This is a genomic window from Azospirillum cavernae, from assembly GCF_003590795.1.
Classification (GTDB): domain Bacteria; phylum Pseudomonadota; class Alphaproteobacteria; order Azospirillales; family Azospirillaceae; genus Azospirillum; species Azospirillum cavernae.
The window spans coordinates 684404-767244 of sequence record NZ_QYUL01000003.1 but is presented as its reverse complement, the minus strand read 5'-3'; the positions used below and the strand labels follow the sequence as shown (position 1 = coordinate 767244).

73 protein-coding genes and 1 pseudogene (1 of these 74 cut by a window edge) are annotated in these 82841 nt (G+C 66.7%); 42 read left to right on the top strand and 32 right to left on the bottom strand.

Features of this window, described 5'->3' with window-relative positions:
* A partial coding sequence (locus D3877_RS23190) for a PhzF family phenazine biosynthesis protein (protein ID WP_147395261.1) occupies positions 1-687 on the top strand: 687 nt, incomplete at its 5' end.
* A gap of 72 nt (positions 688-759) precedes the next feature.
* Here the strand turns inward: D3877_RS23190 and D3877_RS23185 are convergent.
* Positions 760-2184, bottom strand: coding sequence for a S41 family peptidase (locus tag D3877_RS23185; protein WP_119833105.1), 1425 nt, complete (start codon positions 2182-2184; stop codon positions 760-762).
* Positions 2185-2690: 506 nt separating this feature from the next.
* Here D3877_RS23185 and D3877_RS23180 point away from each other — a divergent pair.
* On the top strand, positions 2691-2897 hold the full coding sequence (locus D3877_RS23180; protein ID WP_147395260.1) for a hypothetical protein: 207 nt from the start codon (positions 2691-2693) through the stop codon (positions 2895-2897).
* Between the two features lie 142 nt (positions 2898-3039).
* On the opposite strand, the gene D3877_RS23175 is transcribed toward D3877_RS23180, so the two are convergent.
* The 4 genes from D3877_RS23175 to D3877_RS23160 all read right to left on the bottom strand — a co-directional run bounded on the left by D3877_RS23175 (position 3040) and on the right by D3877_RS23160 (position 11146).
* Positions 3040-5097: a methyl-accepting chemotaxis protein gene (locus D3877_RS23175; RefSeq protein WP_147395259.1), complete on the bottom strand. Its 2058-nt coding sequence runs from the start codon at positions 5095-5097 to the stop codon at positions 3040-3042.
* A gap of 129 nt (positions 5098-5226) precedes the next feature.
* Complete coding sequence (locus D3877_RS23170) at positions 5227-8490, bottom strand: PAS domain S-box protein (RefSeq protein ID WP_119833103.1); 3264 nt, start codon at positions 8488-8490, stop codon at positions 5227-5229.
* The gene (locus D3877_RS23165) at positions 8487-10274 is read right to left on the bottom strand and encodes a response regulator (protein ID WP_119833102.1); all 1788 of its coding nucleotides are present in this window, start codon (positions 10272-10274) and stop codon (positions 8487-8489) included. The genes D3877_RS23170 and D3877_RS23165 overlap by 4 nt, the downstream gene beginning before the upstream one ends.
* 176 nt (positions 10275-10450) lie before the next feature.
* Positions 10451-11146, bottom strand: coding sequence for a response regulator transcription factor (locus D3877_RS23160; RefSeq protein ID WP_119833101.1), 696 nt, complete (start codon positions 11144-11146; stop codon positions 10451-10453).
* 207 nt (positions 11147-11353) lie between these two features.
* On the opposite strand from D3877_RS23160, the gene D3877_RS23155 reads away from it, so the two are divergent.
* A complete protein-coding gene (locus D3877_RS23155; RefSeq protein ID WP_238475039.1) occupies positions 11354-11929 on the top strand; it encodes a response regulator in 576 nt (191 codons plus the stop codon).
* On the top strand, positions 11926-12990 hold the full coding sequence (locus D3877_RS23150; protein ID WP_119833099.1) for an HD domain-containing phosphohydrolase: 1065 nt from the start codon (positions 11926-11928) through the stop codon (positions 12988-12990). The genes D3877_RS23155 and D3877_RS23150 overlap by 4 nt, the downstream gene beginning before the upstream one ends.
* Before the next feature lie 8 nt (positions 12991-12998).
* Here D3877_RS23150 and D3877_RS23145 read toward each other — a convergent pair whose 3' ends face one another.
* From D3877_RS23145 to D3877_RS23130, 4 genes are all read right to left on the bottom strand, one after another.
* A complete protein-coding gene (locus D3877_RS23145) occupies positions 12999-13400 on the bottom strand; it encodes a hypothetical protein (protein WP_119833098.1) in 402 nt (133 codons plus the stop codon).
* A 107-nt stretch (positions 13401-13507) separates the two neighbouring features.
* Positions 13508-13903: a hypothetical protein gene (locus D3877_RS23140; protein WP_119833097.1), complete on the bottom strand. Its 396-nt coding sequence runs from the start codon at positions 13901-13903 to the stop codon at positions 13508-13510.
* A gap of 269 nt (positions 13904-14172) precedes the next feature.
* Positions 14173-15939, bottom strand: a complete 1767-nt coding sequence (gene ggt, locus D3877_RS23135; protein ID WP_238475038.1) for a gamma-glutamyltransferase — start codon at positions 15937-15939, stop codon at positions 14173-14175.
* A gap of 137 nt (positions 15940-16076) precedes the next feature.
* Complete coding sequence (locus tag D3877_RS23130) at positions 16077-16730, bottom strand: TlpA family protein disulfide reductase (protein ID WP_119833096.1); 654 nt, start codon at positions 16728-16730, stop codon at positions 16077-16079.
* Positions 16731-16769: 39 nt separating this feature from the next.
* On the opposite strand from D3877_RS23130, the gene argH reads away from it, so the two are divergent.
* The 4 genes from argH (at position 16770) to D3877_RS23110 (ending at position 20752) form a co-directional block, all read left to right on the top strand.
* Positions 16770-18197 (top strand): argininosuccinate lyase, encoded by a 1428-nt coding sequence (argH, locus tag D3877_RS23125; RefSeq protein ID WP_119833095.1) that lies wholly within the window; start codon positions 16770-16772, stop codon positions 18195-18197.
* On the top strand, positions 18194-18385 hold the full coding sequence (locus D3877_RS23120) for a hypothetical protein (RefSeq protein WP_119833094.1): 192 nt from the start codon (positions 18194-18196) through the stop codon (positions 18383-18385). The genes argH and D3877_RS23120 overlap by 4 nt, the downstream gene beginning before the upstream one ends.
* 29 nt (positions 18386-18414) lie before the next feature.
* Positions 18415-19674 carry a diaminopimelate decarboxylase gene (gene lysA / locus D3877_RS23115; RefSeq protein ID WP_119833184.1) on the top strand — a complete coding sequence of 420 codons (1260 nt, stop codon included), beginning with the start codon at positions 18415-18417 and terminating at the stop codon, positions 19672-19674.
* Positions 19675-19783: 109 nt separating this feature from the next.
* Positions 19784-20752 carry a heparan-alpha-glucosaminide N-acetyltransferase gene (locus tag D3877_RS23110; protein ID WP_119833093.1) on the top strand — a complete coding sequence of 323 codons (969 nt, stop codon included), beginning with the start codon at positions 19784-19786 and terminating at the stop codon, positions 20750-20752.
* A 64-nt stretch (positions 20753-20816) separates the two neighbouring features.
* Here the strand turns inward: D3877_RS23110 and D3877_RS23105 are convergent, their stop codons facing one another.
* Positions 20817-21416, bottom strand: a complete 600-nt coding sequence (locus D3877_RS23105; RefSeq protein ID WP_119833183.1) for a TerC family protein — start codon at positions 21414-21416, stop codon at positions 20817-20819.
* 422 nt (positions 21417-21838) lie between these two features.
* Between D3877_RS23105 and D3877_RS23100 the strand changes: the two genes are divergently transcribed.
* The 6 genes from D3877_RS23100 to D3877_RS23075 all read left to right on the top strand — a co-directional run bounded on the left by D3877_RS23100 (position 21839) and on the right by D3877_RS23075 (position 29434).
* Complete coding sequence (locus D3877_RS23100; protein ID WP_119833092.1) at positions 21839-23011, top strand: hydrogenase small subunit; 1173 nt, start codon at positions 21839-21841, stop codon at positions 23009-23011.
* An 8-nt stretch (positions 23012-23019) separates the two neighbouring features.
* Positions 23020-24075, top strand: a complete 1056-nt coding sequence (hybA, locus tag D3877_RS23095) for a hydrogenase 2 operon protein HybA (RefSeq protein ID WP_119833091.1) — start codon at positions 23020-23022, stop codon at positions 24073-24075.
* 6 nt (positions 24076-24081) lie between these two features.
* A complete protein-coding gene (gene hybB / locus D3877_RS23090; RefSeq protein ID WP_238475036.1) occupies positions 24082-25284 on the top strand; it encodes a Ni/Fe-hydrogenase cytochrome b subunit in 1203 nt (400 codons plus the stop codon).
* A gap of 18 nt (positions 25285-25302) precedes the next feature.
* Positions 25303-27009: a nickel-dependent hydrogenase large subunit gene (locus tag D3877_RS23085; protein ID WP_119833181.1), complete on the top strand. Its 1707-nt coding sequence runs from the start codon at positions 25303-25305 to the stop codon at positions 27007-27009.
* A 126-nt stretch (positions 27010-27135) separates the two neighbouring features.
* Positions 27136-27618 (top strand): HyaD/HybD family hydrogenase maturation endopeptidase, encoded by a 483-nt coding sequence (locus D3877_RS23080; protein WP_119833090.1) that lies wholly within the window; start codon positions 27136-27138, stop codon positions 27616-27618.
* Positions 27619-27757: 139 nt separating this feature from the next.
* Positions 27758-29434, top strand: coding sequence for a methyl-accepting chemotaxis protein (locus D3877_RS23075; protein WP_119833089.1), 1677 nt, complete (start codon positions 27758-27760; stop codon positions 29432-29434).
* An 82-nt stretch (positions 29435-29516) separates the two neighbouring features.
* On the opposite strand, the gene D3877_RS23070 is transcribed toward D3877_RS23075, so the two are convergent.
* A complete protein-coding gene (locus D3877_RS23070; protein ID WP_119833088.1) occupies positions 29517-30116 on the bottom strand; it encodes a HupE/UreJ family protein in 600 nt (199 codons plus the stop codon).
* Positions 30117-30350: 234 nt separating this feature from the next.
* Between D3877_RS23070 and D3877_RS23065 the strand changes: the two genes are divergently transcribed.
* The 8 genes and pseudogenes from D3877_RS23065 (at position 30351) to D3877_RS23030 (ending at position 36629) form a co-directional block, all read left to right on the top strand.
* Positions 30351-30644, top strand: a complete 294-nt coding sequence (locus tag D3877_RS23065) for a HypC/HybG/HupF family hydrogenase formation chaperone (RefSeq protein WP_119833087.1) — start codon at positions 30351-30353, stop codon at positions 30642-30644.
* Positions 30641-31348 carry a [NiFe]-hydrogenase assembly chaperone HybE gene (gene hybE / locus D3877_RS23060; protein WP_119833086.1) on the top strand — a complete coding sequence of 236 codons (708 nt, stop codon included), beginning with the start codon at positions 30641-30643 and terminating at the stop codon, positions 31346-31348. Before D3877_RS23065 ends, hybE begins: the two co-directional genes overlap by 4 nt.
* Entirely contained in the window at positions 31345-32520 is a 1176-nt protein-coding gene (locus tag D3877_RS23055) for a nickel-dependent hydrogenase large subunit (RefSeq protein WP_119833085.1), read from the top strand. Before hybE ends, D3877_RS23055 begins: the two co-directional genes overlap by 4 nt.
* A 4-nt stretch (positions 32521-32524) precedes the next feature.
* A complete protein-coding gene (gene hypA / locus D3877_RS23050) occupies positions 32525-32866 on the top strand; it encodes a hydrogenase maturation nickel metallochaperone HypA (protein WP_119833084.1) in 342 nt (113 codons plus the stop codon).
* Positions 32866-33840, top strand: a complete 975-nt coding sequence (hypB, locus tag D3877_RS23045; protein ID WP_119833083.1) for a hydrogenase nickel incorporation protein HypB — start codon at positions 32866-32868, stop codon at positions 33838-33840. The genes hypA and hypB overlap by 1 nt, the downstream gene beginning before the upstream one ends.
* Positions 33841-33859: 19 nt before the next feature.
* Positions 33860-34078 (top strand): annotated as a pseudogene (locus D3877_RS23040) (HypC/HybG/HupF family hydrogenase formation chaperone); the annotation flags it as partial.
* 40 nt (positions 34079-34118) lie between these two features.
* Positions 34119-35174: a hydrogenase expression/formation protein HypE gene (gene hypE / locus D3877_RS23035; protein WP_119833082.1), complete on the top strand. Its 1056-nt coding sequence runs from the start codon at positions 34119-34121 to the stop codon at positions 35172-35174.
* Between the two features lie 246 nt (positions 35175-35420).
* Complete coding sequence (locus tag D3877_RS23030; RefSeq protein ID WP_119833081.1) at positions 35421-36629, top strand: ABC transporter substrate-binding protein; 1209 nt, start codon at positions 35421-35423, stop codon at positions 36627-36629.
* 30 nt (positions 36630-36659) lie between these two features.
* Here D3877_RS23030 and D3877_RS23025 read toward each other — a convergent pair whose 3' ends face one another.
* The 4 genes from D3877_RS23025 to zwf form a co-directional block, all read right to left on the bottom strand.
* The gene (locus D3877_RS23025) at positions 36660-37700 is read right to left on the bottom strand and encodes an oxidoreductase (protein ID WP_119833080.1); all 1041 of its coding nucleotides are present in this window, start codon (positions 37698-37700) and stop codon (positions 36660-36662) included.
* A 42-nt stretch (positions 37701-37742) separates the two neighbouring features.
* On the bottom strand, positions 37743-38744 hold the full coding sequence (gene glk, locus D3877_RS23020; protein ID WP_119833079.1) for a glucokinase: 1002 nt from the start codon (positions 38742-38744) through the stop codon (positions 37743-37745).
* Between the two features lie 192 nt (positions 38745-38936).
* Positions 38937-39629 carry a 6-phosphogluconolactonase gene (gene pgl, locus D3877_RS23015; protein WP_119833078.1) on the bottom strand — a complete coding sequence of 231 codons (693 nt, stop codon included), beginning with the start codon at positions 39627-39629 and terminating at the stop codon, positions 38937-38939.
* On the bottom strand, positions 39626-41143 hold the full coding sequence (gene zwf / locus D3877_RS23010; RefSeq protein WP_119833077.1) for a glucose-6-phosphate dehydrogenase: 1518 nt from the start codon (positions 41141-41143) through the stop codon (positions 39626-39628). The genes pgl and zwf overlap by 4 nt, the downstream gene beginning before the upstream one ends.
* A gap of 390 nt (positions 41144-41533) precedes the next feature.
* Here zwf and D3877_RS23005 point away from each other — a divergent pair, with 390 nt between their 5' ends.
* From D3877_RS23005 to D3877_RS22985, 5 genes are all read left to right on the top strand, one after another.
* On the top strand, positions 41534-42499 hold the full coding sequence (locus tag D3877_RS23005; protein ID WP_119833076.1) for a carbohydrate ABC transporter permease: 966 nt from the start codon (positions 41534-41536) through the stop codon (positions 42497-42499).
* A 31-nt stretch (positions 42500-42530) separates the two neighbouring features.
* Positions 42531-43382, top strand: coding sequence for a carbohydrate ABC transporter permease (locus D3877_RS23000; RefSeq protein WP_119833075.1), 852 nt, complete (start codon positions 42531-42533; stop codon positions 43380-43382).
* Between the two features lie 6 nt (positions 43383-43388).
* Entirely contained in the window at positions 43389-44519 is a 1131-nt protein-coding gene (locus D3877_RS22995; protein WP_119833074.1) for an ABC transporter ATP-binding protein, read from the top strand.
* Positions 44520-44725: 206 nt separating this feature from the next.
* Positions 44726-46414, top strand: coding sequence for a methyl-accepting chemotaxis protein (locus D3877_RS22990; RefSeq protein ID WP_119833073.1), 1689 nt, complete (start codon positions 44726-44728; stop codon positions 46412-46414).
* Between the two features lie 183 nt (positions 46415-46597).
* Positions 46598-47668, top strand: a complete 1071-nt coding sequence (locus D3877_RS22985; protein ID WP_119833072.1) for a saccharopine dehydrogenase family protein — start codon at positions 46598-46600, stop codon at positions 47666-47668.
* A 52-nt stretch (positions 47669-47720) separates the two neighbouring features.
* Here the strand turns inward: D3877_RS22985 and D3877_RS22980 are convergent, their stop codons facing one another.
* Positions 47721-48047, bottom strand: a complete 327-nt coding sequence (locus D3877_RS22980) for a hypothetical protein (RefSeq protein WP_119833071.1) — start codon at positions 48045-48047, stop codon at positions 47721-47723.
* Between the two features lie 290 nt (positions 48048-48337).
* On the opposite strand from D3877_RS22980, the gene D3877_RS22975 reads away from it, so the two are divergent.
* Positions 48338-49147, top strand: coding sequence for a DUF2076 domain-containing protein (locus D3877_RS22975; RefSeq protein WP_119833070.1), 810 nt, complete (start codon positions 48338-48340; stop codon positions 49145-49147).
* 79 nt (positions 49148-49226) lie between these two features.
* On the opposite strand, the gene D3877_RS22970 is transcribed toward D3877_RS22975, so the two are convergent.
* The 8 genes from D3877_RS22970 to D3877_RS22935 form a co-directional block, all read right to left on the bottom strand.
* On the bottom strand, positions 49227-49928 hold the full coding sequence (locus D3877_RS22970) for a Crp/Fnr family transcriptional regulator (protein WP_119833069.1): 702 nt from the start codon (positions 49926-49928) through the stop codon (positions 49227-49229).
* A 146-nt stretch (positions 49929-50074) separates the two neighbouring features.
* Complete coding sequence (locus tag D3877_RS22965) at positions 50075-50773, bottom strand: GntR family transcriptional regulator (protein ID WP_119833068.1); 699 nt, start codon at positions 50771-50773, stop codon at positions 50075-50077.
* 203 nt (positions 50774-50976) lie between these two features.
* On the bottom strand, positions 50977-51693 hold the full coding sequence (locus D3877_RS22960) for a ribonuclease activity regulator RraA (RefSeq protein WP_199720901.1): 717 nt from the start codon (positions 51691-51693) through the stop codon (positions 50977-50979).
* A 40-nt stretch (positions 51694-51733) separates the two neighbouring features.
* Entirely contained in the window at positions 51734-53473 is a 1740-nt protein-coding gene (araD, locus tag D3877_RS22955) for an L-arabinonate dehydratase (RefSeq protein WP_119833067.1), read from the bottom strand.
* Positions 53474-53513: 40 nt separating this feature from the next.
* Positions 53514-54392 carry an ABC transporter permease gene (locus tag D3877_RS22950; RefSeq protein ID WP_119833066.1) on the bottom strand — a complete coding sequence of 293 codons (879 nt, stop codon included), beginning with the start codon at positions 54390-54392 and terminating at the stop codon, positions 53514-53516.
* 5 nt (positions 54393-54397) lie between these two features.
* The gene (locus D3877_RS22945; protein WP_119833065.1) at positions 54398-55162 is read right to left on the bottom strand and encodes an ABC transporter ATP-binding protein; all 765 of its coding nucleotides are present in this window, start codon (positions 55160-55162) and stop codon (positions 54398-54400) included.
* Positions 55163-55222: 60 nt separating this feature from the next.
* Positions 55223-56242, bottom strand: a complete 1020-nt coding sequence (locus tag D3877_RS22940; RefSeq protein WP_119833064.1) for an ABC transporter substrate-binding protein — start codon at positions 56240-56242, stop codon at positions 55223-55225.
* A gap of 132 nt (positions 56243-56374) precedes the next feature.
* Positions 56375-57343, bottom strand: coding sequence for a LysR family transcriptional regulator (locus D3877_RS22935; protein ID WP_238475035.1), 969 nt, complete (start codon positions 57341-57343; stop codon positions 56375-56377).
* Positions 57344-57635: 292 nt separating this feature from the next.
* Here D3877_RS22935 and D3877_RS22930 point away from each other — a divergent pair, with 292 nt between their 5' ends.
* From D3877_RS22930 to acnB, 12 genes are all read left to right on the top strand, one after another.
* Positions 57636-58985, top strand: coding sequence for a M20 family metallopeptidase (locus tag D3877_RS22930; protein ID WP_119833063.1), 1350 nt, complete (start codon positions 57636-57638; stop codon positions 58983-58985).
* 48 nt (positions 58986-59033) lie between these two features.
* The gene (locus D3877_RS22925) at positions 59034-59810 is read left to right on the top strand and encodes a class II aldolase/adducin family protein (protein ID WP_119833062.1); all 777 of its coding nucleotides are present in this window, start codon (positions 59034-59036) and stop codon (positions 59808-59810) included.
* A gap of 115 nt (positions 59811-59925) precedes the next feature.
* A complete protein-coding gene (locus D3877_RS22920; RefSeq protein WP_119833061.1) occupies positions 59926-61560 on the top strand; it encodes an ABC transporter substrate-binding protein in 1635 nt (544 codons plus the stop codon).
* Positions 61561-61755: 195 nt separating this feature from the next.
* A complete protein-coding gene (locus D3877_RS22915; protein WP_119833060.1) occupies positions 61756-62736 on the top strand; it encodes an ABC transporter permease in 981 nt (326 codons plus the stop codon).
* Complete coding sequence (locus tag D3877_RS22910; RefSeq protein ID WP_119833059.1) at positions 62736-63587, top strand: ABC transporter permease; 852 nt, start codon at positions 62736-62738, stop codon at positions 63585-63587. The genes D3877_RS22915 and D3877_RS22910 overlap by 1 nt, the downstream gene beginning before the upstream one ends.
* Before the next feature lie 46 nt (positions 63588-63633).
* A complete protein-coding gene (locus tag D3877_RS22905; protein WP_119833058.1) occupies positions 63634-65298 on the top strand; it encodes an ABC transporter ATP-binding protein in 1665 nt (554 codons plus the stop codon).
* Positions 65295-66272 carry a ketopantoate reductase family protein gene (locus D3877_RS22900; protein WP_238475034.1) on the top strand — a complete coding sequence of 326 codons (978 nt, stop codon included), beginning with the start codon at positions 65295-65297 and terminating at the stop codon, positions 66270-66272. Before D3877_RS22905 ends, D3877_RS22900 begins: the two co-directional genes overlap by 4 nt.
* A gap of 370 nt (positions 66273-66642) precedes the next feature.
* Positions 66643-67893, top strand: a complete 1251-nt coding sequence (locus tag D3877_RS22895) for a Zn-dependent hydrolase (protein WP_119833057.1) — start codon at positions 66643-66645, stop codon at positions 67891-67893.
* 26 nt (positions 67894-67919) lie between these two features.
* Positions 67920-68969, top strand: a complete 1050-nt coding sequence (locus D3877_RS22890) for a histone deacetylase family protein (RefSeq protein ID WP_119833056.1) — start codon at positions 67920-67922, stop codon at positions 68967-68969.
* A complete protein-coding gene (locus tag D3877_RS22885) occupies positions 68966-69880 on the top strand; it encodes a DMT family transporter (RefSeq protein WP_119833055.1) in 915 nt (304 codons plus the stop codon). The genes D3877_RS22890 and D3877_RS22885 overlap by 4 nt, the downstream gene beginning before the upstream one ends.
* Positions 69881-70009: 129 nt before the next feature.
* The gene (rraA, locus tag D3877_RS22880) at positions 70010-70504 is read left to right on the top strand and encodes a ribonuclease E activity regulator RraA (RefSeq protein WP_119833054.1); all 495 of its coding nucleotides are present in this window, start codon (positions 70010-70012) and stop codon (positions 70502-70504) included.
* A 201-nt stretch (positions 70505-70705) separates the two neighbouring features.
* Positions 70706-73300, top strand: a complete 2595-nt coding sequence (gene acnB / locus D3877_RS22875; RefSeq protein ID WP_119833053.1) for a bifunctional aconitate hydratase 2/2-methylisocitrate dehydratase — start codon at positions 70706-70708, stop codon at positions 73298-73300.
* A 91-nt stretch (positions 73301-73391) separates the two neighbouring features.
* Here acnB and fghA read toward each other — a convergent pair whose 3' ends face one another.
* Positions 73392-74249, bottom strand: a complete 858-nt coding sequence (fghA, locus tag D3877_RS22870) for an S-formylglutathione hydrolase (RefSeq protein WP_119833052.1) — start codon at positions 74247-74249, stop codon at positions 73392-73394.
* A gap of 8 nt (positions 74250-74257) precedes the next feature.
* Positions 74258-75376, bottom strand: a complete 1119-nt coding sequence (locus tag D3877_RS22865; RefSeq protein WP_119833051.1) for an S-(hydroxymethyl)glutathione dehydrogenase/class III alcohol dehydrogenase — start codon at positions 75374-75376, stop codon at positions 74258-74260.
* Positions 75377-75498: 122 nt separating this feature from the next.
* Between D3877_RS22865 and D3877_RS22860 the strand changes: the two genes are divergently transcribed.
* The gene (locus tag D3877_RS22860; protein WP_119833177.1) at positions 75499-76398 is read left to right on the top strand and encodes a LysR family transcriptional regulator; all 900 of its coding nucleotides are present in this window, start codon (positions 75499-75501) and stop codon (positions 76396-76398) included.
* An 82-nt stretch (positions 76399-76480) separates the two neighbouring features.
* Entirely contained in the window at positions 76481-77011 is a 531-nt protein-coding gene (locus D3877_RS22855) for a hypothetical protein (RefSeq protein ID WP_199720900.1), read from the top strand.
* A gap of 31 nt (positions 77012-77042) precedes the next feature.
* Here the strand turns inward: D3877_RS22855 and D3877_RS22850 are convergent, their stop codons facing one another.
* The 6 genes from D3877_RS22850 to D3877_RS22825 form a co-directional block, all read right to left on the bottom strand.
* Entirely contained in the window at positions 77043-78563 is a 1521-nt protein-coding gene (locus D3877_RS22850; protein ID WP_119833050.1) for a UxaA family hydrolase, read from the bottom strand.
* 30 nt (positions 78564-78593) lie between these two features.
* A complete protein-coding gene (locus D3877_RS22845) occupies positions 78594-79721 on the bottom strand; it encodes a mannitol dehydrogenase family protein (protein ID WP_119833049.1) in 1128 nt (375 codons plus the stop codon).
* Between the two features lie 4 nt (positions 79722-79725).
* Positions 79726-80736: a zinc-binding alcohol dehydrogenase family protein gene (locus D3877_RS22840; protein ID WP_119833048.1), complete on the bottom strand. Its 1011-nt coding sequence runs from the start codon at positions 80734-80736 to the stop codon at positions 79726-79728.
* 77 nt (positions 80737-80813) lie between these two features.
* The gene (locus D3877_RS22835) at positions 80814-81599 is read right to left on the bottom strand and encodes a transporter substrate-binding domain-containing protein (protein ID WP_119833047.1); all 786 of its coding nucleotides are present in this window, start codon (positions 81597-81599) and stop codon (positions 80814-80816) included.
* Positions 81600-81802: 203 nt separating this feature from the next.
* Positions 81803-82555: an amino acid ABC transporter ATP-binding protein gene (locus tag D3877_RS22830; RefSeq protein WP_199720899.1), complete on the bottom strand. Its 753-nt coding sequence runs from the start codon at positions 82553-82555 to the stop codon at positions 81803-81805.
* 31 nt (positions 82556-82586) lie between these two features.
* On the bottom strand, positions 82587-82841 hold the end of the coding sequence (locus D3877_RS22825; RefSeq protein ID WP_119833046.1) for an amino acid ABC transporter permease. 399 nt of this gene lie beyond the right edge of the window; 255 of the gene's 654 nt are visible here — the last part of the coding sequence; the start codon falls outside the window, past its right edge — the gene reads right to left on this strand; the stop codon is at positions 82587-82589.

Below are 82841 nucleotides of genomic sequence, written 5' to 3'. Positions count from 1 at the left end.
CAGGCCATCGCGGCGGAAAACAATCTGGCGGAAACCGCCTATTTCCTGCGCAACGACGATGTGTTCGAGCTGCGTTGGTTCACCCCGGCGGTCGAGGTCGATTTGTGCGGCCACGCCACCCTGGCCACCGCCTTCGTCATCTCCACCCTGCTGGAGCCGGGGCGGACGCGGATGGATTTCGTCACCCGCCAGGCCGGAACCCTGACCGTCACCCGCGACGGCGACGTCTTCACCCTGGATTTCCCCAGCCGCCCGGCGGCTCCCGCCGCAGCCCCGCACGCCAATCTGGTCGCGGCGCTTGGCGGTCCCACCCCGCTGGCGATCCTCGACGGGCGCGATTATCTGGTGGTCTATGAGGATGAGGCGACGGTGCGGGCGCTGACCCCCGACATGGTGGCGCTCAGCAAACTGGACCGCTTCGCGGTGTGCGTCACCGCGCCGGGCCGCGACGGCGTCGATTTCGTCTCGCGCCTGTTCGCCCCGGCCCAGGGCATCCCGGAGGATCCCGTCACCGGGTCCACCCACTGCATGCTCATCCCCTATTGGGCGGAAAAGCTGGGCAAGACCGTTCTGTCGGCGCGCCAAGTCTCGGCCCGTGGCGGCGATTTGGCCTGCGAGCTGGTCGGCGACCGGGTGAAGATCGGCGGCAGAGGCGTGCTGTATCTGGAAGGCGTCATCACCGTCTGACCGGCGGCAATGCGCGTCCCATGAAAAAGGGCGGCCATCCGGTTGGGTGGCCGCCCTTTTGTTGTCAGCGTGTCAGCGCCCGGCCAGCGTGCCGGTCAGCTTGGTGCGGATCGCCGCCACAGCGCATTCCAATGGACGATCCGAATCCGGTTTGGGCGTGCCGTTGGCGACGTCGGGGCACATGTCGTCCATCTTCCAGACGCGCGGCGGCGGCGGCGGCGGGGCGTTTTGGTCGCAGGTGGCCGGATCGGGATGGGTTTCCTCGCCGGCGCCATTGGCCGGTTTGACCTCGATGTTCGGCGACACGCCAAAGCAATCGACCAGCGCGCCCGACGGGCGGAAATAGCGCGCCGTGGTCAAACGGATGCCCGTGTCGGAACTGAGCGAGGAAATCGTCTGCACCGATCCCTTGCCGTAGGACCGGCTGCCGAACAGCAGCGCCCGGCCATGGTCCTGCAAGGCCCCGGCGACGATCTCCGACGCCGACGCCGACCCGCTGTTGATGAGCAGCACCACCGGCAGCCCCGGCAGCAGATCGCCGGAGGTTCCATGGTAGGTCCGCGCCTCGTCCGGGTCGCGACCGCGCACGCTGACGATGTCCACCGCCTCCAGGAAACGGTCGGCGACGCTGACCGCCTGATCGAGCAGTCCGCCCGGATTGTTGCGCAGATCGAGCACCGCGCCGGTCAGATGACCGCCCGACTGGCGCCGCATGTCCTCCACCGCCGCTTCGAGCGCCGAGGTGGTCTGCTGGTTGAAAGTGGCGATGCGGATGTAAGCGACCTCGCCCTCCAGCCGGTAGCGCACCGGGTGGATTTTCACAATGGCGCGGGTCAGCGACACGCGGGTCGTGGCATCCGGCGTCGGCGGGCGGCGCAGGGTGAGCGCCACCGAACTGCCAACCGGGCCGCGCATGCGCGCCACCGCGTCTTGCAGGTTCAGGCCCTTGACCACCAACTCGTCGATCTTGGCGATCAAATCGCCGCTGCGCAGACCGGCCCGCGCGGCGGGAGAGCCGTCGATGGGCGAAACGACGCGAATGAGGCCGCTGGCCTCGTCCATCGTCACCTCGATCCCCAGCCCGCCAAACTCCCCTTGCGTCTGTTCGCGCAGGTAGCGGTAACGCTCGGCGTCCAGGAAGCTGGAATAGGGGTCCAGCGTGCCCAGCATGCCGTCCAGCGCGCCTTCGGTCAGGGCGCGGTCGGTGGCGCGCGGATTCTCGGTCTTCTTCTTGGTCAGCCCGACCAGCGCCTTGTCGACCAGAACCTGCGGGTCATAGGGCTTCACATGCTCGGTCAGCACCCGGCGCATGGCGTCGGCGAACAGGACGTAATTGCGGTCGGCGGTGGACAGCGCGCCAAAGCCACGCGCCTTGGCGAATTCGGCGCGGTAACGATCCAATGCGGCGCTGGTGTCGGCCCGGCTGGTCGGGGCCACCGCGCAAGCTGGCCCGATCGCCACCATCATCAGCAGCAAGGCCGCCAGCAATTTCGCCATCCTAAGCCCCTCTCGACAGGCCGGGAAACCCGACTGAATCACTCGCATCGCACACGTTACCAGAGGGTTCGGGTGGAGCGCACCCTAACACGTCGCTCCGCCATTCTCAAAGTCCAGCCCTCGCAACCACACGCTTGTCCCAACCACCCCACCCGCCAACAGACCAGATCGCCGCAGCCCGCTCCACATATGCCTATTTTTTGAGCAAAGCCACTCATCCACAGGCGGCACGCGCGATTCCCAAGGGCGGCGGGATCCTTGTTCGCGGATTGCGCACACATCTATCCACAGATTCTGTGGAGAAGAAAAACGGCCTTTCACTTATCCACACCAATTCACAGAAATGCACACCCGATCATCCCCAGAAAAGAACGCCCTCTTTCCCGGCGCTCCTTGTATCCACGCCAGATCTGAAATATCCAATCATGGTGGATCGGCAGAGCTGACAGGTGTTCATCATGATTGGAGATTCATTTCATCCAAGAAAGGCGACGATTTCGTTGCGCGTGGACCACCAAATCAAGATGGCGGCCAAGAATTACGCGCGGCAGCGGCAAACGCCGTTGGCCGAAGTCATGCGCGATCTGTTGGCCCGTTACGTGGCCGAATGCGCGACGGAAAACGCCCAGGCGGCGCCCGACCTGTTGAAAGACCGGCCGCGCCAATATGTGGATTTCGCCCGCTTGCAAGGGTTGCTGGCCGCCAAGGACTGAAGGCGCCAAGGACTGAACACGACAGGGACTGAACGCAAAAATCCCGCTGAACGGCGACGCGCTCAACGGGATTGTCCACACAGTCTCTTGATTGGGGGCGCAAGCGCCCGTCCTCTTGATTGTCGGCGCAAGCGCCCGGCGATCAGGCGGCGTTTTCCAGCGGGGTCAAGCCACGGGTCATCCCGCCGATCTCGCGGTCCACCGCCTCTTGCTCGGTCGGCGACAGTTCAAACTTCACATGCATCCGGCCATGCTCGCAGGATTTGACATGGCAGGGCAAGGCGCGGGACAGGCCGTCGATCCGCAACGCCAGCTTGCCGCCCGCCACCCCGTCCGGGCCGTTCACCAGCATGGCGCCGCCCGAGGACAGGTTCGCCAGCTTGGCGCGCACGGCGGGTTGGCCCGCCAACTCAACCGCACACCCCATCGACACGGCGAAGCGTGGGCGGCGGCGGCGGTCCACATCGGTGGTGGAGGTGCGGACCACCCGGATCAGCACGTCGCGCAGCGTGTCGATGCCGCCCGCCACCTCGTTGGCGATGGAGCGAACCTCGCCCGCGCGGCTTTGCGTCGCCTCGGCCTCCGCCGACACCCGGCGAATGCGCGACGACACCTCTTTGGCGGCGTCGCTGGTCTGCGCGACCGAGCGGGCGATTTCATGGGTGGCCGCCGCCTGCTCATCAACCGCCGCCGCGATGGATGAGGAAATCGTCGCCACCTCCTGGATGGTGTCGGCCACCTCCGACACCGCGCTGACGGCGCTGGCGGTGACGCTTTCGACCTCGCCAATCAACGATCCGATTTCTTCGGTGGATTTCGCGGTTTGGCTGGCGAGATTCTTCACCTCGTTCGCCACCACGGCGAAGCCGCGCCCAGCCTCTCCCGCGCGGGCGGCTTCGATGGTGGCGTTCAGCGCCAACAAATTGGTTTGGCTGGCGATGTCGTTGATGAGGCGGGCCACCGCACCAATCCGCTCCACCGACGCCGACAGCTTTTCAATGGTGGCGCGCGCCACCCCGGAACGGTCCACCGCGCGCCCAGTCACGGAAGCGGCGCTGGCCACCTGATGGCCGATGTCGCCGATGGACGCCGAGAGTTCTTCGGTGGCGGCGGCGACGGTTTCGGCGTTGCTCAACGCTTGCTGGGCCGCCACCGCGACGTTCTGCGCGTTGTCGCTGACCTGCACCGCCGAATCCGACATGGCTCCGGCGTTGCCGCTCATCATCGTCGTGCGTTCGGCGACATGATCGACGGCGAGGCGGGTTTCATGCTCCACCTTGTCGGCCATCGCCTCCAGCGCCTGACGGCGTTCCTCTTCGCCGCGCCGCCGCAGATCCTCCTGCGCCGCGCGCAGCCGAGCGTTTTCCTGGGCGCCGCTCTGGAACACCCGAACCGTGTCGGCCATATGGCCGATCTCGTCCCGGCGCTCCTCCAGGCCAACCGTCACCTCAAGCTTGCCGTCGGCCAGATCGACCATCACCCGGCGCAGCCGCTCCATTGGGCGGATCATCGCCGCTTCCAGGAACACCACGCAAGCCGCCGCCATCAGCCCAATGGCAAGGCCGGCGCCGATCAAAGTCAGACGCAGACCGCTGGACGCGTCCTGGACATGGGCAATGGATCCGGTCAGGCCGGTTAGTTTGGCGCTGCTGACCGCGACCACGCTGCCGCCCAGCTTTTCCAGGCTGTCGCCCATGGCGTCGGCCACGCTGTCGAATTTGCCCATGATCGTGTTGCCCGACGCCGGACCATTGTCGACATAGGCGCGGGCCATCTTTTTGCCCATCTCGTAGAAGGGCGTGTAGGCGCGCCGGGTCTCTTCGACCTGCCCAATCACGTCGGACAGGCCGAGTTCCCGCGCCAACCGGGCGGCGGTCGTCGTGTGTTCGTCAAACAATCGGGCGTAATCGGCAGCCTTCTTTTCGCCGTCGTCCAACCCGTCCAACCCGCGCGTGGCCGAAATGTCGGTCAGCCATTGCTGGGTCTGGGCCACGTCGTATCGGATCTCCGCCACCGCCGAGACCAAGGGAACCACGCGTCCGACCACGTCGTCGGTCGCCCGCTGAATCTCGGTCAGATGCGCGGTTTGCCGCTCCATGTCCCGCATGGTCAGGAAGGAGGAGACACCGACAGCGGTGAACACGAAAACAGCCACCGCGACGACCTTCGCCCGGATCGAAATGACGTGCAAAAAGCTCATAAAAACCGCCACACCCAGTGAAACTGTGTCGTATGTTTACGAACGATCAATGATCGCAACAAAACATTGCCGCCAAACTACCTTTTCATAACAGACATGCCCACTGAAAAGGCAAAATTTGCGCCCTCATCACGCCTGTGGCGGCGGATGGTCGCGCAGAATCGACAGGGTTTCCTCCAGCGCGACCTCAAGATCCGCCAGCAATCCAGCCTGCTCCTCGTGATCGCCGCTGTTTTCCAGCGAAGCGGCCAGATGGCTCAGGCGCATCGCCCCGATGTTGGCCGCCGTTCCTTTCAAAGTGTGCGCCAAGCTGGGCAATTCGACCGCGCCGCCATCCACCGCCATTCGAATGTCCACGACGCATTGTCGCGCGGCGCTGGCAAACGTGGCGGTGGCTCGCGTCCACGCCTCCTCGCCCACCGCCCGACGCAGAGACGTGGCGTGGGGCCAATCCAACAAGTCTCCGACCGACGAATCGGCCTGATTGGACAAGGACGGGAAGGCGAGAGTGGACAGCAGGGTGAACAGATCGGCGGTGACGATGGGTTTGCTCAGATAAGCGTTCATCCCTGCATCCAGATATTCGGCCTGATGCCCTGGCATGGCGTTGCCAGTCAAGGCCACGATGGGAACGCGCGCCGCGTCACCCGACATCGCCCGGATGCGCTGGGTCGCCGCGACGCCGTCCATCACCGGCATCTCAACATCCATCAGCACCAGATCAAACGGCTGCTCCTCCACAGCGCGAACCGCCTGCGCCCCATCGGCGACGGCAGTCACCGAATGGCCCGCCCGCTCCAACATCGTGACCACGATGTCACGGTTGATTTCATTGTCTTCGGCAACCAGAACACGCAGCGCGCGGGGAGCGGATTTGGCGACCGCCGGGGCGCTTGGGGACGCCGCCGCCACCTCGGCCCGTTGCCCGGACATCGCGCCGCCCGCCTGGCACGGCACGGTGAACCAGAAGACGGCGCCTTTGCCGTCGCCGCTGCGCGCCCCGATTCGCCCACCCATCACCGTCACCAATTCGCGGCTGATCGCCAGGCCTAGGCCGACGCCGCCGAAGCGGCGGGTGGTCGAACTGTCGGCCTGGGTGAAGCGGCGGAACAGGTTGGGCAGCATGTCGGCGGGAATGCCGACGCCGGTGTCGATCACCTCGAACCGCAGGCAACAGTCGCTCTCGGATCGCTCCCCGTCATCCAAGGAAACATGCACAGCCACACCGCCATGATCGGTGAATTTCAACGCGTTGCCGATCAAATGACCCAACACCTGCCGAATCCGTCGGACATCCGCCCGCAGCGTCTCCGGCGCCGCCGCGTCAACCTTGAACGACAGAGTCAGATCCCGCCCGGCGATGGTCGGGCGCAACCGTTGAATGACGTCATCCAGAGTCTTCCGAATGTTGAAATCGACCCATTCAACCTCGATCTTTCCCGCCTCCAGCTTGGACAGATCAAGAATGTCGTCGATGATTTGCAGCAGAGCGTTGCCGGATCGGTTGGCGATGTCGAGCATCTGGCGTTGATCGGCGTCCAGATTTGGCCCCTCGACCAAAGCCAAGGCGCCCAACACGCCGTTCATCGGCGTGCGGATTTCGTGGCTCATCGTCGCCAGGAATTCGTTTTTCAGGCGGTTGGCGTGATCGGCGGCCTCTTTGGCTTGGCGCAGGCTGGCTTCAATCTCGCGTTGGGCCGTGATGTCGCGCAAAGCGCCCGTGTAATAGCGGTGGTCGCCATCCCGCCAACTGGCCAGCGTCACCTCGACCGGAAACTCGCCGCCATCTTTGCGGCGCCCGGAAAATTCACGCACGTCGGACAACGGCATCATCCCGCCGCCGCTCCGATAAAACTCAAGCCGACCGTCGAGCGCCACGGCGAAGGCGGTCGGCAACAGCTTGGCCATCGGCCCGCCCACAACATCGTGGGCCGCATAGCCGAACATCCGCTCCGCCGCCGGGTTGAAGGCGTCGACCACGCCAGCCTCATCAATGGTGACGATGGGTTGCCCAACCGACGTGAACATGGCGCGGTAGCGGGCCTCGCTCGATTGCAGCCGGAGGGCGGACAATTCCCGTTCGGTCGTGTCGGTGGCCGACCCACGATATCCCAGAAAAGAGCCGTCCTCGCTCCAAACCGGGCGCCCGCTGACGCTGAAATAGCGCATCCCGTCAGCGGTTTTGACCCGGTAGCGGAAATTGCGGAACGCCTCACGCCGTTCCAACGTTTCCTGATGCTCCGCCCATTTGGCGGCGTCGCCGGGTTCGCGCAAGGCCACCTCGTCGCGCCGCAACCCGATGGGCAGAGCGCCATCCGACGTCTGCGGGACCAACGGCCCGATCAGTTGGGAAAAACGCAGATCCGCGTCCATTTCCCAGAACCAATCCGACGCGGTTTCCGCTTGATCGCGAAACCGCTGCTCGCTCTCCGCCAACCGCAAGGCCGACGACGCCAGGCGCGACGATTGCCGCGTCGCCAGCAGCGCCAGCGCGAACAGGCCAAAATTGCTGATGGCGGCGCCGATCAGATACACCTGTTGGCGATGCCGGGTGTCGGCCAGAAAGGCGTCTTCGCCAAAAGCGGCGATGACGATCAAAGGAAAATCAGTCAAGACTCGGAAGGATTGAAGACGGGGAATGTTGTCCACCGCGCTGTTCACCCGCAAGAAGCCCTTTTCCTCCTTGGCCGCTTGCCGCAAGGTCGCCGATTGGCTGACATCCTGCCCGATGATCTGGTCGTTCAGAATCGAGCGGGCGCGCAGAATTCCATCCTTGCCAACGATGGAGACGACGCCGTCCGGGCCAACGTCCAGGCTGGCCAAAGAACGGCTGAAGTAGAACGGATCCATTGAGGCGACGATCACCCCGGCAAAAGACCCGTCCGCGTGGTTGATCCGTCGCGTCAGTTGGATTGACCATTTCCCCGACGCGCGTCCAAACACCGGCTTGCCGATGAACAGGCCAACGTTGGGGTCGGCGGCATGCACGCGAAAATGCTCGCGATCGGCCAGATGAACCCGCGCGGGAGCGTCCTCCACGCTGGTTTGAATCAGATCCCCGCGTTCGTCGACCAGGGCGAGTTGCACCAGAATGCTTGACCGCCGCACGGCGTTGCGGATCAGTTGATGGATCTCGCCGTCCGCAAAATTGCCGTGATGCTGCGCGTCGTCGATCACGAACAGCATCACCTGATCGGCCTCGGCAATCGCCCGCGTGGTCTGTTCCGCGACGACCCAGGCCAGATTGCCGGTGTCCCGCTCCGCCCGCGCCATCGCTTCGGATTCGTCGTAACGGGCGAGGAAAAGAGCGGCCAACCACAAGCCAAAGGCGATGACCAGGGTTCCCGCCCAAACAGCGGCGGTGAAGCGGCGATGTTGCGACCGCGTCCTCATACTGACGCCTCGGGTCCGTTCCGGGCGGGCAGCAGGGTCGCGATGCTGCGCGCCAACCGTTCGACGTCAATCGGCTTGCTGAGAACACGATCAACCCCCGACGACGCCAAACGGGCCGGATCGCCGTCCACGGGTTGATCCGTGTAAAGGATGCACGGCAAGTCGGGACGCAAGGCTTTCAACCGGGCGATCAAGGAAAGCCCCGACATTCCCCCCGCCGACGGCCCGGCCACCACCGCCACGTCGAAAAAACCCGGCTCATCGACCAGGGTCTCCAGCGCGTCGGCGGCGCTTTCGCAGACCGCCACCTCATAGCCTTGCCGCTCCAGACCAATCGACAGACGATCCCCAGTCTCCCGCTCCTCGTCCACCACCAGAACATGGCGGGACTCCACCGCGACGGGCTGTTGAACCGCCGCCGGGGGCAAGGGCGCCATCGGCACGAACAGCCTCAGGACCGTGCCCTCGGCGGGATGAGTCCATACAACCAACCCGCCATCCAGCGCGCGGGCCACCGTCAAGGCCGAGGGCGTGTCATCCCCCCCGGAGCGGGCATGCTCCCGCGCGGCCAGCAAGGGGTCGATCAGCCCACGCAGGACCGCCATCGGACGTGGCGGCCCCGACACGCGCAACTCAAACAGCGCCTGGGGGCGGCGATGGGGCGGCAGGATCGCGTGGGACAGCCAGCCAACGGGAGCTTTGAGCGCGTCCTCCTCGCCACCCCAGCGCGCCGCGCGCAAGGTCAAACCAACGTCGGCGGCCCCCTCATTCCCACCCTCCGGCGCGCCTGCGCCGACCGGATCGGCGGCGCAGCCCTGGACCAACCCGGCCAAGGTCCGGGCGAGCAACCCGCCATTGCCCAGGCAACCCACATTGCCCGCCTCGTTCCGCATCGACAGGTTGGAACGCCCGGCATCCCGCAAAAGATGGGCGGTTTCCTTCAGAACGGCGTCGGACGGAACCGGACGGATGTCCACCGCAAGATTGCGGGCGGCCGACAAAATCCGCCGCAACGCCGTCTTGCTGCGGTCGGTCGCGCTGAGGATGCGCGTGGCGAAATCGGCCTGCGACGAATCGGCGGGCAGGTCGGCCACCAGAAAATCGGCGTAACCGGCAACCGCGCCCAGCGCGTTGTTGACGTCATGAACGATCATGCCCGCGACATCCGCCACACCGTCCATGTGGTCGAGTTGAGCGGCGCGCAGGCGCTCCTGCGCCGAATCCCGTCCGACAACCAGCAAGCCACCCTCTGGCAGCGGCACACGAACCGGCGTGATCGAGGTCGGCCAGACAATGTTCTCGTCCCACCGGATGTCCAACGCCGCCGCCACGCCAAGCAGGCTTGTGGCCGCCGGGTTGCTGGCGATCACCCACAGGTCGGCGTCGAGAATCACCATCGCCTCATCCGCCGCGTCGAAGGCGGCGCGCAGATGGTTGAACGACAGCGCCGCGTCCACATCCAGGGGCGCGTCGCCGTCATCGTCCAGAAGATCATCCTGAGCGGCGTCGTTCCGCCACGCCGCCGCTGCTTTTTCCCGCCGCAGTTCCCGCTCCAACCGCCGTATCTCACCGCGTGCGACGTAGGCGGCGAACAGACCGGAACCGCCCAGGGCCGCCGACGCCGCGAACAGCCACGCCAGCGAAGCCCGATCAACGAGCGCCGGCGACAGCCACAAGGTCGCCAGCCCGACCACAACCGCTAAAAAGGCCGGAACCACGATGCAAGCCCCCCAGGGTGGCAGAGCGGTGGTCTGGGTGGGCGCGGTCGGCGATGTCAGAGGCATCGATCACTCATCGTTGATGACGAAGCGTTTGATACCGCCGGCCAGTTCGGCGCGGCGCAAGCATCACCATAGCGACTTGCACAAACGATCAACAGTTAGGGGAAGCACCGTCCCCACCCTTGAACGCTGGCGGCGCGGTCACGCGGCGGTTCTGGGGATCGGGCAAGCGCAAAGCGTTAGGACGCCGCGCTCAACCCATGGTTCAGCAGCCCGGCCTCCTGGGCGCGACGCACCGCGTCGGTGCGGTTGCGCGCGCCCAATTTGCGCAGGATCCGCCGGGTGTGCAGCTTCACCGTCACCTCTTGCAAACTGAGCTGTCGGCCAATTTCCTTGTTGGTCGCGCCGGTCGCCAACATGCCGAGCACCTGCTGTTCCCGGTCGGTCAGGGGGGACGACACCCCGGATTCCGCATCGCCCTCCCCATCGGCTTGCTCTGGAAGATCATCCCCGGCCCCGTCGCATTCGGCAAACGCGCCGTGATGCAACAGAAGCTCCAGCGCAATTTCCTTCGGCACAAAGCTGCCGCCCTCGGCCACAAGGCGCAGGGCCTGCGCCAGAATGCGCCGTGGGGTGGTCTTGGGCAGGAAGGCGTCGGCCCCGCAGCGAAGAACCTCAACCGCCGTGTTCAAATCCTCGGCCCCCGTGACGACCGCCACCGGCCCTTCGACGCCAGCCTTGCGCAAGCGCGTCACGGGATCGCCAACGCCGCTGCCGGGCATTCGCCAATCAAGCACGATCAGGTCGAATCGCTCCGCGCCCAACCGCTCCAACGATCCAATGGAAACAATCTCGGCGTCGGCCCAAGCCTGCCGAATGGACAACTCAAGGGCGTCCCGGAACAAGGGGTGGTCATCCGCCACCAGTATCTTCATCGACCGCCTCCGCCGCCCCGGCATCCGACTTCCTGATTGATGGGGCAGTGTACCACCAAAGTTAAATATGAGAGTGGAAATGTTAGGTTTCGGTCATCCGTTCCGCGACAACCCTTCCTCCATCCCAGAGGATACTATCCTCGGATATCCCATTTCCCCAGAGCGTTATCCCTCAATCCTGGCGTCAAACGCTGGCGCGGCTGTATTGTGGATGTGGGTTCCGTTGAACCTTGCGGCCTGCCAACCCCCGCCCGGACCGGCATACGCCGCAATCTTTGGGTGCTTCCAATCCGGCGCGCGGCGCCAAGCCGCCTTCGGGCACGTGGGTACACGTGTGCATTGAGGATCGTCGTCATGGAAATGACCATGTATGTTCTGCAACCGACGAGAAAGCCCGCCCATATTCTTTTGGTCGATGATGATCCCGATTTTCGCGGCATGATCCACACCGCCCTGTCTCGCGGCGGCTACACCGTGCATGAAGCGGCGAATGGCCGGGCGGCCCTGGAGCTGTTGCAGGACCGGATCATCGATCTTGTTCTGACCGACATCATCATGCCGGAAGCCGATGGCTATGAAATCATCCAAAAACTGAAAAGCTCTCCGTCGTCTCCGCCGTTGATCGCGGTTTCCGGCGGCAGCGCGCGGCTGCGGATGGAGTTGCCCAACATGGCCCGGCTTTTGGGGGCCGACGCCGCGTTTGAGAAGCCAGTCGACATCAACCTCCTGCTCGACACGATCAAACAATTGCTCGAAGCTCGGCGGGCGGGACGCGCGGCATGAATGTTCTGATTGTTGACGATGACCAAACCAACCTCATCATCATGGCGGCGGTCGTCCGCCGTGTGGATGACGCGGAGCCGATCACCTATTCCAACCCGCTTGAGGCGGCCCGATGGCTCGACGCCAACGAACCGGACCTGATTCTTCTGGATCAGATGATGCCGGACATGGACGGCCTCGCCCTGTTGCAGCGCATCCGCCAGAACAAGAGGCTGGACACCGTTCCGGTCGTCATCGTCACGGCGGACACCAGCGCGGAAACCCGCATCCGGGCACTGGATGAGGGGTGCAGTGATTTTCTGACCAAACCGATCATCATTCCCGAGGTGCAGGCCCGGCTGCGCAACCTTCTGGCCCTGCGCCAAAGCCGCGCCCTGCTGCGCGACCGCGCCGCTTTGTTGGCCGAAGAGGTCCAGCGCGTCACGGCGGCGTTGCAACGGCAGGGCGAGGAGCTGGTTCTCCGCCTGTCCTGCGCCGCCGAATACCGCGATCCGGAAACCGGGGCGCATCTGGAACGGATGTCCCGTTATTCCCGTCTGATTGCCGAAGCCGCCGGGTACGACGCTGATTTCTGCAACGACTTGCTGAAGGCCGCGCCGATGCACGACATCGGCAAGATCGGCATTCCCGACCTGATTTTGCTGAAGCCGGGCCGGTTGAGCGAGGCGGAATTGCCGATTATGCGCCAACACGCTGTCATCGGCCACCGCATCCTGGCCGACAGCGACGTTCCGCTGCTGCGCATGGCGGCGGAAATCGCTTTGTCCCACCATGAAAAATTCGACGGAAGCGGCTACCCGAACCGCCTGTCCGGCGCCGCCATTCCCGTGACCGGACGCATCGTCGCCGTCGCCGACGTCTTCGACGCCCTCACCTCGACCCGGCCCTACAAGCGGTCCTGGTCGCTGGAAGCGGCGCGCGCCTACATTGAACAGAACCGGGGCACCCATTTCGACCCGGTGTTCGTCGACGCCTTTCTGTCACGCTGGGACAAGGTGTGCGAGATCCACCACGCCCACCTGGACGATCACCTTACGGACCTGCACCCGATGGACTTCTGAGCGCCCCGTCAATCGACGATGCGCCAGGTTCCATCGGCTTGCAGACAGGCCGTGCCATAGCTGGATTGCGGACGACCGCCGATCATCACCGTGCTCTGATACTCACGGCACTGACGCCCGTCACCAGACCGATACATCGGACCCGCCGGATCGGCGGCGACATAGGGCGGCGGCGCGTAAACGACGCGCGGGGGCGGTTCATACACCACGATCGGCGGCGCCGGATACATGACCACCGGCGGCGGCCCGTAATAAGGCCGGTGATGGTGATAACCATAGGCCGGATAATAGCCGCCAACGCCAATATCGACCCTCACCGATCCGCGCGCTTGAGCGTCGCCCAACGGCAGAGCCATCAACGCCACGACGCTCACCACACCCATCGCCAAAGCCCGGAACACCGCGTTCATTGTTCGTCTCCCGATCGCAGAAGGGCGATCATCCAGAACGCTCATCCTACACCGGGAAACGGACGCGCGACAGGGGGCGCAGGATCACACCCCGCGCAACGCAGCCTTCAAATGTCGAGCGGCAGGGTGTCCGGGTCGAAGCCAAGCTGTTCGACGATGGCGCGGGCCAGCGGGATGCTGGTCTCAAACCGCCATTCGTTGCGGCCCGGCCGATATTCCGACACGTTGGGCCGACCGTTGGCGAAACGGCGCGGATTCACCTCGTACCAATAAATGTCGCTCAACGGCACGCCCTGCTCTTCGGCGTAGCTCTGGGCGATGTTCGGCCATTCATTGACGGCGTTCAGCGGAGCGCCCGCCGTTTTGGCGATGTCGGTCTGCTCCAGGAACGCGACGATGCGCTTTCCCTCGCGTTCAAAATCAGCGACTCGGACAGAGGCGGGCGCCTTGCCCATGCGCAGATAGGTCCATTCGCGGTTTTTGTCGACCAAGGCGTGTTCCACGATAGATGCTCCGGTTTGCTCTTTAGAAAGCTAGCCGACCGACCGCGCCGCGCCAACTGTTCCGTTGCCCGATCTCGAAAAGTCCTTGGAGAGTCGGTCTTTTTTTGCCTCCGGAACAGACTTTTGGTTACAATTGAACCAATGATTTTCTTTGTATGCGGGAAATCTGAGAGTCACGCCGCCGCAACGAAAACGGGCGGGGGCCTGACAGACTCCCGCCCGCTCGCCGCCATGGTCAAAATCGCCCGGCGGTCAACTGGCTTTTCGGCTCAATAGCCCAACGCCTGACCGTCCGGGTTGCGCGGATCGGACGCGCCGTAAAGGCCGTCGGCGCGCAGTTGGATGGTTTGGGTGCGGCCCATGGTCGGCTTCACTGCCACCTTGTGGCCCTTTTGCTCCAACAGGCGGACGGTGTCGGGGCTGAGTCCCTTTTCCACCCGCAGTTCGTCCGGCGTCCATTGATGGTGAACGCGGGGAACCGCCGTCGCTTCCGCCGGATTCAGGCCGAAATCAATGTGGTCGATGATGGTTTCCAGGATGGTGGTGATGATGCGGCTGCCGCCGGGGCTGCCCGTGACCAGCCAAGGCTTGCCGTCCTTCAACACGATGGTCGGCGACATCGAGCTGAGCGGGCGCTTGAAGGGCTGCACCGAATTCGCCTCGCCGCCGATCAGGCCAAAGGCGTTGGGAACCCCCGGCTTGGCCGAGAAATCATCCATCTCGTTGTTCAGCAGGATGCCGGTGCCTTCGGCGACGATGCCGCTGCCGAAATTCAAATTCAGCGTGTAGGTTGTGCTGACCACGTTGCCCTGGGCGTCGGCGACTGAGAAATGGGTGGTCTGGTCGCTTTCATAGGGCTGCGGCTTCCCCGGCTTGATGCTGTTGGCGGGGGTCGCCTTGTCCGGGTCGATCTTCGCCGCCAATTCGTCGGCGTAGCGGCGGGAGGTCAGGCCCTTGACCGGCACCTTGGTGAAATCGGGGTCGCCCAGATATTCGGCGCGGTCGGCGTAGGCGAACTTCATCGCCTCGGCCATCAAATGGATGTTCTGGGCGCTGCCGAGGCCCTGCTCCTTCAGCGGGTAGCGTTCCAGAATGTTGAGGATCTGCACGATGTGCGTCCCGCCGGAGCTGGGCGGCGGCATCGATTTCACCGTGTAGCCGCGATAGGTTCCGCTGACCGGCTCACGGTCCACCACCTTGTAGTTTTTCAGATCCTCGGCGGTGATGAGGCCGCCGCGCTTGGCCATTTCCGCCGCGATCTTTTCGGCGATGCTCCCCTCGTAGAAGGCCTTCGGCCCGTCCTTGGCGATCAGCTCCAGCGAATTCGCCAGATCACTCTGGACCAGCTTTTCCCCGGCCCGCAGCGGGCGCTCGTCCTTGAAGAAGATGGCGCGGGTCGCGCCCCAGGCGGCCAGATGATCGCGCTCGACCTCCAGCAGCCCGGCCAGTTGCGGCGTGACGTCATAGCCCTCGCGCGCCAGCTTGATCGCCGGGGCCAGAACATCGGCCAACGTCATCGTGCCGTGCGTCGCCAGGGCGTGGGCCAGACCGGCGACCGTGCCGGGAACGCCGACCGCCAGATGGGTGTAAAGCGAGCGGTTGGCGACGACCTTGCCCTGCTCGTCCAGATACATGTCGCGGCTGGCCTTGGCCGGGGCCATCTCGCGGAAGTCGATGGCGACGTCCTCCCCGGTCTTGGCGTCATGCACCACCATGAAGCCGCCGCCGCCGACGTTGCCCGCGTTGGGCAGCACCACCGCCAGGGCGAAACCGACCGCCACCGCCGCGTCCACCGCGTTGCCGCCGCGCTTCAGAATGTCCACGCCAACCTCGGTCGCCAACCGATGTTCAGCGGCGACCATGCCGTTCTGCGCGCGCACCGGATAGAAGATGTCGTAGCCGATGTCGTAACGCACCATCGGCGGGGCCGCCGCCGTTTGCGCCAGGGACGGGGCGGCGAGACCAACGCACAGCGCGACCACAGCCGGAACAAGCGCCAGAGCGGCCAAGCGGGACCGGACGGGAAGGGTCATCATGGGAAAAGACTCCGAGCGGAACGACGGGCAGCGGATTGTTGAACGGACGTTCAACCATTCCGCCAGATCGTCATCCGCTCCGGCACAAAAGGTCAAGAATTTGTGTGAAATTTCCGACCGATTGCCCCGCCGCCGAATCAGCCGCCAGTTTTCACCAGCCCGCCACCCGCCGGGGCACTGTCCCGCGCCGGACCGGCGCCGCGCCCGGCGTAGCCGCGCAGGAAGGCCAAAACTTCGGGCGAATCCCATTCGACCGCGCCCTCGACCCGACCCAACTCGCGCCCCTGGGCGTCGATCAGAAGGGTCGTCGGCAACCCGCGCAGCCCCAGCGCCTGCATCGACGCGCTGCCGGGGTCGAGGTAGAGCGCCAGATTGTTGACGCCGGTCTTCTGATAGAACGGCTCCACCGCCGCCTTGCCGCCCCGGTCGAGCGACAGCGCCACCACCTGGAAGGCGTCGCCGCCCAATTGTCCCTGCAAACGGTCGAGCGAGGGCATCTCCTTCACGCACGGCCCGCACCAGGTCGCCCACAGATTCAGCAGCGCGACCCGCCCGCCAAATTGGGACAGATCGACCCGCCGCCCCTCGCCATCGACGAAGGCCAGCGGCGGAATCGGCTTTGGCGTTTCGGCGCCCTTGTATTTCTCCAGCCCGGCGACCGGAATCGGCGCGCCCAGGCGCACCACCTCGGGCGCGGGGGGCGCGGCCAGAGGCAGCGCGTCGGCGCTCCACCACAACCCGGCGCCCGCCACGCACACACAAACCGTTGCGGTGGCCGTCAAAGTCCGCATACTCACGCTTCCTCGCCCCCCTACCTGAATGCCGTCGACATGAGCGCCGAACAAGCCCCGCAAGACACCGCCGCCGCCCTCGCCCCGGCCGCCAGCCAAATGTGGGGCGGTCGCTTCGCGCGCGGCCCCGCCGCCATCATGGAGAAGATCAACGCCTCCATCGGCTTTGACAAGCGCTTGGCCGATCAGGACATCGCCGGATCAAAGGCGCACGCCGCGATGCTGGCCAAGCAGGGCATCATAACCCAGGCCGACGCCGACGCCATCCGCGCCGGGCTGGACCGGGTGAAGGAAGAGATTGACGCCGGAACCTTCACCTTCAAGGTGGAGCTGGAAGACATCCACATGAATGTGGAAGCCCGGCTGGCCGAATTGATCGGCGAACCGGCCAAACGGCTGCACACCGGGCGCTCGCGCAACGATCAGGTGGCCACCGATTTCAAGCTGTGGGTGCGCGACGCGCTGGACCGGCTCGACGGCGGCTTAATGTCGCTGCAAAGCGCGCTGATTGATCTGGCCGAACAGAACACCGACACGGTGATGCCCGGCTTCACCCATTTGCAGGCGGCGCAGCCCGTCTCCTTCGGTCATCACCTGCTGGCCTATGTCGAGATGTTCGGGCGCGACCGGGGCCGCGTGCGCGACGCCCGCGCCCGGCTGAACGAATGCCCACTGGGATCGGCGGCGCTGGCCGGAACCCCCTACCCCATCGACCGCTTCATGACGTCGGAGGCGCTGGGCTTCAACCGTCCGACCGCCAATTCGCTGGACGCCGTGTCCGACCGTGATTTCGCGCTGGAGTATCTGGCGGCGGCCTCGATCTGCGCGGTGCATCTGTCGCGCTTCGCCGAGGAAATCGTCGTCTGGTGTTCGGCGCAGTTCCGCTTCATCAAACTGTCGGACGCCTTCACCACCGGCTCCTCGATCATGCCGCAGAAAAAGAACCCCGACGCGGCGGAGCTGGTGCGGGCCAAATCGGGCCGCGTCGTCGGCACGCTGACCGGCCTTTTGATGGTGATGAAGGGGCTGCCGCTGGCCTATTCCAAGGACATGCAGGAAGACAAGGAACCCGTCTTCGAGACCGACGACACGCTGGCGCTCTGCATCGCCGCAACGGAGGGCATGGTCCGCGACATGCAGCCCAACAAGGCGGCGATGCGGGAGGCGGCGGATCGCGGCTTCCTCAACGCCACCGATTTGGCCGATTGGCTGGTGCGCGCGCTGAACATGCCCTTCCGCGAGGCTCACCATGTGACGGGCCGCGCCGTGAAGGCGGCGGAGGATCGGCGCGTCGGCCTGACCGATCTGACCCTGGCCGAACTTCAGGCCATCGAACCGCGCATCACCGAGGCCGTCTATCCGGCGCTGAGCATCGAAGCGTCGCTGGACAGCCGCCGCAGCTTCGGCGGCGCCTCCCCCGTCCGCGTCAAAGAAGCGGTCAAGGCCGCTCGGGAGCGTTTCCTGTGAAGCACCCCATCCGTGTGACCATCCTGGTTCTTGCCGCCGCGCTGGCCCTGTCGGCCTGCGGCAAGCGCCCGAAATACGTCGATGAAGCCCTGCCGGAGGGGCAGACCGATCCCTTCCCGCGCAGCTATCCCAATCCGTCGCTGGATCCCAAGCCCGGCGAACCCGCCCCCGGAGTCAAATTTCCATGAGCGCGTCGTCGCCCAAGCCCAGCGCGCCGATGGGGGCCTTCGCCTACCGTTACGGCGTGCTGCACGCCGAATCCGTGTCGGTGAACGAGGTGGCGCGCGCCGTCGGCACGCCCTTTTACCTCTATTCCACGGCGGCGCTGGAAGCGCATTACAGCGCGTATGCTGGCGCCTTCGCCGGGCAGGACGCGGGCGTGTGCTACGCGTTGAAGGCCAACTCCAATCTGGCGGTCATCCGCACCTTCGCCAAGCTGGGCGCGGGCGGCGACGTCGTGTCGGTGGGCGAGATGAAGCGGGCGCTGGCGGGCGGCATTCCGCCCGAACGCATCGTCTTCTCCGGCGTCGGCAAGACGCGCGAGGAGCTGCGCGCGGCGTTGGAAGCCGGAATCCACCAGATCAACGTGGAATCCATCCCGGAGTTGGAGGCGCTGAGCGCGGTGGCGTCCAGTCTGGGCGTGGTCGCGCCCATCGCCATCCGCGTCAACCCGGACGTGGACGCCAAGACCCACGCCAAGATCGCGACCGGCAAGAAAGAGAACAAGTTCGGCATCGACTACGATCAAGCGCGCGACATCTACAAATTCGCCGCGTCGCTGCCGGGGATCAAGCCGGTGTCCATCGCCGTCCACATCGGTTCGCAATTGACCGATCTGGCCCCCTTCCGCGCCGCGTATGAGCGGGTCGCCGCCCTGCTGCACCAGTTGCGCGCCGATGGGCACGACATCCAGCGGCTCGATCTTGGCGGCGGTCTGGGCATCACCTACAAGAACGAAGCGCCGCCCGATCTGGCCGATTACGCGGCGATGGTCCGCTCGATCACCGGCAATCTCGGTTGCCGCGTGACGCTGGAGCCGGGGCGGTCGCTGGTCGGCAACGCCGGGATCCTGGTCAGCCGCGTCATTTATGTGAAGCAAGGCTTGCACCGCCGCTTCGCCATCGTCGACGCCGCGATGAATGATTTGATCCGCCCATCGCTGTATGAGGCCTATCACGGCATCATCCCGGTGGTCGAACCGGAATCCGGCTCGGCGCTGGAGCCGTATGACGTGGTCGGCCCGGTGTGCGAAAGCGGCGACACCTTCGCCGTGCAGCGCCCGCTGCCGCCGCTGGCCGACGATGATCTGGTCGCCTTCCTGTCGGCGGGCGCCTATGGCGCGGCGATGTCCTCGACCTACAACACCCGCCCGTTGATCCCGGAGGTTCTGGTCAACGGCGACCGCTTCGCCGTCATCCGCCCCCGCCCGACGGTGGAAGAGATGCTGGCGGCGGAACGGGTGCCGGACTGGTTGTGAGCGCGCAGACCTCCCCCTCTTCCCCCCGGGGAGAGGGCCGGGGTGAGGGGGACGCGCCGCCCGCCCTGTTCGGGGCGGCGTTGGCGGATTCGCTCGCGCAATCCCAATCATGACCGCCACGCATCCCCCTCACGCTACCCCTCTCCCCAGGGGGGAGAGGGAACGTCGCCCACGCCTCGACGCCGCACGCGGGGTGGCGTTGCTCGCCATGGCGGTCTATCACGCCTGCTGGGATTTGACCTTCGTCGGGCTGGCCGACTTCGATCTGTTTGAAAACCCGCTGTGGCTGGCCGCCCGCACCACCATCCTGTCGAGCTTTCTGCTGCTCGCCGGGATCGGTTTGGTTCTGGCGACGGAACGCGGGTTGGACCGCCCGCGCTATTTCCGCCGTCTGGGCCGCCTGGCCGCCGCCGCCGCCGCCGTGTCGGCGGCGTCCTACGCGGTCTTTCCCGACAGCCCGATTTTCTTCGGCGTGCTGCACCACATGGCGGCGGCCAGCGTCGTCGGTCTGCTCTTCGTTCGCTTGCCCGCCCTGGTCTCGCTGCTCGCGGCGGCGGCGGCTTTCGCCGCAGGGCAGAGCTTCGGCTTTCCGCTCTTCGACAGCCCATGGCTGCGCTGGATCGGCTTGACCAGTTTCGCCCCGGATTCCAACGATTTCGTGCCGCTGCTGCCCTGGATCTCCGGCCTTCTGGTTGGAATCGCGCTGGCCCGGCTGTGGCCAAGCGTCGGACGCGGCGTCTTGCCCGGCGGCGTGGTCGGACGGGGTTTGGCCCTGGCCGGACGGCACAGTCTGGCCGTCTATCTGATTCACCAACCGATTCTGTTCGGCGCGGTCTGGCTGATCGCCAACAGCGGTCTTGTACCCGTTGAATCCCCGGCGACCCGCAGTTTTCAAAGCTCCTGCGTCGCCAGTTGCGGCCAGACCGGCGGCTCCGCCGCGCTCTGCGAGCCGCGTTGCCGCTGCGTGCAAAGCGCGATCACCGCCACCGGCCAATGGGAGGCCTTTCTCGCCGACCGGCTGGACGCCCAAGGCCGCGCCCAGATCGGCGCGGCGATTCAAAGCTGCGCCGCCCGCTGAACCGGACGCCAAACTGGGACGGCGCGCCCAAGCGCCGCCCAAAAACCATCCGCTTGCCGGACGTTCAGCGCATCACGCCCGCAACCGCCAGCACCTCGACGCTGCCGTTGTAGATCATCATCAGAGCCACATAGACGATCACGCCAAGTCCGATGTAGGCGATCCAGTGGTAGCGGCTGAGCAGCCGGGCGATCACGCTGGCCGCCGCGCCCATCAAGGCCACCGACAGCAGCAGGCCAACCGCCATGACCCACAGATGCTCGCGCGCCGCGCCTGCCACCGCCAGCACATTGTCCAGCGACATCGACACGTCGGCGACGACCACCTGCCAGATGGCCGCCTGCATCGTCTTGCCGCCGCCCGCCGTTCCGCCCACGGACGCGTCGTCCTCCGACACCAGATCAGCCGCCTCGTCCTCCTCTTTCTGTTCGCGCAATTCGCGGAACAGCTTCCAACACACCCACATCAACAGGATGCCGCCGGCAAGGGTCAGACCAATGATCGCCAACAACTGGGTGGTCAGCAGGGCGAAGACGATGCGCAGCACGACCGCCGCCGCGATGCCCCAGAAAATCACCTTGGCCCGCTGCGCCCGCGCCACCCCCGCCGCCGCCATGCCGACGACGATGGCGTTGTCGCCCGCCAGAACCAGATCGATGAACATGACCTGACCAAGCGCGATCAATTCGGGAAGCAGCGAGTCCACGGGCGGGGTTCCTGATGTCAGTTGTCAGACAGGTTGGGCCTTAGCCCTATATCGCGCACCGCCATACGCGCGCAACCCCTAGGGGCCAAGGCGGTTGGAAAAAATCCTGGTCAACCAGGACGGGACGATCCGTCGCATCTCGCAAGCGCTCGAAAATCCCTATTGAGAATGTGGTCGTTGATGCAGATCAATGTTGGTCTGCCCTGCAACTGGCTCAATGCCCGCCAAGGCGGCTGCGCGCCGTCATGCCCATCAAAAACATGGGTGTGCAAATCCTCCCGCATCCGTTCCCGGCTGCGGCGCGGCTTTGTTGCGCGCGCACCGGGCGTGGTTTGCCGGTTTGTCGCCAACATGCGGAACGCCCAGGGAGGGAACAGGGAATGCCCGACGGTCAGGTGGTCAACGACGCCGAACACATCGGCGACCTCGAATCCTATGAGAACGCGCTCGCCGGTCTGAACCGCCGGGATTTTCTGGCCTATTGCACCGGCGTCGCCGCCACGCTGGGGCTGGAGCCGGGATTCGGCGTCAGCATCGCCAACGCCGCCGTCGCCGCCCCCCGCCCGACCGTGATCTGGCTATCGGGGCAGGCCTGCACCGGCTGCACCGAAACGCTGCTGCGCACCAACCACCCGACGCTCGAAACCCTGATCCTCGACACCATCTCGCTCGACTACAACGAAACGCTGATGACAGGCTCCGGCCATCAAGCCGAAAACTGGAAACAGCAGGCGATGAAGGCCAATTGGGGCAAGTATCTGATGGTCACGGACGGCTCGGTGCCGACCGGGGCCGGGGGGAATTACTGCCGCGTCGCCGGAAAGACCTACATCGAGGCGGTGAAGGACTGCGCCGCCGGGGCCGCCGCCGTCATCTCCATCGGTTCCTGCTCCTCCTGGGGCGGCTGGGTGTCCACCGGCGTCAACCCGACCGGGGCCAAGGGCCTGAACGAGATCATCACCGACAAGCCGGTCGTCACCATCCCCGGCTGCCCGCCCAACCCGTATAATTTCCTCTCCCTGGTTCTGCATTTCGTCACGTTCGGCAAGCTTCCGGCGCTGGACGACAAGATGCGCCCGAAATTCGCCTATGGTCGCCTGATCCACGAAAATTGCGAACGCCGCCCGCATTTCGACGCCGGGCGCTTCGCCATGGAGTTTGGCGATTACGGCCACCGCCAGGGCTATTGCCTGTACAAGCTGGGCTGCAAGGGGCCGGAAACCTACCACAATTGCCCGTCCATCGGTTTCAACGACGTTGGCCAAGGGACATGGCCGGTGGGCACCGGACACCCCTGCTTCGGCTGTTCGGAAAAGGGCGTCGGCTTCACCAAAAGCATTCATGAGCTGGCGACGCTGAAGTCGGTCGCCCCGCCCAACACGTACCCGGCGGTCGCCACCGAGAAGGGCCAGGGCATGACGCCGGGCGCCGCCGCCGTGGTCGCGGGCATCGCGGGCGCCGCCATTGGCGCCGGCGCGGTCATCGCCGGGCGGCTGGGCAAGCAGGACGCGAACGCCGAACGGGACGCCCCGACCGATTCCGACGCGAAGTGAGGCCCGCCATGGCAAAAGCACCCTCAAAAGGCACGGTGTCGCGGCGTGGTTTCCTGCGCGGCGCCTTGCAAGGATCGGCGGGGGCGGCGGCCGCCGCCTGCGCCACGGTCGTCGCGACGCCCGACGCCAACGCGCTGCAACGCGCGCCCAAAGCGATGTCGCCCGACGCGCTGGGCCTGCTCTACGACAGCACGCTGTGCATCGGCTGCAAAGCCTGCGTGACGGCCTGCAAGGACGTCAACCACATGCCGCCGGAGGTCGGGCCGGAGGCGCAGGCCTGGAACGGCGCGCCCGGCAACCCGACCTGGGACACGCCGGTGGAACTGTCGGCCAAGACGCTGAACATCATCAAGGCCTACAGCCACGGCACCGGCGAGACCAAGGATTCGCCGGAAAACGGCTTCGCCTTCATCAAGCGGCAATGCCTGCACTGCGCCGATCCGTCCTGCGTGTCGGTCTGCCCGGTGACGGCGATGACCAAGGATGAGAAGACCGGCATCGTCAGCCACAACCCGGACGCCTGCATCGGCTGCCGCTACTGCGTGCTGTCCTGCCCGTTCGGCGTGCCGAAATACGATTACAACGACGCGTTCGGCGAAATCAAAAAATGCCAGCTCTGCCAGCACCGTCTGGCCGAGAATCAGTTGCCGGGCTGCGCCGACGTCTGCCCGACCGGGGCCACCCTGTTTGGCCGCACCGAGGATCTGAAGGCGGAGGCCAAGCGCCGCACCGCCCTGAAAGTCGGCGAGGTCACGCATTACCCGCGCGGCGACATCGGCGGCACGGTCGGCGGGGCGCGGGCGGGGCATGAGAAAACGGTCGCCGCCGCCTATCAGTCCCACATTTACGGCGAAACGGAACTGGGCGGCACCCAATGTCTGGCGGTGTCGGGCGTGCCGTTCGACAAGCTGAACCTGCCGACCAACGTGCCGGACACCGGCTATCCGACGCTGTCCGAGGGCATCCAGCACACGCTGTACGCCGGGATGGTCGGCCCCGCCGTGGCCTTCGCCGGTCTGGCCTATCTGGCCCGCCGCAACGCCAAAGACCACCCGGAGGAGTGACCCGCCATGGCCATGAGTCTGCGTCAACAGAATCTCCATGAACACCAGCCGCTCGGCGGGCGGATCTTCACCCTGCCGCTGGTCGTCTGCATCCTGCTGGTGCTGGCGGCGGTCTATGTGCTGGCCCAGCGCTACGCCTTCGGCATCGGCTACGTCGCCAACATCAACGACGGCTACCCCTGGGGCATCTGGGTCGCGGTGGACGTCGTCATCGGTTCGGCCTTCGGCTGCGCCGGTTATGTGATGGCGGCGCTCTGCTACATTCTGAACAAGGGCGAATACCACCCGCTGGTCCGTCCGGCGGTGCTGGCCAGCCTGTTCGGCTATGGTCTGGCGGGCATCGCCGTGCTGACCGATCTGGGCCGCTACTGGCATTTCTATCATCTGATGATGCCCTGGTACGCGCAACCCAACTCGGTGATGCTGGAGGTCGGCCTGTGCGTCGCCACCTACACCATCGTGCTGACAGTGGAGTTCGCCCCCGCCCTGCTGGAGCGCTTCGGGCTGGAGGATCTGCGGGCCAAGGTGAACAAGCTCTTGTGGCTGTTCATCGCGCTGGGCGTGCTGCTGCCGACCATGCATCAAAGCTCGCTCGGCACCATGATGGTCATCGTCGGGCACAAGCTGTCGCCGCTGTGGCAGACCCAGCTTTTGCCGGTCTTCTTCCTGATGAGCGCCATCCTGATGGGCTTCGCCATCGTGATTTGGGAGGCGGTTCTCGCGGCCTTGAGCTTCAAGCGCCCGCAGGAAACCCCGGTCCTGAAGAAGCTGGCCTATCTGATGGCGGTGACGGCGCTGGCCTTCGTCGCCCTGCGATTCGTCGATCTGGCCGTGCGCGGTCAGCTTGGCGTCGCGTTCGGCGGGCCGAAAGCCAGTTGGTTCTGGCTGGAGACGCTGGCCATGCTGGGCGGCGGCCTGATCCTGCTGCCGCCGCGCAACCGGGGCCGGACGCGCTCCCTGTTCATCGCCGCCTCGCTGCTGCTGGTCGCGGGCATCCTGTACCGGCTGAACGTCTATTTGATCGGCTACACCCCGGCCATCGGGCCGTGGAGCTACTTCCCGTCGGTCAAGGAAATCCTCGTCACCGTCGGCATCTTCGCGTTGGAGGTCGGGTTGTATCTGATCTTCGTCAAGACATTGCCGGTTCTGCACGCCGTCCATTCCCCGGCGCACGCCACCCTTTCCGCCTCTTCGGCCAAGCACGGCTGAGTTTAGGAGATCATGGTCATGACTCAGCGCATTGTTGTCGATCCCGTCACCCGCATCGAAGGCCATCTGCGGGTTGAATGCGACGTTGGCGACGGCAAGGTTACGAAGGCGTGGGCGTCCGGCACCATGTGGCGCGGCATCGAACTGATCCTTCAGGGCAAGGATCCGCGCGACGCCTGGGTGTTCGCGCAACGCATTTGCGGCGTCTGCACCACGGTTCACGCCATCACCTCGGTGCGCGCGGTGGAAAACGCGTTGAAGATGGAAATCCCGCTCAACGCCCAATACATCCGCAACCTGATCCAGGGCGCCCACAACGTCCACGACCACATCGTTCATTTCTATCATCTGTCGGCGCTGGACTTCGTCGACATCACCTCAGCGCTGAAGGCCGATCCGGCGGCGACGGCCAAGCTGGCGCAGTCGCTGTCCGACTGGAGCCTGAACACGACCGGCGAATTCGCCACCGCGCAAAAGAAGCTCCAGGCCTTCATCAACAGCGGCCAGTTGGGCATTTTCGGGTCGGGCTATTGGGGCCACCCGGCGATGAAGCTGTCGCACGAGGCCAATCTGATGGCCGCCACCCACTATCTTCAGGCGTTGGACGTCCAGCGCAAGATGAACAAGGTGGTGGCGATCCTCGGCTCGAAGACCCCGCACATCCAGAACATGGCGGTCGGCGGCGTCACCAACCCGATCAATCTGGACAGCCAATCCACCCTGACCCTGGAAAAGCTGACCTACATCAAGACGTTGATCGACGAGGTCGGCGACTTCATCACCAAGGTCTACATCCCCGACGTGGCGGCCATCGGCGCCTTTTACGCCGATTGGACCAAGATCGGGCGCGGCATCGTCAATTACCTGTCGATCCCCGACATGCCGCTGGACACCAAGGGCACAAAGTTCGCCCTGCCCGCCGGTTTCATCGAAAACGGCGACATCGTCAAGGGCTTCACCCCGATCAAGGATTTCCACGATCCCTATTTTGAAAAGGGCGTGAAGGAAAGCGTCAAGCATTCCTGGTATCAGGGCGGCAAGGGCGCGCTGCACCCCTATGACGGCGAGACGATCCCGAACTACAGCGATTGGCAGGATGACGGGAAATACTCCTTCATCAAGTCGCCGACCTTCTACGACAAGCGCGCCCAGGTCGGCCCGCTGGCCAATGTGCTGGGCCTTTACGCGTCGGGCCACCAGCGCACGCAATTCTGGGTCAACGCGGTGCTGGACAGCGTGTCCGGTTTGGTGGGCAGCAAGATCGGGGTGGACGCCCTGCATTCCACCATCGGCCGCCACGCCGCCCGCGCGGTGCGCTGCGTCGTGCTGCACGAAGAGCTGTCGAACCAGTGGACGCTGCTGATGGAGAACATCGGCCGGGGCGACACCATGACCTTCAACAAGCCGGTCTTCCCGAAGGAGGAGGTGCGCGGCTTCGGCTTCCACGAGGCGCCGCGCGGGATGCTGTCGCACTGGGTCGTCATCGACAAGGGCAAGATCAAGAATTATCAGGCCGTGGTTCCCACCACCTGGAACGCCGGGCCGCGCGACGAAGACGACCGGATTTCCGCCTATGAGGCGGCGCTGATCGACACCCCGGTGGCGGTGGCCGACCAACCGCTGGAAATCATCCGCACCCTGCATTCCTTCGACCCGTGTCTGGCCTGCGCGGTGCATTTGACCGACACGGAAAACAGCTCGACCTATCAGGTCAAGGTCGTTTGATTCTGGCGGCTCCCCCCGCTCTCATCGGCGGGGGGTTTTTTGTAGCGAAATTGATCCAGTTCAAGGGAATGGTCTGACCAGTTCGTCAGGATCAACCCCGGTTTCCTCGTTGGCACAGGCCCCCTCATGTCCATCCTCGTCCTCGGTCTCGGCAACATCCTGTTGATGGATGAGGGGCTTGGCGTGCGCGCCATGGAACAATTCGACGCCGGATGGAGCGTTCCCGAGTCGGTCAGCGTCGTCGATGGCGGCACCTGCGGCATGGACATGCTGGACCTGATCGCCAGCCACCGCCATTTGATCGCCGTGGACGCGGTCAAGACCGGCGCGCCCGCTGGAACGCTGGTGACGCTGCGCGGCGACGACGTTCCCGCCTATTTCAAAGGCAAACTCTCCCCCCACCAGCTTGGGCTGTGCGACCTTCTGGCTTCTCTGCGCTTGCAGGGGGAGGCGCCGGACAGCGTCACCCTGATTGGTTGTGTTCCGTTGGCGCTGGGCACCGGCCTGATGCTGTCGCCGGAGATCGAGGCGCGCTTGCCCGCCATGGTTCAGGCGATCATCGCCGCTTTGCGTGATCTTGGCGTCGAACCGCAATCCCGCGCGTTATAAAAAATTCACCGGCGGAAGCATTCTTTCGCAAGACCGTTGTTGCCGCACCAGACAACGACTGTTAGCCTAGAAACAACCCTCGCGTTCTTTTTGCATTGCAACATAAGCTCTGGCGTATATTCAGAGCGGGAGCTTCTGCATGAGCAATCTTCTGAGCCGTCTGTCTTTCGCGCAGAAGCTCGTCTCCTTGAACCTCGTTGGCACCCTCGCAAGTTGCGCCGCCACCCTGTTCGTGGCGCTGTACTTCATCGCCACCGATTTAAAGAGGCAGGAGATCGAGCGGCAGGAGATGAACATCCGGGTCGCCAAGGAAATCTTGAACCCGAAGGGCCAGCCCTACCGCATCGCCGACGGCAAGCTGATGATCGGCGACACCACGCTGGAAGGCACGTTCGAGCATGTGGACCGGATCAAGGCGGCGCTGAACATCACCGTCACCATGTTCCGCGACAACAGCCGGATCGCCACCACCCTGGTCAACCCGGACGGCAGCCGCCCCATCGGCTCCAAATTGGCGGACGACATTCACCAGCGCGTCGTCGTGCGCGGTGAAACCTTCCTGGGCGAATACCCGGTTCTGGGCGTCAATTATCTGGTCAGCTATGTCCCGCTGAAAGACGCGTCGGGCAAGGGCATCGGGGCGTTCGCCGTCGGCATGCCGTCGGGCGAGTTTTACGCTTTGATTCAGCAATTGGGTTGGCGGATCGGCGCGGTGTCGCTGCTGGTCGGGCTGCTGCTGTGCTTCGCGATCTTCGTCTATGTGAAACGCCAGATGCTCGCGCTTCAACATCTGGCGTCCGCTGTGGACGCGCTGGGCCATAAGAATTACGACACCAAGGTTGAAGAGACCGACCGTCCCGACGAGATCGGCGACATGGCCCGCGCCGTCGCCGGGTTCCGCGACGGCCTCGCCAACGCTGAAATCCTAACCCGCCAACAGCGCGAGGCGGAGGAGACGCAGGCCCGTCGTCGGGCGGAAATCGACACGGCGACCCGCAGTTTCGCCGGAAAGATCGACGTGGTGGTTCGCGCCGTCACCGAATCGGCCCAACGCATGCGCGGCAACGCCGAACGGCTGACCAACAGCGCCGAGAACACCCAGGCGACGGCCAGCAACGTGTCCAGCGCCGCCGTTCAGGCGTCCAGCAACGTGGAAACCGTGGCGGCGGCGGCGGAAGAGCTGTCGGCCTCCATCGGCGAAATCGGGCGCTATGTCGGCGAGGCGACGCAGGTCGCCACCCGCGCGGTGACGGAGGCGCAGGCCACCAACGACACCGTCAAGGGGCTGGCCAACGCCGCCAACCGGATTGGCGAGGTGGTGGAACTCATCAACTCCATCGCCGCGCAAACCAATCTGCTGGCTTTGAACGCCACCATCGAAGCGGCGCGGGCGGGCGAAGCGGGCAAGGGCTTCGCCGTCGTCGCCAGCGAGGTGAAAAATCTCGCCAACCAGACCGCCAAGGCGACGGAGGACATTCAAACCCAGGTCGCGGGCATCCAGGGCGAAACCCACGCGGCGGTGCAGGCGATTTCCGCCATCGTCGACACCATCCGCCGCATCAGCGACATCACCGCCACGGTGTCCGAAGCCGTCGGTCAGCAGGGCGACGCCACCCGCGAAATCGCCCGGAATGTGCAGGAAGCCTCGACCGGCACCCATCAAGTGACCACCAGCATCGAAACGGTGTCCCGCCAAGCCCGCGACACCGGCGCCAGCGCCGAAGAATTGCTGGCCGCCGCCGGGTCGCTGTTGGGCGAATCGCAGACCTTGTCCAGCGAAGTCAGCAGCTTCCTGTCGGTGGTCCGCAAAGCCTAATCATCGTGTCTGCGCATGAAAAGGGCCGGACGGGATCACCCCCATCCGGCCCTTTTTCATAGGAACCATCCGCCCTTTTTCATCAGCCGAGCGCGACCAGGGCGACCCCGCCCAAGCCGATCAGCGCGCCGACGCCGCGCAGCAGGGCCACGCCAACCCGGCCTTGCGCCAGACCGCGCAGCGACAGCGCCGCGCCGACGCCCGCGCCATGCAGCAGCGCGGTGGCCAGCGCGAAGCCCGCGCCGTAGAGCAGCGGCGCGGCGGCGTCCGGCATTTCAACGCCGTGGGCATGGCCATGGAACAGCGCGAACAGCGCCACCGTCCCGACCGAGGCCAACAGCGGCAGGCGCGCTTGCAGGGCGATCAGACCGCCCAACGCGACGACCGACAGGGCGATTCCCAACTCGACCGCCGGAAGGTCGATCCCGGCCACGCCGAGCAAACCGCCGCCGATCATCGCGGCGACAAAGGCGGCGGGCAGCGCCCACAGGGCCTTGCCGCCACGCTGGGCCGCCCACAGGCCAACCGCGACCATGGCCAGCAGATGGTCCAAGCCGCCCAGCGGGTGCGAGAAGCCATGCACGAACCCGGCGTCGTGCGCGCCAAACGTGTGAGCGTGAGCGGCGGCGGGCACGGCCAGCGCGACCGCGACGATGACGGAGGCGAACGAAAGAGGTTTCATACGGAAGCATCCCCTGCGGTTTGTTTCGGCCACGTCCACGCGCGCGTCGGCGCGTGTCGCACGCACTTGCGAAAAGTTTAGCAGAAGAAAATTTTCCCGCCATGGCCGACTCCGTCGCAGGGCGCGCGAACATGACGCTTTTGATGCACGTCAATGCCCCGCGCGCGCCGATCGGCGCATGAATGCGGCGCAACACTCCCCCAACGCTCCGCCGTCACCGAAAGCCTTGCCCGCATGTGCCTTGGTCTCCCAATGCAGGTTCTGGAAAGCGACGGCCTGATCGCGCGCTGCGCCGGGCGCGGGGAGGAGCGGCGCGTCAACGTCATGCTGATTGACGAGGTTCCGGTCGGCGGTTGGGTTTTGGTCCATATGGAGCGCGCCGTCCGTCCGCTGGATGAGGCGGAGGTCGGGACGCTGAACGACGCGCTCGACGCCATCCTGCTCGCCGCGCGCGGCGGCGACACCGATCATCTGTTCGCCGATCTGCTGACCCGGACGGACGCCCCCGCGCCCGGCGACGCGCCGTGACCGGGGCGCCCCCAAACGCCGACCCGTTCGACGCCGGTTTCGGCGCGGCCACCCGCTTGGCCTGCCGGGATTGCGGCGCGGTCTATGATCCGGCGTTGGGCGACCCGGCGCGCGGCGCGCCGGTGGGAACCAGCTTCGCGCGGCTGCCGGAACGCTGGGCCTGTCCGGGCTGCGGCGCGGCCCCACACCGCTTCGGCCCGGCGTCGGCCAGCGCGCCGGAGGCAGAACCGACCGACACATTGATCGCCGCTTACCACCGCGTCGCCGCCGACGCCATGTCGGGCGTCGCCATCGGCAACCCGGCGCTGAGCGTGGAGGCGGTGGGCTTCCGCGCCATGACTTGTGGCCGCGTCGCCGGGCGGATCGGCTGCGTCGTCGCCCCCTGGTTCCTCAACGCCGTGATGTTGCCCGACGATGCGGCCCGGTGGACCGCCGCGCGGGATGGCGACGCGCTGGCGCTGAGCCTGCCGTCAGGAGCTTACCGTTTCAACGCCGCCCGCATGGGCGCGCTGGGAACGCTGGCGGTGATGCCGCTGGTCTCCGACATGGCGGTGTTCGCCACCCAGGCCGAGGCGCGCGACGCCGCCACGCTGGCGCTCGACGCCTTGCTGCAAACGAACGCCGCGCCTCCGGTCGAAACGGCGCCCGCCAAACCAAAATCCGCGCTGTCACGCCGCGCCCTGTTCGGACGAGGAGCGGCATGAACCCGCCGACCAACGTCGAGGGCGCCGTCAGCGTCCGTCTGTCGGTCGCCGACAACGCGGTGAACCGGGCCGAGGTCGCCGTCCGCCGCCCCATCGCCGTCGCCCGCGCCCTGATTGGTCGCCGCCCGGAAGAGGCCGCGCGGGTGATTCCCCTGCTTTACAGCCTGTGCGGCACGGCCCAGGGCTTGGCGGCGGCGCAGGCCTGCGAAGCGGCCTTGGGCCTGGACGCGTCCGGCCACGCGGTGGCGCGCGGCTTGACGTTGGACGCCGAATGCGCCGACGCCCATGGCTGGCAGGCCGCAATGGAATGGCCTCGGCTTTTGGGCGAGCGCCCCGATCCGCATGGTTTGCTCGCCCTGCGCGACGCCCTGCCGACGGTGCCCGAATCGCTCTACCCGGCGGGCGACGCGCTGCGGCCCGGCGGCGGCGATCTCCAGCCCAACGGCACGGCCCTGGGCCACGCGCTGGACCGCGTCGCCGATTGGGTCGCGACCCAGGTTTTCGCCGGTTCCCCGCCCGCCGACGCTGGGGAACTGGCCGAATGGGCGGCGCGCGGGGCCACCGTGGCGGCGCGGTTGACCGCCCGGCTGCTCGCCCCCGATCTCGCCCTCCATGGCGCGGTTGGCGTCAGCGCCCTGACCGAGCGCGCGCCCTCTTGGTTCGCCGAAAGGCTGGCCGCCGACCCCGGCTTTTCCAGCCGTCCGCACAACAACGGTTTCCCCGCCCACACCGGGCCGCTGGCCCGCCGCGCCGATCACCCGCTGGTCGCCTCCGTCCAGGCCGCGCACGGGGTTGGCGTCATCGCGCTGATGGCGGCGCGGTTGGCCGACATGGCCGAACTGCCCCGCCGCATGGCCGCCGCGATCCGCCAGATTGGCCAACCGCTGGCCCTTCCCCCCACCGAAGCCGTCCCCCAGCCCCCCGGCGTCGGCTGCGGCGTGGTGGAGACGGCGCGTGGGACGCTGGCCCATTGGCTGCGGTTGGGCGCGGATGGGCGGATCGCCGATTACCGCACCGTGGCCCCGACCGAATGGAACTTCGCCCCGGATGGGCCGTTGGCGCGCGGCTTGATCGGGCTGCCCGCCGGGCCGGATGTGGTGGAGCGCGCCGGGTTGCTGGTCGCCTTGCTCGACCCCTGCGTCGCCTGCGCCATCACCGTCGCGGAGGGCTGAGGCCATGCACGAACTGGCGCTGGCGCGCGGCGTCGTCGAGGTGATTGAGGAGCAGGCGGCGGCCCAGCGCTTTCGCCGCGTCGTCCGCGTCCGTCTGGTCATCGGCGCGTTGTCGCACGTCGAACCGGAGGCGCTGGCCTTCGGCTTTGACGCGGTCAGTCGCGGCACGGTGGCGGAAGGCGCGGCGTTGGTCATCGACCGCCCGCCCGGCCAAGCCTATTGTCTGGATTGCGAAGCGACGGTGACGGTTGACGAGCGCGCCGCGCCCTGCCCACGCTGCGCCGGTTGGCGGCTGATGATAACCGGCGGCGACGACATGCGGATCAAGGATTTGGAGGTGGAGTGATGTGCACGGTCTGCGGTTGCGCCCAGGGGGAAACCCGCATCGAAGGCGACGATCACGAGCATGTCGGCCCGGACGGCAAGATCTACCGCCACGCCCATGGCGCGGACGGTCCCGGCCATCACCACCACGGCCCTCACGACGCCCACCATCACCACGCCGACGACGGCGCGCACGAGCATGTCGGCCCCGACGGTCGCATGTTCCGCCACAGCCACCATGGCGCTCACCACCACCATAGCGACGACGATAGCCACCCGGCGGATCCAAGCGCGCTCGACGCCGGGGCCGCCTTTGACCAGCCGCGCCTGATCGCCATCGAACAGGACATTCTCGCCAAAAACGACGGGTTGGCGGCGATCAACCGCCAGCGCTTCGCCGGGCGCGGCGTTTTCGTGCTGAACCTGATGTCCAGCCCCGGATCGGGCAAAACCACCCTGTTGACCCGCACCCTGACCGATCTGAAGGGCCGCTTTCCGGTCGCGGTGATCGAGGGCGACCAACAGACCAGCTTTGACGCCGACCGCATTCGCGCCACCGGCGCCCCGGCCATCCAGGTCAACACCGGCAAGGGCTGCCACCTCGACGCCGCCATGGTGGCGCAGGCGGCGGATCGGCTGGGGGTGGCGGAGAACAGCGTCCTGTTCATCGAGAATGTCGGCAATCTGGTCTGCCCCGCCGGGTTCGATCTGGGCGAAACCCACCGCGTCGTCGTCCTGTCGGTGACGGAGGGGGAGGACAAGCCGCTGAAATACCCCGCCATGTTCGCCGGGGCCGATCTGCTGCTGGTCAACAAGGTGGATTTGCTGCCGCATCTGACCTTCGACGTCGAACGGATGATCGCCTACGCCCAGCGGCTGAAGCCGTCGCTGGCGGTGATCGAACTGTCGGCGACCAGCGGACAGGGCATGGCCGACTGGTATGACTGGATTGAAAACGGCTTGGCCGAGGCGCAAGCCGCCCGGTCGGGCGACTGACCGCAAGGAGAACGCGCCCATGTGCCTCGCCGTTCCCGCTTGCGTCACCGCCCTGCTGCCCGACGAGCGCGCCACCGTGTCGTTGGGCGGGGTGTCGTCCACCTGCTCGCTGGAGCTGGTCGCCGGGGTGGCGGTCGGCGACTACGTGATCGTCCATGTCGGCTACGCCCTGTCAAAGCTCGACCCGGCGGAGGCCGAACGCACCCTGGCCCTGCTGGCCGAGATCGGCGCGTCCGCCGCCCCGCCCCCCCCGCCGAAGCCCCGGACCACGCCGCGCCATGACCGCCCCCGCAAAAGCCGACCGCCTGTTCGCCCGCAAGCTGGACCTGAGCGGCGCGGTGGACATGACCCACGGCTCCGGTGGAAAAGCGATGGCGCAGTTGGTGCGCGAGCTGTTCGCCGCCGCCTTCGCCAACCCGCTGTTGGACCAGGGCAACGACCAGGCCGCCTTCGACGTTCCCGGCGGGCGGATGGTGATGACGACGGACGGCTTCGTCGTCTCCCCGCTGTTCTTTCCCGGCGGCGACATCGGGTCGCTGGCGGTCCATGGCACGGTGAACGACATCGCCATGGCGGGCGCCGTCCCGCTGCATCTGACCGCCGCCTTCATTCTGGAGGAAGGCTTCCCGCTGGCCGATCTGAAGCGGCTGGTCGACAGCATGGCCGCCGCCGCGCGCGACGCGGGCGTCGCCATCGTCAGCGGCGACACCAAGGTGGTGGAGCGGGGCAAGGGCGACGGCGTGTTCATCACCACCACCGGCATCGGCATGGTTCCGCCCGGCATCGCCCCGTCGGGCGACCGGGCGCGGCCCGGCGACGCCATTCTGGTCAGCGGCACGATGGGCGACCACGGCGTCGCCATCATGTCCACCCGCGACAATCTGGGTTTTGACACCGCGATCCTGTCCGACAGCGCCGCCCTGCACGGGCTGGTCGCCGCGATGGTGGCGGAGGTTCCCGACCTGCATGTGTTGCGCGATCCCACGCGCGGCGGACTGGCCACCACCTTGAACGAGATCGCCCACCAATCCGGCGTCGGCATGCGCCTGTCCGAGGCCGCCATCCCGCTGCGCGCCGAGGTCGCCGCCGCCTGCGAGCTGTTGGGCCTCGACCCGCTGTACGCCGCGAACGAGGGCAAGCTGATCGCCATCTGCGCCGACGCGGACGCCGACCGCCTGCTGACCGTCATGCGGGCGCACCCGCTGGGCCGCGACGCCGCCCGCATCGGCGCGGTGGTCGAGGATTCCCACCGCTTCGTGCAGATGGAAACCCGCTTTGGCGGGCGGCGCATCGTGGATTGGCTGACCGGCGAACAGCTTCCCCGGATTTGCTGACGCTGGGATTTGCTGACGCTGGGCAGAGCGGCTGACGCCCGCTCAGGACCACCCATGTCAACCAATCACGCTTGCGGACTCCATCCGCAGGACAAACGGTATTCTGTCCAAATGACGAGTTGACGTCACTGTTATATTGCATACCAATCTGTCGGGCGATCAGAGCGCGCCCGACCTTGCGCGTCTGACCCAAAAAGAACGGGGGGCGGAGCGCCGCCCGACCGACATTCAGGGAGGGATGGAGCCATGAAGACGAAAGCCGCCTGTCTTGCCGTACTGCTCGCGGCGGGATTGTTCCCCGGACTGGTCCAGGCGCAGGGCAAGCCCGTGCGCATCGGCGTTCTGAACGACATGTCGGGCATCTACGCCGACGATCAGGGGCCGGGGTCGGTGATCGCCGCCCGCATGGCGGTGGAGGATTTCGGCGACCGGCTGGGCGTTCCGGTGGAGGTCGTCGCGGCGGATCACCAGAACAAGACCGACGTCGGCGCCGCCATCGCCCGGCGCTGGTTCGAGCAGGACGGGGTGGACGCCATCCTTGACGTTCCCAATTCGGCCATCGCGTTGGCCGTGGCGGGGTTGGCGCGGGATCAGAACCGCGTCTTCATCGCGTCGGGCGCTGGAACCTCCGACCTGACGGGGAAATCCTGCACGCCCAACAGCGTCCATTGGACCTACGACACCTGGGCGCAGGGCCACAGCATGGGCCAGATTCTGACCGCGCAGGGCGGCAAGCGCTGGTACTTCATCACCGCCGATTACGCGTTCGGCAAGGATCTGGAGAAAAACGCCGCCGACGCGGTGGTCGCCGCCGGGGGAACCGTGCTGGGATCCGCCCGCCACCCGTTGGGAACCTCGGATTTCTCATCCTTCCTGTTGCAGGCGCAGGCGTCGGGGGCCGACGTGATCGCCCTGGCCAACGCTGGCGGCGACACCGTCAACGCTCTGAAACAGGCGTCGGAGTTCGGCGTTGGCGGCAAACAGCGCGTCGCCGCCTTGATCCTCAACATTGTGGGAATGCCCGCCGTCGGGTTGGCGGCCAGCCAAGGCGTTTCGGTGGTCAGCGCCTATTACTGGGACCGCAACGACGGCAGCCGGGATTTTGCAAAGCGCTTCGCCGCCCGCCATCCGCGCGGCAACGTGCCGAACGACATGCAGGCGGGCGTCTATTCGGCGGTTCTGCATTATCTGAAGGCGGTGCAGTCGCTGAAAAGCGCCGCCGACGGGCGGGCCGTGGTGGCGGCGATGAAGGCGACGCCGACCGACGACCCGCTGTTCGGACAGGGCAGCGTGCGCGCCGATGGCCGCAAGCTGCACCCGCTCTATCTGCTGACGACCAAGGCGGAAAAAGACTCGCGCGGCGGCTGGGATTACTTCGCCGTCACCGGAACCATCCCGCCCGAACAGGCGTGGCGCCCGCTGGCCGACGGCGGCTGTCCCTTGGTCAAGGGCTGACCGCCACGCGACTGTTTGCGGCGAGGGCGTTTACGGCAAGGCGACCGTGCGACGTTCCGCCGAACTGCGGGCGCAGGCTTCCAGCACCGCCATGACGTGGCGCGCCGATTCCGCCGTCACCGGCAGGGTCTCGCCGTCCAGGATGGCGGCGGCGACGCTCCGGTAAAAGGCCGGATAGTCGCCCGGACGGGTTTCCACCACCCGCTCCCCGCCGTCGGCCTCGTACAGCCGCCCGTACAACTCCGGCTCGTCCAGCCCCCAATCGCCGCCGCTGGGGCGGCGACCGGCGCGCAAGGCGGCCTCCTGCCCGTCCATGCCGGATTTCAGGAAGCTGCCCGCGTCGCCGTGGATCTGGAAGCGCGGCCCCGGGCGGCACACCACCGTCCCGGCGTGCAAGATCGCCCGCATCCGCCCGTAATTCAAAATCAGGTGGAACCAGTCGTCCACCTCAGCCGCGCGGCGCTGGGGGCCGACGTCGGCGGTGACGGTGTGCGGCATGCCGAACAGGGTCAGCGCTTGATCGATCAGATGCGCGCCCAGATCGAACAGCACGCCCGATCCCGGCAAGGGCTTTTCCCGCCAGCCCGCTTTGATCGCCGGGCGGAAACGGTCGAAATGCGCCTCATACTGGTAAATCTCACCCAACGCGCCGCTGTCCACGCAATCGCGCAAAGTCAGGAAATCGCCGTCCCAACGCCGGTTGTGGAACACGGTCAACAGGCGGTCTTGCCGGTGGGCCAGCTCGATCAGTTGATCGGCCTCCCGCGCCGAGGTCGCCATCGGCTTGTCCACCACGACATGCTTGCCCGCCAGCAGCGCGGCGCGGGCGAGAACCGCGTGGCTGGTGTTGGGGGTGGCGATCACCACAAGGTCGATGGACGGATCGTCGAGAATGGCGGCGGGGCTGGACACCGCCACCGCCTCCGGCGCGGCGCGGCGGATGTCGTCCACCCGTGAGCTGGCGATGGCGGCCAGCCGCAAGCGCGGCTCGCCCTGGATCAACGGCGCGTGAAAGACCGACCCGGCAAGGCCGAAGCCGAGAAGCCCGACGGACAGCGTGGTGGAGGTCATGGGCGCGTTTCCTCGATAAGCCGTGTTTGTCGCCGTCGCGGGTCAGGCGCCCGCGTGATGGGTCCGGTGAACGGTGTCCAGATGGGCGGCGGCGCCGCTCAAGGCCGGGTTCTCGACCAGGATGAGCCAGCTTGGCACGGGCCGCAAGTAGTCGGCCATCCGTCCCTTCGCCTCGAACCGGGCGCGGAACGGGCTGGCGGCGAGAAAGGCGGCGAAGCGCGGGGCGATTCCGCCGCCGACATAGACCCCGCCGCGCGCGCCCAAACTCAGCGCCAAATTGCCCGCCGCCCCGCCCAACAGGGCGCAATAGGTGGTCAGCGTGCGGGCGCACAGCCGATCCAAACTCCCCTCCCCGCCGCTCGCCGCCCGGCGGGTGATTTCGGCGGCGGGCAAGGCGTCGGTGGGCAGACCCTGCACGGCGGCGATGGCCCGGTGCAGCCGCTCCAGCCCAGAGCCGCAGAGCACGCTTTCCAACGACACCCGCCCCCGCTCGCCGCGCACGCGGCGCAGCGCCTCAATCTCCAAATCCTCCACCGGGGCCAGATCGGCGTGCCCGCCCTCGGCGGACAGGGCGATCCAGCCATGCGCCGTCGGCAACGCGCCCGACATGCCAAGCCCGGTGCCGGGCGCGATCAAGGCCAGCGGGCGGCCCGGCTCGCCGAAAGAATCGCCGTCGCCCAACCGCATCACCTCCGCCGGACCCAGACGCGGCAGGGCCAGCGCCAGCGCCTCGCAATCGTTGATGAGCAGCAGCGGGGCGAAGCCGAAGCGCTCGGCCACGGCGCGGACGGAAAAATCCCAATTGCGGTTGGACAGAACGATGCGGTCGCCCACCGTCGGCCCGGCCACGGCGACGCAGGCGGCGTGCGGGCGGACCCCGACGCGCTCCAGATAGGCGGCGACGGCGTCGGGCAGGTTCGGGTAATCGGCGGCGGGCAGGCTGTGGACGGCGGTCGGCGCGGCCCCCGGTTCGGCGACCAGGGCAAAGCGCGCGTTGGTCCCGCCGATGTCGGCGACAAGCGCCGGCCATACGGTGTCGGTCATGCGGATCTCGGTGGTGGGATGTTGTGGTGGTGGGCGGCGTTCTGTCCCTCTCCCGTTTCGGGAGAGGGTGGCCCGCAGGGCCGGGTGAGGGGTGAACCAAGAATCAGGCGGCGTCGCCCATGCGCGAACCCCTCACCCTTCCCGCCGCTGCGCGGCAGGCCCCTTCCCTCTCCCGAAACGGGAGAGGGACAATCAGGCGGGCGACCAGAAGACGGCGGCGGGCGTCCGCGTCTGGCGCAGGATGCCGCGCACCGGCAGTTCCGCGACCGGCCCATCCTCTTGCGCGCGCTCCAGAACCGCGCGTTTGGCCGCGCCGGTGATGAGGACGACGATCCGCCGGGAATCGAGCAGGCGCGGCAGGGTCAGCGACAGGCGCGGGTGCGGCGCGCTGGGGGAGCGCAACGCCCGGCAGGGCGACGGGCCATCCAACGCGCTCGCCAAGTCCGGCGCGTCGGGGAACAGCGAGGCGACATGACCGTCCTCCCCCATGCCCGTCACCACCAGATCGAAGGGCGAGGCCAACACCCGCAGGGTGGCGGCGCAGGCGGCCTCCCCCGCTTCCGGCGTCGGCGCGCCGTTGAACAGCGGGACGAAGCGGATGGCCGGGGCCGCCGCCAACAGCGTGGCGCGCAGGGTGGCGGCGTTGCTGTCCGGGCTGTCGGGCGGCAACCAACGGTCATCGACCAGCGTCGCCGTCACCTTGGCCCACTCCACCGCCCGTTTCCCCAGCGCGATCAGAAAGGGCGACGGCGTCCGCCCACCGGGCAGCGCCAAACTGGCGCCCCCGCGCGTGGCGATGGCGTCGGTCAGCAAGGCTTCCGCCTCGTCGGCCAGGGTTTCGGCCAGCGTGGCGGCGTCGGGGAACACACACAAAGGGGCGGTCATGCGGCGGCTCCCAAAACAACAGGGTCAGCGTCTTTAACGGCGGACTCGTCCTCGTGCCACGTCCGCCCGTCGCGTTCGATCATGGCGATGGCCGAGGATGGCCCCCAGGTTCCAGCGGTGTAGGGCTTGGGCCGCTCGCCGCTGTCGCGCCACGCGCCCAACAGCCCTTCGGCCCATTCCCAGGCGCCTTCCACCTCGTCGCGGCGCATGAACAGGGTTGGGTTGCCGCGCACCACGTCCATCAGCAATCGCTCGTAAGCGTCGGGAACCCGCCGCTTGAAGGTTTCGGCGAAGCTGAGATTGAGCGCGGCGGCGCGCAGGCGCAAGCCCCCCGGTCCCGGCTCCTTGGTCATCAGGCGCAAACGGATGTGCTCGTCGGGTTGCAGGCGCACCACCAGCCGGTTGGGCAGAGTCGCCCCGGCGGCGGCGCCAAAGATGCTGTGCGGCACGGGGCGGAATTGGATGACGATTTCCGACACGCGTTGCGGCAGCCGTTTGCCGGTGCGCAGGTAAAAGGGCACGCCCGCCCAACGCCAGTTGCGCAATTCGGCCTTCAGGCTGACGAAGGTTTCCGTGGCGCTGTCGGCGGCCACCCCCTCCTCGTCGAGATAGCCCGCCACCGGCTCGCCGTCGATGGCCCCGGCGCGGTATTGGCCGCGCACGCTGTGGGTCAGGGCGTCGGCCCCGGTCAGCGGGGCCAGCGCCCGCAGAACCTTCAGCTTTTCGTCGCGCACCGCCTCGCGCTCCAGCGAGGCCGGGGCCTCCATCGCCACCAGACAGAGCAATTGCAGCAGGTGGTTCTGCACCATGTCGCGCAGCGCGCCGGAACGGTCGTAATAGCCGCCGCGCCGCTCGATCCCCAGCGATTCCGCGACGGTGATCTGCACATGGTCGATGCCGCCGCTGTTCCACAGCGGCTCGAACAAAGCGTTGGCGAAGCGCAGGGCCAGCAGATTTTGGACGGTTTCCTTGCCCAGATAATGGTCGATGCGGAAAATCTGCCCTTCGGCGAAGACCGCGCCAACCTCGTCGTTGATCCGCCGGGCCGAGGCCAGATCGCGCCCAATCGGCTTTTCCAAAACCACGCGCGAGCGCGCCGTCGCCAGCCCGGCCCGCTCCAGCCGTTGGCAGATCGGCCCGAACAGATCGGGGTGGGTGGCGAGGTAGAAGACCCGCACCTTGTCGGCGCCCCCCTCCAGCAGCGCGGCCAGCGCGTCCCAGCCCTCCGCCCCTTGCGCGTCAGCGGTGACATGGTCGAGCCGGGCGAGGAAGCGGTCGGTCGCATTGGGATCCAGCGGGGCGGCGTGCCGGGCCAGCGCGTCCGCCGCCTGCGCCCGGAACTCCGCCCCGCTGAGGGCTGAGCGCGAGACGCCGATGATCCGCCCGTCGTCGGGCAATTGGCCGTCGCGGTCGCGTTCGTACAGCGCGGGCAGCAGCTTGCGCAGCGACAGATCGCCGGTCGCGCCGAACACCACATAGTCGAAGGACGCCACACGCTCGATGATGGGACTCATGGGAGGAAACGCCTGTTGCTGCCGGACCCGATTGTTCGCGCCCACACTAAAACCACGACCGCGCCGGGGGATCCGGTTTCCGTGTAACAGCGGCGTATCAACCGCTTCGCCCTGTTACGAAAACCGCCTTTGTAACGCCAACGTAACAGCCGCCCCACAACGAAAGCGCCCTGTTACCAAATAGTCCGCCCCGCGCATCATCGGACGGGTACAGTAACCGTCAGACAAACGACCGCGACCAACCAACAGCGGTCCAACAGCAACCTGTTACGGGAGGGACCAGAATGCGCGACCCGCGTTATCCGACGGCGACGACCGCGCGGACGTCCTCGCGGGGGTATGCCCATGGCTTCGCTCCATGATCGGCCCCCTTCCGGCGAGGATCGCCCCATGACCTTGCAGACCCCATCCTACAAAGCCGCCGCCATCAGCGCGCAAAACAACCAAACGCAATCCGGCGACGCGCCTGCCCGCTCCAGCTTTGGCGAGCTGGTTCAGCGGCACCTGTCGAAGCTGGTGGTGGCCCCGTCCTTCGCGGCGATTCTGGTGTTCGTCTACGGCTTCATCCTGTGGACGGTCTACATCAGCTTCACCAACTCCCGCATGCTGCCCAGCTACGAGCTGGTCGGGATGGACGCCTACACCAAGCTGTGGAAGATCGAACGCTGGTACGTCGCCATTGAAAATCTGCTGATTTTCGGCGGGCTGTTCATCGGCGTCAGTCTGGCCATCGGCATCGTGCTGGCGGTCATGCTGGACCAGCGCATCCGGGGCGAAGGGGTGCTGCGCACCATCTACCTCTACCCGATGGCGTTGAGCTTCATCGTCACCGGCACGGCGTGGAAATGGATCCTGAACCCGTCCATCGGCATCCAGGAATTCGTCCGCGATCTGGGCTTTCCGACCTTCACGTTTGACTGGATCGTCCAACAGGACACCGCCATCTACACGCTGGTGATCGCGGCGGTCTGGCAAAGCTCCGGCTTCGTCATGGCGCTGTTTCTGGCGGCGCTGCGCGGGGTGGATCAGGAGATCATCAAGGCGGCCTATCTCGACGGGGCCAGCCTGCCGCGCATCTATTGGGGCATCGTTCTGCCCTCGGTCCGCCCGGTGTTCATGAGCGCCTTCGTCATCCTGGCCCATCTGGCGGTCAAGAGCTACGACCTCGTCGTGGCGCTGACCGGCGGCGGTCCGGGTTACGCGTCGGACCTGCCCGCGACCTTCATGTACGAGATGACCTTCCGGCGGAACCAGATTTCCATCGGCTCGGCCAGCGCCATGATGATGCTCGCCACCGTCGTCGCCATCATCGTCCCGTACCTCTATTCCGAGTTGAAAGGGGGCAAGCGTGTCTAGCCTGACCTCCGCGCTGCCGCCCGCCGAAGGGATGGGACCGCGCGTCGCCCGCTGGGGCCTGTATCTCATCCTGTTGCTGTTCGCGGCCTATTACCTGCTGCCGCTGGTCGTCATGCTGTCCACCTCCTTCAAGAGTTTGGACGAGATTCGCACCGGCTCGCTGCTGTCGCTGCCGCGCGACATCAGCACCGACGCCTGGATCTACGCCTGGACCCGCGCCTGCATCGGCGCCGATTGCCGGGGCATGGCCCCCTATTTCATGAACTCGCTGGTCATCGTCATCCCGGCGGTCATCATCTCCACCCTGTTCGGGGCGTTGAACGGCTACGCGCTGACCAAATGGCGCTTTCGCGGGGCGAATGTGGTCTTCGCGATGATCCTGTTCGGCAGCTTCCTGCCCTCCCAAGTCATGCTGTTGCCGATGGCGCAGACGCTGGGCTTTCTGGGGTTGGCCGGGTCGGCGGGCGGCTTGATCCTGGTCCATGTCGTCTATGGACTGGCCTTCACCACCCTGTTCTTCCGCAACTATTACGTCAGCATTCCCGACGATCTGGTGAAGGCGGCGACCATCGACGGGGCTGGCTTCTTCCAGATTTTCACCAAGATCATGGTCCCGCTGTCGCTGCCGATCATGGTCGTCACGATCATCTGGCAGTTCACCCAGATCTGGAACGACTTCCTGTTCGGCGCGTCTTTCGCGGCGGGCGGGGCGCAGCCGGTGACGGTGGCGCTGAACAACCTTGTGAACACCACCACCGGCGTCAAGCAGTACAACGTCGACATGGCCGCCGCGATGATCGCGGGCCTGCCCACCCTCGTCGTCTACGCGCTGGCCGGAAAATACTTCATTCGCGGTTTGACCGCTGGCTCGGTCAAGGGGTGATTTGACATGGCGACTCTCAGCATCAACAACGTCCGCAAGCAGTATGGCAGCGTCGAAGTCCTGAAAGGGATCGACCTCAGCCTGACCGACGGCGAATTCCTGGTCCTGCTCGGCCCCTCGGGTTGCGGCAAATCCACCCTGCTCAACATGATCGCCGGGTTGGAGACCATCAGCGCCGGGGAAATCCGCATCGACCAGCGGGTCATCAACGGCGTTCATCCCAAAGACCGCGACATCGCCATGGTGTTCCAGTCCTACGCGCTGTACCCCAACATGACGGTGGCGCGGAACATCGGCTTCTCGCTGGAAATGCGCGGCCAGTCGAAAACGGAACGCGACGGCGCCATCCAGCGCGTCGCCAAGCTGTTGCAGATCGAACATCTGCTGGACCGCAAACCGGCCCAACTGTCGGGCGGCCAGCGTCAGCGCGTCGCCATGGGCCGCGCCCTGGTCCGCGACCCCAAAGTGTTCCTGTTCGACGAGCCGCTGTCGAACCTGGACGCCAAGCTGCGCGTGGACATGCGCACGGAAATCAAAAAGCTGCACCAGCGGTTGGGCACCACCGTCGTCTACGTCACCCACGACCAGATCGAGGCGATGACGCTGGCCAGCCGCATCGCCATCATGAAGGAGGGCGTCGTCCAGCAATTCGCCCCACCGCAAGAGGTGTATGAGCGGCCCGCCAACATGTATGTGGCGAGCTTCATCGGCTCGCCGACGATGAACTTCATCCGGGGGACGCTGGCCGCCGAGGGCGACAGGCTGGGCGTCAGCGTCTGGCAGGACCGCACCGCGTCCGACGGCGGCCCCTGCCGCTTCCTGCCGCTGCACGAGGCCCCCGCCCAGGCCGACCGCTGGCTGGGCCAGGAGGTCATTCTTGGCGTCCGGCCCGAGGCGATCACCTGCTACGACCCGACCATGGCGGCGGGCAACCCGGCGCTGGTCAAGGTCGGCTGCCCGGTGAGCGTGCTGGAGCCGACCGGCGCCGACACCATCACCTACATCCAGTTGAGCGGCCAAGAGGTCGTCGCCCGCATCAAGCCAAGCGACACGCCCGTCGAGGGCGAGGTCGCCGACTTCATGATCGACATGGGCCGCGCCAACCTGTTCGACCCCAAAACCGAACAGCGCCTTTGAGTCGGATCGCCTCTCGACCGCCCATCCCCCTCTCCCCCCGGGGAGAGGGCCGGGGTGAGGGGGATCCGCCGCCGGAACCGTCCGGCAGGCCGCGCCCCCTCACCCTAACCTCTCCCCGGGGGGGAGAGGAGACAGTCCCGACGCCACCCCAAAAAACGCAAAAACAAAACCCCCGACCCAACCGATGGCCGGGGACGGGAGGAACCATGTCCATCCACAGCCGTGTCGGCGGGATCACGGGCCGCCTGTCGTTGGCCTTCGGCGGTCTGGCCGCCTTGGCGCTGGCGCTCGCCGCCCTGTCGCTCGCCAGCTTCGCCACCGTGCGCGACGGGGCCGAACAAGCCAACCGCAGCCGCGACGCGTCCGACGCCCTGTCCGCCATCGCGCAGGCCGTCTCCGAACAGCATTTGGGCGTGCGCGGCTATCTGCTGGCGGGCGACACCCGCTTTCTGAACAGCTTTGAAACGGGCCGCCGGTCCTTCGACCGATCCTTCGCCAAGCTGACCCGCATGGCGGATGGTGACGCCGACCAAACCGTCCGCCTGACCGCGCTGGCCGACGCGCTGAAGGGCTGGGTCGGGCAAGCGGTGGCCAAGCAAATCGCCCTGATGGCCAACCCGACCACCCGCGACGAGGCCCGCGCCATGGAGGCCGCCGGGGCCGGGCGCGCTGGGATCGAGCGCATCCGGCAGGCCATCGACGATCTGCGCGCCGCCGAATCCCAACGCATGGAGCAACTGACCGCCGGGCAGGAGGCCGAGGCCGAACGCGCGCAAATCCTGCTGATCGCCGGAACCGCCATCGTCCTGCTGCTGGCCGCCGTGATGAGCGTCGTTGCGGCGCGCGGCGTCGCCCGCCCGGTGCGGCGGATGACCGGCCTGATGGCCCGGCTGGCCGACGGCGATTTGGACGTGGACATCCCCGACACCAACCGGCGCGACGAAATGGGCGGCATGGCGCGCGCCCTGGCGGTGTTCAAGGACAACGCCCAACAATCCCGCCATCTGGCCGCCGAACGCGAACGCGAGCAGCAGGCCAAGCTGGAGCGCGGCCTTGCCCTGGAGCGCGCCATGCAAGCCTTCGAGGCCGACGTCCACGCCGTGATCGGCGGGTTGATGCAGGCGTCGGCTCACTTGGACGAGACCGCCTGCGCCGTGGCGGGAATCGTCGAAGAGACCGACCGCCATTCGCTGACCACCGCGCGCACCGCCGAACAGGCCAGCGTCAACATTCAAACCGTCGCCTCCTCGGCGGATCAGCTTTCCGCCTCGATCAACGAGATCGGGCGGCAGATGGACTCCTCGCGCCGGGCGTCGGACAACGCGGTGGCGGCGGTCGGCGACGCCGACGGCGCGGTGCGTGAACTGAACCAGGCGGCGGGCCGCGTCGGCGAGGTGGTCGGCCTCATCACCAGCATCGCCCAGCAAACCAACCTCTTGGCGCTGAACGCCACCATCGAGGCGGCCCGCGCCGGAGAGGCCGGGCGCGGTTTCGCCGTCGTCGCCGGAGAGGTCAAGGCGCTGGCCGCCCAGACCGCCCAGGCGACCGACGAGGTGACGGCGCAGATCGCCGCCATCCAGGGCGTCATCACCACCACGGTGCAGGCGATTGGCCGGATCGGCGGCATCATCGGCGACATGAACGGCATCGCGTCCGCCGTCGCCGCCGCCGTGGAGCAGCAGGCCGCCGCCACCGCCGAAATCAGCCGCGCCGTCACCGGAGCCGGTCGCCTCTCCCACGCGGTGAAGGAGGATGTCGAGGAATTGGCCCGCGCCGTCGCCAACACCGGCCGGTCGGCGGCGGAGGTGCGTCAACGCTCCGCCGACGTGTCGAACGGGGCCGCCCGGCTGAACGGCGAGTTGGCAGGCTTCCTCGACCGGGTGAAGGCGGCGTAAACCCGCCGTCCCCTCAACAATTCGCACACACCGTCATTCCGCCGCCCGATCCGTCATTTCGCCGGACATCGGGGGCGGAACCGGCGCTTTGCCCGCTGTTGTCCGGCCGGTCTTCGGGGCCACCCTTGGGGCTGCGACAGGATGTCGCCAACCGCGCAAACACAGGGGATGGCCGTGGCTACGATGAAGGTTCTGGTTCTGGGCGCCGGCAAGATCGGCTCGATGATCGCCACCCTGCTGACGCAGACCGATGATTTCGCCGTCACAATCGGCGACCGGGACGAGGCGCTGTTGGCGCGGGCCGAACGGGCGGGCCTGCGGGTCCAGCGCGTGGACGTTCAGGACGCGGACTCGCTGCGCGCCGCCATGGCCGGACAGAACGCGGTGCTCAGCGCCTGCCCCTTCACGCTGACGCCGCTGATCGCCAGCGCTGCCGTCGCCTGCGGCGCCCATTACCTGGATCTGACCGAGGACGTCGCCGCCACCCGCAAGGTGAAGGAATTGGCGGAAACCGCCAAGACGGCGCTGATTCCGCAATGCGGGCTGGCGCCGGGCTTCATCTCCGTCGTCGGCCATGATCTGGCCCGGCGGTTCGACCAGTTGCACAATCTGCATCTGCGCGTCGGCGCCCTGCCGCAATACCCGACCAACGCCCTGAAATACAATCTGACCTGGAGCACCGACGGGCTTATCAACGAATATTGCAACCCGTGCGAGGCCATCGTCGACGGCAAGCCGCGCGAGGTCATGCCGCTGGAAGGCGACGAGCGTTTCGCGCTGGACGGCGTGGATTACGAGGCGTTCAACACGTCGGGCGGGCTGGGGTCGCTGTGCGAGACGCTGGCGGGCAAGGTGCGCAATCTGGATTACAAGACGGTGCGCTACCCCGGCCACCGCGACATCGTCCGCCTGCTGATCCGCGACCTGCGTCTGGGCGAACGCCGTCATCTGCTGAAGGACGTTCTGGAAACCGCCGTGCCGCTGACCTTGCAGGACGTGGTTCTGGTCGTCGCCACCGCCACCGGCGTGCAGGATGGCGAGTTGCGGCAGGAAACCTTCGCCACCAAGATCTACAGCAAGACCATCGGCGGGCGGGTGTGGAGCGCCATCCAGGTGACGACCGCCGCCGGGATCTGCGCCATCCTCGACCTGCTGCGCGAGGGCGGCATCCCGCAATCCGGCTTCATCCGGCAGGAACAAGTCCCGCTCGACGCCTTCCTCGCCAACCGCTTCGGCAAGCATTACGCCGGTTGATCCAAAGCCCGCGCGGCGGGGACGGTCGCCGTCCCGCCGCGCGGGCTTTGGATTACTGCGCGCCGTCGTAGGGGAAGGGGTGAATCTGCCGCGTCGGCGAGGTGCGCCGGTCGTGCGGGCAGGCGTAATGCAGGCAGGAACGGCGGTAGAGATCATCCAGGCGGGCGATTTCACTCTCCTCCGCCCGGCGGCGGGCGATGCACAGCATGTCCCACACCATTTGCCGCAAGGCGGCGTGGCCCCACGGTTCGCGCATCATGTCGGCGCCGCGCTTGATCGCCTCTTGCATCGTCAGATGTTCGTGGGCGGCGATCACGGCGATTTCATCCTGCGCCAGAAAACCCGTCTCGGGCGCGCGGGGCAGATCCAGGATCGGCATTGGGCGTTCTCCCTCGATTGTGACTGTGGCTCGACGTCTTGCGCGACGATTTGGAACCGTTCCAACGGTTCTTGCCCTCAATTGCGGGGCGTCTTGCAGTGTATCGGCATCTTCATTGTTTCCACAACAAACGGAATGTCGCAGGACTTTAGCCAGGGGGGGCCGCCGCCGGTCATAGACCCGTCCGAGATCCGTCGCCGTCATCGCCAAGGGGGGGGGCTTGCAACAGGGGGGAGGGCGACGCCACATAGTCCTCACGCACGACCGATCCCGTGCCATGGAGATTCAGGATGACCCCCGAGGAACGCACCCTTCTGACCGACCTGTTCCGCAATCTGCGCGAGGCGGAATCCCAGCCGCGCGACGCCGACGCGGAAAGCTTCATCCGCCAGTCGGCGCAGAGCCAGCCCTTGGCCCCCTATTACATGGCGCAGGCCATTCTGGTGCAGCAGCAGGCGTTGGGCGCCGCCCACACCCGCATCGAGGATCTGGAACGCCAGTTGAAAGAGGCGCAGAGCAAGGCCGCCCAACCGGCCCCGACTCCAGCGGCGTCGGGCGGCAGCTTCCTGTCCAACGCGCTTGGCCTGGGCCGCAGCCCCTGGGGCGCCCGGTCCGACGCCCCGGCGGCGGCCCCGCAACCCACGGCGGCCCCCGCGCGCAGCCCATGGGCCGCGCCGCCGCAGGCCAGCCCCTACGGTCAACCCGGCTACGCCCCCAGCCCCTATGGCCAGCAACCGGCCTACCCGCCCCAACAGGGCTTCGCGCCGCAAGGCTACGCGCCGCGCGGCGGCGGGTTCCTGGCGGGCGCGGCGCAGACCGCCGCCGGGGTGGCGGGCGGCATGCTGGCGGCCAGCGCGATTTCCTCGCTGTTCAGCCATTCGTCGGGCGCGCTCGGCGGCGCGACCGGCGCCGCCGCGCCGATCAGTGAGACGGTGACGAACGAAACCGTCGTCAACAATTTCTACGGCGAGGGCGCCGCCCCGCCCGTGCGCGAGGTGGCTCACCAACAGCCCGCCGACCAGCAAACCGCCGACTACCAAAGCGACGAGGGATCCTTCGACGGCGGCGGGGACAGTGGCGGGGATGATTCTTGGATCTGATTGCTGGATCCGAAGCTGCGTTTTGACGGCGTGAGCAGGCGAGGCCGGTGTCGAACCGGCCCGCCGGTGCGCGCCGTCGTTACGGCCCGTCGGCCAGCGCGCGCAGGGCCGCGCGGTCGCAGTGGAAACGGTTGGGCCGCGACTCATCCAACACGCCCTGGCGTTTCAGTTCGGCGACCACGCGGCTGGCGGTTTCGGTGGTGATGCCCAGCACCGCGCCGACATCCTCGCGCCCGAAGAAATCACAGTCGTCCTGCTCGTCAATCAGGGTCAGGAACAGCCGCGCCACCCGCGCCCGCGCGCTGCCGGTGCCAAGCTCCACCAGAAAGGCGTCGGCGCGCTCCACCGCCTGATGCCAGCGCCGCAGCAATTGCTGGTGCAGATGCTGCGTCTCCTCCGACAGGCGTTGAATGACGGCGCGCGGGATCCGGCAGGTCAGCACCGGATGAACCGCGATGGCGGTGTGACGGTACGGCTCGCCCAAGGCCGCCTCCAGCCCCGCCGTGTCGCCCGCGCGCAGCAGCCGCACGATGCGCTGGCCGCCGTTGGGCAGATACTGCACCAGCTTCACCAGCCCGCTGCGCACGGTGTAGAGCGCCTGCGGCTCGTCGCCGACATGGTAAAGCGCCGCGCCGGGCGCGACGACGATCTCGTCGATGGGCAGATGGATGAGGCTGAAATCACCCTCGGTCAAATCGGCGAACAGGGCGGTTTCGCGGATGCCGCAGCCCTTGCAGTTGGCCAAGCCCCGCCACGCCGCGCCAATGTCGGTCTTTTTCACCCCGCAACCCCGTCTGGGCGCGCGGGACGGCACGGCGAAAGAACGAAGCGGATCATGGTCGTCGCGATGGTCATGGCGCGCAGTGTCGCAGTTTTCCGCCGCCGCTCCAAGCCTGCCAATCCAACCACAGGGCAATCGCCCCCGCCTCAATCGCGGAAATAGCCGGGGTAACGGTCGCGGATGGTGTCGATCAAACCCAGCGTGCCGGACAGATGGTCGCGCAAATGCCGCTGGGCCAGATCGGGATCATGGGCGGCGATGGCGGTGACGATCAGGCTGTGGTCGCTGTGGATCTTCACCGTCTTGCCCGGCGTCGGCAGATGCAACTTGCGCAGCCGCTCCAAATGGCCGCTGCGGCTGCGCACCAGCCGCCACAAATCGGGCACCCCCGCCGCCTCGTACATCGCGCGGTGAAAGGATTGGTCGAGCGCCCAGAAGCTCTGAAAATCTTCGGTGTCGGCCATGGCGTGCTGACGCGCGAGGTTCGCTTTCAGGCCCGCGATCACGGTTTCGTCGGCGCTGAGCGCCAGCGTCCGCACCACCTCCAGCTCGATGGAGCGGCGCAGGAATTGGGTCTGGCGCGCATGGGTCAGGTCGATGGCGCTGACCAGCGTGGCGTGCTGGGGGAAGATGTCCACCAGCCCCTCTTCCGCCAGCCGCAACAGGGCGTCGCGGATCGGGGTCTGGCTCAGCCCGAACTGTTCCATCAACTCGACGCGGGACAGGACGGCGCCGGGCTTGAGGTCCAGCGCCAGGATCCGTTCCCGCAGATGATCGAACACCTGCGGGGCGGCCTGTCGGCCCCGGTCCAGACGCATGGGAAGCACGCTCGCCCCGGCACTCATCGACGGATACTCCGCTGTCGTCATCGCGCACGCGGCGCAGTTGTCGTCTGGACCGGGGCGCCCTGTCAAATCCGTTTGCCCCCTCCCTAACCCTCCCCCGCTTCACAGCGGGAGAGGGAACTCCGCCGCGCGCCACCAAGGGGCCAGCCTCCCTCTCCCGCGAAGCGGGGGAGGGCCGGGGAGGGGGCCGTCTCGTCCCAAGCCTACCGCCCGTTCGCCGACCGCCACGCCGCGAAATCAACCTTGGTCTGCTCGTCGGTCGCCGGGTAGAGGCCCAGGATGGAGCGGCCCGCCAGAACCTGTTCGGTGACGAAATCCTCGAACGCCGTCATCTCCACCGCTTCCGCCGCGAGTTCATCGGCGAGATGGGCGGGGATCACCACCACCCCGTCGCCGTCGCCGACGATCACGTCGCCCGGATAAACCGGAGCGTCGCCGCAGCCAATGGGAACGTTGATGTCGATGGCGTGGTGCAAGGTCAGGTTGGTCGGGGCCGACGGGCGGCTGTGATAGGCGCCGATGGCCAGCTTGGCGATTTCCGGCGAATCCCGGAACCCGCCGTCGGTGACGATGCCAACCGCGCCGCGCACCATCAGCCGCGTGACCAGGATCGACCCGGCGGACGCCGCGCGGGCGTCCTTGCGGCTGTCGATGACCATCACGGCGCCGGGCGGGCATTCCTCCACCGCCTTGCGCTGGGGATGGGCGCGGTCCTGAAAGACGCTGAGCGGGTCGAGATCCTCGCGCGAGGGGATGTAGCGCAGGGTGAACGCCTCCCCCACCATGGTCTCGCTGTTGGGGTTCAGCGGACGGACGTCCTGAATGAACTGGTTGCGGAAACCGCGCTTGAACAGGGCGGTGGTCAACGTGGCGGTGCTGACGGTCTTCAGCTTCGCGCGAGTTTCGGGCGACAGGCTCATGATCGGGATCTTTCCAAACATATGGAATCAGCGGGTGGGATCAGTAGATGGACGGTTCGCCGACCGGCGCGCCGAAATCGGTTTGCAGATAGTCGAAGTCGCAACCCTTGTCGGCCTGCGTGACGTGGCGGTTGAACATCCAGCCATAGCCGCGCTCGTAACGCGGCGGCGGCGGCGTCAGGGCGGCGCGACGGGCGGCCATCTCCTCGTCCGACACCTCCAGCCGGATGCTGCGGGCGGCGACGTCCAAGCTGATGAGGTCGCCGTTGCGCACCAGCGCCAGCGGCCCGCCAATGTAGGATTCCGGCGACACATGCAGGATGCAGGCGCCATAGCTGGTCCCGCTCATCCGCGCGTCGGACAGGCGGACCATGTCGCGCACGCCCTGCTTCACCAGCTTTTTCGGGATCGGCAGCATGCCCCATTCCGGCATCCCCGGCCCGCCCTGCGGCCCGGCGTTGCGCAGGATCAGCACATGGTCGGCGGTGACGTCCAGGCTCTCATCCTCGACCGCCGCCTTCATCGACGGGTAATCATCGAACACCAAAGCCGGGCCGGAATGCTTCAGGAAACGCGGCTCGCAGGCGCTGGGCTTGATGACGCAGCCGGTGGGGGCGAGGTTGCCGGTCAGCACGGCCAGCGCCCCTTCGGCGTAGATCGGGTTGTCGAGCGTGCGGATGACGTCGTCGTTGTGCACCTTGGCCCCGGCGATGTCCGCGCCCAGCGTCTGGCCCGACACGGTCAAACAATCCAAATGCAGATGGTCGCCCAACCGGGTCATCAGCGCGGGCAGGCCGCCGGCGTAGAAGAAATCCTCCATCAGATAGGTCTCGCCGCTGGGCCGGACGTTGGCGATCACCGGAACCTTGCGGCTGGCCTTTTCAAAATCATCCAGCCCGATGTCCACCCCGGCGCGGCGCGCCATGGCGATGACGTGGATGATGGCGTTGGTCGAACAGCCCATCGCCATGGCGACGGCGATGCCGTTTTCAAACGCCTCGCGCGTCTGAATCTTCGCTGGAGTCAAATCCTCCCACACCATTTCGACCGCGCGGCGGCCCGAGGCGGCGGCCATGCGGATGTGGTTGGCGTCGGCGGCGGGGATCGACGACGCGCCGGGCAGCGTCATGCCGATGGATTCGGCGATCGCCGTCATCGTGCTGGCTGTGCCCATGGTCATGCAGGTGCCGTGACTGCGGGCTATGCCCTGCTCCACCCCCAACCATTCCTGATCGGTGATGGTCCCGGCCCGCCGCTCGTCCCAATATTTCCAGGCGTCGGAGCCGGACCCCAGAATCTTGCCGTTGAAATTGCCGCGCAGCATCGGCCCGGCGGGCACGAACAGGCAGGGCAAACCGGCGCTGGTCGCCCCCATCAGCAGGGCGGGCGTGGTCTTGTCGCAACCGCCCATCAGGACGACGCCGTCGATGGGGTGGCTGCGGATCAACTCCTCCACATCCATCGCCAGCAAATTGCGGTACAGCATGGTCGTCGGCTTGACCGCGCTTTCGCTCAGCGACAAGGCGGGCAGTTCGACCGGGAAGCCGCCCGCCTGGAAGACGCCGCGCTTCACATCCTCCACCCGCTGCTTGAAATGGGCGTGGCAGGCGTTGAGGTCGGACCAGGTGTTGAGGATGGCGATGACCGGCTTGCCCACCCAATCCTCGGGCGCGTAGCCCATCTGCATGACGCGGGAACGGTGGCCGGAGCTGCGCAAATCATCGGGCGCGAACCAGCGGGCGCTGCGCAGGGTCTCAGGAGTCTTTTTGGTCGTGGTCATGGACGTCTCGCGGAGGATGGGACGGTCAAGGAATGGCGGATCAGTTGTGGACGCCCCAGCGTTGAAGCGTGCGCCGCTCGATGGTGCGGAAGACGAGGTTTTCGACGATCAAGCCGATGATGATGACGGTCAGCAGACCGGCGAAAACGGCGGGAATGTCCAGCAGGTTGCGGTTTTCAAAGATGAACCAGCCCAACCCGCCCTGCCCCGACGACACGCCGAACACCAGCTCCGCCGCGATCAGGGTGCGCCATGCGAAGGCCCAGCCGATCTTCAACCCGGTCAGGATCGACGGAAAGGCGGCGGGAATCAGGATCATGGCGACGTAGCGGAAGCCCTTCAGCCCATAATTCCGCCCGACCATCCGCAAGGTGCGCGACACGCCGAGAAAACCGGAATGGGTGTTCAGCGCCACCGCCCACAAAACCGAATGGATCAACACGAACACCAGACTGCCATTGCCCAAACCAAACCAGATCAAGGCCAGCGGCAGCAGGGCGATGGCGGGCAGCGGGTTGAACATCGCCGTCATGGTTTCCAGGAAATCGGTGCCGACCTGCGTGTTGATCGCCACCATGGTCAAGGCCGCCGCCAGCAGGATCCCCGCGACATAGCCCATCAGCAGCACCTTGACGGAGGTCAAAGCGCGGGCGGGCAGCGTGCCGTCCTCGATCCGCTCCATCATCGTGGTCAGCGTGTCGGTCAGGGTCGGGAACAGCAGAGCGTTGTCGAGGATGGTCGCGTAGACCTGCCACAGCAGGGCCAGAACCAAAATCAACAGCGTCTTGCGAACCGCGCCGTTGCCCCACAGCCGTTCAGCGAGACTGAGTTGGCGTTCCACCGCGCTTTCGGCGGCGTGGTTGTCGGTGTGGCTGGCGGCGTCGGCCACCGTGTGCATCAGGATGCGCGCTTGGCTCATCGTGCTTATTCCCTGTGACCGGGTTCGGCGAACAGAAGATCGTGGATTTGCCGCTCCAACTGCGCGGCGCTGCCGTCGGTCGCCGACACCTGATCGACGTCGCTCACCTCGGCCTTGACCCGGCCCGGATGGGGCGACAGCAGCAGGATACGGTTGCCGATCTTGATGGCTTCGGCGATCGAATGGGTGACGAACATCACGGTGAAGCGCGTTCCCTCCCACAATTGCAAAAGCTCGTCCTGCATCTGGCGGCGGGTCAGCGCGTCCAGCGCGGCGAAGGGTTCGTCCATCAGCAGGATGTCCGGCTCCATCGCCATGCCGCGCGCGATGGCGACGCGCTGCTTCATGCCGCCCGACAAGGTGTGCGTGTAGCTGTCGATGAATTTGGTCAGCCGCACCTTGTCGAGATAGGCCCGCGCCCGCTCGCGCGCCTCCGCCTTGCTCATGTTGCGGGCGACGCAGAGCGGGAACATCACGTTTTCCAGCACCGTCTTCCAGGGCAGAAGCTGGTCGAACTCCTGAAACACCATCATGCGGTCGGCGCCGGGTTCCGTGACCTCGCGCCCCTTGATGCGGATGCTGCCTTCGCTGGGCTTGTGATAACCGCCCACCGCCTTCAGCAAGGTGGATTTGCCGCAGCCCGACGGCCCCAGCAGCACGAAACGATCCGAACTGTTGACCGAGAAACTCACCCGCTCGGTCGCGGTGACGAGGGAGGACGGCGTCTTGTAGCGCAGCGTCACCGCGCTGACGTCGAGGAGCGTGGACATGCGTTCAGCCTGCGGAAGAAATGCGGGGGGAGCGGGGTGCGGCGACGTCGCGCGGCGGCGTCAGCTTCCGTCCCGGTCATGCGCGGTCGGCAGGTAATAATCCTTCCACGAGGTCGGCATCGTCTTGATCGTGCCGATCTTGTGCAGATGGGCGGCGAAGACCATGGTGCCGTGCGGGGTGGGATCGAAATTCATCATGCCCGGCTGCTTCAGCATGGCGAGCAGATCGGGCAACGGCGTCTTGTCGCCCGACGCTTCGCGGTACATCGTCACCGCCTTTTCCGTGTTGTTGACCAACAGGTCGATGGCCTCCAACGCCGCCGCCTTGATCGCCAGAACCGCCTTGGGATTGGCGTCGGCGAATTTGGTGGTGGTGAACAACTGCGCCTGGCTGATGCCGCCGGGGATGATGTCGGCGGAATCGGCGACGACGAAGGGGTCTTCCAGCGTCTTCATCTCGTAAAAGGTGAAGGGCGGGGCGGCGAAGTGGCTTCTCACCTCGTGCGACGGGTTGGACATGGCGGCGGCGGCGTCGGAATGGCCAAGCTGCACCGTGTTGGCGTCCAGCTTCGACCATTGATCCGGCCCAAACAGCTTGGCCGCCGCGATCTGCAACAGGATGGCCTGGGTGGACACCCGCACCGTCGGCACCGCGATCTTGTCAGTCGGGCCGTAATCCTTCAGCGAGCGGATTTTCGGATCGCGGGTGATGAGCGTCACCGGCTGGGCCGAGGTGCCGATGATGCCCTTGACCCCGCCCTTGGTGCGGTCCCACAGCAGCAGCAGATTGCCGACGCCGGTGTTCAGCACGTCGACGCCGCCCGACAACAGCGCGTCGGTGGCCGCCCCGCCGCCGGAAAAGGCCACCCAATTGACCTTCAGATTGGGCAGGCCGAGCTTTTCGGCCTGCTTCTCCACCAGCTTGTCCTTCTCCATGATGTAGGTCGGCATGTAGAAGATGCCGGGCTGGCGGGTGATCGAGATTTCGGATTTCTGCTGGGCCTGCGCCGCCCCGGCCAAGCCGAACAGGCCGGTCAACGCCGCAATCCCCACGCACAGCCGTGCAAAGCGTCCCGTCATTTTTCTGTTCCTCCCCATGTGCCGTCGGCGTGTTCGCCGTTGGGAAAAACACTAATGCATTAGTGCATCGCATGGAAGGGGGATTGTTTGGCATGCGTGCGAAATGTGCCGAACGGAACCGCCGCGCGCCCGTCAGGCCGACGCGGCGGCGGTCTGCAAATACTCCAGAAAGGCGCGTTCGGCCCGGTTCAGCTTGCCCTGTTCGTTCCAAATCAAATGGACGTTCACCGGGGCGATGCCCTCATAGGGCGGCAACTCCCACAGCAACCCGTCGGCGACGTCGCGGGCGGCGATGTGGTCGGGCAGCGGGCCGATGCCCAGACCGCAGCTTATCATCCGCCGCACCTCCTCCAGATTGGCCGAGGAGGCGATGACGCGCCCGGCGAATCCTTCCCGCGCGCGGAACAGGGTCAGCGGCGACAGGGCGCCGTCGATCTGGTCGGAGGTGAAGGACACGAAATTCTCGTGGCGCAGTTCGGCGATGTCGATGTCGCGCCGCCCGAACAGGCGGAAATCCGGCCCGCAATAAAGCCGATAGGTCTGGCGCAGAAACACCACGCTGGCCAAGCCGGGAATCGGTTCGCGCAGCAGACAGATCGCCATCGCGCCGACCCGCTGTTGCAAGGCGATGTGGGCGTCGGCGGACACCATCACGTCGATGCGGAACGTCACCTTCGGGTAAAGCTGGTGAAACTCGCGCAGGGAGCGGTCCAAGCGGTCGGTCTGGATGCGGCTGGTCATCAGAAGATGAACATGGCCGCTGACCTCGTCCTTGACGTCGCGCACCAACGCGCCCAAACGCGACACGGTGCCGTGAATCGCCACCGCCTCGTCATAGACCTGCTCGCCCGCCGCCGTGATGATGAAGCGCCCCGGCCCCCGGTCAATCAGCGGGCGGCCCAACTGCTCCTCCAGCCGTTTCAGGGCCAGACTGACGGCGGGTTGCGTCAAAAACAGGCGGACGCCCGCCTTGGTGATGCTGCCCTCCTGCACGATCACCATGAAGGTGCGCAGCAAATTCCAATCAAGCTGTTGACCCAAACGGGCCAGCGCGTGGCGCTCCGCCTCGGATTCCGTCACGTCGGCGCTTCCCTCATCCATGCCTGAAAACGCGTCATCCAGCGCGCTGGCGAAAATCTAAGCACATGCCGCGTCACTGAGCAACTGCGGCATAAATCAGATTCATGGGGCAAATGAAAAATGCTTATTTGCGCGATGGTCTTTCCCCAGCGCCTAATCGCTTCATCGACCCGTCAAACAAGCGAAATCAGGGCGCAACAAAAATTCACCTGCATGATCGTCCTATCCCAAAAGACAGGGCCGCGATCATTCAGCCTGATCTTTCCCCCGTGATCCAAAAGCGGCGGACATCTGACGCCGCAAAGGAACAGGAATGAGCACGACCCAGCCCAACCGCGCCAAAGACGGGAGAGATCCGCAGATCGGCAATCTTGCCGTGCCGGACGCGGGCCTGCGCGCCGCCATTCTCGACGCCGCCGACGCCGCGCAGCCGGACTGCGTCGCCCTGCTGTCCGATCTGGTCCGCCAGCCCTCCCTGTTGGGGGCGGAGGCCGGGGCGCAAGCCCTGATGGCCGACCGCTTCGCCGCGCTGGGTCTGGAGCTTGACCGCTTCACGGTGGACGAGGCCGCGCTGTCCAAGTTGCCCGGCTTTTCCCCGCCCGTCCAACCCGGCGCTTACGCGGGGCGTGAGAACGTCGTCGGCGTCCACCGCCCGCGCAACCCGACGGGGCGTTCGCTGATTTTGAACGGCCACATCGACGTGGTGCCGACCGGCCCGGCGGACCTGTGGACCACCCCGCCCTTTGAACCGCGCGTCGCCGATGGGCGGCTCTATGGGCGCGGCGCGGGCGACATGAAGGCGGGAATCGCCGCCTACACCGCCGCCTTCGCCGCCCTGCGCGGCCTTGGTTATCAGCCCGCCGCGCCGGTCTATCTCCAGTCGGTTATTGAAGAGGAATGCACGGGAAACGGCGCGCTGGCCTGCCTGCATCGCGGCTACCGCGCCGACGCCGCCGTCATCCCCGAACCCTTCAACCACACCCTGTCCATCGCGCAGGTCGGGGTGATGTGGGTGCAACTGGCCGTCACCGGCACGCCCGCCCATGTGCTGGACACCAGCGCCGGGCGCAACGCCATCGAAGCGGCTTGGGCGCTGGCCGGGCATCTGAAGGCGCTGGAAATCCGCTGGAACGAGCCGGGCCGCCGCCATCACGCCTTTTGCGACCACGCCCACCCGATCAACATCAATCTTGGACGGATCGAGGGCGGCGAATGGGCGTCGTCGGTGCCGACCCGCTGCGTGGTCGATCTGCGGCTGGGCTTCTTCCCCGGCGAGGATCCGCGCGTGGTGCGCGACGAGGTGGCCGACGCCGTGACCCGCGCCCTGCGCGACGATCCGGCCCTGTCCGGCGTCGCCGCCGAACTGATCTGGACCGGCTTCCAGGCGGAGGGTTGCGCCATCGACCCGGCCCACCCGCTGCTGACGGCGCTGGCCGATTGCCACCGCGCGGTGCGCGGGGACGAGCCGCGCCACGTCGCCCTGACCTGCACCACCGACGCGCGCTTCTTCGCGCTGTATGGCGACACCCCGGCGACCTGCTACGGCCCCGAGGCGACGCGCATCCATGGCCTGGACGAATCGGTGTCGTTGGACAGCGTGCGCGACGTCACCCGCGTGCTGGCGCTGTTCATCGCCCACTGGTGCGGGCTGGAGCCTGTTTGACCCGTCTGACCACCCTTCTCTCTCCGTGACTGACGAGACGACCCCGCCATGATCGCTGCCGCCGCCCATCCCCCGCGCTCCACCCGCAACTGTTCCGATGTGGAATGGAAGGCCCGGACCGACCTTGCCGCCGCCTATCGCCTGTTCGACCGGCTGGGCATGACCGACCTGATTTACACCCACATGTCGGCGCGGATTCCCGACACCCCCGATCATTTCCTCATCAACCCCTATGGCCTGATGTTCCACGAGGTGACGCCGGACAATCTGGTCAAGGTGGACATCGACGGCACGCTGATCGACCCCGACAGCAACCACGGGATCAACCCCGCCGGTTTCACCATCCACAGCGCCGTGCACCACGCCCGGCCCGACGTCGGCGCGGTCATCCATCTGCACACCGACGCCGGAATGGCGGTCAGCGCCCAGGCCGACGGGCTGTTGCCGATCACCCAGCATTCGCTGCGCTGGCACAACCGCATCGCCTACCATGATTACGAGGGCATCGCGCTGGATCTGGCCGAGCGTGAACGGCTGGTCGCCGATTTGGGCGGCCATCACAGCATGATCCTGCGCAACCACGGCCTGCTGACCGTGGGCCAGGACGTGCCGGAAGCGGCGATCCTGATGTATTACCTGGAGCAAGCCTGCCGCCAACAGATCATGGCGCTGTCGGGCGGCCGCCCGCTGGTCTACCCGTCGCCCGAGGTGTGCGAACACACCGCCCGCCAATACGAACACGCCTATCCGCGCGCCGGTGTCCTGGAATGGGATGCGCTGGTGCGCTGGCTGGACAACAGCGTCGGCCCAACAGGGCCACGCTAAGGGGCCGCCCGACAGGGCCGCGTTAAGAATCGCGTTCAAAGTTTCAAAAACAAGAAAAGCATCAGGGCCGCATCACTTCACCGCAGACGCTTCACCCGGAGACGAGGACACCCGCATGACACGACCGCTTCCCGCACTCCCCCTGCGTTTTCAACGGGCCGCCGCCGCTGGCCTGCTCGCCGCCGTTCTGGCGATCCCCGCCCTGTCGGGTCTGACGGCGACCCCGGTTCTGGCGCAGGAAACGCCGGTCAAGGGCGGCGTCCTCAACAGCATCGTGCAGCCCGAACCGCCGACCCTGATGCTTGGCCTCAACCAGCAGGGGCCGACCCAGACCGTCGCGGGCAAGATTTATCAAAGCCTGCTGACCTACGATCAAAAGCTCAACCCCATGCCCTCGCTGGCGAAAAGCTGGACGGTGTCGCCCGATGGGCTGACCTACACCTTCAAGCTCTTTGAAAACGTGACGTGGCACGACGGCAAGCCCTTCACCGCCAAGGACGTGGTCTTCTCCACCAACGTCTTTTTGAAAGAGGTCCACCCGCGCGCCCGCGCCGTCTTCAGCCGTTGTGAATCGATCACCGCGCCCGACGATTACACGGTGGTTTTCACCTTGAAGGAGGCCTTCCCGGCCTTCCTGCAATCCTTTGAAGTGTCGTCGGCCCCGATGGTTCCGGCCCACATCTACGAAGGCACCGACTTCCGCGCCAACCCGGCCAACGCCACCCCCATCGGCACCGGCCCCTTCAAGCTGAAGGAATGGGTCAAGGGCAGCCACATCCAGCTTGTCCGCAACGACAGCTATTTCAAACCCGGCCTGCCCTATCTCGACGGCATCACCTTCCGCGTCATCCCCGACGCCGCCAGCCGCTCGCTGGCGCTGGAAAGTGGACAGGTGCAGCAAACCCAATACAGCGATCTGGAACCCTTCGAGGTTCCCCGCATGAAGACCCACCCGAATTTGGCGTTCAGCACCAAGGGCTATGAGTTCGTCGCCCCAATGTCCTGGCTGGAGATCAACCACCGGGTCAAGCCGCTGGACGACAAGCGGTTCCGCAAGGCCATCGCCTACGCCATCGACCGCAAGTTCATCCGCGACAAGATTTGGTTCGGCCTGGGCCGGATTCCGACCGGGCCGATCAATTCGGTGGTCAAATTCTACGACCCGAAGGTGACGATTTACGAACCCAACCTCGACAAGGCCAAGGCGCTGTTGGACGAGATGGGGCTGAAGCCGGACGCCAAGGGCGTGCGCGCCACCGTCAAGATCATGCCGATGCCCTATGGCGAAACCTGGACGCGGCTGGGCGAGTATCTGAAGCAGGCGCTGGGCAAGGTCGGGATCGCCGTCACCCTGGAAAGCACCGACGCGGCGGGCTGGAGCCAGCGCGTGGCCAACTGGGATTACGAGATCACCACCAACTTCCTCTACCAGTACGGCGATCCGGCGCTGGGCGTCGCCCGCACCTACATTTCCGACAACATCCGCAAGGGCGTCCTGTTCACCAACACCATGGGCTATTCCAACCCCAAGGTGGACGCCCTGTTCGCCGCTGGCGCGCGCGAGGTCGATCCGGCCAAGCGCCAAACCCTCTACAGCGAGGTTCAGCAAATCCTGAGCGACGATCTGCCCGTCGTCTGGCTGCTGGAGATGGAGTTCCCGACCTTCCTCGACAAGCGGGTGAAAAACGCCAACACGACCGCCATCGGCGTCAACGACACCTACGAGGATGTTTGGCTGGCGGCGAAGTAAAGCCTGAATCTCGGATCATCTATACCGTCTTGCCCCCTCCCTAACCCTCCCCCGCTTGTCAGCGGGAGAGGGGACTGCCGCCGCCATCCCCTCCACCGCCGCAGGCGGGGGAGGGAGGGACCCATGCTGTCAAGCATGGGAGGGAGGGGGCAAGGTCGCGGCATTTTTCGCACGCCGCAAGCAGGAGCCACGCCCATGCTGGGATTCGCCCAACTCTTCGCGAGCCGTCTGGTCAAGGCGCTTGCGATCCTGATCGCCATCGTGGTGATGAACTTCTTCCTGGTCCACGCCGCCCCCGGCGATCCGGCCATGGTGATGGCGGGGGAGGCCGGGGCGGCGGATGAAAAATTCGTCGCTCAGTTGCGCGAGCAATTCGGCCTGAACCGCCCGCTCTACGAACAGCTCGCCACCTATGTCGGCAAGATCGCGCAGGGCGATCTGGGCTTTTCCTACCGCCAGCAACGGCCGGTGTGGAGCATTCTGGCCGAACGGCTGCCCGCGACGCTGATCCTCACGCTGACCGCCTTCGCGCTGGCGCTGGCCGCCGGGGTGGCGCTGGGCACGCTGGCCGCCATCACCGTCGGCACCTGGGCCGACAGCGCGATCACCGTGGTGGCCCTGCTGGCCTACGCCACGCCGATCTATTGGATCGGGCTGATGATGAGCCTGCTGTTTTCCATCCAACTGGGGTGGCTGCCCGCCTTTGGCTACGAGACTATCGGCGCCGGTTACACCGGCTTGGCCCACGCCGCCGATGTGGCGCAGCATCTGGTTTTGCCGGTCGTCACGCTGGCGCTGTTCTACATGGCCGGTTACGCCCGGCTGACCCGCGCCTCGATGCTGGAGGTGCGCGGGCAGGATTTCGTGAAAACCGCCAAGGCCAAGGGGTTGACGCCGACCCGCGTCGTCACCCGCCACATCCTGCGCAACGCCATCCTGCCGGTCATCACCGTGGCGGGCATCCAGGCCGGGCAACTGGTCGGCGGCTCCATCCTGATCGAGACGGTGTTCGCCTGGCCCGGCATCGGACGCCTGGCGTTCGAGGCGGTGTTGCAGCGCGATTATCAGGTGCTGCTCGGCATCTTCCTGGTCACGTCCGTGATGGTGATCCTCTTCAACATCCTGACCGACATCCTTTACGGCCTTGTCGATCCGCGCATTCAGGCAGCCCGCTGATGAACGCCAACTCCTCCTGGGTCTTCTGGCGGGCCTTCGCCCGCAACAAGGGCGCCGTTCTGGGCCTCGTCATTCTGGCGGGCGTGCTGACGTTGGCGCTCTTCGCCTCGGTCTTCTTCCCCGGCGATCCGTGGGACATGGCGACCGCGCCCTTCCAGCCGCCGCTGTCGGACGGCGCGCCGCTGGGGTCGGACATGCTGGGCCGCGACATCGCGGCGGGCATCGCGCACGGCGCGCGGGTGTCGCTGCTGATCGGCCTGACCTCGACCGCCGCCGCGCTGGCGATCGGGGTGACGCTGGGGGCGCTGGCCGGCTTCCATGGCGGTTGGGTGGACGACGCCATCATGCGCTTCACCGAGCTGTTCCAGACCATCCCCAACTTCGTTCTGGCGGTGGTTCTGGTGGCGATCTTCACCCCCAGCCTGACCACCATCGTCGCCGCCATCGCCATCGTCAGTTGGCCACCGTTGGCCCGGCTGGCGCGCGGCGAGTTCATGAGCCTGCGCAACCGCGAATTCGTCCAGGCCGCCATCACCACCGGCCAGTCCAACAGTTCGATCATCCTGCGCCAGATCCTGCCCAACAGCCTGTCGCCGATCATCGTCTCGGCCTCGCTGATGGTGGCGACGGCGATTTTGCTGGAAAGCTCGCTCAGCTTTCTCGGATTGGGCGATCCCAACGCGATGAGCTGGGGCTACATGATCGGCGCCGCCCGCACCGTGATCCGGCAAGCCTGGTGGATGAGCTTCTTCCCCGGTCTGGCCATCATTCTGACCGTGCTGGCGCTCAATCTGGTGGGCGAGGGGCTGAACGACGCGCTGAACCCCAAGCTCGCCCGGTCGCGGGGCTGACCCGATGGATTCCCCTTTTCCCTCCCCTTCGCCGGAGACCCCCGCCATGACCACGCCTCTGCTTGACGTGCGCGGCCTGAGCATCGCGTTGCCGCCCGGCGCCGACCGCCCGCTGGCGGTGGACAATCTGACCTTCACCCTGAACCCCAACGAGATCCTGTGCGTGGTCGGCGAATCCGGCTCCGGCAAGTCGATGACCGCCCACGCCATGATGGGGCTGCTGCCGCACCCCCATGTGCGGGTGTCGGCGGGCAGCCTGCTGTTCAAGGGCCGCGACGTGCTGACCATGCCGGAGGCGGAGCAGCGTTCCCTGCGCGGCGGGCGCATCGCCATGGTGTTTCAGGAGCCGATGACCGCGCTCAATCCGCTGATGCGGGTCGGGCGGCAGATCGGCGAATCCCTGCGCGAGCACACCAGCCTGCCCGCCGCCGGACGCCGGGCGCGGGTGGTGGAGCTTCTGGATCAAGTCGGCCTGCCCAACCCGGCGGAGCTGGCCGACGCCTACCCCTTCCGCCTGTCGGGCGGCCAGCGCCAGCGCGTCATGATCGCCATGGCGCTGGCCTGCCAGCCCGACATCCTGATCGCCGACGAACCGACCACGGCGCTGGACGTCACCACGCAAAAGCAGATCCTCGACCTGATCCGCGCGATCCAGGCCGAACGCCACATGGGGCTGATGTTCATCACCCATGATTTCGGCGTGGTGGCGGAAATCGCCCACCGCGTGGCGGTGATGCGGCATGGCAAGCTGGTGGAGTATGGCGCGGCCAGCGACGTGCTGAACCGCCCGCAACACCCCTACACCCGGCAATTGATCGCGTCCGTTCCGCATTACATCGAACATCGCGCCGACCACGCCAAATCCGGCCCGGCCCTGCTGGTCGCTGAAAAGGTCCGCAAGGTCTTCCATGTCGGCGGCGGCCTGTTCAAAAAATCCAAAACCGTGGTGGCGGGCGACGATCTGTCCCTGACCATCCATCCCGGCGAAACGGTTGGTCTGGTCGGCGAGTCCGGTTCGGGCAAATCCACGCTGGGCCGCAGCATCGTCGGCCTCATCAAGCCGGATTCGGGGCGGATTTTGTTTGAGGGAACCGACCTGCTGTCGCTCGACCGCAAGGGCTTCCGCCCCTACCGGCGGGCGGTGCAGATGGTGTTTCAGGATCCCTACGCCTCGCTCAACCCGCGCCACACCATCGGCGACATCGTGGCGCAAGGGCCGGTGGCCTTCGGCGAAAACCGCGCCGCCGCCCTGACCCGCGCGCGGGAATTGCTCGCCATGGTCGGGCTGGACGGATCGGCGGCGGATCGCTACCCGCACGAATTTTCCGGCGGCCAGCGCCAGCGCGTCGGCATCGCCCGCGCGTTGGCGATGGAACCGAAACTGCTGGTGGCCGACGAACCCGTCTCGGCGCTCGACGTGTCGGTGCAGGGGCAGGTTCTGGAGCTGCTGGACGACATCCGCAAGCGGTTGGGGTTGGCCATGCTGTTCATCACCCATGATCTGCGCATCGCCGCGCAGGTGTGCGACACCATCGCCGTGATGCGGCGCGGCAAAATCGTCGAGATGGGCACCGCGCGGGAGGTCTTCACCCACCCGCGCGACGCCTACACCCGCAGCCTGCTGGACGCCATCCCCGGCAAGGGCTGGGAAATCCCGGCGGATTTGCGCCACGGCCCGGCGGGACCGAGGACCGTGGAGGCCTCAGCATGATGAAGGTCGCCATCATCGGCGCGGGCGCCGTCGGCGGCCTGCTGACCGCGCGGTTGAGCGCCACGGAGGCGGAGGTGACGCTGGTCGCCCGCTCCAACGCCGCCGCCGCCATCCGGCAAAACGGCCTGACCATGCTGACCCCGCAAAACCGGCTGGTCCGGCTGACCCCGCGCGTGACCGACGATTCCCTGTCGCTGGGGCCGCAGGACGTGGTGATCCTGTGCGTCAAGGCGCACGCCCTGCGCGGCACGGTGGACAGCGTCGCGCCGCTGTTGGGGCCGGACACCGCCATCGTGCCGATGGTGAACGGCGTTCCCTGGTGGTATCCGCACCGCCAGCCCGAACCGCTGGCCGACCGCCCGTTGACCAGCGTCGATCCCGATGGCCTGCTCTGGCGCTCCATCGACCCCGACCGCGTGGTCGGGGCCACCACCTTCGTCGCCGTCGAAGGCGATGGGCCGTGCCGGGTGCGCCACGTCAACGACCAGCGTTTCGTCTTCGGCGACATCGCCAACCGCGACCGCCCCGCCGTTGACGCCATCGTCAGCCTGTTCGGGCAGGCCGGTTTCCAGGCGGCGCGCGCCGACGACATCCGCGAGGCCATCTGGGTCAAGCTGTGGGGCAATCTGGCCTTCAACCCGTTGAGCGTGCTGACCGGCGCGACGCTGGGGCGGCTGTGCGGCGATCCCGGTTCGCGCGGGGTCGGACGCGCCATGATGCTGGAGGCCAAGGCGGTGGCCGAGGCGCTGGGCGTCCGCTTCGCCACCAGCGTCGACGACCGCATCGCCAACGCCGCCGCCGTCGGCGATTTCAAAACCTCGATGTTGCAGGATTACGAGGGCGGGCGGCGGCTGGAGCTGGACGCCATCCTCGGCGCGGTGATCGAGCTGGCCGAACGGGCGCGGGTCGAGGTTCCGTTGCTGCGCGCCATCCTGGCGCTGGTCGATCTGCGGGCGCGCGAACGGCCAAGCTGACAACCGCGCCGCCGCCCCCTCCCCGGCCCTTCCCCGCGTCGCGGGCTACCGGATTCATACATCGCCTCGTTTGGCAAAAGAGCGGAACGGAATGACTTTGGGGTTCGTCATCCCCGCGAAGGCGGGGATCCAGGCTTCATCACAGGGTTCGTCTTGCGAACTCTGGATCCCCGCCTTCGCGGGGATGACGGTTAAAGTCATTTATGTCCAATATCTTGCCTTATTTAACGATGTGTGAACGCCGTAGCCCGCGTCGCGGGAGAGGGGGCCGAACGCCGCTTTCACCCCAATCCCCTCTCCCGCGCCAGCGGGGGAGGGTTAGGGAGGGGGCCAGCAAACCCCACTCCCGTTCGTTCCAGGAGCCTTCCCCATGTCCGTTCCCTCAAACCTGCCCATCAACCCCGAACGGCTGTGGGCCAGCCTGGCCGCGATGGCCGAGATCGGCGCGACGGCCAAGGGCGGAAGCTGCCGCCTCGCGCTGAGCGACGAGGACAAGGCCGGGCGCGACCTGTTCGTGTCCTGGTGCGTCGAGGCGGGGTGCGAGGTCGCCATCGACCGCGTCGGCAACATCTTCGCCCGCCGCCCCGGCAGCGATCCGACCTTGCCCCCGGTGGTGATGGGCAGCCATCTGGACACCCAACCGACCGGCGGGCGGTTCGACGGCGTTTACGGCGTGCTGGCCGGTCTGGAGGTCTTGCGGTCGCTGAACGACCGGAGCGTCGCCACCCGCCACCCGGTCGAGGTCGCCGTCTGGACCAACGAGGAAGGCTCGCGCTTTTCCCCGCCGATGATGGGATCGGGCGTCGTCACCGGCGTGTTCGCGCTGGACGAGATTCTCGACAAGATCGCCCAGGACGGCGCCCGGCTGGGCGATGAGCTGATCCGCACCGGCTACGCAGGCGACGCCCCGACCGACCACCCGATGCACGCCTATCTGGAGGCCCACATTGAGCAAGGCCCGGTGCTGGAGGTTGAGGAAAAGGAAATCGGCGTCGTCGTCGGCGCGCAGGGCCAACGCTGGTACGAAGTCACCGTGACAGGGGTTGAGGCGCACGCCGGGCCGACGCCGATGCGCCTGCGCCGCGACGCGCTGGTCGCCGCCGCCCGCATGGTGACGGCGGTGCAGGAATTGGGATTGGACACGCCGGGCGACGCCTGCGCCACCGTCGGAATCCTCGACGTCCACCCGCATTCGCGCAACGTCATTCCGGGCCGCGTCTTCTTCACCGTCGATCTGCGCCACCCCGATTCCGCCACGCTCGCCGCCATGGACCGCCGGTTCCGCGACGCGGTGGCCGCCATCGCCGACGCGGCGGGCGTGCGCGCCGAAATCGCCGATTTCTGGCGTTTCCCGCCCACCCCCTTCAACCCGACGCTGGTGGACCGGGTGCGCGACGCGGCGCGCGGCTTCGGCTTCAGCCACCGCGACATCGTGTCGGGCGCCGGGCATGACGCGGTTTACGTCGCGGGCAAGGTCCCGACCGCGATGATCTTCATTCCCTGCGAGGACGGCATCAGCCACAACGAGGTTGAAAACATCGCCCCCGCCGACGGCGCGCGCGGCGCCGCCGTTCTGTTCGAGGTTCTGGTCGCCACGGCGGGATTCGCCCCTCGCCCCTAACCGTTCGATTGCCCGGAGTTCTCCCGATGAAATTCGTTCATCACCCCGACGCCGCCCTGCACCACCCGGCGATTTATTTCAACAAGGGCCAACTGCGCGCCCTGCCCGAAAAGCCGGAGCGGGTCGGGGCGTTGGCCGCCTTGATCGAGGCGCGCGGCGAAACCCTGATCCGGCCCGACGATAACGGATCGGCCCCGCGCGCCGCCGTCCACAGCCCGGCCTATCTGGCCTTTCTGGAAACCGCGCACGCCCGTTGGATCGCCGAGCCGGGCATGGGCGACGTGGTGATCCCGAACGTCCACCGGATGCAGCGGGTTCCCTCTTACCCCACCAGCATCGTCGGACAGGCCGGGTGGCACAGCTTCGACACCGCCTGCCCGATCGACGCCCACACCTGGACCGCGACCTGCGCCGCCGCCAACGCCGCCGTCCACGCGACCAAGCTGGTCGCCACCGGCGATGACCGCGCCGCCTACGCGCTGTGCCGCCCGCCCGGCCACCACGCCACCCGCGACATGGCGGGGGGCTTCTGTTACCTGAACCATGTCGCCATCGCGGCGGAATCGGCGCTGCCGATCCTGCGCGCCCAGGGCCTTGCCGGGCGCGTCGCCATCCTTGACGTGGACGTCCACCATGGCAACGGCACGCAGGACATCTTCTACGAACGCGACGACGTGTTTTTTGTGTCGGTCCATGGCGACCCGGCGGAGTTCTATCCGCACATGGCGGGCTACGCGCAAGAGCGCGGGGCCGGACGAGGCGAGGGCTACACCCTCAATCTTCCCCTGCCCATCGGCAGCGACGAGGCCACGGTGCTCGCCACCATCGGGCGCGCTCTGGACGACATCGCCCGCTTCGCCCCGGACATGCTGTTCATCTCGCTGGGCTTCGACACCTTCATCAACGACCCGCTGGCCGCCTTCGGCGTCACCACGCCCGGCTTCAAAAAGATGGGCGCGCGCATCGCCGCCGCCGGTCTGCCGACCGTGCTGGTGCAAGAGGGCGGTTACGCCGTGGACGACCTCGCCGCCAACCTCGCCAGCTTCCTGGATGGGTTTGAAGGCGTGACCGCATGACCGCGCCCGCCATGGGCGGAAGCAACCCGCGCGATCCGGTCAAATACGCCCTGATTCTGGCGATCAGCCTGTTTTGGGGGCTGAACTGGCCAGCGGTGAAAACCATCCTGACCCAGGTTCCACCGCTGGGCTTGCGCGCCGTCGGCTTCACGGCGGGGGCGGTCCTGATGCTGGGAGCGGCGAAGCTCGCCGGGCATCGGCTGGCGGTGGACCGGGCCGAACGCCCGGCCCTGCTGCTGGCCGGTCTGTGCAACGTGTTGATTTTCAACCTGTGCAGCGCCTTCGCGCAAACCCTGATGGCGACCTCGCAAGCCGCCATCATCGCCTTCACCATGCCGGTGTGGGCGACGCTGCTGGCGATTCCGCTGCTGGGCGAGCGTCCGGGGCCGCGCCAGATCGCCGGGTTGGCCTGCGGGCTGGCCGGGCTTGGCGTGCTGTTGGGACCGGAAGCGCTGTCGGCCCCGCCCGCCGCCCTGCTCGGCCCGGCCTTGATGCTGATCGCGGCGGTGTCCTGGGCGGTCGGCACCATCGTGATGAAGGGCCGGGTCTGGCGGGCGCACCCGACCGTCATCGCGGGCTGGCAATATGTCGTCTGCGCCCTGCCGATGATCGCCGCCACCGCCTTGACCGAGGTCCGCCCGGCGCTGGCCGATCTGCATGGCGCGGTGTGGGTCGGCTTCGCCTGGCACATCGTCTGTTCGATCTGTCTGGCGCAAGCCCTGTGGTACGTCACCGTCCGCCGCCTGAGCGTGGGGGAGGCGGCGGTCAGCACCCTGTTGATCCCGGTGGTCGGCGTCAGCGGCGCGGTGGTCATTCTGGGCGATCCGCTGACCCTGCGGCTGGCGCTGGCCCTGGCCTTGATCCTGACCGCCGTGGCCTGCGTCCTGGGGGCCGGGTCGAAAAAAACCTGAGACAAAGCTTTAAAAAACGCTGACGCGACGGGGCGGCGGTCGAATAGGCCGCACGCCTGCCCCTTGCGTTGGCCGGGGCTTTGGCGCAAAGACGTTCGGCATCGCTGTTCATCGCGCGGAGCCGCCGAAATGCCGTTTGTCGCCACCTGCGATCTGTTCGACACCTTCAAGGACTCCGCCCGCTTCCTTCAGCCGGGGCTGCGGGATTTCGGCGCGGTCACGCGCTTTTCCGGGACCGTCGTCACCGTCAAATGCGTGGACGACAATTCGCGGGTCAAAGAACTGCTGGCCACGCCGGGCGCCGGCAAGGTTCTGGTGGTCGATGGCGCGGGCAGCCTGCGCTGCGCCCTGATGGGCGACATGATCGCCGCCTCCGCCGTCAAGAACGGCTGGGCGGGCGTCGTCATCTGGGGTTGCGTGCGCGACGTCGCCGAATTGCAAAAACTCGATCTGGGAATCAAGGCGCTGGCGTCGATGCCGCGCGCCTCCACCCGGCGCGACCAGGGGCTGGTCGATGTCCCGGTCGAACTGCCGGGCGCGCTGGTCAATCCCGGCGACGCGCTGTTCGCCGACGAGGATGGCGTCGTTCTGTTGACCGCCGAACAAGCCGCAAGCTTGAAATAAGGCGATTGGCTGAAATGGTCCTACCAGAGACAGGTAATACCAGAAGAAAAGCCGCGCTTTGTTCGGACTGATCTCTGTGTCGGAACGGGCGCGGCCCCTTGCTCTTTGATTTGAGCGGGGATATATAATCACCGTGAGTTCAAGCGGGCCGTCTGCCGGTGTTCACCCAAAGGGCGGCCTTTCATTATGAGGAACCCAGCCGTGCTCGAAGCTTACCGTCAGCATGCGGCCGAACGCGCCGCCCTTGGAATTCCGGCTCTGCCCTTGTCCGCCAAGCAGACGGCCGAGCTGATCGACCTGCTGAAGGCCCCCCCGGCGGGCGAGGAGGCGTTCCTCCTCGACCTCATCACCCACCGCGTCCCGGCGGGCGTGGACGACGCCGCCCGCGTCAAGGCCGGTTTCCTGGCCGCCGTCGCCAAGGGCGCGGACAGCAGCCCGCTGATTTCCAACGTCAAGGCGACGGAACTGCTGGGCACCATGCTCGGCGGCTTCAACGTTCAGCCGTTGATCGACCTGCTGTCCGACGCCGAATGCGGCGCGACGGCGGCGAACGGTCTGAAGAAGACCCTGCTGGTGTTCGATTTCTTCCACGACGTGAAGGCGCTGGCCGACGCGGGCAACGCCAACGCGGTCGCCGTGCTGAAGTCGTGGGCCGACGCCGAATGGTTCACCTCGCGCCCGGAAGTCCCGGAATCGCTGACGCTGACCGTCTTCAAGGTGACGGGCGAAACCAACACCGACGATCTGTCGCCCGCCCCGGACGCGTGGTCGCGCCCCGACATCCCCCTGCACGCCCTGGCGATGCTGAAGAACGCGCGCCCCGGCATCGAACCCGATGAACCCGGCGTGCGCGGTTCCGTCAAGCAGTTGGCCAAGTTGCAGGAAAAGGGCAATCTGGTCGCCTATGTCGGCGACGTGGTCGGCACCGGCTCCTCGCGCAAATCGGCGACCAACTCGGTTCTGTGGTTCACCGGCGAAGACATCCCGTTCGTCCCGAACAAGCGTTTCGGCGGCGTTTGCCTGGGCAACAAGATCGCCCCGATTTTCTACAACACCATGGAAGACGCGGGCGCGCTGCCCATCGAGCTGGACGTCAGCAAGATGGACATGGGCGACGTGATCGAACTGCGCCCCTATGACGGCAAGGCGCTGAAGAACGGCGAGGTCATCGCCGAATTCACCGTCAAGTCGGACGTGATTTTCGATGAAGTGCGCGCCGGTGGCCGCATCCCGCTCATCATTGGCCGTGGCCTGACCGGCCGCGCCCGCGACGCGCTGGGCCTGCCCGCCTCCACCCTGTTCCGCCAGTCGGCGATCCCCGCCGACACCGGCAAGGGCTTCAGCCTCGCGCAGAAGATGGTCGGTCGCGCCTGCGGCCTGCCGGAAGGCACGGGCGTGCGTCCCGGCACCTATTGCGAGCCGAAGATGACCACCGTGGGGTCGCAGGACACCACCGGCCCGATGACCCGCGACGAGCTGAAGGATCTGGCTTGCCTGGGCTTCTCCGCCGATCTGGTCATGCAGTCCTTCTGCCACACCGCCGCTTATCCCAAGCTGGTGGACGTGCAGACGCACCATGAGCTGCCCGCCTTCATCTCGACCCGTGGCGGCGTCGCCCTGCGCCCCGGCGACGGCGTCATCCACTCCTGGCTGAACCGCCTGCTGCTGCCCGACACCGTCGGCACCGGCGGCGACAGCCACACCCGTTTCCCCATCGGCATCTCCTTCCCGGCGGGTTCGGGTCTGGTGGCCTTCGCCGCCGCCACCGGCGTCATGCCGCTCGACATGCCGGAATCGGTTCTGGTCCGCTTCAAGGGCGCGATGCAGCCGGGCGTCACCCTGCGCGACCTCGTCAACGCCATCCCGCTCTACGCCATCAAGGCGGGCCTGCTGACGGTCGAGAAGAAGGGCAAGAAGAACATCTTCTCCGGCCGCATCCTGGAAATCGAAGGTCTGCCGGATCTGAAGGTGGAGCAGGCGTTCGAGCTGTCCGACGCCTCGGCGGAACGGTCGGCGGCGGGTTGCTCCGTGCGCCTCGACAAGGCGCCGATCATCGAATACATGACCTCGAACATCACGCTGATGAAGTGGATGATCGCCAGCGGCTATGCCGAGAAGCGCACCCTGGAGCGTCGCATCAACGCGATGGAGGCGTGGATCGCCGATCCGCAACTGTTGCAGCCGGACGCCGACGCCGAATACGCGGCGGTGATCGACATTGATCTGGCCGACATCAAGGAACCGATCCTGGCCTGCCCGAACGACCCGGACGACGTGAAGACGCTTTCCGAAGTCGCGGGCGACAAGATCGACGAGGTGTTCATCGGCTCCTGCATGACCAACATCGGCCATTTCCGCGCCGCCGGGAAGATCCTCAACGGCAAGTCGGACATCCCGACCCGTCTGTGGATCGCCCCGCCGACCAAGATGGACGCGATGATGCTGAGCGAGGAAGGCTATTACGCCACGCTGGGCAAGGCGGGCGCGCGCATGGAAATGCCGGGTTGCAGCTTGTGCATGGGCAATCAGGCGCAGGTCCGCAAGGGTTCGACCGCCGTCTCCACCTCGACCCGCAACTTCCCCAACCGTCTGGGCATCGACACCCGCGTCTATCTGTCGTCGGCCGAACTGGCCGCCGTCGCGGCGCTGCTGGGCAAGATCCCGACCACCGAAGAGTATCTGGCCCAGGTCAGCGTCCTGAACGCCAAGTCCGACGAAGTCTATCGCTACATGAACTTCGACCAAATCCCGGCGTTCCAGGACGTCGCCGACACGGTCGAGGTCAAGGTCGCCTGACACGGTCCCATGTGACTCGTTGAATGAAAACCCCCGCCGGAGCGATCCGGCGGGGGTTTTTGCTCGGCGGCGATCCATGATTTGGCGGGTTTTACCCCAGCAACGCCGCCGCGTGGTGGCGCAGATGGTCGTCGATGAAGCTGGCGATGAAGAAATAGCTGTGGTCGTAGCCCGGCTGCATCCGCAGCGTCAGCGGATGGCCGACCGCCTCCGCCGCCGCGACGAGCTTTTGCGGCTTCAACTGCGTTTCCAGGAAGCTGTCGCGCTCGCCCTGGTCGATCAGGATCGGCAACCGCTCCGTCGCGTTGGCGATCAGGGCGCAGGCGTCCCACTCCGCCCAACGCGCTCGATCCGGGCCGAGATAACGCCCCAACGCCTTTTCCCCCCAGGGCACAGCCGCCGGGTTGACGATGGGTGCGAAGGCCGACACCGAGCGATAGAAACCAGGATGGCGCAGCGCGCAGACCAGCGCGCCATGCCCGCCCATCGAATGGCCGGAGATCGACCGCCGGTCGTTGAGCGGGAAGGCGCGCTCCACCAGTGCCGGCAACTCCCGCGTCACGTAATCATGCATGCGGTAATGCGCCGCCCAAGGCTGTTCGGTCGCGTCCACATAGAAACCGGCGCCCAAGCCGAAATCCCACGCGCCATCGGGATCGCCCGGCACGCCCTCCCCTCGCGGGCTGGTGTCCGGCGCGACGATGGCGAGGCCGAGTTCCGCCGCCAACCGGAAGGCTCCGGCCTTTTGGCAAAAATTCTCGTCGGTGCAGGTCAGGCCGGACAGCCAATAAAGCGCCGGAACCGTCGCCCCCGCCGCCGCGTCAACCTGCGGCGGCAAGAACAGGGCGAAGGTCATGGCGCAGCCCAGCGTCGCCGATTCATGGCGAAGCCGCAGCAGACGCCCGCCGAACACGCGGGTTTCCGACAGTTGGGTGACATCCCCGGTCATGATTGGACTCACTGGTTGTAGAGGATGACCGACCGGATGCTCTTGCCCTCATGCATCAGATCGAACGCCTCGTTGATGCGGTCCAGACCCATGGTGTGGGTGATGAAGGTGTCGAGTTCAAACTCGCCCGCCAGATAGCGATCCACATAACCCGGCAGCTCGCTGCGCCCGCGCACGCCGCCAAAGGCCGAGCCGCGCCACACCCGCCCGGTGACGAGCTGGAAGGGCCGGGTGGAAATCTCCTCGCCCGCCCCGGCGACGCCGATGATGACCGACTCGCCCCAGCCCTTGTGGCAGCATTCCAGGGCGGCGCGCATGACGTTGACGTTGCCGATGCACTCAAACGAGTAATCGACGCCGCCGTCGGTCATCTCGACCAGAACCTCTTGGATCGGGCGGTCGAAATTCTTCGGGTTGACGACGTCGGTGGCGCCCAACTGTTTGGCGATCTCGAACTTCGATTCGTTGATGTCGATGCCGATGATGCGCGAGGCCTTGGCCATGGTCGCGCCGATGATCGCCGACAGGCCGATGCCGCCCAGACCGAAGATGGCGACGGTCGATCCCGGTTCCACCTTCGCCGTGTTCATGACGGCGCCCATGCCGGTGGTGACGCCACAACCCAACAGGCAGACCTTTTCCAGCGGCGCCGCCTTGTTGATCTTGGCCAGCGCGATTTCCGGCAGCACGGTGTATTCGGAGAAGGTCGAGGTGCCCATGTAATGGGCGATGGATTGCCCCTTCAGCGAAAAACGGCTGGTGCCGTCGGGCATCAGGCCCTTGCCCTGGGTGGCGCGGATCGCTTGGCACAGGTTGGTCTTGCCCGACAGGCAGAATTTGCATTTTCCGCATTCGGGCGTGTAGAGCGGAATCACATGGTCGCCGACGGCGACGGAGGTCACGCCCGGCCCAACCTCCACCACCACGCCGCCGCCTTCATGACCGAGGATGCAGGGGAAAATGCCTTCGGAATCCTTGCCCGACAGGGTGTAGGCGTCGGTGTGGCAAACGCCGGTGGCGACGATGCGGACCATCACCTCGCCCGCCTTGGGGGCGGCCACCTCGACCTCTTCGATTTCCAACGGACGGTTGGCTTCCCAAGCGACGGCGGCGCGTGACAGGACCATGCGGGTTTCCTTCCCAAAGCAAAAACAACGGCGTTGACCGCCAGTGTAAACCGGCGGCGGTCATTGCCAAAACGGCGAATTCAGGGATAGATTTTTGCCATACAGGGACAATGGGGCGCGGCATGAGCGGCTGGGACGGCATCGACGAGTTTGTGGCGGTGGCCGACACCGGCAGCTTTTCCCGCGCGGCGGAACGGTTGCGCGTCTCCTCCTCCCACGTCAGCCGCAGCGTGGCGCGGCTGGAGGATCGCTTGCAGGCCCGCCTGTTCTATCGCACCACCCGCAAGGTCAGCCTGACCGAAAGCGGTCGGGCCTTTTTCGCCCGCTGCCAGCGCCTGATCGACGAGCGCGACGAGGCGGTTCTGGCCATCGGCGATCTTCAGGGCGGCGGCGAGGGCGCGGTCAAGGGGTTGCTGCGCATGACCTGCGCCACCGCCTATGGCGAGCAATTCGTCGTTCCGCTGGTCAACGACCTGATGGAGCGTCATCCGCTGCTGAGCGTCGAGATCGACTTGACCAATCGCCCGCTGGATCTGGTGCAGGAGGGCTTCGATCTGGCGATCCGGTTGGGGCGGTTGGGCGATTCCAGTCTGGTCGCCACCCGCGTCGCGCCGCGCGTCATGCATCTGTGCGCCGCCCCCGCCTATCTGGCCCGGCACGGCGCGCCAGCCAGCCTGACCGATTTGGCCGCGCATGAGTGCCTGATCGGCACCGCTGACCATTGGCTGTTCGACGATGGCGGGCGGGATTGGCTGTTCCGCCCACGCGGGCGTTGGCGCTGCAACAGCGGTTTTTCGGTGCTGGACGCCGCGCTGCGCGGCTTTGGCCTCTGCCAATTGCCCGATTATTACGTCAAGGCCCCCATCGCCGATGGGCGGCTGGTCTCGCTGCTGCCCCAGCACATTCCACCCAACACCGCCGTTTGGGCCGTTTACCCGCAAAAGCGTCACGCCCCGCCCAAGGTCCACGCCGCCATCCGCCATTTGAAGGAAGGGTTGGCGCGGCGGCCCGAATATCGCTGACAGAATCGCTATTAAGAATGATTTGCAATTAGAGCGCCCGCATTTTACGCTCCCTCCCGTTCACCCTGAACAGGAGCCGTCGATGCCGACCACCCCCACCTTCACCGACCACCGCAAGCGCCTTGCCGAACTCAAGACGGCGGAAAATCTGGTGGTGATGACCTTGCGCCTGTGGGCCGAACCGTTGCGGGATCCCGAAAAGGCGCATCCGCATTGGCAAGACGGCTTGACCGCCGCCGGACTGTCCAACGACGCGGCGGTCGCCTTCGACACGGTGATGCGCGTCACCATCGCCGCCGCGCTGCGCCCGCTGGACGTCCACCGCCCGACCTGCCCGTCGCTGGGAACCGACGAGGCGCGGTTGCTGGGCATGATCCGCCTGATCCAACAGGACCGGCACGGCGACGCCGGGGTTTTGCTGGCGGATTGGCTGGCGATGTCGGGGGTCCGCATGGCGCTGGCCCCGCTGTGCATCCTGGCCCACGCGCTGGAACGGGCTGGTCTGTCTCTGCCGACGCCGCGCGAGCACGCTTCGGACGCCGGTCGGGTGATCGACTTCCCGCAATCCCGGCGGATGGCCCGAACCGACCCCGGCGCCCGGCTGCTTCACTGATCCGCCGCGACGCCCCGGCTCTTGCCCCCCGTCACATCACCGCGCCCAACTGCCAGGGCACGAACTCGTTGTCGCCCATGCCGTGCGCCTCGCTGCGGGTGGGCGCGCCGGACGCGGTGTCGAGCATCAGTTGGAACAGCGCCGCCCCGGCTTCGGCGACGCTGACGCCATCGTCCAGGATGATTCCGGCGTTGAAATCCATGTCCAGGCTCATGCGCCGGAACAGCGCGCTGTTGGTGGCGAGCTTCAGCGAGGGGGTCGGCTTGCAGCCATAGGTCGATCCGCGCCCGGTGGTGAAGCAGATCAACGTCGCCCCGCCCGCCACCTGCCCGGTCGCCGACACCGGGTCGTAACCGGGCGTGTCCATGAAGACCAGACCCTGGGGCGCCGCCGGTTCGGCGTAATCGACCACGCCCATCAACCCAGTGCCGCCCGCTTTGGCCACCGCGCCCAGCGATTTTTCCAGAATGGTGGTGATGCCGCCCGCCTTGTTGCCGGGGGACGGGTTGTTGTTCATGTCGCCCTTGTGCATCCGGGTGTAGTCCTCCCACCAACGGATTTGCCCCAGCAGCTTGTCGGCGATGGCCGGGCTGGCGGCGCGCGCGGTCAACAGATGCTCGGCCCCGTAAATCTCCGGCGTTTCCGACAGGATGGCGGTGCCGCCCTGCCGCACCAGCAGATCGACCGCCGCGCCCAAGGCCGGGTTGGCGGTGATGCCGGAATAGCCGTCGGAACCGCCGCATTGCAGCCCGACCGTCAGATGACGCGCCGGAACCGTCTGGCGGGTGACGGCGTTGGCGGCGGGCAGCATGGCCTTGACCAGGGCGACGCCGCGCTCCACCGTTTCGCGGGTGCCGCCCTCGTCCTGGATGGTCAGGCGGGCGAGCAGACCCTCGGGGCGCGGAGCGAGGCTGTCGGCCAGCGGGGCGAGCTGGTTGACCTCGCAACCCAGGCCGATCAGCAGGATTCCGGCGAAGTTCGGGTGATCGGCGTAGCCGCGCAGGGTGCGGCGCAGGATCGCCAGCCCCTCGCCGCTGCCGCTCATGCCGCAACCGCTGCCGTGGGTGATGGCGACGACGCCGTCAACGTTGGGAAACTCGGCCAGCGCGTCGCCCTTGAAGGCTTCGGCGATGTAGCGGCAGACGGTGGCGGAGCAATTCACGCTGGCGATGACGCCGATGTAATTGCGCGTGCCGACTTTGCCGGACGAGCGGACGATGCCCTGAAACGTCGCGTCCTCCGTCACCGTCGTTGGTTGGTAGGCGCCGCCGATGGCCTCGTCGAGCCGGGCGTCGCCCATGCCCAGATTGTGGACATGGACATGCGCGCCCGCCTCGATCGGCTGCGTCACGCTGCCGATGACCTGCCCGTATTTCAGCACCGGCGCGCCAAGGTCGAGCGCCCGCAGCGCGATCTTGTGGCCGCTGGGGATGGCGTCGCGCGCCACGCCGGTGAAATCGCCGACCTGCACGGGGCTTCCCGCCGCAATCTCGCGGGTGGCGACGGCGACGGAATCGGCGGGGTTCAGCAGGATGAGAGCGGGCGCGGTCATCGGTTCGGCGTCCTTTTGAGGCGGGTCAGGTTAGAGGCGGGTCAGGGCGGCGCGCAAACGCGCCTGCGGGATGGACAGAGACAAATCGGCGGCCAGCGCCACAACAGGGGCCAGACGGCGTTGGATCTTGTCGGCGTGGTTTTGCGCGATGTCGGCCAAACGGTGATCCAGGAAGGGATTGAGGAAACGGTCGCGCACGCTGTCGCGGTAGGCTTCGGCCTCCGCCCCCTGGCCCAGCGCGGCGAAGACCGGCAAGACCTCCTCCCGCCACAGCGCTTCCAGATCGTCGCGGATGGCCGTGGCGTTCATCGCCTGGAACACGGTTTCCTCCGGCGCGCGCCCCTCCCTCAGCCAGCCGTCGGCCAGCCAGGTGTGACCAAGGTTGAGCAGATGCAGCTTCAACCGCTCCACCGGGGCCAGCTCGTCCACCAGTTGGATCGCCGGGTGAGTGCAAGGCAGAGTCAAACCGTCTTGCCGTTCGATGGCCCACAGGGCGTAGGGTTCGGCCACCGCGCCGACCGGGCGCAACGGCTCCGACACGATGCGGTCCACCAGACTGTTGGCCCAGCGGCAATCCTCGGACAGATAGCGCAAAAAGGCGTCGGGCAGGCCCCAGGCGGCGGCGAGATCGCCGACGATCCGCTTCAACTGGTCGCCGTTGCGCGACACCAATTCGCAGGGAAACAGCGACAGGGGCGCCGCCCCGTTCCGCCAACGGTGATGCAGCAGAACCAGCAGCTTGGCCGGAAAGCTGCGCGGGGCTTGGTCGGGCTGGTCGAGCAGCGACGGCCCGTCGGCGGGATCCAAATGATAGCCCCGGTCGCCGGTGTTCGACAGGATGACCCGAACCTCCCCCGCCGCCAAGTCGCGCAGGCGCCGCCAATCGCGTTGCGCCTGAAAGGCGGCGGCGACGGCGTGGCAGCGCTGTTCCGCATCAATCACCGCGCCGTTGTGCCGCCCGCGCACCCGCACCGGATAACCGGCGCCATCCGCCAGCGCGGCGATTCGGGTGGCGCTGTCGGCGCTGTCGGTCGTCTGCACCACGGCGATGCGGCCCAGCGCCTCCCCCCGTTCCAGCGCTTCGGACACGAACAGGTCGGCGTGGGCTTGCAGGAAACGGCTGGTGCCGAATTGCAGGATCGGGGTGGCGTCGGTCATCGTCTCAGCACTCCACCAGCGCCTTGACCACCCCGGCGGACGGGGCCAGCAGATCGGCGAACAGCTCCGGCACCTCGGCCAGCGTCATCCGGTGGGTGTTCAGCGCGGCGTCGGGGATTTGGCCCGCCCGCATCGCCGTCAACACGGTGTCGAAATCCTCCACCGTCGCGTTGCGGCTGCCCATCAGCGTCATTTCCCGCTTGTGGAATTCGGGATCGGAAAAGCCGATGGTCGCGCCGACGATGGACACCAGCACATAGGTGCCGCCATGGGCGACGAATTGGAAGCCGCGCTCCATCGCCTTGGGGTTGCCGGTGGCGTCGAACACCCGGTCGAAAAACACCCCGTCGGTCAGCGCCGACAATTCGGCCTCGTCGGTCGGGCTGAGTTGGACGGCGGCGGCGATGGGCAGATGGGCGCGGCCAAAGGCCAGCCGATCCGCGCGCCCGTCCAGCAGGGTGACGGCGGCGCCGCGCAGCCCCGCGAAGATCGCCACCGCCATGCCGATGGGGCCGGCCCCGACGACCAGAACGCGCTGCCCGGCCTCGACCTGCCCGCGCCGGACGGCGTGCGCGCCGATGGCGAGGAACTCCAGCATCGCCGCCTGATCCAGCGTGATGCCGTCGGCCTTGTGCACGAAGGCTTCGGGCAGGCTGAGATATTCGGTGAAGGCGCCGTCGCGGTGAACGCCCAAAACCTGGATGTTCTGGCAGCAGTTGGTTTTGCCCTGGCGGCAGGCGTGGCAGGCGCCGCAGGACAGATAGGGCATGACGAACACCGGGTCGCCCGCCGCCAAGCGGCTGCCGTCCGGCGCCTCCTCGACGATGCCGGACAGCTCATGGCCCATGACGCGGGGGTACTGCAAATAGGGCTGGTTGCCGGTGAAGATGTGCAGATCGGTGCCGCAGACGCCGACGCGCTTCACCCGCAGCAGAATCTCCCCGTCGCCGCGCGTCGGCTTGGCTCGGGTTTCCGCGCGCAGCGCGCCGGGGGTGTCGCAAATGACGGTCAGCATGAGAAAGCCTCGACAGGAAAAAGGGCGGAGGGGCCGGGGAACGCGGCGCGAGGCGCGTCCCCCGGCGACGGGTTGGGTCAGTTCAGCATCTCGGCGGGCAGGCCGACGCCGTTGTATTTCTTGTAAATCGCGTCCAGCTTGCCGTTGCGCAAATTGGCGTGGACCCACTCATTGACCACCGCGCGCAGGGCGTCGTCGCCCTTGCGGATGCCGATGGCGTAGGGGTTGGTTTTGACCACCAGCTTGACCTCCAACGGGTCGTTCGGGCGGCGGGCGTTGACCGAGGCCATGGTCTGCGGCGAGGACGCCATGATGTTCACCTGCCCGGAAATCAGCGCGGTGATGAGGGTGGCGTCGTCGTCGTAACGCACCATCTCCGCCCCTTGCGCCTGGGCGGTGACTTCCTTGTCGTTGGTCGAGCCGCGCGTGGTGCCAAGGCGCTTGCCGACGACGTCCTTCAAATCCTTGATCGTCACGCTTTTCGGCGCGGCGATGACGATCTGGATCACGCCGTAGGGATCGGAAAAGTCGATGACCTTCTTGCGCTCTTCGCTGATGCTGAAGGACGCCATCACCAGATCGGTCTTGCCGGTCAGCAGGAAGGGCACGCGGTTCGGGCTGGTCACTTGCACGAGATCGAGCGTGTAGCCGAGATCGGCGGCCAGCAGCTTGGCGCTTTCCACGTCGGAGCCGGTCGGCTGCATCGACGCGTCGTTCATGCCGAAGGGCGGCGAGCCGAGATCAAGCGCGATGCGCAGCGTCTTGCTGGCCTTGATGGCGTCCAGGCTGTCGGCCAGCGCCGGAACGGCGGCGGCGGCGAGCAGGGCGAACCCGGCGGCGGCGACGAACATCCTGCGATTCATGGAATCCTCCTGTGTGGCGTTTGTTTGTTTTTGATGGGTCGCGCGGGCACGATGACACGCGCCAACGCGTGGAAATCCACCTATGGATCCGTCATCCCCGCGAAGGCGGGGATCCAGACGTATCCATAGGGTTCGCCCCGCAAACTCTGGATCCCCGCCTTCGCGGGGATGACGACGGACCCCTGTGTTTCTCCGTGTTCGCGTCAAAGCCCGTTGCCGATGAAGGCGCGCAATTCCGGCGTTTGCGGATCGTCGAGCATCGCGCCGGTTCCGGTTTCCCAGACGCGGCCCTGATGCATGTAAACGACTTTCGAGGCGACCTTGCGGGCGAAGGCCATTTCGTGGGTGACGAGGATCATGGTCATCCCCTCGCGCGCCAGCGTCTCCATGACCTTCAGCACCTCCCCCGTCAGTTGGGGGTCGAGGGCGGACGTCACCTCGTCGAACAGCATCAGCTTGGGCCGCATGGCCAGCGAGCGGGCAATGGCGACGCGCTGCTGCTGCCCGCCGGAGAGCTGTTCGGGATATTGGTCGGCCTTCGCCTCCAACCCGACGTGAGACAGCACCTCGCGCGCCAGATCGCGGGCCTCCCCCTTGGACAGCGCCTTCACGCAGGTCGGGGCCAGCATGATGTTCTGTTCGACCGTCAGATGCGGGAACAGGTTGTAGCTTTGAAAGACGATGCCGACGTCGCGGCGCAGCGCGCGGCGGTCGAGCGCCGGGTCGTGGATGGCGTGGCCGCAGACCTGGATCGTGCCCTGCTGGATGGTTTCCAGCGCGTTGATGCAGCGCAGCGCGGTGGATTTGCCCGAACCCGATTGGCCGATGATGGCGGCGACCTCGCCCACCCCGACGTCGAAGGACACGCCGTCCAGCACCTTCAGCGCGCCGAAGCTCTTGTGGACGTTGGACAGGCTGACGACGGGCGACAGGGGGGACGACAGGGTGGACGACATGGGAGAATTCTCCGATTGCGCGCGCGGGGCTTTAGCGACGGCTGACATTGAGTTTTCTCTCCAGGCTGCGGCTCCAGGTCGAGAGCGGGAAACAGAGGGCGAAGTAGAACAGGGCGACGGTGACGAAGATCGTGAACGGCTCGAAGATCGAGTTGTTGATGAGCTTGCCCGCCTGCGACAGCTCGACGAAGCCGACGACCGAGGCCAGCGAGGTGTTCTTGACGATCTGCACCAGGAACCCGACGGTGGGCGCCGTGGCCATGCGCAGCGCCTGCGGCAGGATCAC

What these genes read in the sequence shown, in the direction of transcription:
- D3877_RS23185 (WP_119833105.1), bottom strand. Translation starts at nt 2,184, where the DNA reads ATGGCGAAATTGCTGGCGGCCTTGCTGCTGATGATGGTGGCGATCGGG.
- D3877_RS23175 (WP_147395259.1), bottom strand. Translation starts at nt 5,097, where the DNA reads ATGAGCTTTTTGCACGTCATTTCGATCCGGGCGAAGGTCGTCGCGGTG.
- D3877_RS23170 (WP_119833103.1), bottom strand. Translation starts at nt 8,490, where the DNA reads ATGAGGACGCGGTCGCAACATCGCCGCTTCACCGCCGCTGTTTGGGCG.
- D3877_RS23165 (WP_119833102.1), bottom strand. Translation starts at nt 10,274, where the DNA reads ATGCCTCTGACATCGCCGACCGCGCCCACCCAGACCACCGCTCTGCCA.
- D3877_RS23160 (WP_119833101.1), bottom strand. Translation starts at nt 11,146, where the DNA reads ATGAAGATACTGGTGGCGGATGACCACCCCTTGTTCCGGGACGCCCTT.
- D3877_RS23150 (WP_119833099.1), top strand. Translation starts at nt 11,926, where the DNA reads ATGAATGTTCTGATTGTTGACGATGACCAAACCAACCTCATCATCATG.
- D3877_RS23145 (WP_119833098.1), bottom strand. Translation starts at nt 13,400, where the DNA reads ATGAACGCGGTGTTCCGGGCTTTGGCGATGGGTGTGGTGAGCGTCGTG.
- ggt (WP_238475038.1), bottom strand. Translation starts at nt 15,939, where the DNA reads ATGATGACCCTTCCCGTCCGGTCCCGCTTGGCCGCTCTGGCGCTTGTT.
- D3877_RS23130 (WP_119833096.1), bottom strand. Translation starts at nt 16,730, where the DNA reads ATGCGGACTTTGACGGCCACCGCAACGGTTTGTGTGTGCGTGGCGGGC.
- argH (WP_119833095.1), top strand. Translation starts at nt 16,770, where the DNA reads ATGAGCGCCGAACAAGCCCCGCAAGACACCGCCGCCGCCCTCGCCCCG.
- lysA (WP_119833184.1), top strand. Translation starts at nt 18,415, where the DNA reads ATGGGGGCCTTCGCCTACCGTTACGGCGTGCTGCACGCCGAATCCGTG.
- D3877_RS23110 (WP_119833093.1), top strand. Translation starts at nt 19,784, where the DNA reads ATGACCGCCACGCATCCCCCTCACGCTACCCCTCTCCCCAGGGGGGAG.
- D3877_RS23105 (WP_119833183.1), bottom strand. Translation starts at nt 21,416, where the DNA reads ATGTTCATCGATCTGGTTCTGGCGGGCGACAACGCCATCGTCGTCGGC.
- D3877_RS23100 (WP_119833092.1), top strand. Translation starts at nt 21,839, where the DNA reads ATGCCCGACGGTCAGGTGGTCAACGACGCCGAACACATCGGCGACCTC.
- hybA (WP_119833091.1), top strand. Translation starts at nt 23,020, where the DNA reads ATGGCAAAAGCACCCTCAAAAGGCACGGTGTCGCGGCGTGGTTTCCTG.
- hybB (WP_238475036.1), top strand. Translation starts at nt 24,082, where the DNA reads ATGGCCATGAGTCTGCGTCAACAGAATCTCCATGAACACCAGCCGCTC.
- D3877_RS23085 (WP_119833181.1), top strand. Translation starts at nt 25,303, where the DNA reads ATGACTCAGCGCATTGTTGTCGATCCCGTCACCCGCATCGAAGGCCAT.
- D3877_RS23080 (WP_119833090.1), top strand. Translation starts at nt 27,136, where the DNA reads ATGTCCATCCTCGTCCTCGGTCTCGGCAACATCCTGTTGATGGATGAG.
- D3877_RS23075 (WP_119833089.1), top strand. Translation starts at nt 27,758, where the DNA reads ATGAGCAATCTTCTGAGCCGTCTGTCTTTCGCGCAGAAGCTCGTCTCC.
- D3877_RS23070 (WP_119833088.1), bottom strand. Translation starts at nt 30,116, where the DNA reads ATGAAACCTCTTTCGTTCGCCTCCGTCATCGTCGCGGTCGCGCTGGCC.
- D3877_RS23065 (WP_119833087.1), top strand. Translation starts at nt 30,351, where the DNA reads ATGTGCCTTGGTCTCCCAATGCAGGTTCTGGAAAGCGACGGCCTGATC.
- D3877_RS23055 (WP_119833085.1), top strand. Translation starts at nt 31,345, where the DNA reads ATGAACCCGCCGACCAACGTCGAGGGCGCCGTCAGCGTCCGTCTGTCG.
- hypA (WP_119833084.1), top strand. Translation starts at nt 32,525, where the DNA reads ATGCACGAACTGGCGCTGGCGCGCGGCGTCGTCGAGGTGATTGAGGAG.
- hypB (WP_119833083.1), top strand. Translation starts at nt 32,866, where the DNA reads ATGTGCACGGTCTGCGGTTGCGCCCAGGGGGAAACCCGCATCGAAGGC.
- hypE (WP_119833082.1), top strand. Translation starts at nt 34,119, where the DNA reads ATGACCGCCCCCGCAAAAGCCGACCGCCTGTTCGCCCGCAAGCTGGAC.
- D3877_RS23030 (WP_119833081.1), top strand. Translation starts at nt 35,421, where the DNA reads ATGAAGACGAAAGCCGCCTGTCTTGCCGTACTGCTCGCGGCGGGATTG.
- D3877_RS23025 (WP_119833080.1), bottom strand. Translation starts at nt 37,700, where the DNA reads ATGACCTCCACCACGCTGTCCGTCGGGCTTCTCGGCTTCGGCCTTGCC.
- glk (WP_119833079.1), bottom strand. Translation starts at nt 38,744, where the DNA reads ATGACCGACACCGTATGGCCGGCGCTTGTCGCCGACATCGGCGGGACC.
- pgl (WP_119833078.1), bottom strand. Translation starts at nt 39,629, where the DNA reads ATGACCGCCCCTTTGTGTGTGTTCCCCGACGCCGCCACGCTGGCCGAA.
- zwf (WP_119833077.1), bottom strand. Translation starts at nt 41,143, where the DNA reads ATGAGTCCCATCATCGAGCGTGTGGCGTCCTTCGACTATGTGGTGTTC.
- D3877_RS23005 (WP_119833076.1), top strand. Translation starts at nt 41,534, where the DNA reads ATGACCTTGCAGACCCCATCCTACAAAGCCGCCGCCATCAGCGCGCAA.
- D3877_RS23000 (WP_119833075.1), top strand. Translation starts at nt 42,531, where the DNA reads ATGGGACCGCGCGTCGCCCGCTGGGGCCTGTATCTCATCCTGTTGCTG.
- D3877_RS22995 (WP_119833074.1), top strand. Translation starts at nt 43,389, where the DNA reads ATGGCGACTCTCAGCATCAACAACGTCCGCAAGCAGTATGGCAGCGTC.
- D3877_RS22990 (WP_119833073.1), top strand. Translation starts at nt 44,726, where the DNA reads ATGTCCATCCACAGCCGTGTCGGCGGGATCACGGGCCGCCTGTCGTTG.
- D3877_RS22985 (WP_119833072.1), top strand. Translation starts at nt 46,598, where the DNA reads ATGAAGGTTCTGGTTCTGGGCGCCGGCAAGATCGGCTCGATGATCGCC.
- D3877_RS22980 (WP_119833071.1), bottom strand. Translation starts at nt 48,047, where the DNA reads ATGCCGATCCTGGATCTGCCCCGCGCGCCCGAGACGGGTTTTCTGGCG.
- D3877_RS22975 (WP_119833070.1), top strand. Translation starts at nt 48,338, where the DNA reads ATGACCCCCGAGGAACGCACCCTTCTGACCGACCTGTTCCGCAATCTG.
- D3877_RS22965 (WP_119833068.1), bottom strand. Translation starts at nt 50,773, where the DNA reads ATGAGTGCCGGGGCGAGCGTGCTTCCCATGCGTCTGGACCGGGGCCGA.
- D3877_RS22960 (WP_199720901.1), bottom strand. Translation starts at nt 51,693, where the DNA reads ATGAGCCTGTCGCCCGAAACTCGCGCGAAGCTGAAGACCGTCAGCACC.
- araD (WP_119833067.1), bottom strand. Translation starts at nt 53,473, where the DNA reads ATGACCACGACCAAAAAGACTCCTGAGACCCTGCGCAGCGCCCGCTGG.
- D3877_RS22950 (WP_119833066.1), bottom strand. Translation starts at nt 54,392, where the DNA reads ATGAGCCAAGCGCGCATCCTGATGCACACGGTGGCCGACGCCGCCAGC.
- D3877_RS22945 (WP_119833065.1), bottom strand. Translation starts at nt 55,162, where the DNA reads ATGTCCACGCTCCTCGACGTCAGCGCGGTGACGCTGCGCTACAAGACG.
- D3877_RS22940 (WP_119833064.1), bottom strand. Translation starts at nt 56,242, where the DNA reads ATGACGGGACGCTTTGCACGGCTGTGCGTGGGGATTGCGGCGTTGACC.
- D3877_RS22935 (WP_238475035.1), bottom strand. Translation starts at nt 57,343, where the DNA reads ATGGATGAGGGAAGCGCCGACGTGACGGAATCCGAGGCGGAGCGCCAC.
- D3877_RS22930 (WP_119833063.1), top strand. Translation starts at nt 57,636, where the DNA reads ATGAGCACGACCCAGCCCAACCGCGCCAAAGACGGGAGAGATCCGCAG.
- D3877_RS22925 (WP_119833062.1), top strand. Translation starts at nt 59,034, where the DNA reads ATGATCGCTGCCGCCGCCCATCCCCCGCGCTCCACCCGCAACTGTTCC.
- D3877_RS22920 (WP_119833061.1), top strand. Translation starts at nt 59,926, where the DNA reads ATGACACGACCGCTTCCCGCACTCCCCCTGCGTTTTCAACGGGCCGCC.
- D3877_RS22915 (WP_119833060.1), top strand. Translation starts at nt 61,756, where the DNA reads ATGCTGGGATTCGCCCAACTCTTCGCGAGCCGTCTGGTCAAGGCGCTT.
- D3877_RS22910 (WP_119833059.1), top strand. Translation starts at nt 62,736, where the DNA reads ATGAACGCCAACTCCTCCTGGGTCTTCTGGCGGGCCTTCGCCCGCAAC.
- D3877_RS22905 (WP_119833058.1), top strand. Translation starts at nt 63,634, where the DNA reads ATGACCACGCCTCTGCTTGACGTGCGCGGCCTGAGCATCGCGTTGCCG.
- D3877_RS22900 (WP_238475034.1), top strand. Translation starts at nt 65,295, where the DNA reads ATGATGAAGGTCGCCATCATCGGCGCGGGCGCCGTCGGCGGCCTGCTG.
- D3877_RS22895 (WP_119833057.1), top strand. Translation starts at nt 66,643, where the DNA reads ATGTCCGTTCCCTCAAACCTGCCCATCAACCCCGAACGGCTGTGGGCC.
- D3877_RS22890 (WP_119833056.1), top strand. Translation starts at nt 67,920, where the DNA reads ATGAAATTCGTTCATCACCCCGACGCCGCCCTGCACCACCCGGCGATT.
- D3877_RS22885 (WP_119833055.1), top strand. Translation starts at nt 68,966, where the DNA reads ATGACCGCGCCCGCCATGGGCGGAAGCAACCCGCGCGATCCGGTCAAA.
- rraA (WP_119833054.1), top strand. Translation starts at nt 70,010, where the DNA reads ATGCCGTTTGTCGCCACCTGCGATCTGTTCGACACCTTCAAGGACTCC.
- fghA (WP_119833052.1), bottom strand. Translation starts at nt 74,249, where the DNA reads ATGACCGGGGATGTCACCCAACTGTCGGAAACCCGCGTGTTCGGCGGG.
- D3877_RS22865 (WP_119833051.1), bottom strand. Translation starts at nt 75,376, where the DNA reads ATGGTCCTGTCACGCGCCGCCGTCGCTTGGGAAGCCAACCGTCCGTTG.
- D3877_RS22860 (WP_119833177.1), top strand. Translation starts at nt 75,499, where the DNA reads ATGAGCGGCTGGGACGGCATCGACGAGTTTGTGGCGGTGGCCGACACC.
- D3877_RS22855 (WP_199720900.1), top strand. Translation starts at nt 76,481, where the DNA reads ATGCCGACCACCCCCACCTTCACCGACCACCGCAAGCGCCTTGCCGAA.
- D3877_RS22850 (WP_119833050.1), bottom strand. Translation starts at nt 78,563, where the DNA reads ATGACCGCGCCCGCTCTCATCCTGCTGAACCCCGCCGATTCCGTCGCC.
- D3877_RS22845 (WP_119833049.1), bottom strand. Translation starts at nt 79,721, where the DNA reads ATGACCGACGCCACCCCGATCCTGCAATTCGGCACCAGCCGTTTCCTG.
- D3877_RS22840 (WP_119833048.1), bottom strand. Translation starts at nt 80,736, where the DNA reads ATGCTGACCGTCATTTGCGACACCCCCGGCGCGCTGCGCGCGGAAACC.
- D3877_RS22835 (WP_119833047.1), bottom strand. Translation starts at nt 81,599, where the DNA reads ATGAATCGCAGGATGTTCGTCGCCGCCGCCGGGTTCGCCCTGCTCGCC.
- D3877_RS22830 (WP_199720899.1), bottom strand. Translation starts at nt 82,555, where the DNA reads ATGTCGTCCACCCTGTCGTCCCCCCTGTCGCCCGTCGTCAGCCTGTCC.